Raw genomic sequence first — 82,716 nt, forward strand, 5'->3', positions numbered from 1 at the left:
TGAGCTAACCAGTACTAATTGCCCGTGTGGCTTGACCATATAACGCCCAAACAATTTGGGCCATGGCCTGACACATTGATTGAACGACAAGCTGGAACGGCACGAGATTACAGTGACCTCCTTGTTAAATGACTATCACTTTTCCCACCCTTTCGTTGTGTGGACTCAACACCCACCCGACAACCGAATTGCTTGACGACCATAGAGCATTGGAACCACCTGATCCCATTCCGAACTCAGCAGTGAAACGATGCATCGCCGATGGTAGTGTGGGGACTCCCCATGTGAGAGTAGGTCATCGTCAAGCTTCAAATAAGAAACCCCGCCAGCTGGCGGGGTTTTTTTATGCCTGAATCGCCACCTGTCTACGCACCTTGTGCCTTGTGCTACGAGTTCGCGCCTGGTGATGGGAGCGGCCCTGGCCGCGATGGGCTGGCCGACACACACAAATGCCCGGCAGGCATGCGGTATACTTCTCCGTTACGGCTTGTGTTACCGAGGAGATAGGCAGATGAGTCAGGATCGCGTCATCATTTTCGACACCACCCTGCGTGACGGGGAGCAGAGTCCTGGTGCGTCCATGACCCGGGAAGAGAAACTGCGTATCGCCAAGGCGCTGGAAAAGCTGCGCGTAGATGTCATCGAGGCTGGCTTTGCAATCGCCAGCCCGGGTGATTTCGAAGCGGTGAAAGGCATTGCCGATACCATCCAGGACAGCACCATCTGTAGCCTGGCTCGTGCGGTAGATGCGGATATCGATCGGGCGGCCGAGGCGCTGGTCAATGCCAATTCCGGTCGCATTCACACCTTCATCGCCACCAGCCCTATCCATATGGAGCACAAGCTGCGCCTGCACCCGGATCAGGTCATCGAGCAGGCGGTGCGCGCCATCAAGCGCGCGCGTAACCTCTGTGCTGATGTGGAGTTTTCCTGTGAGGATGGTGGACGCTCCGAGATCGATTTTCTCTGTCGCATCATCGAGCAGGCAATCGACGCCGGCGCGCGTACCATCAATATCCCCGACACCGTGGGTTATGCGATCCCGCATCAGTTTGCCGAGACCATCCGCCAGGTCATCGAGCGGGTACCCAATGCGGACAAGGCCATCTTCTCGGTACATTGCCACAACGACCTCGGGCTTGCGGTAGCGAATTCGCTGGCTGCGGTAACTGCCGGAGCGCGGCAGGTAGAGTGCACCATCAACGGCCTGGGTGAGCGTGCTGGTAACGCCTCGCTGGAAGAAATCGTCATGGCGATCAAGACCCGGCAGGATGTCCTTGGCGTCCACACGGGTATCGTTACCGAGCATATCCTCAGTACCTCGCGGCTGGTGTCCAGCATCACGGGTTTTCCGGTGCAGCCGAACAAGGCGATTGTCGGCGCGAACGCCTTTGCCCATGAGTCTGGTATCCACCAGGACGGCGTGCTCAAGCACCGCGAGACCTACGAGATCATGAGTGCTCAGTCGGTCGGCTGGCATGCCAACAAACTGTCGCTGGGCAAGCTGTCTGGCCGTAATGCGTTCCGTACCCGCCTGCAGGAGCTGGGTATCGAGCTGAGCGATCAGGATGAGCTGAACGCCGCCTTTGCGCGCTTCAAGGAACTGGCCGACAAGAAGCACGAGATATTTGACGAGGATCTGCAGGCACTGGTGTCCGATACCGTGACCGATATGGTGGAGCGGATGCGGCTGGTGTTTCTGGATGTCCGCTCGCGCACCGGTGAAACGCCTATGGCGACGCTCACGCTGGAGGTTGATGGCGTGGAGCAACAGGCGACCGCGTCTGGCTCCGGTCCGGTGGACGCTGCCTTCCGTGCGGTGGAGCAGATCGCCAACTCCGGCGCCAACTTGCAGCTCTATTCGGTCAATGCGATCACCGAGGGCACTGACTCCCAGGGAGAGGTGACTGTCCGCCTGGAAAAAGCCGGACGCATTGTCAACGGTAATGGCGCCGACACCGATATCGTCATTGCCTCGGCCAAGGCCTATATCAATGCGTTGAACCTGATGCACTCGGGAGCACTCAAGGCGCATCCACAAGTGGAAGGCATCTGATGCAGGAATCGACGCGTCTTGATTATCTGGCGGCCATGGGGGTGGTCGGCTGGGTGCCTCGTCAGGCGTTACCCCATGCAGCCTTTCGTGTCCCCCCGGAGTTGCCTGAGCCGGTAGAAGACTCCCTGCCGGCAGCGGCAGTCGAGACCGCTGCTCCGGTGGTCAGTATCAGCTCATCCAGCGGGGCGGGACCGGCCCGGGCGAAGATCATTGTGCGTCCGAGTAAGCCGGACCCAGAGCCTGCTGCGTCCGTCACCCAGCCGGTTGCCGAGCCTCAGCCCCCAGCAGTTCCGCTCGCGCCGTTCTATCTGCAGCTGTGGATGGCCGGTCCCTGCGCATTGTTGATTGAGGTCCCCGAGCCGGGACTGGAAAGCGCCTCACCAGGTTTGCGCCTGCTCCAGGATATTTTACGCGCGGTGCGCCTGCCGCAGATGCCGCACCTGTATGCCGACTTCCACTGGCCATTGAATAGAAACCCGCAATTCGACCGCAGCGCCAAGGCCGCCAGCCTGGCGTTGCAGGCCTTTATGCAGGGGCGATTGGAAAGTGAGCCGGTGGTCTCCATTGGCTGTTTTGGTACCCATCCTCGTTTGTTGATAGGCCCGGAGCTGGATGAGGAGACCCTCCCTCATGACCGGGAGGAGGCGCTGGAGCAATTGCCTCCGGCCTGGTTCGCCCCCGACCTGGATACCCTGATGCAGGATTCCGCAAGCAAGGCGCAGCTGTGGCAACAGCTCAAGCGTGTCATGTCCCGTTGGCAGAGTGAAGAATGATAGAACCGGTATTTCGCCCGATGACCGAGGCGGACGTAGAGGCTGTGCTCGCTATTGAGTTCGCGGCCTTCAGTCATCCCTGGACCCGAGGCATATTTCTCGATTGCGTGACTTCCGGTCACGAATGTTGGCTGATGTTTCTCGGTGACCAGCAGGTCGGTCACGGTGTGTTGTCGGCAGCAGGGGACGAATCCCACTTACTGAATCTGACGGTCAAGCCGGCAAACCAGTCCAATGGGCTAGGCGGCAAGCTGCTTGCGCATCTGATGCAAAGGGGCAAGGAGCGGGGGGCAGAAACCGCCTTTCTGGAAGTCAGAGAATCCAATCACCCGGCCATATATCTGTACGAACGCTTCGGATTTAATGAAATCGGGCGGCGCCGGGACTACTATCCTGCTGTAGGGGGGCGCGAGGATGCTCTGGTTATGGCCTATTCACTAATCGACTGAGTCAGCGCTCAGCTTACATCCGAGTTGTTTATGTCTGCGCGTCACTGGGCCGTCGTCGGCCTGTTGCTCACTGCCCTGGCCTGGGCTGGAAACGCTCTCATTGCCCGCGCCAGTGCGGGTACGCTGCCACCGATAAGTCTATCGTTCTGGCGTTGGACTCTGGCCCTGCTATTGTTGCTGCCCTTCACCATCAGGGGGCTCTGGCAGTACCGTGGACTGTTGCTCGACAACGGGTTGAGGGTAGTTGTGCTGGCCGCGCTCAGTATTTCTTCCTACAACACCTTGTTGTATCAGGCGGCGCAGAGCACCAGCGCCATCAACCTCACCCTGGTAGGGACCGGATTGCCGGTGACCGCGTTCTTCTGGTCTATCGTTCTGCTGCGTCAGTGGCCGGCCCGCGCGACGATAGCGGGCGCGTCGCTCGGGCTCTGCGGGTTGCTGCTTATCCTGACGGGAGGACAGCCAACGCGGCTGCTTGGCCTGCACTTCAATGACGGTGACCTGATCATGCTGGTGGCGGTGCTGTCCTGGGGGCTGTACACGGTGCTGTTGCAGCGCTGGGTAATGCCGGTACCGGGACTGGTGCTGATGGCCGCAATGCTGCTCTGTGGCGTGCCGCTGCTCGTCCCCTTCTTCCTATGGGAGCTGATGCATCGCGGCTCGATGCCGATCACCTGGGAGGCTGCCGGTGCGGTGGGTTATACCGCGGTATTTGCTTCTCTGGTGGCTTATGTGGCCTGGAACAATGGCGTCAAGGTGCTGGGGCCGGCGACGGCCTCGCTGTTCAGCTACCTGGTTCCGGCGTTTACCGCCTTGTTGGGGATTATGCTGCTGGGTGAGCAGTTGCACTGGTATCACTTGGCTGGCGGCGCACTGACCTTCACGGGACTGCTAGTGGCGACACGCTGGCGTTAGCCTGCCGCGGCGCCGGGAAAGAGGGGGCCGGTCATATTCCGAAAAGCAGAAACAAAAAAAGGCCTAGCCGAAGCTAAGCCTTTGAAAAGGTTGGTGGCTACACCTGGACTTGAACCAGGGACCCCAGCATTATGAATGCTGTGCTCTAACCAACTGAGCTATGTAGCCATCCGAGGCGCGCATTATTCCCAGAACCCGGATTGTTGTCAAGGGGTGGTGCGCTTAATTGGTAAAATTTTCAACCGCTTAGCCTGGCCCTTGGCCCGCCGGCAGCTTACGGCTGCTGCCGGCTATTGGAGACGGCTGGATGCTGCTCAGCGGACACCCAACTGCAGTTGGGTAGCGACCTTACCGCTACCGTCGGCTGTCCCTTCGCTGGCGTCCAGCAGGTGGATGCGCTCGGCTTCCAGGCCGCCCTGGTCCACCAACCAGTCCTTGATGGCGGAAGCGCGTTGCTGCGCCAGTCGCCGCAGTGGCAGGGAATTGTCGCTCCAGCTGTCGATCAAGGCCTGGCGCATGGCGCGGTCCCGCTCTTCCCGGGGTAGTTCCAGCACCTGCTCAGGCAGCGATAGCTGACGCTGTTCATGCAGTTTGCGGATCAGTTTGATCTGGTCCCGGTCATCCAATTCCAGTTCTGCCGGGTTATCCGGTGGGCGACGCATCGTGCTGGCGGCCAGTAGGCGCATTTCCCGTTCCAGGCGTTGGGTTGCCAGAGGCGGACCATCTGCGCTGGTCGCGCTGATACCCTCGACCTCCAGTATCAGTTGCGGACGCTCCTGCAGGGCGCTGGACAGCGTGCCCAGAACTTTCGTGGCCTGATCGTCCAGCTCAGCACTACCGGCAGCGAAGCTCAGCTCGCTGAGATCTGCTTCGCCGGCACCGGCAAGCCCGGCGATGAATTTGAAGGGCGCCTGGGTGGCGCGCAACATCAGGTTGCGTAGCGTCTGCCAGACAATGGGCATGACGCTGAACTCGGGGTTATTCAGATCGCCGGCGACAGGCAACTCGATATCAATATTGCCCTTGGTGTCCTTCAGTAGCGCCACTGCCAGACGTATAGGCAGATCCACCGCGTCGGGACTGTCGACCCGCTCGCCCAGCTGCAGGTCTTCCAGCAACACCCGGTTGTCGGCCTTCAGCTGGCCCTCATCGATCTGGTAATGCAGGTCCAGGTTGAGCCGGCCCTTGCGGATGCGATAACCGGCGAATTTCCCGGAATAGGGGGTGAGCGTCGTCAGCTCGACATTCTTGAAGCTGGTGGCGATATCCAGGCTGTTGAGCGGATCGAAGGGAGTCAGGCGGCCCTTGATGGTCACCGGCGCATAGCGATCCACCTTGCCGTTGAGATCGACCGCGGCGGCTTTTTTGCTCTGATTATCGAGCGTGCCAATACTGCCGTTCAGCTGTTCAATGCCGGTGGCAAAGTTGGGCGTCAGGCTGAAGTCGGCAAAGTTGGCTGAGCCGTTATTGATACTGACACCGCCGATGCGGATGCCGAAGGGGTCGCTACTGTCACTGGCGGCGCTGCCCGGGGCAGCGGGCTGCGGCACCATCAGGTCACTGAAGTTGGTGCTCATGTCCCGGTTGATGATAAAGCGCACATAGGGTTGCTGGAGGCTGACCTTGTTGATGCTCAGGCTGTTGCCAGCGTAGTTGAGGTCATCCAGTTGCAGACTCTGCCATTTCAACAGGTCACGCTTGGCTGGGCCGTCTACCACATGCAATTGCTGCACACCTGCCTGGCCGGTCACGCTCAGTTGCAGTGGCTCCAGTTGTTCAAGTTGCACCTGTACGTTGCTGTCCAGCAAGCCAGACCTGAGTTCCAGGCGCATCAGGGGCTCGATATAAGCTTGCGCCACGGTCAGGTCGATCTGCCGGGTTTCCACCTGCAGATCCGCGGTGATCGGGTTGATGCCGACTTCACCCGAGACAGCCAGCTGGCCTTCCTGGTTCAGGGCGGTATCGATGCTCAGTTTGAAGGGCGACTCGGACTGACTGTCGAACTCGCTGAGATCGAGATTCAGCGGGCCGATGTCCAGTTCGACCGGTGTGGTCGGCTGGTGATCGGTCAACTGCAACCGGTAATCGCGCAACTGCGCCTGGTTCAGCAGGATGCGCCAGGGCTGTTCAGGCTCGCTGCTGGTGTCCGTTGCTGCAACGGACGGTACATCCTCTTCTGCAGGCGCTGTTGTGGCAGGAGGCTCGACGGATTGGTCGGTGGTTGAGCTGGTTGGCGTTAATAATGCCAGCCAGTCGATCTGGCCGTCCTTCAGGCGGGCGGCTTGGGCATTCAGTCCCTCGCTGTGGATAGCGCCCAGGCGCACTTCACGTTTGGCCAGATCCATGGAGGCATCGCTGATCGCAAGACTGTTCAGACGCAGCAGCGGTTTGTCTTCGGCTGCCAGATCAAGATCGCTTAATTGCAGGCGGATATCGGAAAGCTGCAGTTCGGTGCTTTCAACCAGGCTGAGCTGGTAGGTACTGGTGACGTTCAGTGATCCCTGGTTCAGTGTCAGCGGCAATTGCTCCTGGACATAGGGCCAGAAGGTGCTCAATTGCGCTTCGTTGATTGCCAGTGTTCCGCTGGAGGTCAGCGGGCTGATACTGAGCTGGCCTTCCCAGTCGATGCGGGCACCATAGGGGCCACTGGCGCTGATCTGCATCAGGGTATTGTCATCTGGCAGCGTGCTGAGATGGGTCAGTTCGATATCCACCGCGTCGTACCCGAACTCGACTGGTTCGGCGGGGCGCAGATCCTGGAACTGCAGACTGTTGCCAATCAACGCCAGGCGGTCGATGCGTAGCGGGAAAGGACCGGAGTCATTGTCGTCAGCCGGTTCACTTGCTTCTGGCAGGATAAACAACTCAGTCAGGTTGAGCGTGCCATCTTCAGCGAACTGCACGCGGGTGCTGGCTTGCTCCAGCTCGACGTCGCGCAGGTGTACGGCCCGGGTCCACAGACTGTCTATCTGCAGGTTGGCGTACAGTCGGGCGAAGGACACCTGGGGCTGCTCGGGCTCGCCGATATGCAGGCCGGCGAGGGTCAGCTCCAGGGTAAAAGGGTTGAGCTTGATACTCTCGAGCCGGGCGGGAACCGTCGCCCGTTGCTCGAATTGCTTGTTGACCAGATGCAGGGCGACGGCCGGTATTATCAGAAAGCCCAGCAGGGCATACAAGGTGATCGCCGTGGTCAGACTGATCAACAGGGTTTTTGGTCTCATGCGCATGGTCATCACCGGCTCGCTTCAAATAGTCGGAAGTATGGCATGCTCCAGGACAAAGCTGGACCACTGATGTGGTTGCGGTGTCAGGATGGGACTGCGCGGGCCGAGTCAGAGCAACCATTCAATCGGGAGGATCGACATCAACCATATGCCGCTGCGCTTCAGCAGTCCGGTATTGGGCTCGCGATCATGACGTACTTCACGCGTGCCGATACGCTCGATCCAGTACAGCCTATCATCGTTGTCCAGCTGTACCTCATAGGCATTGTCCGGAATAACGCTGTCGAAAGCCTGGTGAACGGCCTGGGCCAGAGCGGGGCTATCGATGACGAAGCCGAGTTCGGTATTCAGGTGCATCGACCGGGGATCGAAGTTGAACGAGCCGACGAACACCCGCTCGCCATCCACGGCAAAGGTCTTGGCATGCAGGCTGGAGCCGGAGCTGCCAAAGGGGCCGGCACTTTCGTTGCGTTCCAGGTGAGGGGAGAGGCGGCGCATTTCAAACAACTGGACGCCGCCCTTGAGCAGATCCCGGCGGCGCTTGGCGTAGCCGGCATGCACCGCAGCCACATCAGTAGCATCCAGCGAGTTGGTCAGGATGCGTACATCAATGCCTTGGTCCGTAAGATCGGTAAAGGCATCCACACCGGCGGCGGTTGGTACGAAGTAGGGCGAGACCAACGCCACCGCGCTGCGCGGCTGCTCCAGGATCTGCCCCAGCTGGTGGGTCAACAGTCCCTCTGGTTCCGCCTTGCCCAGCCCCTTGGCGGGGTCGTCGGTTACCATGCGGGTAACCGCCCACTCCAGCGGCAGGTCGCCTGCCAGCAACCGACGGCTGAAGCCGGAGCGGGACACGGCAGCGACATACTTGGCCGCGTCGGCACTCACTTCCACCAGGGCAGCGGCCTGACTCAGCTGGTCCAGATTCTGCGCTGACACTGCCGGCAGAACCTGCTCCACGGGGTAGACGGAGCCGCTGGACCAATAGCGGTCAAAATCCGTCGAGACCTGCCCGACGATCGGGCCGACGGAAAGCACATCCAGGTCGGCGAACAGGATACCTTCGGTGGCCCCGAAATATTCATCGCCGATATTGCGGCCACCGATGATGGTGGCCTGGTTGTCGGCGGTGAAAGACTTGTTATGCATGCGCCGGTTGGCTCGGGAAAAGTCGGTGATATAACCCAGCCATTTGGGCTTGCGCACGATGAACGGATTGAACAGGCGCACTTCGATCTGCGGATGCAGAGCCAGCGCTGCCAGCTCGGTATCCAACCCGGCGGTGCCATTGTCATCCAGCAGCAGCCGCACCCGCACGCCCCGGTCCGCCGCCGCGTGCAGTTCTTCCAGCAGCAGGGTGCCGGTCATGTCCCCATGCCAGATGTAATACTGCACATCCAGGGTGCGCTCGGCAGTTCGGGCCAGTAGTACTCGTGCGGCAAAGGCAGCATGCGGATCGGATAGCGCATGGATGCCGCTCTGGCCAGGGTGCGCCGCCACATCGGCGGCAAGGGCCTGACCGAGGCGGGTGGCGCGGGCAGACTCGGGACTCAGCGCGAAGGATTCGGTCAGGTTCTGGGCCGGCAGGCTGCAGCCGGTCAGCAGGCTGGTGCAGAGCAGCAGGACGGGCAGCCAGCTGCGTGCCGGTATGGGTGAGTCGAGGTGCAGCATGGCGGTCATGGTCCTTAACGTGATTGCCGGAGGGCGGCGATATATCCGGCAAGCTCCTGGGGAAAAAGAAAAACCCCTTGAGACGGTAATCATCAAGGGGTTTTTCATTCGCGGGACTGCCTCAGACGTTGAATCTGAAGTGCATTACATCCCCGTCCTTGATGATGTATTCCTTGCCTTCCAGGCGCCACTTGCCGGCTTCCTTGGCGCCGGCTTCGCCGTTGTACTGGATGAAGTCATCATAGGCGACCACTTCGGCGCGAATGAAGCCTTTCTCGAAATCAGTATGAATCACGCCAGCGCCCTGGGGAGCGGTGGCGCCGACCTTGACGGTCCAGGCGCGGACTTCCTTGACCCCGGCGGTGAAGTAGGTCTGCAGATTGAGCAGCTCGTAGCCGGCGCGGATCACGCGGTTCAGGCCCGGCTCTTCCATGCCGATGGCTTCAAGGAACATATCCTTCTCTTCACCGTCATCCAGCTCGGCGATTTCCGCTTCGATCTTGTTGCATACCGGTACCACCACAGCACCTTCGGCGTCGGCGATCTCACGCACGATATCGAGGTAGGGATTGTTCTCGAAGCCTTCTTCGGAGACGTTGGCGATGTACATCACCGGCTTGCTGGTCAGCAGGTGAAAGCCCTTGACCAACTTCTTCTCGTCGTCAGCCAGATCCTTGATCAGAGTACGGGCCGGCTTGCCTTCGCTGAAGTGGGGGATGAGCTTTTCCAGCAGAGCCTTTTGCGCTACGGCTTCCTTGTCGCCACCCTTGGCATTGCGCGCGACGCGCTGCAGTTGCTTCTCGCAGCTGTCGAGGTCGGCGAAGATCAGTTCCAGGTCGATGATTTCGATATCGCGCTTGGGGTCGACACTGTTGGAGACGTGGATCACGTTTTCATCATCGAAGCAGCGCACGACGTGGGCGATGGCATCGGTTTCGCGAATATTGGCCAGGAATTTGTTGCCCAGGCCCTCGCCCTTTGAGGCACCCTCAACCAGCCCGGCGATATCGACGAACTCCATGGTGGTCGGCAGTACGCGCTCGGGCTTGACGATGGCCGCCAGGGCGTCCAGACGCGGGTCCGGCATGGGGACGACACCGCTATTGGGCTCGATGGTGCAGAACGGGAAGTTCTCGGCACCGATGCCGGCTTTGGTCAGTGCGTTGAACAGGGTGGATTTGCCGACGTTGGGCAGTCCGACGATACCGCAATTGAATCCCATACTGGTGTCCTCTGCCGTTTTCGGCGGCGAAAATGATCAGGCCTTGAAGCTGTGCAGGCGTTGCATGACGCGAGTCCAGTCACCGGCAACCATACCGGGTACTTCGCGCAGTGCTTCGTCGATGCAGGCATCCAGTGCTTGCTGCTCGGTTTTGGGCGCGCGGCCCAGCACAAAGCCTGTGACCTGCGAGCTATGGCCGGGGTGGCCGATACCGAGCCGCAGGCGGTGGAAAACATTCTGATTACCCAGGCTGGCGATAATGTCGCGCAGCCCGTTATGGCCGCCGTGGCCGCCACCTTGCTTGCATTTCACCACACCTGGGGGCAGGTCGAGCTCATCATGGGCGACCAGGATTTCCTCGGGAGTGATGCGATAGAACCCGGCAAGGGCGGCAACAGCCTGACCGCTGCGGTTCATGAAGGTGGTGGGGATCAACAGGCGAACATCCTGACCGTCTATGGTCAGGCGGCCGGTGAGGCCGAAAAACTGTTTTTCCTGGCGCAGGGCCAGGTTATGCCCGGAGGCGAGACGCTCAACAAAAAGGGCGCCCGCGTTATGCCGGGTCATGTCATATTCCGGTCCCGGATTACCGAGACCGACGATCAACTTGATTCCGTGCGTCACAACGGGCGCCCTCTGGGGTTTCAGCAGGAAATTACTCCGCTGATTCCTCACCTTCACCAGCGTCTGCATCGGCAGCAGCAGCGGTACGCTGAGCCATGATGTTGACTACCGGCAGGTTGTGGTCGTCGCCCAGCGCCAGGCTAGGGATGACAACGCCTTTCGGCAGCTTCAGGTCAGCCAGGTGCAGCGACTGGCCAACTTTCAGGTCCGCCAGGTCAACTTCGATGAAGTCGGGCAGGTCCTTCGGTAGGCAGCTTACTTCCAGTTCCGGCAGGTTGCGGAAGACCATGCCGCCTTCCTGCTTCACACCCACGCAGCTGTCTTCGTTGATGAAGTGCAGCGGTACGTGAACGGTAACCTTCTGGCCGGCGACGATGCGCTGGAAGTCGGCATGCATGACGCGCGGCTTGGCCGGGTGACGCTGCAGTGCCTTGAGCAGTACTTCTTCTTTCTTGCCATCAATGGACAGGCCGATGATGGAGGAGTAGAAAGCTTCGTTTTCCAGAGCCTTGTTCAGCTCGCGTGCTGCCACGGAGATGCTCTGCGGCTCCTTGTTGCCACCGTAAACGATAGCCGGAACCAGATCAGCGTTACGACGCAGGCGGCGGCTCGCACCTTTCCCCAGGTCATCACGCGCATTCGCATTCAAAGTGAAGTCGACCATGTGTAGTCTCCTTGCTGTGCGTCCGGGCACTTGCGACCAGTGCGTCGGACGATTGATAAAACCCGGCGATATTGCCGGGCTGTTTGATCAGTGCCGGTTCCTAGCGGAACATGGCGCTGATGGATTCTTCATTGCTGATCCGGCGCATCGCTTCGGCGATGATCGGTGCCATGTCCAGCTGGCGAATGCGCTCGCAATGATCTGCGGCGGCCGACAGCGGAATGGTGTTGGTGACCACCAGCTCGTCGAGTACCGAACCGTTGATATTGTCGATCGCCTTGCCCGACAGGATCGGGTGGGTGCAATAAGCGGAGACCCGGGTGGCACCAAAATCCTTGAGCGCCTTGGCTGCGGCGCACAGGGTGCCGGCAGTATCGACCATATCGTCGACCAGGATGCAGTTGCGGTTTTCCACGTCACCGATGATGTGCATGACTTCCGACTGGTTGGCCTTGGGCCGACGCTTGTCGATGATCGCCAGGTCTGCACCCAGGGACTTTGCCACGGCACGGGCGCGAACCACGCCACCGATATCCGGGGAAACGATCAACAGGTTGTCCAGGCGCTGATCCTGGATGTCATCAATGAGTACCGGCGAGCCGTAGATGTTATCCACCGGGATATCGAAGAAGCCCTGGATCTGGTCGGCGTGCAGGTCAACGGTCAGTACGCGATCGACACCGACCACGTCCAGCATGTCGGCCACCACCTTGGCGCTGATGGGCACACGGGCCGAACGCGGGCGACGATCCTGACGGGCATAACCGAAGTAGGGGATCACGGCGGTGATGCGGGAGGCCGAAGAGCGGCGCAGTGCATCGGTCATGACAACCAATTCCATCAGATTGTCATTAGTGGGCGCGCAGGTGGGCTGGATGACGAACACGTCCTTGCCACGCACATTTTCATTCAATTCAACGCTGACTTCGCCGTCGCTGAAACGACTAACCAACGCGTCACCAAGGGGGATATGCAATTGACGCACGACACGTCGCGCCAGATCGGGGTTCGCATTCCCGGTAAAAACCATCATCTTGGACACGCTGCAATACCTTTCTGGGTAGTGGTCTATGCGATGAGTCAGTGAGAGAGCCGGGCGAGCAGAAACACGCCTGGCCGGTCAAGCCGGACTCAAGATGTCATGAATTATTGCTGCCGGAGAAAATGGCAGGGGCGGCTGGATTCGAACCAACGCATGGCAGGATCAAAACCTGCTGCCTTACCGCTTGGCTACGCCCCTGTAACTGTCCGGATGCTAAGGTTGCATCCTTCTTACGTCGCTTTGTCGAGTAAAGCATGTAACGGTGAAACGTTACACCCCTTCGCAACAAAGGCTTGCAGAGTGGCTGGCAACCGGGCGCGAACTTTATCAGCTTCGCGTTCGTTTGGGAAGGCCCCAAACAAGCAACTGCCAGTTCCGGTCATCTTAGCTTCACAAAATTTGTTTAGCAAGATCAACGTGTTACGAATTTCAGTGTAACGCGCTGTGACTACCGGCAAGCAGTCGTTCCGACCACCGTGCTCTCGAAAGGCCGCTAATGTAATCGCCGGCGTGTCCCGAGTCAACCTTTCATCGGAGAAAATTTCCGCAGTGCTGACCTGGCAGGGCGGCACCACCACCAGATACCAGGGTTCATCGAGCTCGACCGGGGTCAGTTGTTCGCCAACGCCTTCGGCCCAGGCCGCGCGGCCCCGGACGAATACCGGCACATCAGCGCCGAGGGTCAACCCCAGTTCGGCCAGCTGGTCGAGGGACAGGCTGGTCTGCCACAGGTGATTGAGGCCGACCAGGGTGGTGGCAGCATCCGAACTGCCGCCGCCGATCCCGCCACCCATCGGCAGGCGCTTGTCCAGCTGGATATCCGCACCCTGCATGGTGCCGCTGGCCTGTTGCAGCAAGCGGGCGGCACGGATGATCAGGTTGTCTTCGGTGGCCACGCCGGGTAGCTCGGGTTGCAGGTGCAGTTGGCCATCTGCGCGCGGTGTGAAATGCAGGGTGTCGCCATGGTCGAGAAACTGAAACAAGGTCTGCAGCAGATGATAGCCATCGGCGCGGCGGCCGGTGATGTGCAGGAACAGATTCAGCTTGGCCGGGGCGGGCAGGCTCAGGGTCGCGGTTGTCATTCGGGTAAATGGGGTTCCCAGCGGGTGATGACCAGGGTCAAGAGCACATCGTGCCCGGACAGCTGCAGGCGCTGGGGCAGCGTCAGACCATCGACCTGCTGATAGCGACTGTATTCCACGGTCCAGCCGGCCTGCGCCAGGCGGGCCAATTGACTGTCGGGGTTGAGTTGCAAGCGGCTCGGGCTGTCGGGGGCGGGCAGGCCCCGCACCCACCACAACAGATGCTCGACCGGCAGCCGCCAGCCGATCTGTTGTTCGAGCAGGATTTCTGCCGACTCGGCGGTAGCCGGCGGCTGACCAGCTACTTCCAGGGTTACCCCGGCATCACTGCCTTCGATGCGGGTGGCGCCCCGGCCAAGCGGGCCGGAGAGGCGGATATCATAATGGTCCTGTTGTTGCAGCCACGACAGGGTGCCGCTGCCGGACTCCCGTGGCGCCTTCACGCCCAGCTTGCCCTGCAGCGTCCAGTTGGCGAGCGGTGCGACGGCGCTGCGATGTGCCTGCCAGGCGGCCGGGTCGCCGCCGAACTCCAGGGTTTCACGTTGATGCAGATTGCTGCACGCGGCCAGCGTCATGGTCAGTGCCAGCAGGCAGCAAAGTCGTAGCGTTGCCTTCATCAGTCAGCCTTCAGTCGTTTGCGGGTGGCGTCGATCAATGGGGCGTCCTCCGCCGCCTCTGCCGCCTGGTCCCAGATGTCGCGGGCTTCGCGGCGCTTGCCCTGCTGCCATAGCACTTCGCCCAGATGGGCGCCGACCTCCTCATCGGGGAAGGCTGCGAAGGCGTCGCGCAGCAATTGTTCGGCGCGTTGCAAGTTGCCCAGGCGGTAATGGACCCAGCCGAGACTATCGAGGATCGCCGGATCGTCCGGCTTAAGTTCATGGGCCCGTTCGATCAGTTGCAGCGCTTCATCAAGCCGTTCATTGCGGTCGGCAAGTGTATAGCCCAAGGCGTTGAGGGCCATGGCATTGTCCGGCTCGCGCTGGATGATCTGGCGCAGGTCGGCTTCCAGTCCGGCCGGGTTGCCCAGGCGTTCGGAAAGAATGGCGCGGGTATAGAGCAGGCGGCTGTCGGTGGGCAGCTGCTGGACGGCTTGATTGGCGCGCTGCATGGCCCGTTGCGGCGCAGCCTCCGCCAGGGCTTCGATTTCCAGTAGATAGAGCTCCGGCGCCAGCTGAGGTTGCCGGGCGCGCTCGCCGTCCATGATCTCGCCAAGCTGGTCGGGGCGCTCGCGGGCCATCAACAGCTGGGTGATGCGCAGGCGCGAGGGCAGATAGTGCTCGCCGGCACCGATGCTTCGCCAGGTGCTGATGGCCGCATCCCAGTGTTCGGCTTGTTGATGGGCAGCGCCAAGGTGAAAGCGCGCCGCCTCGTTCTCGGGGTCGAGTTCAAGCAGCGCTTCCAGCTCGCCGATGGCGGCCTCGGTTTCGCCGCCTTCCAGTTCCACCAGGGCCAGGGCCAGACGGACGTCGTCATCGTCCGGATGTTGCCGGACCAGTTCCTGGAAATGGACAATCGCTGCCGGATGGTCCTCATTGCTGACCAGCATTCTGGCCAGCAGCAGGCGCATGCGGCCGTCATCGGGGAACTCGCGTACCCCTTGTTGCAGCACCTCGATGGCTTCATCGGTTTTGCCCAGGCCGGCATGCAGGCGGCTCTGCAGCATGATGGAGGCGGCAGTTCGGTTCTGCTGGGTATGCTTGTCGAGCAATTCCAGGGCTTCTTCGCTACGTTGCTCTTCCTGTAACAGCAGGGCGGCAGCAAAGCTCAGCTGGGGATTATTGGGGTGGCGCTGCAGTAGCCGCTGCAGATTCTCCAGCATGGCGGCACGGGTGACTCTGTCAGCTTGCAGTGCAGTGAGAGCCAGCAGATCGAAATGGGTGTCGTCCTGCAGCAGCAGGACCTGCTCCATCATCTGCATGGCCTGATCGTGCTCGCCGGCTCGGGCCAGTTGCAGAGCGGCGGCGCGCAACGCTTCGGGGTTGTCCGGTTCCACCTCGCTCCAGAGTAGGGCCATATCCATGGCCTGGCGGTGGGCGCCAAGGAACTCGGAGATTTCCATGGCGCGCTCAATGATGCCGGCATCGCGGGTGCGCTCGGCCTGTTGGAGATAGTTGCTCAGGGCGATATCGAAGCGGTTGCGTTGCCCGGCAATCTCGGCGGTCAGCAGCGCGAACAGGGTGTCAGCCGGAAACTGGCCATAGACTGCCGGTTCCTCTTTCTGCTCAGGAGTGACAGGCACCGGCGGCGCCGGGGGCTGCTCGGGTGCGGGCTCGTTGACTGCGCAACCGGCAATCAGCAGGCTGATTGTCAGAGCCAGGAGCGAGTGGTGAAATCGTGCCGTCATGGATACTCTCTTTGCTGCGCCGGTCTGCCAGATGAGGCTGGCAACTGATGATACAGGATGAGTTGCAAACCCACAGCGCGCAAGTGCAAAGCGGCCTGGCTGCGGCTGCAGGAGCCGGCCGTGGTGGGTTTTATACGGCTTTCCATGGAAGGAATTGATCGCCATCGTTATAAATAGGACAATTAGCTGTTTTTACCCCGTGCTTTCGGGCGACTATTGAGGTGCCATGGGCTTTCTCGCATTCGGGATCAATCACAGGACGGCGACGGTTGACGTGCGTGAGCGGGTCGCTTTCGCCCCGGATCAGCTGGCCGACGCGCTGCAGCAGCTACGTGATGAGACGCTTTCCCGGGAAGTTGCCATCCTCTCTACCTGCAACCGCACGGAAATCTACTGCACCCAGGACCAACCCGATCCTGCGGCGCTGGCTGACTGGGTGGCGCGCTATCACGGTCTGGAGCCCGGTGCGATCCGGGGCAGCAGCTATGCGCACAAGGATGCCGGCGCGGTGAAGCACATGATGCGCGTGGCTGCCGGACTGGATTCCATGGTACTGGGCGAACCGCAGATCCTCGGGCAGATGAAGGACGCCTGGCAGTACGCGCGTACCGCCGGCACCCTGGGGCCATCTCTGGATCGGTTGTTTCAGAGCACCTTCAACACCGCCAAGCAGGTCCGCACCGACACTGCCATTGGCGCCAACCCGGTTTCCGTGGCCTTTGCCGCGGTCAGTCTGGCGCGGCAGATATTCTCCGATCTGAGCCGCAGCACGGCGCTGCTGATCGGCGCCGGCGAGACCATCGAGCTGGTGGCGCGGCACCTCAACGAGCAGGGTATCAGCAAGATCATCATCGCCAACCGTACCCTGGAGCGGGCCGAGGCGGTGAGTACGCCGCTGGGTGGCCGGGCGATTACCCTCAATCAGATCCCCGACGTGCTGGCGCAGTGCGAGATTATCATCGCCTCGACAGCCAGCCCGCTGCCGATTCTCGGCAAGGGGGCGGTCGAGCGCGCGCTGAAGCAGCGTCGGCACCAGCCGATGTTCATGGTCGATATTGCCGTACCGCGGGATATCGAGCCGGAGGTTGGTGACCTGGCGGATGTATACCTGTACAGCGTCGATGACCTGCAGGAAGTCATCCAGGAGAACATGCGCTCCCGGCAGGACGCCGCCGAGGCCGCGGAGCGGTTGATCGAGATGGGTACCGACGAATTCATGCAGCGTCTGCGTTCGCGGGCGGCTGTGGATGTACTCAAGCGCTATCGGCAACAGGCGGAACAGCAGCGCGATCAGGAGCTGGACAAGGCGCTGGCGCGCCTGGAACGGGGTGGCGATCCGGCCGCGGTGATGGCGGAAATGGCGCGGGCGCTGACCAACAAGCTGCTGCACGAGCCCAGCGTGCAGCTCAAGCGCATGAGCGCCGAGGGCCGCAGCGAGTCCCTGTCGCTGGCCATGGAGCTGTTCGCTCTGGATGATGAAACGAATACTGCACAGGGCAAATCATGAAAGCGTCACTACTCAATCGCCTGGACACGCTGCGCGAACGCTTCGAGGAGCTTTCCGCGTTGCTCAGCGATGCAGAAGTCATTCAGGAGCAGAGCCGGTTTCGGGCCTACTCCCGCGAATATGCGGAGCTGGAGCCGACCGTCCAGTGTTACGGCCAGTGGCTCAAGACCAGTGCTGATCTGGCGGAAGCGCGCAGTCTGCTCAAGGACGCCGACCCGGATATCCGGGCCATGGCCGAGGATGACGCCGAGGCCTGCAGCGGCATCCTGGCCGACCTGGAAGCACAGTTGAACCTGCTGTTGCTGCCCAAGGACCCCAACGATGAACGCAACGTTTTTCTGGAAATTCGCGCCGGCACTGGCGGTGACGAGGCGGCCATCTTCGCCGGTAACCTGTTCCGGATGTACTCGCGCTATGCCGAGCGGCAGGGTTGGCGCATCGAGATCCTGTCGGAAAACGCCGGCGAGCACGGCGGTTTCCGTGAGGTGATAGCCCGCGTCGAAGGCCAGAGCGTCTATGCCAAGCTGAAATTCGAATCCGGCGCCCACCGCGTGCAGCGCGTGCCGGAGACCGAGTCCCAGGGCCGCATCCATACCTCCGCCTGCACCGTGGCGGTGATGCCCGAGCCCGATGAACAGGCAGTGGTGGAAATCAACCCGGCGGATCTGCGGGTGGATACCTATCGCTCCTCCGGCGCTGGGGGGCAGCACGTCAACAAGACCGACTCGGCCATCCGCCTGACCCACCTGCCTACCGGCATCGTGGTGGAATGTCAGGAAGAGCGCTCGCAGCACAAGAACCGCGCCCGGGCGATGGCCTTGCTGCAGGCGAAGCTGGCCAACCGGCAGCGCGAAGCCCATGAGAAGGAAATCTCCGATACGCGGCGTTCGCTGGTGGGCTCGGGTGACCGTTCCGAGCGCATCCGCACCTACAATTTTCCCCAGGGGCGGGTCACCGATCACCGTATCAACCTCACCCTGTACAGTCTGGACCAGGTGATTGAAGGCGAGCTGGACGGTATCGTCGAACCGTTGCGCCGGGAATACCAGGCCGATCAGTTGGCTGCCCTGGACCAGGCATGAAGCGCAACATTGCAGCGTTGCTGGCAGAGGCCGAGGTGCCCGGATCGGATAGCCCCGGGCTGGATGCCGAGTTGCTGCTGGCCCATGTGCTGGGCAAATCCCGCAGCTATCTCTTTACTTGGCCGCAGAAAGAGGTATCGGAGCCGGAAATCGAACGCTTTTTCACGCTGTTGGCGCGCCGCCAGTGCGGTGAGCCGGTGGCCTATCTGCTAGGCGAGCAGGGCTTCTGGACGCTGGACCTGCAGGTCAGCCCGGACACGCTGATACCCCGCCCGGATACCGAACGGCTGGTAGAAGTGGCCCTGGAACTGGGCCCACGGCAGCCGGCACAGGTGCTGGATCTGGGCACCGGCACTGGTGCCATCGCCCTGGCGCTGGCCAGCGAGCGACCCCACTGGCAGCTGACGGGCTGCGACCGCATGTCCGGCGCCGTGGTGCTGGCCGAGCAGAACCGCGCGCGTCTGGGGTTGGGGAATGTGCGCTTTCTGCAGAGCGACTGGTTTGCCGCCCTGGGCCGCGACCGGTATGACCTGATCGTCTCCAATCCGCCCTATATCGCCGCCGATGACCCGCACCTTACCGAGGGTGATGTGCGTTTCGAGCCCGCCAGCGCCCTGGTCAGCGGTGCCGACGGGCTGGATGATATCCGGCAGATCATTGCCAGCGCACCAGCTTATCTGAACGACGCTGGCTGGCTGCTGCTGGAACATGGCTGGCAGCAGGCCGAGGCCGTGCGCAGCTTGCTCGAGGAGCGCGGCTTTCACGTTGTGCAGTCCTGGCAGGATCTGGGCGGGCACCAGCGGGTCAGCGGAGGGCAGTGGCATGGATGACCAGCAGCTGCTGCGCTACAGCCGGCAGATACTGTTGCCGCAGATTGATATCGATGGCCAGCAGCGTCTACTCGACAGCCGGGTCTTGATTGTCGGGCTGGGCGGGCTGGGTGGACCGGTGGCGCTCTATCTGGCCGGGGCCGGGGTCGGTACGCTGGTGCTGGCGGACGACGATCATGTCGACCTGACCAACCTGCAGCGCCAGATTATCCACGGCTGTGCTGATCTCGATCGGTCCAAGACCGAGTCGGCCCGCGACCGACTCGCCGCGCTCAACCCCGATATCCAGCTGCGTCAGCTGCAGCAGCGGCTGGTCGGTGAGCAACTGTTGGCGGCGGTAACCGAAGTGGATCTGGTGCTCGACTGTACGGACAATTTCACCACCCGCCAGGCGCTGAATCAGGCCTGCGTGGCGTTACGGCGACCGCTGGTGTCCGGCGCTGCCATCGGCTTGCAGGGCCAGGTCAGCGTGTTCGACGCGCGCCGCGCAGAAAGTCCCTGCTACCAGTGTCTGTATGGCGACGGTGATGATGTGGCGCCCAGTTGCAGCGAGGCTGGGGTGATCGGGCCGCTGGTCGGCATGGTGGGCAGCCTGCAGGCGCTGGAAGCGCTGAAATTGCTGGCCGGGTTCGGTGAGCCACTGGTGGGGCGACTGTTGCTGATCGATGCGCTGCGCAGCGGGTTTCGTGAGCTGCGTATCAAGCGCGATCCGGGTTGTGGCTGCTGCGGGACTGGAGCTGGTAATGAATGACGCACCCATAGGCGTGTTCGATTCCGGCGTCGGTGGCCTGTCGGTGCTGCGCGAGATCCGCCAGTTGCTGCCGGCTGAGTCCCTGTTATACGTGGCTGATAGCGGCTTCGTGCCCTATGGCGAGAAGTCGCCGGAAACCATCTGCCAGCGCAGTCGAGCGATTGCCGAGTTTCTGCAGGCGCAGGGGGCCAAGGCGCTGGTGCTGGCCTGCAATACGGCCACCGTGGCGGCGGTGGCTGACCTGCGGGCCCGTTACCCGCTGCCGATCATTGGCATGGAGCCGGCCGTCAAGCCGGCTACTCTGGCTACCCGCAGCGGGGTGGTTGGCGTGCTGGCCACTACCGGAACCCTGCGCAGCGCCCGGTTCGCCGCGTTGCTGGACCGCTTCGCCGGTTCGGTGACGGTCATCACGCAGCCCTGTCCGGGGCTGGTCGAATGCGTCGAACGCGGCGACCTGAACGGGCCGCAGGTGATTGCGTTGCTGACCCGCTATACTCAGCCCCTGCTGGAAGCCGGGTGCGATACCCTGATTCTCGGTTGTACGCATTACCCGTTTCTGCGTCCGGCCCTGGAGCAATTGTTGCCCGATCACATTCGCCTGGTGGATACCGGAGCCGCTGTAGCCCGCCAGTTGCGGACGCGGCTGACCGAGCATAATCTGCTTGCCGCTGGCCCGGCTGCGCCGGCGCGGCTATGGACCAGCGGCGATGTGGCGGCCCTGGAGGGTGTGCTGCCGCTGTTATGGGAAAGGAACGCAACGGCTGAGCCGTTGTCGGTTTAAATCGAAGACTGCCTCTGAATCGACCGCGCTTCAGAGGCAGTCTTCGACTACGGTGAAATCAACCATCGCAAGGAAAATACGAGATGAAGAAAACTGCCTTGGCACTATCCTGCGCTCTGTCTGCGCTGTGCAGCGTTCCCGCTGCCCATGCCTTGGACGGTATCACGCTGCAGATCGGTGAGTCTTCCGAGAACACCACCACCTACCGGATCGGAGCGGAGTTCGAATTCGGCCGAACCCTATGGCAAAGCCAGTCGGGCGGTGTGCAGCTGGATGGTTACTGGGATGCCGGAGTGACTCGCTGGAGCAGCCTGGATGCGACCAGTCTGACCCTCACTCCCATGTTTCGACTGAGTTTCGGTGCCAGTGACGGCGGCGTGACGCCTTTCCTGGAAGGCGGCATTGGCGCCTCCTATTTCACCGACACCAACCTGGGTGATCAGGACCTGGGCGGCAAGTTCCAGTTCGAAGATCGTCTGGGCGCAGGCTTGAAGTTTGCCAGCGGCTCGGAAGTGGGCGTGCGCTACTACCACTACTCCAACGCCGGCCTCAAGCAGCCGAACGACGGTATCGACATGGCTGCGCTGTACTATCGCCTGGGGTTCTGACCCGGAGAGGGCATGGATGCCCGCCAGTCCCTTTCACCAGCTCTTCCGGCTTCCTCAGTTTCTCGACCGCGTCACACCGTATTGCTCCCGGTACAACTGGGCAAAGCCATGCAGCAGCGGCAGCATGATCGCCCAGGCCAGCGCGATGAGTAACAACCCCGGTATCAAGCTGAGGGTCAGGGAGACATCCTCCCGTTGCACAATCACCCCGTACAGCAAGGGCCCGGCGACCGCGCCCAACAGGCTGGCGCGCCACCAGGGGCGGGCGCTCCAACGTAAAGCATGATTGAGCGTGGTGCCTATCAAGGCCCAGCCGAGCACCAGCCACAAAGGGGCCAGAACCTCATGGCCGCGAATTGCCAGCCAGCCCATTTGCAGCATCAGTGAATCCAGTACCGCACCGGCCAACAGGCAGGACACCACCAATTTTCCTTCGGCGGCCCAGTTGCTGATATGGAAAAAATGCACCAGCAGCGCCGCCCCGGGAATCAATAACCAGGCGCTGTTACCGCCCAGCACGCAGGCCAGCCAGCCGCTAACGAACAGCAGAGCATTGAACAGGTTCTTTGCTGGCATGGGTGAACATTCTCCATTGGCTGGTTATCCGGTTCGGCGATCGTCCCGGAATCGACGTTCGGCTGCAAGGGGCGCGGGCGATATGTTCAGGCAATGATGTCCATAGCCATGGCGACAGGGTAAAACCCGCGCCGGCAGGGTACAATCCGGGTTTTCCACCCACCTGCAGATATTGATGTCACAAGGGGAAAGCCTGATGTCCGACCGAGGGATCCTGTTACTGAATCTGGGTTCACCCGCCAGCACCGAGGTGGCGGATGTGCGTCGTTATCTCAATCAGTTTCTGATGGACCCTTGTGTGGTGGATCTACCCTGGCCGGCGCGTCGGCTGCTGGTCAGCCTGATCCTGCTGCGACGTCCGCGTGAGTCCGCGGCGGCTTATGCGTCGATCTGGTGGGAAGAAGGCTCGCCGCTGATCGTCATCAGCCGCCGGGTGCGCGATCAGTTGCGCGCCCGGTTGGATATGCCGGTAGAGTTGGCCATGCGTTACGGTGAGCCATCGGTGGAGCAGGGCATCCTGGCGCTGGCCGGGCAGGGCGTGGGCGAGATCCTGTTGATGCACCAGTATCCGCAGTTCGCCGACAGCACCATCACCACCTCCATCCGCGAAGCACAGCGGGTCATCCGCAAGCACGACCTCAAGGTGCGGCTGACGGTACTGCCGGCTTTTCATGGCCGGCAGGATTACCTGGACAGCCTGGTCGCCAGTGCCCAGCCCCATTTGCAGCAGGGCTTCGATCACTTGCTGTTCAGCTACCACGGTCTGCCGGAACGCCACCTGCGCAAGGCCGATCCCACCGGCAACCATTGCCTGTCCAGCGCCGATTGCTGCGCTCGCCCGTCGCCGGCGCATGCCACCTGCTACCGCGCCCAGTGCCGGGCGGTCAGCCATGCCTTTGCCGAGCAGATGGGCTTGCAGCCTGACCAGTGGAGCATGGCGTTCCAGTCCCGGCTGGGGCGTGACAAGTGGATCGAGCCCTACACCGAGGAAACGCTGGACGAACTGGCGGCCCGGGGCGTGAAGCGGCTGCTGGTGATGTGCCCGGCCTTTACCGCCGATTGCATCGAGACGCTGGAGGAGATCGGTGACCGTGGCCGCGAGCAATTCATCGAGGCGGGCGGGGAAGAGCTGGTGCTGGTGCCATGCCTTAACGATCACCCGCAATGGATGGACACGCTGGCTCACTGGGCGCGCACCGAGCCGGTCAGCGCCTGATCGTACCGGTGGGGTGGCTCAGGCGCGCTTGAGCCACTCCGACAGGGCCAGATGCAGCCCCAGCGCCACCAGCACCGCGCCCATCAACCGATCGAACCAGTGGCCCATACGCGCAAAGCTGCTGCGCACGCGCGGTTGGCTGAACAGCAGCGCTACCAGGCAGAACCACAACCCCGTGGCCGCCGCCAGATAAATTCCGTAGCCCGCCTGGACCAGTAGTGGCGTCTGGGGGCTGATGACCAGCGTGAATACCGACAGAAAGAACAGCGTCGCCTTGGGATTCAGGCCATTGGTGATGAAACCATTGACGAAGGCCTTGCGCGCCGGCATCGCTACTGTTGCCAACGCCACCTCACCCGTGCTGCTGGCTTGCGGGCGGGCGCGCAGCGCCTTGATGCCGATATACAGCAAATAGGCCCCGGCAAGCAGCTTCAGCGCATTGAACAGCCATACCGACTGCGACACGATGATGCCAATGCCCAGTAGTGAATAAGCGACATGCAGGAAAATGCCTGCGCCGATCCCCGCCGCGGTGATCAACCCGGTCTTGCGTCCCGCGCTCACACTGTTGCGGATGACCACGGCAAAATCCGGCCCCGGACTGATTACCGCCAGCAGGTGGATCATTGCCACCACCAGAAACTCGTTCAGATACAATGGACTGCTCCGGTCAAAACCGCCATTCTAAACCAGCCTCAGTCGAAACGGGTTCCGAGATGAATAAACTGTCAGTGGTATTTTTGGATCAGGCGTCATTGGATCAGGGTGATCTGGATATGCAGGCGCTGCACGACGCCGCAGCGACCTTGACGCTGTACCCCGCCACCATGGCGGAGCAGGTGGCTGAACGTATCGCCGACCATCAGGTAGTGATCACCAACAAGGTGATGATCGACGAGCAGGCCATGCAGGCCTGTCCGCAGTTGCAACTTATCCTGGTATCCGCCACCGGAACCAATAATGTCGATCTGGAAGCGGCCCGCAAACGGGGTATCACGGTCTGCAACTGCCAGGCCTATGGCACCCCGTCGGTGGCGCAGCATGCGCTGATGCTCATGTTGGTACTCATTACCCGCTTTGAATCCTACCGTCAGGCCGTGCGTGACGGTGCCTGGCAGCGCAGCAATCAGTTCTGCCTGCTGGATTACCCCATCGGTGAGTTGTCTGGCCGCACCCTGGGCATTCTCGGTTATGGGGAGCTGGGACAGGAAGTCGGTCGACTGGCCAGTGCCTTCGGGATGAACATCCTGGTCGGCTCGTTGCCGGGCCGCGAACACCCCGACCGTCCGCCCCTGGCCGAGCTGCTGCCCCAAGTCGATGTGCTCAGTCTGCATTGCCCGCTCACCGAGCAGACCCGGCACCTGATCGGTGCCGAGCAACTGGCACTGATGAAGCCAGGCAGTCTGCTGATCAACGCCGGGCGCGGTGGGCTGGTGGACGAGCAGGCGCTGGTCGACAGTCTGCGCAGCGGCCATCTGGGTGGGGCTGGATTCGATGTGCTGACCACCGAACCGCCGGTCAATGGCAACCCGCTGCTCGACGACTCCGTACCCAACCTGGTGGTGACGCCGCACAGTGCCTGGGGCAGCCGGGAAGCGCGCCAGCGGATTGTCGGTCAGTTGGTGGGCAGCCTGGTGGATGAGGTCCAGCGGGAACAGCGCCGCATTGTCTGAGTGAACCGGTCCACAGATTCGCCATGACGGGTTTCACAGATTGATCAGGTCCACTCCTTTGGGTGGTGCGCGAAGCGGCGGGCATCGATAATTTTCCAGCCTCGATCAGGAGCAGGCTTTCCCTGAGCCATAGTCTGCTTCTGATGAGGACCTGTCATGGACAAGGAACGACCGACGCCGCGTCGGGTAGCCCGTCTGTGGAGTGCGGCCACCGCCCAGCGCGGCGTCAGCCTGCTGGAAGTGCTGGTAGCGGTGTTGGTGCTGGCCATCGGCGTGTTAGGTGCCGTCTCCCTGCAGATCAATGCGCTACGCTACAACGCTAGTGCCGCCTACAACACCCAAGCCAGCTTTCTCGCCTACGACATGCTCGATCGCATGCGGGCGAATGCCGATAACCTTTCCAGCTATACCATCAACATCAATTCGGCTTGTGCGGACAGCAGCCCCGGCGCATCGATCCTGGCAACTGATCGACAGGACTTCGCCCACGCGGTGAGTTGTCTGCTGCCAGGCGGCTACGGTAGCGTCGCCGTCAATGGCAACCTCGCCACCGTCACCATCGGCTGGTCGGAAGAGCGGATCGTCGCCGCCGCCGGCAACACGGAATTCGTCATTTCCTCGATGATTCGGGGTGATCTGTGAGTCGCCGCCTGTCAGGCCGCCCAGCCAGCGGGTTTGGCCTGGTCGAGTTGATGATCGCGATGACGCTCGGGCTGATTCTGATTCTCGGGGTGTCGCACATATTCATCGCTGGCAAGCAGAGCTTCGTGCTCCAGCAGCACACCGCCGCGCTGCAGGAAAACGCTCGCTTTGTACTCAGTCGGATCAGCCGCGACCTGCGCCAGGCTGGCATGTTCGGCTGCCTGGATATGTCCCGCCTACCGGCGGCCACCCGCAGCCAGTTGCCGGTGGAGTTCGCCGCGCCCGTCAGTTTTTCCAGTAGCGTGCTCAAGGTGATCAGCGCCGTGCCGGTACACGACCGGATAACGGCCAGCGGCACCCGCCAGGCTACCGATTACGGCGCCCAGTGGCTGCTGGCAACCAACTGCCTGGATGAGCTGCGTATCGCATCGGGTAATACCAGCCTGGCGGTCGAACCAGGCGACTTGCTCATTCCCATCCGCCAGATCGAGTACCGCCTGGATCAGCACCGGCTGCAGACCCGACTCAACGACAGCGGCAACTTCGAAGTGCTGATCGACGAGGTCGCCGGGTTCGATCTGCAATTCGGGCTGGCGGCCACGGCGGCGGACCGGACGGTGGACGGCAACTATGTAACCACGGTAGCTGCGGCGGACAGCGAGCGTATCCGCAGTATCCGCATTGCCCTCAACTTCAGCGACAACCCGGCCAATACCAGCGCTGGTCAGGTTCGGCTCCAGCAATACACGCTGGTGACCGCGCTGCGCAACCGACTGGACTGAACGGAGGCAAGCATGACATCCGGTAATTCACATGCGGCTCAGGCCGGCTCTGCCTTGGTCATCAGCATGGTGCTTCTGTTGCTGACCACGCTGACCGCCTTGGCAGGCATCAGAACCTCCACTGGTCAGGAACGCATGGCCCACAACGTCAAGCTCAAGAACGACAGCTTCCAGGCGGCGGAAAGCGGTATGCGCCATGTCGAACAGCAGGTTCGCAGCAATACCTTGCTGCTGCCCCTGGCCATCTGCAGTCAGGCCGCCTGCGAGCTGCCTGCACCGGCGCTTGATCCCGATCATCGGACAGCACCGGGCGCGGATTGGGTCGCGATACCGTCCTCGGTGGCGGGCAACGGTATGACCGCCTGGTATCGCATCGTGCGCCTCGGCGACAGCGCCATTCCCGCCAATGTGACCGCGGCTGCGCCTAGCACGCTGTACCGCATTTCGGTAGTCAGCCACAAGGGCGCCACACGGACAGTACTGGAGAGTATCTATGCCTTCACACGGATTTGAAGCCCGGCGCCTGCGCGGTGTGGCTATAGGGCTGGCGCTGGGGTTGCTAACAGCCTTGCCAGCGCAGGCCTTCAGCCCGCTGAGCGGGCCGGTGTTATCCGCCTCGGCGGTGGCGCCCAACGTGCTGGTGTTGTTCGACAACTCCTCCAGCATGGTGCTGAACTCAATCGGTGGCGAGACCCGCTTGGATATCGCCCGGGAGGTAACCAAGGACGTCATCGCTGCCAACCGGGAACTGCGTTTCGGACTGTTCACCTTTCGTCAGGCGACTGGCAACGACCGGGCTCCAGGTGGTCTGTTGCGCGTGGAAGCGGGGAATATCGCAGCAGGCTTGGGTGATGCTCGCTTCAATCAGCTCAATCAGGCGCTGGACGCGTTGGCCCCGAATACTCGCAACGATCTGACCTGGACGCCGCTCGCAGAAACCTACTACGAAATGACCCGCTACCTGCGGGGCATGCGCGCCTTTTATCCGCAGAGCCAACCCGAGTCCCAGCGCGAGCAGTTCCGAAGCCCCATTCAGTACCGCTGCCAGAAGAACTTTGGTCTGGTAGTGACTGACGGCCTGCCCACTTATGATGCCGAGTTCCCTACCACCCTGGCGCAGGAGCCAGACGGCAATAATCCCACGCTGAGCGGTGCGTTCAACCTGCCAGACTGGGATGGAGACGGTGCTGATATTACTGGCTCCGAAAGCAGTGAGGGCGGCACCTTCTACCTGGATGATATCGCCCGCTTTGCCTACGAGATCGACATGCGAACCACGGGCACCGACCAGGCCGGGCAAAGCTGGAATGATGCCCAGTTTCCCCGGCAGAGCCTGCAGACCTATACCGTGGGGTTTGCCCTGGACGATCCCCGGCTCAGGCAAACCGCCACCGCGGGAAACGGCCGCTACTTCACGGCCACCAATCGCCAGCAACTCAAGGAAGCGCTCAGCAGCGCACTGCAGGAAATCATCGCCTCGGCGGGCTCGGGTGGTGGCGCGGTTACCGACAGTCAGCAGCTCAGTGCCGGGGTCAGCCGCTATTATCAGACCCGGTTCGACCCCCAGGATTGGAGCGGCAGCCTGCATGCCTACAGCATGAATGGTACGGGTGAGCCGGATACCTTGTTGTGGTCCACCGACCAGACCTTTACTCCCGGTACGCAGGCCGGTGCATTCCAGACCTGGCGCAGTGCGCAGGGCAACTCACCGGCGGGCCCGGTGACCTTGGGTGCCAATACCTGGGCCATGCTGCCTGTTTCACAGCAGGCAGTGCTGGACGCCGAGGCGTTGCTGGCCGGCCTGACCGGCAACAATGCCGCGCAGCGTTTGCTCAATTGGGCGCGGGGGAGTGCAGATGCCGACCTGCGCCAGCGCAGCCGATTGCTGGGCGATATCATCAACTCGGCACCGGTGCTGGTGGGTGCGGGTCATCATGCTGGACGCGATCAAAGTGCCGCTTATCGTAACTACCTGCAGGACCGGCGCAACCGCATGCCCGAGGCCCTGGTGTTCGGGGCCAATGACGGCTTCCTGCGCCTGTTCGATACCAACGGTGCGCATCTGTACTCCTACCTGCCTGCGGCCTTGCATCACACCCTGGGTACCCGCGCTCGCAGTGATTATGGTGCCGGCAATCATCACCGCTCCGGAGTGGATGGGCGGGTGGTGGTAGCTGATGCCAAGCTCGGCGCGCACTGGAGCACGCTCGCCGCCAGTGGTCTGGGCGCCGGTGGCAAGGGGCTGTTCGTCGTCCGCTTGTTCGACGCTGCCCAGGGCAGCAGCGCACGTGGCGCACTCTGGGAAGCCGACGCCAGCCAGATAGCGGCCATCGGGCATATCTATGGGCGGCCGGTCATGGCTCAATTGCACGGTCGCAGCGTGCTCATTACCGGTAACGGTTACGGCAGCGCGGCGGGGGGCGGGGCGTTGCTGATTTTCGATATGCTCACCGGTGACCTGCTCAGCCAACTGGATGTGACCGCGCGCGCAGGCTCGACGAACGGCAACGGGCTATCCGCCCCGGCGCTGCAATTCGATGCGGCTGGCGAGGTCCGTGCGGTCTTTGCCGGCGACCTGCATGGGCAGCTGTGGAAGTTCGATTTGACTGATCCGGCCCCGGCCAACTGGACGGTAGCTCATAACGGCACGCCTTTATTCACTGCAGCGGCAGGCCAACCGATTACGGTACAGCCCCAGCTTCATCCCGGCATGATTGGTGGTGCAGATCTGGTTCTGTTCGGCACTGGTGCCTTTATGCAGGCCGCCGACCTGATCGACACCACGGCCCAGGCATTCTATGCGGTGCTCGATATACCGACCGTACCGAGCGGCGGTCTGACACCAGCGCTGTTGCAGCAACAGCAGATCGACAGCATGTCCACCGACCCCACCAGTGGCCAGGCCGTGCGCACGGTCAGCCGCCATGCGGTGGACTGGAACTCGCGCTACGGCTGGTATCTGCCGCTGCTGCACAACGGCCAGGCTGAAGGCGAACGGGTTACCCGCGATTTCGTCATCAAGAATGGGCGCGTGCTGTTCACTACCGGGTTTATCAAGAGTGGTACCCTGGATCCCTGCATGACCCAGGCCGGCGGCTGGTTGATGGCGGTAGATCTGGGTACCGGCGGTATGCCGACCCGCGAGGTGCTGGACACCGATGGTGATGGACGGATCGATGACAACGACCTGCCGGCGGCGGGGTTGGAGCTGAACATCGGCCTGCCAGGAGATCTGAATGTTCTGGACCAAGATGAAGATGGCATGCAGACAGGCTGCAGCGGCGAGGTTTATCTGGTGCAGGGATCGAGTGACGTTGCCGTGGTGGCCGGTCGGCCCCACTGCCAGTTCAATCGCATCATGTGGCGACAACTGCAATAGGAGCGGGAAATGCAGTCCGAAACACAACAGGGGTTCACGCTGATTGAAGTAATGATCGTGGTAGTGATCATCGGCATCTTGGCGGCGATTGCCCTGCCGTCATATCAGGAGCATGTTCGCCAGACCCGGCGGGCCGAGGTCTCGGCGGTATTGTTGGAAAATGCCCAGTTGCTGGAGCGTCACTACACCCGCAACGGCGGCTATGACACCGGTACGGTCAACGGGTTGATCGGCCAGAGCCCAGCCAGTGGTACGGCCGTATACACCATAGTGCCGACCCTCACACCGGAAAGCTTCATTCTGACTGCGACAGCGGTATCCGGTGGCATCATGGCGGGGGACGCCTGCGCTACCTATACCCTCAATCAGGTGGGACAGCGCACGCCAGCGGCTAGCAAATGCTGGCGGCGCTGAGCGCTCACTCGGCAGTGGGCGTGACGGGGGCCGGTTTTTCCGCCGGCAACAGCAGATTCAGCAAGATGGCCACCACTCCACAGAGGCTGATGCCCTGTAGGGTAAAGTCCTGGTAACCGATGGCCATACCGCCGATGCCGAATACCAGTGTCACCGAGACGATGCACAGATTGCGCGCCTGACTCAGGTCCACCTGATTGCGGATCAGGGTATTCATACCGACCACGGCAATGGAGCCGAACAGCAGGCAGAGAATGCCTCCCATCACCGGTACCGGCATGGTCAGCAGTACGGCGCCGAACTTCTCGACGAATGCCAGGCCGATGGCGAACACCGCGGCCCAGGTCATCACTGCGGGATTGAAATTGCGCGTCAGCATGACCGCGCCGGTCACTTCCGAGTAAGTGGTATTGGGCGGGCCACCGAGGAAGGCGGCGGTGGAGGTGGCCAAGCCATCTCCCAGCAGGGTGCGTTGCAGGCCCGGCTTGCGAATATAGTCCTTGCCGGTCACCGAGCCGATCGCCAGGACGTCACCGATATGCTCGATGGCCGGGGCGATAGCGACGGGGAGCATGAACAGGATGGCCGGCAGATAGAATTCGGGGAAGACGAAGCCAGGTGTTGCGACCCACTCGGCATTGTCGACAGCGGTAAAGTCCACGACACTCAGAAACCAGGACAGGCCGTAGCCCACGGCAACGCCGGCCATGATCGGAACCAGGCGCAGCACCCCGCGGGCGTACACGGCTACGGCCAGGGTGGTGGCCAGCGACGCCATGGAGATGATCAATGCGGTGGAGTGATCCACCAATTGGATGCTGCCATCCCCGCTCTTGCCGGTAGCCATGTTCACTGCGGTGGCGGCCAGGCCCAGGCCGATGACCATGATGACCGGGCCGACCACGACCGGTGGCAGCAGCCGCTGAATGAAGCCCGGGCCGCGCAGGTGCACCAGCAGGCTCAGCAGGATGTAGGCCAGCCCGGCTACCGCCAGGCCACCCAGGGTCGCCGGTAGCCCCCAGGTCTGGTTGCTATATAGGATGGGTGCGATGAAGGCGAAGCTGGAGGCCAGAAACACTGGCACCTGACGTTGGGTGACGAACTGGAAAATCAGCGTACCGATACCGGCAGTGAACAGCGCTACGCTCGGGCTCATGCCGGTGATCAATGGCATCAACACCAACGCGCCGAATGCCACGAACAACATCTGCGAGCCGGCCAGCACACTGCGCCAGCCGGTCGTGTCCATGTTCTGCATCAATGCACGTCCTTTTGCCGAGTGCCGAAGATCTTGTCGCCCGCGTCGCCCAGACCGGGAATGATATAACCATGTTCGTTCAGGCGCTCATCCACCGAGGCGGTGAAGATCTCCACATCCGGGTGGGCGGCATTGACCCGGAGGATGCCCTCGGGAGCGGCAACCAGCACCAGGGCGCGGATCTCCTGCGCGCCCGCGCGCTTGAGCAGGTCAATGGTGGCAATCATCGAGCTGCCGGTAGCCAGCATCGGGTCGATGATCAGCGCCCGGCGCTGATGCAGTTCGCTGACCAGCTTCTCCAGATAGGTGTCCGCTTCGAGGGTCTGTTCATTGCGCACCATGCCGATCACGCTGACCTTGGCACTGGGGATCAGACTGAGCACGCCGTCGAGCATGCCGAGGCCGGCACGTAGAATAGGCACCACGGTGATCTTCTTGCCCGCCAGCTTCTCCACGCTGACCTCGCCGCACCAGCCATTGATGGTCTGCGGCTCGACAGGCATGTCCTTGGTCGCTTCGTAGGTCAGCAGCGCGGCGACTTCCTGGGCCAGTTCACGAAAATTCTTGGTGCTGATATCGGCGCGGCGCATCAGGCCGAGTTTATGGCGGATGAGGGGGTGGCGGATTTCTTGAATCTTCATCGACAGGTTCCAGGCGGCGGCTAAATGGCATTCAACATGTTCGAAAAGGCGCAAGTGCGACTATTTTCGAAATTGCGTAAAGGGTAAACGAATGTTTTATGCTGGTCATCCGATTCTCTGCGGTCATTCGGCAGATTGCTTGCGTTGCTGGCACCGCTGCAGTATTTTCGCTCCCTTTTTCAAGCCGCCCCCGGAGGTTTTGCATGCCCATCGATCTTGACCACGTCAAGCAGGTCATGAAAGAAGCAGATTGTCTGTACAACCAGCAGCAGATCGAAGCCGCTATGGATAGCATGGCCGCCGATATCACCCAGACCCTGCAGGACAGCAACCCGATCGTCTATAGCGTGATGAATGGTGGGCTGATCATCGCCGGACAACTGCTGACTCGCCTCAATTTTCCGATGGAAGTCGGCTACCTGCACGCGACCCGTTACCGCAACAAGCTGTCCGGTGGCGAGCTGTTCTGGAAGGCGCGTGCCGAGCATTCCCTGGTCGGGCGCAGTGTGCTGATCATCGATGACATTCTTGATGAAGGCCATACCCTGGCGGCAATCGTCGAATATTGCCGCGATGCTGGTGCTGAACAGGTATTGACCTGCGTATTGCTGGACAAGCGCCATGACCGCAAGGCCTATGAAGGCATGCGTGCCGACTTCACCGGCCTGGATGTCGAGGATCGTTATCTGTTCGGCTTCGGCCTCGACTATAAGGGTTACTGGCGCAACGCCGCAGGGATCTACGCGCTGAAGGATCACTGATCAGCCCGGCGCAGCCGCCGCCAATCGTTGCCGGATCATTTGCGCTGCCCGTTGCGGGGTGGCTGCAAAGGTACGCAGACCCCGGCTGGCGCTGAGTCCGGCGCGTTTTAGCTTGAGCCGGATCGGTGCCCGAACGCCCACCAGATAGACTGCTATGCCCCGGTCGGTGAGTCCTTGCACCGCCTTCTCGAACAGTACCAGGGCACTCATATCCATACTTGGCACGCTGCGCATATCGATTACCACATAGCGGGTCTGCGGATCGAAGCGACTGATGGCGTCGAGCGCCTTGTCGGCGGCGGCGAAGAACAGCGGGCCATGAATGCGGTACAGCACAACACTATCCGGCAGATCGGCTAATGCCTGATCATGGGCGCGGGGTTGTGCGCCGCCTTCGCTCAGATCCGCCATGCGCTTGATGAACAGCGCCGCAGCCAGCAACAATCCCACACCGACCGCCAGCACCATATCGAACAGTACAGTCAGCAGCAGGCAGATGACCAGCACCAGCACGTCCTGGCGCGGACCGGTGCGCAGCAGGTGCAGCACCCGCTGCGCCTCGCTCATGTTCCAGGCGACGATCAACAGCATGGCTGCCAGCGACGCCATGGGTAGCCAGGCAAAGAGTTTGCCCAGCAACACCACCGCCAGCAGGATGACCAGCGCATGCACCACCCCGGCGATGGGAGAAAAGGCGCCGTTGCGTACGCTGGTGGCGGTGCGGGCAATCGCTGCAGTGGCGGTGATGCCACCGAAAAAGGGCACAACCAGGTTACCCAGGCCCTGGCCTACCAGTTCCGCGTTTGGATCGTGCCGGGTATTGGCCATGCCATCGGCAACCAGCGCGCACAACAGCGACTCGATGGCACCCAGCATGGCCACCGCCAGGGCCGAAGGCAGCAGTTGCTGCAGCAGAGCGAAGTTCACTACCAGCGGTTGACCATCGGCCCCGGGCAGTTGCCAGGGCAGCACCCACTGTGGCGCAAAGGGCGGAATGCCTGCATGGATAACGCCATCGAGCTCATAGCTGAATCGCGCCCCGAGGGTGGCCACCGGCACATCCATGGCCAGCAGCAGCGCACCCAGCAGGCTGCCGACGAGCAGGGCGACCAGGTGGCCGGGAATGCGCCGGGTCAGCCGTGGCCAGAAGATCAGCACCAGCAGGGTCGCGACGCCGACCAAGGTGTCGCCCGGTTGCAGCGAGGGCAGGGCGGTGATCAGCAGTTGCCACTGTTCAAGATAATGGCTGGGTTGTGCCGCCAGCTGCAGGCCGAAGAAATCCTTGATCTGCAAGGTGGCAATCACCACCCCGATCCCGGCGGTAAACCCCATGACCACCGGATAGGGCACGAATTGAATCAAGCTGCCCAGGCGTGCCAGCCCCAGTATCAGCAGAATCAGCCCGGCCATCAGCGTTACCAGCAGCAAACCACCCAAGCCGTACTGTTGGGTGATCGGCAGCAGGATTACCACGAAGGCGGCGGTCGGCCCGGAAATATTGAAACGCGAGCCGCCGCACAGCGCGATGAGCAGGCCGCCGACAATACCGGTATACAAACCATGTTGCGGCGCCACCCCTACCGCAATGGCCAATGCCATCGCCAGGGGGATTGCGATGATGCCGACGGTGATGCCGGCCAATACATCGCTGCGAAAACGAGCAAGAGAATACCCTTGCCGGAAGCTGTCGCGTAGCGCGACAAACAGCGGCAATCTGAACGAACGGCTGGTCATGATCTTTCCCATGTTGACAACGCGGGGGGCGGCTGCCACAACAGATCTTTCTGTCTGCTCGGGAAGCTGTCCCATGAAAATCGGCACCAAGGTATTGACCAGCATACTCCTCGGCACCCTCGCAAGTGTAGTGGCGGCCGCTTCGTCGCCTCTGCCCCATGAAGACTTCATGCCGCCGGATCGCTATGCCGCACGGCAGGACCGTCCAGAGCAGATGTTGCTGGAAGTGGACAACTACCGGCTGACCATCGCCAGCGAATCCCGTCAGGCCGGTACCGGCCGCACGCAGGAAAGCAGCCTCTGGCTGTTTATCGCAGGTCGTTCATTGTTGCGTGGCAGCCAACTGGACAGTGTGCGGGTCGGCTTTATCGACGGCCCCGGCTCACTGCCCCCGGCGCGGCACGAGGCGGCGACTCAGACCCTGACGATGTATTATCCGTTGAGCTACCTGGATACGGTGCGCGGTCTGCTTGAGGGCCCCGGTCCGCATTTCGTGCAGGTCCGCTTTTATGGCAATGGAACGGTATGGGCGGATATCCACGCCGGACCGATCACTGTCAGATGAAAAAGGGCCGGGGAGGCTGCGGTGCTGGTGGCCGCGCGGCCGGATGGTTACAATTCGGGCTTTCCGGATCAGATTGAGGAACTATCGTGCGCAAAGACAAGAAAAAGGTGGTTGGCGAGCCCATGAGTGATGAGCAGGTCGCCGTCTTCATGACCTTTCGTCCCCGTGATGCTGGCGAGTCCGTCGACCTGTACATGTTGACGCGCGCCTATCGTGGCTTGCGTGCCCATGACTTCGCGCGCTTTTTAGAGATGTTCCAGGCCGCTGGCCATGACGTGAATGCCGTTGATGCCGACGGTCGCACCATGCTGCAGATCCTGCGCGAACATGCCCAGGCCGAGGAATACGTCGCGGCACTGGAAGCTGTCGGGGCACGCGCCATTGACTGATGCCATGCGCATTGGATCGGCAAGTCAGGTTCATTCATCTCAGATCTATCCATCCCTCGCTGAAGGAGTGCAAGCATGTTGAAACGTCTGGGTTTCCTGGCGGTAGCGGGACTGGCCGTGGTGTTATCCGGCTGTGCCCATAGTCCGCAGCAATTGAACGTCACGCCGAGCGTGACCATCCCCCTGAGCCAAGTGGCCCGACAGCAGCCGGTGGTGGTCACGGTAAAGGACGGCCGATCCTCACCGGTATTGGGCACGCGCGGCGGCCTGTATCCGGACTCCAGCAATCTGACTATCAGCGAGCAGACGATGCCGCATGTGCGTCAGCAGGTGGAGCAGGCGCTCGGTAAGCTGGGTTTTCAGGTGGTAGCCGAAGGCACGCCCAATGCCAACAGCATGATGGTGAGCCTGGCGGATCTGTCCTACGTCTCGCCGAAGGAAGGGGTGTACGTGACCCAGGCGGATATCGGCGCGGCATTTGCCGTTGAAGTCCGTTCGATGGACCAGCGCTATAACGGCCGTTACAGCGCGTCAGCTCAGCACCGCTTCGGTTATGCGCCGAATCAGGCGACCAATACCCGGCTGGTTACCGAAGTGATGAGCGATGCCCTGTCGCGCATCTTCAAGGATCCGGAAGTCATCCGCATCCTGCAGCAGTAATCCCGCCGTTTACAGCGGGCCGTTATGACGGCCCGCTGTCACCTTCTTACTCTTCCTTGGAATCGTGCGGCGTCTGCAGCATCTCGTCATGCTCGGCCATGTTCCAGGGCAGCACGCCCGGCGTCAGGTGCAGGAAATGCAGGTACTTCTCGAAGTGATCGAGAATGTCACCGATGAGCTCCTGCTGATCGTAGCCATAGACGTCATAGGCCTGGCCACCGCGGCGCAGGAACACCTCGGCCCGGTAGTAATAGCTGTCATCCGCCGCGGTTTCCTCGACCTCTGGATGGGCGAAGGCCGGGCGCAGATAGTCGCGCAGCCGGATCTCGTAGAGGAAGTCCAGTTGCTCCGGCACAATCACTTCCAGATATGCGCGCCGATGCTCTTCGTCATAGTGCACCTCCGCCGGCCAGGATTGGGCCTGCAACCCTTTGGCGACACGGATCATCGCCGTCAGCGCGGTGTCCTTGATAAACAGCTCGACTGCATCCTTTTCCGGGTAGTTGACGATACCGGCCAGGCGCTTCTTCCATAGCGATGTGTTGCTGCCAGTACTGCTGCGGCCTGGTTGCATGCCGGCGCTGACAGTCTGATGGTGGCTTTCGATCACCAGTGCCCGCCACATGCCCAAGGCCGAGATCAGCATGATGATGGCGAAGGGCAGGGCGCTGGCTACTGCCATGCTCTGCAAGGCCTTGAGCCCGCCGGCCACCAGCAGTACCGAAGCCAGAACGCCACTGAGAATGGCCCAGAAACCGCGCTGCCATGCCGGTGTGGCCAGCGCCCCGCCGGAGGCCAGCGAGTCGACCACCAGTGCACCGGAGTCGGCCGAGGTGACGAAGAACAGCGTGATCAGCACCACGGTGATGGTGGAAATGATAGCGGTCAGCGGCAATTGCTCGAACAGTTTGAACAGGGCAATGGCGTTATCCGCCTGTACCTGGTCGATCAGCTCGGAATAGCCCTGGTTGATGATCAGGTGTAGCGCAGTATCGCCGAATACAGAGAACCAGAAGAAGGTGAAGATGGTGGGGACCAGCATCACCCCGAAGACAAATTGGCGAATGGTCCGCCCGCGGCTGATCTTGGCGATGAACAACCCGACGAAGGGGGCCCAGGCGATGGTCCAGCCGAAGATGAACAGCGTCCAGTTGCCGATCCAGTCACTGCGCGAATAGGCCTGCAGATTGAAGGTCCGTTCGACGATGTTGTTCAGATAGCTGCCGGTGTTCTGCAGGAAGGTTTCCAGAATGAAGATGGTCGGCCCGACGAAGAACACGAACAGCATCAACCCGGTGGCCGTTACCATGTTGACCAGGGCCAGGTTCTTGATGCCCCGGTCCATGCCAGCGACCACCGAGCCCATGGTCAGCACGGTGATGCCCGCGATGCAGGCGACCTGAACGCCGGTGCTCACGGGAATCGCCGGCCACAGATAATTGAGCCCGGCGTTGATCTGCGCCACCGACAGCCCGAGTGTGGTGGCAATGCCGAACATGGTGCCGAGAATCGCGAAGGTATCCACCGCATGGCCAATCGGTCCATGGATGCGCTCGCCGATCAGCGGATACAGCGCTGAGCGGATCGACAGCGGCAGACCATGACGGAAGGAAAAGTACGCCAGAACCAGTCCGGTCAGCCCGTAGATCGCCCAGATATGAAAGCCCCAGTGGAAGAAAGCGATCTGCATTGCCTGTTTGGCTGCATCTACGGTGAGCCCTTCGGCACCTTCCGGCGGCTCGGCGTAATGCAGCACCGGCTCGGCCACGCCGAAGAACAACAGGGCAATACCATAGCCGGCGGAAAACAGCATGGCGAACCACGCCGGGAAACTGTATTGCGGCTCGGCATGATCCGGCCCGAGCTTGATATGTCCCCATTTGCTCATCGCCACGATCACGATGAACACCAGGAAGATTGCTACCGACAGCATGTAGAACCAGCCGAAGGTATTGGTGATGTAGCCCAGCACCGAAGAAAACAGCTCTCCTGCCAGTTCGGGTTGGCTGGCAGTACCGATGACCAGTAGCAGGATGAAGAAGAACGCCGGAATGAAGACCGGCAACAGGATGGTGGTATTCCAGAGGCGGGGTCTGGTTGTTTCCGGCATGTGGGGAAGGCTCCTTTGCCTGGATGCGCAGCTTGTGCCGCGGTGTCTGGAGACGGCTTGCCGAAGTATAGCAGCCGCTCTGGACGTCAGGATTCGAGGGTGTCGCAGGTCTCTACCCGGACGCGGGCGATGCCGGCGCGCAGCATGCCCAGTTCCTTGGCGGCGGCGAGCGACACATCGATGATGCGGCTGCCCACGAAGGGGCCACGATCATTGACACGCACGGCGGTGCTACGGCCATTGAACAGGTTGGTGATGCACAGCTGGGTGTCGAACGGCAGGCTGGGGTGCGCTGCCGTCATCGATGTTTCATCGTAGGGTTCGCCGCTGGCGGTACGTCGACCATGCAGGCGGGAGGAATAGTAGGATGCGCGGCCCTCGGCGCTGTAGCTCAGGCCGCCATCCTCATCGTTGAGACTGTCGCCGACAGCGGCGTAGCCGGACATCGACAGCAGGGCCGCCAGCGCCATCTGGCTCAGCCACACCGACTTGTTGCCGGTGCGGCCGGGGCGGGCACGACCTGAGCGCTGGCTAGCCATCGGGTTAGCCATCCAGCTTCTGCTTCAACAACTGGTTGACCTGCTGCGGGTTGGCCTTGCCTTTCGAGGCCTTCATCGCCTGACCGACGAAGAAACCGAACATCTTGCCGCGTTTGGCTTCATCGCTGGCGCGATACTGCTCGACCTGGTCGGCATTGGCCGCCAGCACGTCATCCAGCATGGCTTCGATGGCACCGCTGTCGGTGACCTGTTTCAGGCCTTTGGCTTCGATGATCTGGTCGGCATCACCTTCGCCATCGGCCATGGCTTCGAACACCATCTTGGCGATCTTGCCGGAGATGGTGTTGTCCTTGATCCGCAGGATCATGCCCCCCAACTGGCTGGCGCTGACCGGCGACTGATCGATCTCGATGTCGGATTTGTTGAGCAGGCTGGACAGCTCGCCCATCACCCAGTTGGCGGCCAGCTTGGCATCGCCACAGACGCGCTGCACTTCCTCGAAGTAGTCAGCCAGCTCGCGGCTGGCGGCCAGGACACTGGCATCGTAGGCCGACAGGCCGAATTCGCTCTGGAAACGCTCGCGCTTCTGCTGCGGCAGTTCTGGCAGCTCGCCGCGCACGGTCTCGATGAAGGCCGGCTCGATGACCACCGGCAGCAGGTCCGGATCGGGGAAGTAGCGGTAATCGTTGGCTTCTTCCTTGCTGCGCATGGAGCGCGTCTCGTCCTTGTTCGGGTCGTACAGACGGGTTTCCTGAATCACCGTGCCGCCGTCCTCGATCAGCTCGATCTGCCGCTGTACCTCGGTATTGATCGCCTTCTCGATGAAGCGGAAGGAGTTGACGTTCTTGATCTCGCAGCGGGTACCGAACTCGGCCTGACCCTTGGGCCGTACCGACACGTTGCAGTCGCAGCGCAGCGAGCCTTCGGCCATGTTGCCATCACAGATGCCCAGATAACGCACCAGCGAGTGAATGGTCTTGGCGTAGGCGACCGCTTCCTTGGCGCTGCGCATGTCCGGTTCGGAGACGATTTCCAGCAGCGGGGTGCCGGCGCGGTTCAGGTCGATGCCGCTCATGCCCTGGAAGTCTTCATGCAGGCTTTTGCCGGCATCTTCCTCCAGGTGCGCGCGGGTCACGCCCACGCGCTTGACGGTGCCGTCGTCCAGGGTGATGTCGAGAAAGCCCTTGCCGACGATGGGCAGGTCCATCTGGCTGATCTGGTAGCCCTTGGGCAGGTCGGGATAGAAGTAGTTCTTGCGCGCGAAGACGTTGGTCATGCCGATCTCGGCATCGATCGCCAGGCCGAACTTGACCGCATTGCGCACCGCCTGGGCGTTGAGCACCGGCAGGGTACCGGGCATGCCCAGATCAATCAGGCTGGCCTGGGTGTTGGGTTCGGCGCCGAAGCTGGTGGCGCTGCCCGAGAAGATCTTCGAGGCGGTGGTGAGCTGGGCATGAATTTCCAGCCCGATAACGATTTCCCATTGCATGATCTGTCCTCAATCCTCTCAGATGCCGGCCGGAGCGCGGGTGTGCCAGTCGGTGTGCTGCTGGTACTGATGCGCAACATTCAGCAGGCGGGCCTCGCTGAAATAAGGGCCCAGCAGCTGCATGCCGATCGGCAGGTCGCCAGCGAAGCCGGCCGGCAGGGCGATGCCCGGTACGCCGGCGAGGTTGGCGGTGATGGTATAGATATCGGTCAGATACAGACTCACCGGATCGTCGATCTTCTCGCCAATACGAAACGCCGGAGTGGGCGAGGTCGGGCACAGGATGACATCCACCTGCTCGTAGGCGGCCATGAAGTCGTTCTTGATCAGCCGCCGAACCTTCTGCGCCTGCAGATAGTAGGCATCGTAGTAACCCGCAGACAGCGCATAGGCGCCGACCATGATGCGGCGCTTGACCTCGTCACCGAAGCCCTCGGCGCGCGAACGCTTGTACAGGTCGGTCAGATCCGCCGGGTTCTCGCAGCGGTAGCCGAAACGCACGCCATCGAAACGTGACAGGTTGGAGGAGGCTTCCGCCGGGGCAATGATGTAGTAGGCCGGGATGGCCAGCTCGGCATTGGGCAGGCTGATGTCCTTGATCTCGGCGCCCAGGGCCTGGAACTGCTTGACCGCGGCGGCAATGGCGTCGGCGGTGGCGGTATCCAGTCCACTGGCGAAGTATTCCTTCGGCAGACCGATGCGCAGCCCGCTGAGGGGCTGGTTGAGCTCGGCGCTGTAATCCGGCACGGGCTCGTCGACACTGGTGGAGTCCCGCTCATCGAAGCCGGCCATGGCTTGCAGCAGCAGGGCGCAGTCTTCGGCGGTGCGGGCCATCGGGCCGGCCTGATCCAGGCTGGACGCATAGGCGATCATGCCCCAGCGCGAAATCCGACCATAGGTCGGCTTGAGACCGGTCAGTGCGGTGTAGCCCGCCGGCTGGCGGATCGAGCCGCCGGTATCGGTGCCGGTCGCCGCCGCACACAGCCGCGCCGCCACGGCAGCGGCCGAGCCGCCGGAGGAGCCGCCGGGTACATGTTCGGTATTCCACGGGTTGCGTACTGCACCGTAATAGCTGGATTCGTTGGACGAACCCATGGCGAATTCGTCCATGTTGGTCTTGCCCAGGGTCACGGTGCCGGCGGCCAGCAGCCGGGCGGTGACGGTGGACTCATACGGCGCGATGAAGTTGTCGAGCATCTTCGAGCCGCAGCTGGTGCGTATGCCCTGGGTACAGAACAGATCCTTGTGCGCCAGCGGGATGCCGGTCAGCGGACCGGCGTCACCGGCCGCCAGGCGTGCATCGGCGACACGCGCCTGCTCCAGCGCCAGTTCCGGGGTGACGGTGATGTAGCTGTTGAGCGCACCGTCGAACTGCTCGATGCGCTTGAGGTAATGTTCGGTCAGCTCGACGCTGGAAATCGCCTTGCTGTGCAGGGCTTGGGACAAGCCGGCGAGGGTTTTCTCATGCATGTAATTTGTCTCGTTTCAATGCGCGGCAGCAGGGTTCGATATCACTCGATGACCCGGGGTACCAGATACAGGCCCTGTTCGGTGGCCGGCGCAATGGCTTGCAGCGCGTCGCGCTGATTGATTTCGGTAACCGCATCGGTGCGCAGCCGCTGGGTGGTTTCCAGTGGATGGGCGAGCGGCTCGACGCCGCTGGTGTCAACGGCCTGCAATTGATCGATCAAGCCCATGATGCCGGCCAGCTTGTCAGTGGTGGCGGTAATGTCGTCGCCGTGGAGGGCAATGCGCGCAAGATGGGCAATCTGTTCCACGTCAGAGCGGTCTAGGGCCATGTGTTTTCTCCATGAAGCCGGACGATCCGGTGTTATATGCCGATGTTGCCGGGCAAAGGGACGAATTTACCACATCCGCGCCTTGCCCAAAAACCCCGCCATTGTTAGAGTTGCGACACTTCGGGAAGTACCGATCGGTTGCCTGTGTTGGAGTCGTTCCGCCACTCTTCATTTGTGTGTGTCAGTGGCTATTTGCCAGGCAACCTGCATATCAGTGTTTCTTTCATTCAACCCACGTGCCCTCGGGGTATATTCAACGCATGTTCAAAAAAATTCGCGGCATGTTTTCCAGTGACCTGTCCATTGACCTGGGGACTGCCAATACTCTGATTTACGTTCGCGAGCGGGGCATTGTACTGGATGAACCGTCCGTCGTAGCCATTCGCACCCATGGCAACCAGAAAAGTGTGGTGGCGGTCGGTACCGAAGCCAAGCGCATGCTCGGTCGCACGCCCGGCAACATCCAGGCCATTCGCCCGATGAAGGATGGCGTCATCGCTGACTTCAGCGTATGCGAGAAGATGCTGCAGTACTTCATCAACAAGGTCCACGAGAACAGTTTCATCCAGCCCAGCCCGCGCGTCCTGATCTGCGTGCCCTGCAAGTCGACCCAGGTCGAGCGCCGGGCCATTCGCGAATCGGCGCTGGGTGCCGGTGCCCGTGAAGTCTATCTGATCGAAGAGCCCATGGCGGCGGCCATCGGTGCCGGCCTGCCGGTCGAGGAAGCCCACGGCTCCATGGTCGTGGATATTGGTGGTGGTACCACTGAAATCGCGCTGATCTCGCTTAACGGCGTGGTCTACGCCGAGTCGGTGCGGGTCGGTGGCGATCGGTTCGACGAAGCCATCATCACCTATGTACGCCGCAACTACGGCAGCCTGATCGGTGAATCCACCGCCGAGCGCATCAAGCAGGAAATCGGTGTGGCCTTCCCCGGCGGTGAAGTACTGGAAGTGGACGTGCGTGGCCGCAACCTGGCCGAGGGTGTGCCGCGGGCCTTCACCCTGAACTCCAACGAGGTGCTGGAAGCGCTGCAGGAGTCGCTGGCGACCATCGTTCAGGCGGTCAAGAGCGCCCTGGAGCAATCACCGCCGGAGCTGGCCTCGGATATCGCCGAGCGCGGCCTGATCCTGACGGGCGGCGGCGCGCTGCTGCGCGATCTGGACAAACTGCTGAGTCAGGAAACCGGCTTGCCGGTGATCGTCGCCGAAGAGCCCCTGACCTGCGTTGCCCGTGGCGGTGGTCGTGCGCTGGAGATGATGGACCAGCACGCAATGGATCTGCTGTCCACCGAGTGATCGGTGCCATGGCGGCAGGCTTGAGCCTGCCGCAACAGCCTATCCTGCTGCCGCAAGGAGCCCACCCATCAAACCGCTTTTCATCAAGGGCCCGTCACTTGGGGTCCGCTTCCTGGCGCTCACGGTGCTGTCGATTGCGCTGATGGTGGTCGACGCCCGTTTTTCCGCATTGAAACCCCTGCGCTCGCAACTGGGTATGGCGCTCATGCCGCTGTATTACGTGGCCGAGCTGCCGGTGCGCGCCTGGGATACCATCTATCTGCAGTTGACCAGCCGTGCCGATCTGATCGCGGAGAACGAAAGCCTGCGCGCCGAAGCGTTGCTGACCAAACGCAAACTGCAGAAGCTGGCGGCGCTGACCGAGCAGAACGTGCGTCTACGTGAACTGCTCAACTCCTCCGAACTGGTGGATGAACGGGTACTGGTTGCCGAGCTGATCGGCGTCGACCCCAACGCGTTCACCCAGCGCATTCTGATCGACAAGGGCGAGCGCGACGGCGTGTTTCTCGGCCAGCCGGTGCTGGATGCGACCGGCCTGATGGGCCAGGTGGTAGAAGTGTTGCCGTTCAGCGCCCGGGTGCTGTTGATCACCGATTCATCCCACAGCCTGCCGGTGCAGATCAACCGGAACGGCCTGCGCGCCATTGCCAGCGGTACCGGCAGCAGCGATTGGCTGGAGCTGCGCCATGTAGGCGATACCGCTGATATCCGCGTGAATGACATTGTGGTCAGTTCCGGTCTGGGGCAGCGTTTTCCCGCTGGCTACCCGGTCGGTCGGGTAGCGGCGGTGGACCGCGACTCATCGCAACCCTTTGCCGAGGTGCGGGTCGAACCTACTGCGCAGCTCAACCGCAGTCGCTATCTGCTGCTGGTATTCAGCGCGGAAAGTGGTTACGGCGATGTTCTGCCGGCATTGAGCCTCGATAGCGAGGCGGTGGAAGCGGACGCTGGTGACGACGTGGCCCCGACCGACGCGCCGCCGCCGAGCGAGACCCCGCCAGCGGCGCCGGCCGCAGAGGAGCAGAACGATGCGCAGTAGCCTGATCGTGGGACTGACCTTCCTCGCTGCGCTGATCCTCAGCGTGGTACCCATGCCGGCGCCCTTCGATACCGCTCGGCCCATGTGGCTGGCCATGGTCGTGGCCTATTGGGTGATGGCGCTGCCGCATCGGGTCGGCCTGCTGACTGCCTGGGTGGCCGGGTTGGCGATCGATGTGCTGGCCGGAGAACTGTTCGGTCAGAACGCCCTGGTAATGGTCTTGGTAGCCTGGTTGATGCTGCTGCTGTACCAGCGTATCCGGCGTTTTCCGTTGTGGCAGCAGAGTCTGGTAATGCTGCCGGTGCTGGGTATCGCGCAGATGGTAGCGCTGTGGTTGAGCAGTCTGGTCGGTAATCGGCCACCAACGTTATTGTATCTGCTCCCGGCAGTGATCAGTGCGGTGCTCTGGCCCTGGGTATTTTCCGTGCTGCGGGGCGTAAGGCGGCGTTTCCATGTGCTCTGAGTCCACCTTGCCAGTCCATCTGGCTTCGGCATCGCCGCGCCGCCGGGAGTTGCTGGAGCAGATTGGCGTGCCGGTGCAGCGGGTGATATGCGCGGTGGATGAGCAGGTGTTGCCCGGGGAAGCGGCGGCAGACTATGTACAACGGGTGACCCGGGACAAGGTGCGCGCCGGCGTAGCGGTGGCACCGGCTGGGGCGGTGGTGCTGGCCGCGGATACCGCCGTGGTACTCAACGGGCGGATCCTCGGCAAGCCGACTGACCAGGAACATGCCCTGGCCATGCTGCGGGCATTATCCGCCCGGGAGCACCAGGTGATGACCGCCGTGGCGGTGGCCCGTGGCGAGGAGTTGCGCCTGCAGTTGGTTACCACCCTGGTTCGCTTCCGGCCGTTGAGCGACGCGCAGATGCTGGCCTACTGGCAGACCGGCGAGCCGGCGGACAAGGCGGGCGGCTACGGTATCCAGGGGCTGGGCGCTATTTTCATCGAGCATATCGAGGGCAGCTACAGCGCCGTGGTCGGCCTGCCCCTGGCCGAAACCGCAGAGCTTCTCGGAGAATTTTCCATCCCCTGTTGGCAGTTGCGCTGACAGAGCGCGGGCGGGCCGGTATCCTGACTGTCTGACACAGAGGAAGAGGGCTCCATGAGCGAAGAAATCCTGATCAATATCACGCCAATGGAGACCCGGGTCGCGCTGGTGGAAAACGGCGTCCTCCAGGAAGTCCACATCGAGCGGACCCAGCGTCGCGGCATCGTCGGCAATATCTATAAGGGCAAGGTGGTGCGGGTGCTGCCGGGCATGCAGGCGGCCTTCGTGGACATCGGCCTGGAGCGGGCAGCCTTCATTCATGCGTCGGAAATCTCCGAACGTGAAGGCGCTGCGGTCGAGCCGATCAGCGCGCTGGTGCACGATGGCAAGGCGCTGGTGGTGCAGGTTACCAAGGACCCCATCGGCACCAAGGGTGCACGGCTGACCACCCATCTGTCGGTACCCTCGCGCTACTTGGTATACATGCCGCGTACCCCCCATGTCGGCATCTCCCTGAAGATCGATGAAGAAGCTGAGCGCGATCGGCTGCGTGACATCGTCACTCGCTCCGTTGAGCAGGAGGGGGGTGAAGAGCGCGGCGGTTTCATCTTGCGTACCGCCGCTGAAGCCGCCCGCGAAGAAGATATCCTCATTGATATCCGTTATGTGCGCCGCCTGTGGCAGCAGATTCAGCAGCAGATGAATACCGCTCCGGCACCCTCGGTGCTGTATGAGGACCTGCCGCTGGCGCTGCGCACCCTGCGTGATCTGGCCAACCCGCGGTTGGAGAAAATTCGCATCGACTCGCGGGAAACCTTCCAAAAGGTGGAGCAGTTCGTCCATGAGTTGATGCCGGGAGTGGAAGACCTGCTGGAGCATTATCCCGGTGAGCGCCCGATCTTCGATCTGTACGGGATTGAAGATGAGATCCAGAAGGCGCTGGATCGTAAGGTCTTGCTCAAGTCCGGCGGCTATCTGGTGATCGACCAGACCGAGGCGATGACCACCATTGACGTGAATACCGGTGCCTTCGTCGGTCATCGCAATCTGGAAGAGACCATCTTCAAGACCAACCTGGAGGCGGCGACCTCGATTGCCCGGCAGCTACGACTGCGCAACCTGGGTGGCATCATCATCATCGACTTCATCGACATGGAGGATGAGGAACACCGCCGACAGGTACTGCGCACGCTGGAGCGTCAGCTGGAGCGTGATCACGCCAAGACCAACATCATCGGCATCACCGAGCTGGGGCTGGTGCAGATGACCCGCAAGCGCACCCGCGAAAGCCTGGAGCAGATTCTCTGCGAGCCCTGCCCATGCTGCTCGGGGCGCGGCATCCAGCGCACTGCGGAAAGCGTCTGCTACGAGATATTCCGCGAGATCATGCGCGAAGCCCGGGCCTATCAGGCCGGCGGCTATATGGTGCTGGCATCCCAGGCGGTGATCGACCGGCTGCTCGATGAGGAGTCGGGCAATGTGGCTGACCTGGAACTGTTCATCCAGCGGCCGATCAAGTTCCAGGTGGAAACCATGTATACCCAGGAACAATACGACGTGGTGCTGACCTGATCCACCCTGACCGGAGTGACTGACTTTCCATGAGCTGGCAGCGCTGGTTGCGGCGTTTTCTCGACGGGCTGATCCTGCTGCTGGTGGGCTGGATGCTGCTGTCCGCGGCTTACATCAGCCTCGGCCGTCAGTTCGTGCCAGCGGTGGCGGATTATCAGGTTGAACTGGTCGAGTGGGTAGAGCAACAGACCGGGCGCGCCATAGAGCTCCAGGATCTGCGCGGGGAAATGCAGGGCGCACATCCGGTCTTCACCTTGCGTGGGCTGCGGGTTCACGAAGCGGCCGACCCCACCAGCCCGGTACTGTTCGATCTGCAGCATGTCACCGCCCGGGTCGATGTGTTCGCCAGCCTGTGGCACCGCCAACCGGTGATGGACGCGTTGCAGCTCGAAGGTCTGTCGCTGGAGGTCATCGAAGATGCCGACAGCCATTGGCGACTTGAAGGGTTGGGGCAGAATGAGACGACCGGAGATGGCCTCGACCGCGCGCTGGAGCAACTATTCGATCAGCGCCGCATTACCCTGCTGGATACCCGTATCCGCATCAGCCCCTGGGCGCAACCCGACTGGGTGTTCACCGACGGTGATCTGACGCTGGTGAATGAGGGTGCCCGCCACCGCCTGGATGCTCAGGTGCGGTTGCCGGATGAGCAGCAAGTCCGGCTGCAACTCAACGGTCGTATGCCGGATCGGGACTGGCGGCGGGCCGAGCTGGATTTCTTTGCCGCGTTACCGGCCAGTGACTGGAGCGACTGGCTACCGGCCGAGGTCTTGCGCGCGGCCCGCATCGAGCGGCTGGTGGCCGGCGGCGAGCTGTGGGGGCGCTGGCAGGACAATCGCATGCAGCAGCTCCGTGGGTTGCTGCAGGCTCCGGCGCTCGAGTTGGATCTGCTGCGGCCGGCGCCGTCGGTGCAGGATCTGAGCATGGGCTTCGAGCTGCAGCTATCCGATGAGCTGCAGCGGCTGAATATCGACGATCTGCGTCTGCGCCTGGACGAACAGAGCTGGCCTGCCACGCGGGCGCAACTGCAACGTCAGCCAGCGGATGGGCACTGGCAGGCCCGTATCGATCAGTTGCCGCTGGATCTGCTTGGCCGGTGGCTGGGCGGTGTGTTGCCGGACGAGCAGAGCGCCGAGATCCTCGACACCCTGGCGCCGGAAGGTACCTTGCGGGATGTATCGCTGAGCGGCAGTGACTGGTCCGATTTCCTCGACTGGTCGGTGCTGGCGCGGCTGGAGAACGTCGGTGTGCAGGCCAGGGAAGGCGTGCCGGCATTTGCCGGTATCAGCGGCGTGGTTGCCGGCACGCCGTCCGCTGGCGAACTGCGGGTCGACAGCCGCGACTGGAGCATGCATCTGCCGCGGCTGTTTCCCGAGCGCTGGGAATACGACAGCCTGGTCGGCGCACTGAACTGGAATTGGTCGAATGAAGAAGGGCTGAAACTGGCGGTGCCAGGCGCGGCGGTAACGGGGGTTGAAGGCGCTGGTGCCGCCACCCTGGAGCTGCATCTGCCGCGGCCTGGTGGCATACCGACCATGAACCTGCGTGTGGCCCTGCGTGACAGCCGTGCCGAATACCACAGCCGCTATCTGCCTACCCTGTCCTCGGCGATGAGCCCGGCACTGGCCGAATGGCTTGCCGCCTCGCAGCTCGCTGGCACGGTGCCGCTGGCGATCTTTACCTACGAAGGGTCGCTGCTCAAGGCGGCGACCAGTGACGAGCGGCAAATCAGCCTGTTCGGCCGGCTGGAGCAGGGCCGCCTGCTGTTCCAGGACGGGTGGCCAACCTTGGAGCAGGTCAATGGCTCGCTGCATCTGCATAACACCGACCTGACCGTCGATCAGGCGCAAGGGCAACTGCTGCAGACCCAGCTTGACGATATCGAGGTGACTCTCGGGCGTGACGCGGAGCAGAACCTGCAATTGCTGATCGGCGGCGACTTTGCCGGGCCATTGCAGGACGGTCTGCAACTGATGCAGCAAACCCCATTGGCCAGACTCACCGGTGATCCATTGCAGGGCTGGAGCGGGGCGGGGGAGGTGCAGGGTGACTTGCAGTTGGGTATTCCGCTGGGAGCTGGCCGGCAACCCGCTGTCCTGTTGCGGATGCAGGCCCGGGCGCAGCAACTGAATATTCCACAACTGCAGGCGCCGCTGCAGGAACTGGCTGGTAATTTCAGTTATGAGCACGGCAAAGGGCTGCTCAGTGAGGCGGTCAGTGCGCGGTTTCTGGGCCAGCCGGTCACCGGCCGTCTCGATCTGCGCGGTGCCGATCAGCGCCTGCGCCTGCAAGGCCGTCATAAGGTAGCGAATCTGCACGATTGGCCGCTGCTGGCGGCGTTGCCGGAGCAATTGGCCGAAGGCAGCTTCGGCTGGAACGCCGAGCTGTTGCTGGGCGACGATCTGCGCCGCCTGCTGGTGCGCAGTGACCTCAAGGGCGTGCAACTCAACCTGCCAGGCCCCCTGGCCAAGGCTGCCGATAGCAGCCTGCCGAGTGAGCTGCAGCTGGACATGGGGCCAGCGCTGCGCTGGCAATGGCGGCTCGGTGACGACCTGCACGGCCTGTTGGTCGACCGCGATCGTGCGCTATCAGGTGACATCCGCTACCGCCAGGGCACGGCTCGCCTGACAGCGAGGCAGGGCGTCTCGGTCAGCGCCCGGTTCGACGAATTCGACTGGAGCCAATGGCAGAACTGGTTCAATTCCGGGGTATTGCCGCAGGAGGGGTTAGCCGAAGCGCTTGAGCAGCAGGATCAGGGGCCCATGCAGTGGTTGAGCGGAGTGCATGTAGAAACCGGGCGCTTCACCGGGTTCGGGCTGGAGTTGAGTGATCTGGCTGTGGTTGCCAGGCCGTTGCAAGGGGGCTGGGAGCTGAACACCAGCCATCCTGATCTGCAGGGCAGTATTACTCTGCCCACGGCGAAGGATGGCGTGATCGCCGTGAAGCTGCAGCGCCTGGGCTTCCCCAAGGCCAATGATCTGCCAGCGCAAACCGATGGTTTCATCGAACCGCTGGTCAGCGAAGATCCGCTCAAGGATATCAATCCGGCCAACCTGCCGGCGATGGATATTGCCATTGATCAGCTGTACTGGGGCGAAGACCTGGTCGGCGCCACCTACCTCAAGTTGCGCCCAGACGCCTCGGCGCTGGCAATCCGCGATATCGATGTGGCCCTGCGGGGTGGCTTGCAGCTCAACGGCAACATGCACTGGAATGCGCAGCGCACCCGGTTCGATGGCAGCCTGGCGGCGGGCGATATCGGCAAGGTGCTGAGCGCCTGGCGTTACGCTCCCACATTGACCAGCAAACGATTCTCCGCCAGCGCGGGGCTGGAATGGCCCGGTTCACCCGCCTGGTTCGCGCTCAAGCGCGGCACGGGCTCACTCGCCGTGCAGGCCGAAGATGGCATGTTGCAGAGCGGAGAAAGCTCTGCCGACGCGCTGCGGGTCTTCGGTCTGCTCAACTTCAACGCCCTGGCGCGGCGGCTGCGGCTGGATTTCTCCGATCTGTTCGGCAAGGGTACGGCCTATGATACCTTCACTGGTGAAGTCGCCCTGACCAACGGCCTGATGCACACCATGTCCCCCCTGGTGATGGATGGCCCCAGCGCCAAGTTGCAACTCGATGGCACGGTGGACCTGCCGGCGGACCGGATCGACATGGGCCTGTTGGTGACCCTGCCGGTGACCAACAATTTGCCGCTGGCAGCGATCATCGCCGGCGCGCCGCACATCGGTGGCGTCCTGTTTCTGGTGGACCGCATCCTGGGAGACCGTGTGGCGCGTTTTGCCTCGGTCAAATACCGCATCAGCGGTGACTGGACCCAGCCGCTGGTCGAATTCGACCGGGCGTTCGACGACAAGGCCGCATTGGAGGATTGAAATGCCGCAGGTAGCCGCCATACAGATGATCAGTGGCGCGGATATCCAGGCCAACCTGGATGCCGCTGCCCGTTTGATTGCCGAGGCCGCTCAGCAGGGCGCGCAACTGGTGTTGTTGCCGGAGTGCTTCGCTGCCTTCGGTAACCGCGCCCTCGCGGATATCGCCGCTGCCGAGTACGCCGGTACCGGGCCGATCCGTCCGTTCCTTGCCGAGCAGGCACGCCAACACGGCATCTGGCTGGTGGCAGGCAGTATCCCGCTGCCCGCCGAACCCGGTGGCAAGGCCATGGCCTGCTGCCTGGTGCTGGACGAACAGGGCAATGAAGTGGTGCGCTACGACAAACTGCACCTGTTCGATGTGGAGGTGGCGGACAGTCAGCGCAGCTACCGCGAGTCGAAGGATTACGCTTACGGCGACCGCTTCGTCTGTATCGATACGCCGGTGGGGCGGCTCGGTCTGAGCATCTGTTACGATGTGCGCTTTGCTGAACTGTACGCCGCGTTGCGGCGTGCCGGTGCCGAATTGATCGTGGTGCCTTCGGCCTTCACTGCGGTGACCGGAGCGGCGCACTGGGAAGTACTGCTGCGCGCCCGGGCGATCGAGACGCAGTGCTACATTCTTGCCGCCAACCAGGGCGGCACCCATGCCAACGGCCGCGAGACGTTCGGCCACAGTTGTCTGATCGATCCCTGGGGTGAGATCACCGCCTGCTTGCCGCAAGGCGAAGGTGTGGTGACCGGTGCGATTGATTTGCAGCACCTCAATACCATTCGCGGACGCATGCCGGTAGCCGGGCATCGCCGCTTCGAGCCGGTCGACGCCATCGTCCCGGCCTCAACGGAGTTCTGACTATATGAGTAATGTGCTGAGCCAGGTCGAAAGTCGCCTGCTGCTGCCCTCCGAACTGAGCCCCGACAGCCTTGCCAGCGTGTTGGGGCAATTGGTATCCGCCCCCGGGGTGGACGCTGCGGACCTGTATTTCCAGCACCAGATCAGCGAGTCCTGGGTGCTGGAAGACGGGATCGTCAAGGACGGCAGCTTCAATGTCGATCAGGGCGTGGGCGTGCGCGCCCAGGCCGGTGAGAAAACTGGTTTTGCCTACAGCAACGATCTGCGCCTGGCTGCCCTGAGCCAGGCTGCCGGCGCGGCGCGCTCGATTGCCCGCAGTGGGCAGAGCGGTGCGGTGCAGGCCTGGCAGCGCAGTGACAACACCGCCCTGTATGCGGCGGACAATCCATTGGATGTCATGCCCCAGGCCGACAAGGTAGCCCTGCTGCAGCGGCTGGACGCCTACACCCGCAGTCTCGATCCGCGCATCACCCAGGTCTCGGTCAGCCTCGGCGGTGTGCATGACACCGTGCTGGTCGCCGCCAGCGATGGCACCTGGGCTGGCGATATCCGGCCGCTGGTACGCCTGAACATCAGCGTCATCATCGAGCACAACGGCCGCCGTGAGCGCGGTAGCTTTGGCGGCGGTGGGCGCACCGATTACCGCTTCTTCGAGGCCGAGGAACGGGCCATGGCCTACGCCCGCGAGGCGGTGCGCCAGGCTACTGTCAATCTTGATGCCATTGCCGCTCCGGCCGGCAGCATGCCGGTGGTGATGGGGCCGGGCTGGTCGGGCGTGCTGCTGCACGAGGCGGTCGGCCATGGCCTGGAAGGTGATTTCAACCGCAAGGGCAGCTCGGCCTACAGTGGCCGGGTGGGCGAGAAGGTCGCTTCCAGCCTGTGCACCATCGTTGATGACGGCACCCTGCCGGGCCGTCGCGGTTCGCTGAGTGTGGATGACGAAGGCAACCGCACCAACTGCACCACCCTGATCGAGAACGGCATTCTCAAGGGCTACATCCAGGACAAGCTGAACGCCCGGCTGATGGGTGTGGCGCCGACTGGCAACGGGCGTCGCGAGTCCTACGCCCATCTGCCGATGCCGCGCATGACCAATACCTACATGCTGGCCGGCGAGAGCGATCCGGAAGAAATCATCCGTTCGGTGAAGAAGGGCATCTATTGCGCCAATCTCGGCGGCGGTCAGGTGGATATCACCAGCGGCAAGTTCGTGTTCTCCACCAGCGAGGCCTATCTCATCGAGGACGGCAAGATCACCGCCCCGGTCAAAGGCGCCACCCTGATCGGCAACGGCCCGGAAGTGATGAACCGCGTTTCCATGGTCGGCCACGATCTGGAGTTGGATAGCGGCGTGGGTACCTGCGGTAAGGATGGGCAGTCGGTGCCGGTGGGAGTGGGTCAGCCAACGCTGAAAATTGATCAGATCACGGTGGGTGGCACCGGGGCTTAACGGCCTCTTTCAGCATGCTGGCAGGGGATGCAGCGGCGATTCGTGCAAGGCTGCGCAGCCCGACAGGGCCGCGCCGACACGCCGTAGATACGTCCCTGTAGGCTCGCGGTCGCCATCCCTGGCGACCGACGGTCGGCGCAACCCTGTTGGGCTGCGCAGCCGGAGAGCTTTGTGCTTCCGGGCTGTTTTAAAAAACCTGATCAAACCCCTTCGAATCGTCCCGCCAGCCGATTCTTGCGCACTCCATCTGCTGGGAATACCTTTCCGCTCATCGCGATATACACACCTGGTTGGCATACATTCAGCGCGCCGACCGCTAGCCCCAGATTGAACAGGGCATCCGAATCGCGAAAGCGTGCCGGTTGCATGGCGCCGGTCAGTACGATCACCTTGTCGTCGATATTGGCCAATGCCGCAGCGGTGACCGTCATGGTATCGGTGCCATGGGTAATGAGGATATGGTCATGGGGGCAGGTGGCGACTTTGGCGTGGATCAGTGCGCGGTCGGCATCGTCCAATTCAAGACTGTCCTTTTTTACCAGCGACTCGATGGCATAATCGAACCCGACCCGGGCCTGCTGCAACAGTTCGCCGGCCATGGGTTCACCGATCTGATATTCACTGAGCGCGTCGAAATACAACTTGTCGAGGGTACCGCCGGTGCTGAAGATCTGTATGAACATGACTTTCTCCCAGGATGATTGCCGCCAGTATGCCGTCTGATATCGCCGAACACAGCCCCACCATTGCCGTTACCGAGACGCTCTGGTGGGTATACATGGTGCGTGCCGAGAATGGCCATCTGTATACCGGCATCAGTACTGATCCCGAGCGGCGGTTCCGGGAACATGTCAGTGGCAAGCGCGGCGCGCGCTTCTTCAATCGTAGCCCGGCCAGCGCGCTGGTGTGGCGCGAGCGTTGCGCGGATCGTTCCGCAGCGCTGCGCCGCGAGTTGGCGGTGAAGGCGCTGCGCAAGTCGGCCAAGGAGCGTTTGATCTGCCAGCAGCCGGAGCACGAAGGCTGAATGACCGGCATCGTCAATGATCTTTGATTGACGATGCAGGGCCCGTTGGCACAGGCTAAGCTGACCTTCATCATTTGATCGGAGATTGTCATGAGCGAACTGATTCTGCACCACTATCCCCAGTCACCTTTCGCTGAAAAAGCCCGCCTGATGCTCGGTTTGAAGGGGCTGTCGTGGCATTCGGTGCTGATTCCACCGGTCATGCCCAAGCCCGATCTGACCGCCCTGACCGGTGGTTATCGGCGCACGCCGGTGTTGCAGGTAGGAGCGGATATCTACTGTGACACGGCGTTGATTGCCCGCCGCCTGGAGCGGGAAAAGGCAGTGCCGGCACTGTTTCCCGAAGGCCGTGAGGCGATTGCCGCGGCGCTGGCGCAGTACGGCGATCAGGTGCTGTTTCACCACTCCATCGCGATCAACTTTCAGCCCGAGGCGGTGGCGGCGCGCTTTGCCGAGTTGCCGGAAGAGGTCATGAAGGGGTTTGTGCGCGACCGCCAGGCGATGTTCGAGAAAGGCAAGGTCAGCCGGCCGTCGGCGGAGGAAGCCCTGGCCCAGTGGCCGGTACTGATGCGCCGCCTGGAAACCCAGTTGGAGCGTGACGGCGAGTTTCTGCTCGGGGATGAGCCGAGCATCGCCGACCTGGCCTGGTATCACCCGCTGTGGTTCATGGCGGCCAATGCCGTGGTTTCTGTTCTGCTGGATGATTATCCGATGATCCGCGCCTGGATGGCGCGCATTGCCGATCTCGGCCAGGGTGCATCGGCGAAGATGGACGCAGCGGAGGCTATCCGTATCGCCCATGACGCCACGCCGGAAGAATTGCCCGAGCACGGCTTTGTCAGTACCAAGGGCTTGACGCTGGGCCAATCGGTGACGATCAGCCCGGTGGATTATGGCTGTGATCCGGTGGCTGGGAGCCTGGTGCATGAGGCGTCGGAAGAAGTCGTCATTGCCCGTGAAGATGAGCGCGCCGGGCTGGTCCATGTGCATTTTCCGCGCATTGGCTACCGGGTTGATGCAGCCTGATGTCAACCAGTGAAACCGTCATTGCCGTCAGCGGGCTGGGCAAGGTCTATCAGTCGGGTTTTCAGGCCCTGAAGTCGGTTGATCTGCAGATCCGGCGAGGCGAGATTCTGGCCCTGCTCGGGCCCAACGGGGCGGGCAAGACCACGCTGATCAGTATCATCTGCGGCATCGTCAACCCGAGCTCCGGCAAGGTCACGGTGGATGGCTACGACATTACCCGCGACTACCGCCGGGCCCGCAGCCTGATCGGGCTGGTGCCCCAGGAACTGACCAATAACCTGTTCGATACCGTCTGGGCGACGGTGACGCTCAGTCGTGGGTTGTTCGGCAAGCCGCCGAACCGCGCCTATCTGGAGTCGCTGCTGCGCGACCTGTCGCTGTGGGACAAGCGTAACGAGAAGATGATGGCGCTGTCCGGCGGCATGAAACGCCGGGTGCTGATTGCCAAGGCCCTGGCCCATGAGCCGCAGATCCTGTTTCTGGACGAGCCCACCGCCGGGGTCGATGTGGAACTGCGCCGGGACATGTGGGCCATGGTGCGAACGCTGCGGGACAAGGGCGTGACTATCATCCTCACCACCCATTACATCGAAGAGGCCGAGGAAATGGCCGATCGCATCGGCGTCATCAACCGCGGCGAGCTGTTGCTGGTGGAGGACAAGGCGGTATTGATGCGCCAGTTGGGCAAGCGTCAGTTGATCATCCAGCTGCAACAGCCGCTGACTGCGCTGCCGGCTGCGGTAGCGGGCAAGACGGTGGAGCTGACCGATAACGGCAGCACGCTGGTCTACACCTTCGATGCCCAGTGCGAGCAGACCGGCGTGGGCGACCTGCTGCGGGCGCTGGCGCGTGAGGGTGTCGAGTTCAAGGATGTGAATTCCAGCCAGAGCTCCCTGGAGGAGATCTTCGTCGGGCTGGTGCATGACAGCAATCAACAGCGGAGTAGGGCATGAACCTGTATGGCATGTGGGCGATCTACTATTCCGAGCTGTCGCGCATGTGGCGCACCCTGTTCCAGAGCATTGCCTCACCGGTGATATCCACCTCGCTGTACTTCATCGTGTTTGGCGCGGCGATCGGCGCGCGGATGGAGGAGATCGATGGGGTCAGCTATGGCGCCTTCATCATCCCCGGGCTGATCATGCTGATGCTGCTCAACGAGAGCATTTCCAACGCTTCCTTCGGTATCTACATGCCCAAGTTCACCGGCACTCTCTACGAGGTGCTGTCTGCACCGGTCTCGCCGATTGAAATCGTGGTGGGCTATGTGGGCGCGGCGGCGACCAAGTCGGTGCTGCTGGGGCTGCTGATCCTGATTACCGCGCGCTTGTTCGTGACCTACGAAATCGCCCATCCGGTGTGGATGATGTCCTTCCTGATCCTGACGGCCGTTACCTTCAGCCTGTTCGGCTTCATTATCGGGGTCTGGGCCGATGGCTTCGAGAAGCTGCAGATCATCCCGCTGATGATTGTCACGCCGCTGGCCTTTCTCGGCGGCAGTTTCTATTCGATCAGCATGCTGCCGCCGGTGTGGCAGACCATCACGCTATTCAATCCGGTGGTTTACCTGATCAGCGGTTTTCGCTGGAGTTTCTATGGGCAGGCCGATGTGCATATTGCTACCAGCCTGGCCATGACCTTCGTCTTTCTGGCGATCTGCCTGACGCTGGTGTGGTGGATTTTCCGCACTGGCTACAAGCTCAAGCCCTGAGTCGCTGCCAGCAAAAGGGTTGAACAGTCTGAGTCCGGGTCGGTCCCTGTAGAAAGGGCAATGACAGGCGGATGACGATGATTTTCGCTGATCGCAAGCAGGCCGGCCAGGCGCTGGCCCAGTCACTCAGTGAATACGCGGGCCGTGCGGATACGGTGCTGTTGGCGCTGCCGCGTGGCGGCGTGCCGGTGGCGGCGGAGATGGCTGCTGCACTGCGATTGCCGCTGGATATCCTGCTGGTGCGCAAGCTCGGCGTGCCTGGGCATGAAGAGTACGCCATGGGGGCGATCGCCGAGGGCGGCAGTTGCTATCTGGATCATGCGCTGATCCATTCACTGGGCATCACTGACGAGCAGGTCGCGGCGATCCGGCGCCGGGAAGAATCCGAGCTGCAGCGTCGCGGCCAGGCCTACCGGGGCGCGGCGGCCATGCCCAACCTGTCCGGGCGCACCGCCATCCTGGTCGACGACGGTCTGGCCACTGGCGCCACCATGCTGGCGGCCATCAGCGCGGCGCGTGACATGGGCGCCGCGGCGGTGGTGGTCGCCGTACCAGTGGCCGCCGCCGAAACCGGACACCGCCTCGAAGCGCTGGTCGATGCGCTGATCTGCCCTCACCTGATCGAACCGCTCCGAGGCGTCGGCCTGTGGTATGAGGACTTCAGTCAGGTGTCCGATGAGGTTGTCACCCGTTTGCTCAGCCAGCATCGCCCGGGAGGTGATCATGACCGAAGCTGATTCCATTCTGGTGCGGACCATGGAAAAAGCAGCCGTGCCACTGACCGGCCAGCCGGGGGATTTCGATGCGATCATCGAGGCGGCGCGGGGCAAATCGCTGGTCATGATTGGCGAGGCGACCCATGGCACCCGCGAGTTCTATCACACACGTGCGCAGATCACCCGCCGGCTGGTGACGGAGCTGGGTTTTGCCGGTGTGGCGGTGGAGGCCGACTGGCCTGATGCTTACGCAATCAACCGCCACGTCTGGAATCTGGATCCGGGCCTGCCCGCTGAAGCAGTCATGCGCACCTTCGAACGCTTTCCGACCTGGATGTGGGCCAACACCGAGGTGCTGGATTTCGTGCGCTGGCTGGCGGGGTTCAATGCAATGCCCTCCCGGGCGGAGGCGGGGCTGCGCCCGGTTGGTTTCTATGGGCTGGACCTGTACAGCATGAGCAGTTCAGCGCAGGCGGTCATAACCTATCTGGACAAGCATGATCCACCCGCGGCGGTGCGGGCGCGGGAGCGGTATGCCTGCCTGGACCAATATCTCGACGAGCCGCATCTCTATGGCCAGTCGGTCGAGTTCGGCCTCAGTGCGTCCTGCGAACAGGCGATTACCGAACAGCTGCAGGAAATGCAGACCCGGGCGTTCCGCCGGTTGGAGGGCTTGGGGCTGGTGTCTGATGAGCAGCGCTTCTGCGCGGAACAGAACGCCCGCCTGGTGAGTAACGCCGAGGAATATTATCGGGCAATGTTCCGCGGTCGGCCGAATTCCTGGAACGTGCGCGACAGCCATATGTTCGAAACCCTGGAGGCGTTGTGCGGCCACCTGGGGCATCAGCTGGGTGAGCCGGCGAAGGTAGTGGTCTGGGCGCATAATTCCCACGTCGGTAATGCCGCTGCTACCGAGATGGGCGCCCGGGGCGAGCTCAATATCGGGCAGCTGGCGCGGGAAAAGTATGGCGATGATGTGCTGCTGATAGGTTTTTCCACCGCCACCGGAGAAGTGACGGCGGCATCGGACTGGGATGGTCCGGCGGAGCGCAAACAGGTCCGCCAGCCGCTTCCCGGCAGCTATGAGGCGCTGTTCCAGGCGGTGGCGCGGGAACGTTTTCTGCTTGATCTGCGGGGCGCGAGTCCGCTGACGTCGCAGTTGGCTGAAGCGAGGTTGCAGCGGGCGATTGGCGTGATCTATCGGCCGCAGACGGAGCGTCACAGTCATTACTATTACGCGCGGCTGGCCGAGCAGTTCGACTTCATGCTGCATTACGACCGGACTCACGCCCTGCAGCCGCTGGTCAGCGAGCCGGCTCCCGGTGAAGACGTTGCCGAAACCTGGCCCAGCGGCCTTTAGATCACCGGTTTGTAGGAGTGGCGCTCAGGTTCACCGCCATGGTGAACCTGCTCGCAGGCCTGGAGCAAATAGGCACTCTTGACCAAGGCCAGATGGGACAGGGCCTGGGGGAAATTGCCGATCAGGCCATAGCGCGGGTCATACTGTTCGGCCAATAGGCCAACATCGTTACGCAGGGCCAGCAGATGGGCGAACATGTTCTCGGCATCGCCGTCCCGGCCACTCATGACCAGGGTGTCGGCAAACCAGAAGGAGCAGGCGAGAAAGGCGCCTTCGTCCCCACTGAAGCTGTCCTGCGGCGGGAAGCGATGCACCACGCCGTCGCGTAACAGGTCCTGCTCGATCCAGGCAATGGTGGCCTGTACCCGTGGATCATCGATTGGCAGGAAGCCCAGCAAGGGAATCATCAACAGGCTGGCGTCCGGGCAAGAACGCTCATAGCTCTGCTGAAAGGCGCCGCGCTGCGCATTGATGCCCTTGCGGCAGATATCCGCATGGATCTCATCGCGCACCGCACGCCACTCCTCCAGCGGAGCCTCCAGCCCATATTCCTCCGCATCACGGATACTGCGATCCAGCGCCACCCAGGCGTAGACCTTGGAATGAACATAGTGGCGGCGTTGATCGCGCAATTCCCAGATGCCTTCATCCGGTTGCTGCCAGCAGTCGATAACTTTCTCCAGCAACCGACGTTGATCCTGCCAGTCCTGCTGGCTCAGATAGGCGCCGCTGCGCCGGGCGATATGCAACAGGTCGACCAATTGACCATACACATCCAACTGGTGCTGGTCATAGGCGCCATTGCCGACCCGGACCGGCTGCGAATCCAGATGGCCTGGCAGCCAGTCCATTTCATGCTCGCCATTTGCCGATTGGCCATCGACGCTGTAGAGCACGCGCATATCACCGTCGTTGCGCTCGATAACCCGCTGCAGCCAATTGATCCAGGCATGAACCTCGGTCAGATAATTGGAGTCGATGAGGATGTCGAGCGCCCATACCGCATCGCGGATCCAGCAGAACCGGTAATCCCAGTTGGCACCATGGCCCGGTGCTTCTGGCAGCGAGGTGGTGGGCGCCGCCACCATGCTGCCGCTGGGCTCATGGGTGAGTGCATTTAGAGTGATCAGCGAGCGGATCACCGCCTCACGCCAGCGGCCATGATAGGAGCACTGGCGGACCCAGTCGCGCCACCACTGTAGGCAATCATCGAGCAGTTGCTGCGGGTCGGCACCCACGCCAGGCTGCTGCTCGGGTAGCAGATGATAGAGGGTGAATTCATGCATCTCGCCGGCGCCCAGAGCGAAGCTGGCGCTGACGTTATCCGCGCCGATACGTAGCGGTGATTGGCTTGTGAGCAGCAAACGCTGGCCGTCGGTATCCCACAGGCTGACGCCTTGGGCGCCTTCTTCGCAGCGCGCCGCGCGTGCGCCATAGCCGAAGCGCGGGACCAGTTGCATGTCCATCTGCACGCTGCCTTCGAGCCCTTCGACCCGGCGTACAATCAGCGCTTCACTGTTCAGCGGCATGAAATCGGTGATACGCACCCGACCGGCATCGCCACAGTCGAACTCGGTGCAGAGCACCAGGGTGTCGTATTCATAATGACGCTGGATTTTCTGTGCCGGTGGTTGCGGAGCCAGCTGCCAGAAGCCGTGCTCCTCGTTGCCGAGCAGCCGGGTGAAACAGGCGGGTGAGTCGAAACGCGGCGGGCAGAACCAGTCGATGCTGCCGTTGCGCCCGACCAGCGCCGAGCAGCGCAGATTGCCGAGCAGCGCATAATCCTTGATAGGCTGGGTCATATGGGCAAATTCCCGGTGATGGGCTTCAACGTTTCTTGCGTAGCAACAGCATAGCCAACGGCAGCAGGGGCAGCAGCATGGCGGTGGCCACCGCTCCCCGGTGCATGGTCAGCCAGAGTTGACGGCTGTGGTTACGGGCATCGGCGTCAAAGCGGCCATGACTGCCCATGTCGCGATCCACTGGCTCGAACAGATTGTCAGGGCGCCCGGGCGGCAGCGGCACATCGTCCTTCTGGCCCTGATAGCCATCGTCCTTGAGCATCTGATCGGCAATGAGCGGAAAGAACTTGTTACCCCAGATCGCCTTCACTGCGGGAAAGCCCACACATACCTCGCGCCGCCGTTGCCCGGCCGCCCAGACGATGCCTCGCGCTGCGACTTCCGGCTGGAAGATTGGTGGCATCGGCTGGGGTTTCTTGTCCAGGCGGGTGCGGGCCCAGTCAAACTGGGGGGTGTTGAAGGCCGCCAGATGCACGGTGGTGACATGGATGGAGCTGCGTTCATGCTCAAGCTCGACCCGCAGGGAATCGGTGAAACCGCGACAGGCAAACTTGGCTGCGCAATAGGCCGACTGCAGCGGAATGGCCCGATAGGCCAAGGCGGAACCGACCTGCACAATCGTGCCCCGGTTGCGCGGGCGCATATGGCGCAGCGCCGCGCAGGTGCCATGTACCGTGCCCAGATAGGTCACTTCGGTGACCCGGCGATACTCCTCGGCCTGCATCTTGCTGACCGGTGATAGCACGGTGACCATGGCGTTATTGACCCAGATATCGATCGGCCCCAATTCGGCTTCGATCTGCGCGGCGGCGTCATCCACCTGCTGCGCATCGGCCACATCCACCGTTTTGACCCAGGCGGTTGCGCCCAGGGCTTCCACTTCCGCCTTGGCGCCCGCCAGGCCGGCAGCACCGCGTGCCAGCAGGGCCACGGTGGCGCCGCTACGGGCAAATTCGATGGCGGTAGCTCTACCGACGCCGGCAGAGGCACCGGAAATCACAATAACCTTGCGCGAATGAAGCATCACAGGCTGCTCCTGAAAATGGCATTTGTATAGAGCAAATGACCCTGCCAGCGCCTGCGGTGTTCAAGTTAAAGAGAGAAGCTGTTGAGGGGGAAACCCGACTGATGTCTAAGCGCTATATTGATGTTATATTTTTGAGCTTATTGGAATAACGAAAGGGATTGGCGCATGAAAGATGTTTTGTTTTTTAATTCAATGCTGACACCGAAAATTCTCACGGGTGTTTATTGGTTGTTGCTGGTTATCGTCATAATCGGTGGTCTGGTCAGCATGTTTACCGTTAGCTTCTGGGCTGGCTTGGGCGCGCTGGTTGGTGGGGTGATCGGGGTTCGGATCTGGTGTGAACTGTTGATTGTGATGTTCAAGATTCACGAAAATCTGAAAAAGATTGCAGATAACCAGGCGTGATCCTGAGGCGGAGGCAAATGGCTTGCCTCCGCCTTACTTTCAGGGCTTACGCTTGTTACGCAACTGCTGGATCAGCCCTTTCGGCGGGTGCTTGATCACCAGCGAGTCATCGCTTTCGTCATACTCCACCCGGTCGCCCAAAAGGTGCGCTTCAAAGCTGATCGACAAACCGTCAGCCTTGCCATAGAACTTGAGAAAGTTGTTCAGGGTCTTCTTATCCGGAGGAATTTCCGGGTTCAGCCCGTAATCCTTGTTGCGGATGTAGTCATAGAAGGCCCGCGGCTGTTCCTCATCCATCAGCCCCGACAACTCCTCCAGCGCTACCTGCTCGCCCTGGCGGGCCTGGCCGCTGACGTAGCCGCTCATGGCCTTGGTCTTGTCCTTGAGCTGGTCGGAGGGTAGGTCCGCCTCGCCGACGTAATCCTGGAACGCCTGCAGCAGGGTGGAGGTTTCCTGCTCGGGGTTGGCGCCTTCGATACAGCCGATGAAATCCCTGAAATAATCCGATACGCGCTTGCCGCTGCGCCCGCGGATGAAGGAAATGTACTGCTTGGACGCAGCGTTCTGTTTCCACTCGGTGAGGTTGATGCGTGCCGCCATGTTCAGCGCCGATAGATCCAGATGGCGGGCCGCAGCCACTTCCAGATCATCCGTCACGGTCACGCCTTCGGTGTGGTGCAGCAGCGCGATGATCAGGAAGGCGGTCATGCCCTGGCGGTAGCGAATGAACAGCACATGGCCGCCAAGCGCCAGGTTGGAGCCTTCCATCAGGGTTTTCAGGTGTTCGGCAGACTGTTTGGTAAAGCCGACAAAGTCCTGTTCCTCATCCAGCAACTGCTGCAGCCAGCCGCTGAACGGATAGGCGCCGCTTTCCTCGTGGAAGTAGCCCCAGGCCTTGTTCGGCTTGCTGTTATATGCCTCTATCAGTCCTGCCAACAGCTGTTCCAGCGCCTCGGAATTGCCCAGCTCGGCATCGCGCAGGGTCAGGCTGGCGGGCTGGCCGTCAGGCTTCTTGTGAATCTGATGAACAATACTGTTGTCGATGGGCATACTGGTATCCGGAGCGGTAGAACAGGTAAACAACGATCGGCTGAACCGATGCGGTCAGCTGCAGCAAGGTACTCCAGTTGCCGGTATGTCGCAAATCACGATGCGCTGGGGCCGGAGTCATTTTGGTTTTTGCATGGGAGTGGATATGAAGCGGATGATGCTGGGTGGGTTGTTGTTGAGCTGGGCCGTGCTGGCGACCGCCGAGCCGCTGCCGCCGTGGCACAACACACCCATGGCACAGACGGAGCGAACCGGGCAAGTGCTGGATACGGCCACGGGGTTGTGGCTGTCGGCTGATGATCTGGTCGAACGTCTGGCCCAGGCCGAGCATGTACTGGTCGGCGAGCAGCATGACAATGTGGACCATCATCAACTGCAACTCTGGCTGTTGCGTCAATTGCAGCAGCAGCGGCCGCAGGCGAGCCTGTTGCTGGAAATGCTTACGCCCTCGCAACAACCGGTCGTGGACAGCTTGCAGAACGACGATATCGAAGCGCAGCCTGAACAGCTGGCGGAGCAACTGGACTGGAGCCCCGGCTGGGATTGGAGTTTATACGGGCCTATTGTTATCTGGGCGTTGGAGGAGGGCGTCAACCTGCGCGCCGCCAATCTCGATCGGGAGGAGATCGCCACCCTGTACCGTACGCCGGTAGCTGTTTCGCCTCGCTATTCCGATCAGGTGTTAGCCGAACTGCGCGAAACCATCGAAGCATCCCATTGCGGGCAGATAGCCGAGCCGCAACTCAGCGCCATGCGCGGCATCCAGCAGCAGCGTGATATACGCATGGGTGAACAACTGATCGCAGCACCGGCTCCGGCATTGTTGCTGGCTGGCAACTTCCATGTACGCAAGGACCTGGGCGTACCGCTACACCTGGACGGGCCTGCGCCAGTAGTGGTCATGTTGCACGAGGCGGGCAAGTCGATGCCAGGCGCTGAGCAAGCCGATTATCTGTGGCTGACCCCGGCTGGGCCGGAAAAGGATCATTGTGCGCAGTGGCAGCAAACTGAAGACTGAAGCCGTGCCGCAATGATAGAGGACAGATTCGCTACGCCGATATCTACAGCGGAAAAATCACCGGCACCAACAACAGGGTAATGATCAGCACCAACACGGTGAAGGGCGTGCCGATCTTCAGAAAGTCACTGAAGCGGTAACCGCCCGGGTCCAGCACCAGCGTGTTGACGGGAGAAGAGACCGGCGTCATGAAGGCCGCCGAGGCGGCCAGCGCCACGGTCATCACGAAGGGGTAGGGCGACGCTCCCATGGCCTGGGCTGTCGCCACCGCCACCGGCGCCATCAACACCGCAGTAGCGGTATTGGAGATAAACAGCCCGGTCACGGCAGTGGCAATGAATAGCGTGGCCAGCAGTGCACGCGGCCCGGCATCACCGAACAGGCTCAACAGCCCACCCACGGCCAGGTCGATGCCGCCGGTTTTCTGCAGCGCCAGGGCAAAGGGCAGCATGCCGACAATCAGGATCAGGCTGGGCCAGTGAATCGCCTTGTAGGCCGAATCCATGGTGATGCACTTGAAGGTGCCCATCAGCAGACAACCGATCAAGGCGGCCATCAGATTCGACACCACACCGGATACCATCAACGCCACCATCACGCCCAGGCTGAACAGCGCATAGGGCGCCTTGCGGGCGGCGGGCACCACTTCCTTGATTTCGGTCGGCAGGCTGAGCAACACAAAATCCCGGGTCAGCAGGTGCAGCCGATCGATATCCTTCCAGCTGCCGGCGACCAGCAGGGTGTCTGCGGCCTTGAGTTTTTCATCCACCAACAACCCCGGCAACGCCTCACCATGGCGCCGCAGGCCCACCACATTGAGCCGATGACGGCTGCGAAACTCCAGTTCCTGAATGGTCTTGCCGGGTAGGCGCGACTCCGGCGGCAGGGCGACCTCAGCCAACCCCAGCTGATGGGAATGGGTACTGTAGTAGGAGGTTTCCAGCTCCAGCGGGGTGACACCGATTTCCTGATAGGCGCCCAGCAGGGCAATCGCCGGGCTGGCCAGGTCGACCAGGAGGATATCGCCCGGTTGCGCTACCGTATTGCCGGTGGCCACCTGCAGCAGATTGCGAAAGCGTCGCTGGCGCTCGATAGCAATGACGTTGATACCGTACTCGCTGCGCAGCTCCAGTTCGTTGAGCGGGCGACCGATCAACGGCGAATCCGCATTGATACGCAGCCGGCGCTCGCGCTCCGGCAGGCGGTACAACTCCGCCAGATCATGCATGGTCTGGCGATCCGGCTCGTCCTTGCCGGCACCGGAACCACCGAGCCAGCGACGCACAAACAGCATATAGCCGATGCCACAAACCAGTATGGCCAGGCCGATGGGGGTGAAGCTGAAAAAGGAGAACCCTTCCAGCCCATTGCGTACCAGCTCGCTGTTGACCACCATGTTGGGCGGCGTGGCCACCAGTGTCAGCATGCCGCTGATCAGCCCGGCGAAGCTCAACGGCATCATCAGCCGCGAGGCGGGAATGCCCATGCGCACGCTCACGCTCATGACCACCGGAATGAAAATTGCCACCACGCCGGTAGAACTCATCACCGAACCCAGCCCCGCCACGGTCAGCATCAGCAGCAGGATCAGGCGGGTTTCGCTGCTGCCCGCCTGCCGCACCATCCAGTCGCCCAGCTGATAGGCAATCCCGGTGCGCACCAGGCCATCGCCGATTACGAACAGCGCCGCGATCAGCAGTACGCTGGGATCACTGAACCCGGCCACCGCCTCCTGCACGCTGAGCACGCCGGTCAGCGGCAACGCGACGATCACCAATAGCGCCACCACGTCCATACGCGGCTTGTTGCGGATGAAGAGCACCATGCTGCCGAGCAGCAGGGCGAGAACGATGGTCAATTCGGTATTCACGCATCCATACTCATATGCCGGTGATCAACAGATCGGGCGCGGCGGTGATGGCATCCCGAGGAGGACAGGTTCCTGGAGAAGGACGATGCGCACAGTCTATGCGCATCATGTTGTGCGGGCTAGCGTGGGCAGACATGTCGACGGGCGTCAGGGTGTCTTCCTGCGGAGCACCAGTCCGATCCCGCCGAGCACAGCGACCGAGGCCGCGACTATCCGCAGAGTGAGTGGTTCGCTCAATAGCGCGACGCCGGCGAACGTCGCGATAATAGGCACACTCAGCTGCACTGTTGAAGCTTGCACGGCATTAAGGCCGCGAAGTGCGCTATACCAGATGGCGTAACCCACGCCGGATGCCAGGACGCCAGAGAGGACGGCATAGAATGCGCCCCAGCCATCGAGCCGCAGCTCCCCCAGGAAAGGCAAACACAGCACCAGTGTGATGGGGAGGCTCCTGCGAAAGTTCGCGGCAGTCAGCGCGAGCGGATCGGCGGCTCCCCGGCCAAGCAGGGAATAGGCGCTCCAGGCGAGCCCCGAGATGATCATCAGTGCAGCGCTGCCGGCTGGAGGAGCGCTGGCTCCCGGCAGCAATAGCAGCACGAGCCCCGCCAGGGCCAGCAGCAGCCCCGCCACGGCCAGGGGACCAAGGCGTTCGCCACGATAGATGCCATAGGTCAGCATGCCCAACTGGACCGCGCCAAACAGCAGCAGGGCGCCGACTCCCGTGTCCAGCTGGATATAGGCGAAAGTAAAGGCGACAACGTAAATGCTCAACGACAGCGCACCGGACCACGAGCCGGTACTGCGATTGCCGCGTTGGCGTAGCGCGAGCAGCAACCATAATCCCAGCGCACCGCTAATCAGGCGTATTAGAGAGAAACTTGCAGCGTCTATCTCGGTATTCTTGAGCGCCAGCCGGCAGAGTATCGAATTACCGGCAAACGCCAGCATGGCGATGCAGGTAAACAGGACGGTTCTCATCGAAACGGGTGGGCTCGGTTGCAACGTCGATTCATTCATAACGGTTCCTGCCTGGTCGGGATACAGGCGCTATCTTCATCTTATGCCTGTTTCGCTTTTTTGCTCACCAAAGGTGCCAATCATGATCACTTGCCATCAGTCGGATTACCTGGAAATTGCCTGCCTCTATCGCATCCCCATTGCCCTGACCTGGGCGGATGGCCGGCGGATGGAAGGGACGCCGCTGGATACCGGCTATAACGAGCAGCGGGAGGAGTGCTTGTTGATGGATACTGGCGGGAACAGGGAATGGGTGGTGGTGGAAGAGGCGCAGGGCATGACCGCTTTGGCCGAGAACCCGCACTTTCATGAGGTTCGCTTTGGTGCAGAGTCTTAGCGATCAACGCGGGACGCATAAGGTTGAACAAAATGGCGCCGGCTCGTAGCATCCCTTGGCTTGGCGGCTCAGCCCCACGAATAGCCAGCCCAGCCTTGTCCCTCATCAAAAGGTGATCCCGTTGTCTGAACTGAAAACGCTCGGTCTTTTCCTGATTACCGCCCTGGCAGAAATCCTCGGTTGCTATCTGCCCTATCTCTGGCTGCGCGAGGGGAAAACCATCTGGTTGCTGGTGCCCGGGGCGCTGTGTCTGGCGGCCTTTGCCTGGCTGCTGTCGTTGCACCCGACCGCGGCGGGCCGGGTCTATGCGGCATACGGTGGGGTTTATATCTTCATGGCGATCATGTGGCTCTGGACCGTCGATGGGGTTCGGCCAACAGTCTGGGATCTGGTAGGCACGGCGGTCGCGTTGACTGGCATGGCGATCATCATGTTTGCGCCGCGCAGCCTGTGATATTGGCCGAGGCGCCTTGCTCTGTAGCGCATCGCTACCCTTGCTTCGGCTTTATCATCAGGAGCATGCGCGTAATCAATCAAAGTCCTGCTTTTCCATCCACGGAATGATGCGCTCGAAGGCCTTCTCAAGATTGTCCAGAGAGGTGGAGTAGCTGAGCCGCAGGGCGTTGTTACTGTGATTGCCGAAGGTCTCGCCGGGGATGGTGCACACGCCGGTTTCCTTGAGCAGCCGCAGTGCCACATGGGTGCCGTTTACGCCTTCGGGCAAGGACGGAAACATGTAGAAAGCACCCTCCGGCTTGTAGCCCGTGAGGTGGGGTGTGGCCTCGACCAGCTCTATCAGCCGATCCCGACGACGGGTGTATTCCTCCCGCATGTTGTCGATAAAGTCATTGTCGCCGTGCAGGGCGGCCACCCCGGCCCACTGGAACGGTGTGTTGGCTACCGTGGTGGTGAACATGTGATAGCGCCGCAACATCTTGATGGCCGCCTGGCTGGCGAATATCCAGCCGATGCGCATGCCCGCCATGCTGTAGGTTTTGGAAAAGCTGCTGATCACCATGACGTTATCGAGGTCGCTGCAGGTTTCCAGCACTGAAGGGTATTCGATACCGTCGTAAATCAGGTGGTCATAGACCTCGTCGCTGATCACCTGAATGTTGCGATAGGCCGCCTCCTGAAGAATGGCGTCGAGGGTTTCCCGCGGGTAAACGGTGCCGGTCGGGTTGTTGGGGGAATTGAGTACGATGCCATAGGTGTGGGGCTCGATGGCATCAATCACCGCCTGGGGATCGAGTTGGTGGTTGTTTTCTGCATGAGTAGGTACCGCGGTGACCTCACCGCCATTCATGCGGATCAGTGGGGCATAGAGAATGAAGGACGGGTCGGGCACGATAAAATGCCGGCCCGGGGCCGACACGGCGGTAAGCGCCAGATAGATGGCCTCGGTGGCGCCCGTGGTGATCAGCACATTCTCCGGGGTCAGCGGTTTCTGGTAGCGGTCTCCATAATAGGCGGCGAGGCTTTCGAGTAACTGGGGCAGACCGGCGTCCATGGTGTAGCCGGTCTGTCCGGCACGAAGGGCCTCGACGGCGGCGGTGACGACATTGTCCGGGGCCGGCAGATCCGGTTGACCTATGGACAGGTGGATCACGTCCGGCATCGACGCCGCCATGTTGACCATCTTGCGGATGCCCGGCATGGGCATGGCGCGCACGGACGGGTGCCACAGCGGATCTTCCGATTCGTACATCTCGATATCGATATTACTCAAAGACATGGCCTTACTCCGTCTCAACCCGGGAATCGAACAGTGCTGGTCGATGGTCAGTGAGGGGGGCTGCCTGCTGGTAAGCATGACCGGCGCGCAGCACCAGCGCGTCGTTGAACCGGGCGCCGACCAACTGCAGGCCAATGGGCAGGCCGTCATTGTCAAAACCGCAGGGAACCGACAATCCCGGCTGGCCGGTCATGTTGAAGGGGTAGGTGAACGGGGTCCAGGTGGGCCAGCGGGTATGGGGCCAATCCTCGGGCACTTCTCGGCCAGTCTTGAAGGCGGTGATCGGCAGGGCCGGGGTCAGTAGCAGGTCGTATTTCTGATGGAAGTGCGCCATGCGCTCGCGCAGGGCCATGGATTCATTGACCGCTCCCAGGTAATCGAGCATGGACAATTGCGCTGCCTTGTCCGCTACCGCGATCAGTTGCGGGTCCATCAGGGCGCGTTTTTTTGCCGATAGATCGCGGATGGCGTTGGCGGCGCCGCCATAGAAGAGGTGCCCGAAGGCGCCCAGCGGATCACCAAACCCAGGATCGACCCGCGTCACCTCTGCCCCCAGCGCGGTAAATACCGCTACCGCCTCGGCCAGTGCAGCTTCCACTGCGGGGTCTACATCGACGAAGCCGAGGTTAGGACTGTAGGCGATCTTCAGCCCCTTCACTCCGCCTTCCAGCGCCGTCAGGTAGTCGATGGAGCGGCGGGGTACGGCGTTGCTGTCGCGGTGATCGGCTTCGGTCAGGACGTTCATCATCAACGCGCAGTCTTCCACGGTCCATGCCATGGGGCCGGCATGAGCCAAGGTGCCGAAGGGGCTGGCGGGCCAGTGGGGTACTTCACCGAAGGAGGGCTTGAGACCGACGATGCCGCAGAAGGCGGCGGGAATGCGGATAGAGCCACCGGCATCGGTGCCCAGTGCCAGAGGCGCCATACCCAGTGCCACCGCCACGGCACTGCCGCCGCTCGAGCCGCCTGCGGTTTTGGCTGGATTCCAGGGGTTGTTGGTGACGCCGTCAATGGGATTGTCGGTGACGCCTTTCCAGCCCAGCTCCGGGGTGGTGGTCTTACCTATCGGCACAAAACCATGGCGTGCCAGGGCCGCTACTGAAGGGGCGGCCTTGTTCAATGTGGTGTCCGGGTCGACAGTGTGCGAGCCGCGCCGCGTCGGCCACCAGGGAGTAAGGAAGACATCCTTGACGCCCACCGGCACGCCGTCCAACAGACCCTGCGGCTCGCCGCGCTGGTAGCGCGTCTCTGATTCTCGGGCGAAATCGAGGCTGGTCTTGCGGTCGACCAGGCAGAAGCCATTGGTATGGCTGTCGAGGCGCTCAATCTGATTGAGCATGGCTTCGGAGACTTCTACGGGGGAGAGCTTGCCAGTTCGATAGTAGCCGAGCAGGTCGGTGGCGGTCATGGTCAGGATATCGTTGCGCATATCGCTCCTCCAGTCATAGCCAGTGGGCCGCATTCACGTCGCCCCCCCAGTGTAGTGCAGAAAAGGGAGGGCGGATCAGGGCGGGAGCTATTCCTCGAACAGGCGCCGGCGATGATGTCACTGTTCAGCGTCTCGACCGGTTCGTCGGAGACTACGGTGGGGCCGCGACCTACGTTGAGCAGGGGCGCAGCGCGCCCCGGTAGTCAACGTTCATATGTACATCAGAAAATACACCGCGGCCCCAGCGGTATAGCCGAGGAACGCCAGCAGGCTGACCCGCTTGATGTACCAGAAGAACCCGATCCTCTCCATGCCCATGGCCGCCACACCCGCTGCCGAGCCGATGATCAGGCTGCTGCCGCCGGTGCCGGCGCAGAAGGCCAGGAACTGCCAGAACCGGCCGTCGGTGACGAACTGGCTGAGCCATTCGGTGTCGGTGGTGGCAGAGGCAAGCATGCCATCGGTGACCGTCGGGTACATCTTCATGGCGCCGGCCACCAGTGGCACGTTGTCCACCACGGCGGAGAGCAGGCCGATGGCATAGTTGATGGCAAAGATATTGCCCAGACCATCGCGCAATGCCACAGCGATCTGGCCCAGGTGGCCCGCCGTTGCCAGGCTGGATACTGCCAGCAGAATACCGAGGAAGAACAGAATGCTCGGCGTATCCACCCGGTGCAGAACGCCGATGACTGACAGCGGATGCTTGAGCTCCGGCTTCTTGTCCCGGTGCATGATTTCAGTGGCCACCCACAACACTCCCAGCCCGAACAGAATGCCCATGTATGGCGGCAGGCCGGTAACGGTCTTGAACACCGGGACGAACAACAGCGCCCCGATACCCATGGCCAGCACCGCATTGCGCTCGCGATCGGTAGTGGCATGACCGCCTTCAGCGACATGGGCACGTAAACGCGGGCGCGGCGCTTCACCTTTCAAGCGCAGGCTGAGAATGGCCAGCGGAACCAGCAGGCAGACGAGACTGGGCAGGAACAACTCGACGACCACCTGTTGCGCGGTGATCTGCCCGCCGATCCAGAGCATGGTGGTGGTGACGTCGCCAATCGGCGACCAGGCACCGCCCGCGTTGGCGGCAATAATCACAATCCCTACATACAACCAGCGCTCGGGGCGACCCCGTACCAGTTTGCGCAGCAGCGAGACCATCACGATGGTGGTCGTCAGGTTATCCAGCACGGCGGAGAGGAAGAAGGTCAGCAGGCCGATGATCCACAGCAGCGAAACACGCCGGCGTGTGGTGATGCGATCAGTGATGACTTTGAAGCCGCCATGGGCATCGATAAGCTCGACGATGGTCATCGCGCCCAGCAGGAAGAACAGGATCTCGGCGATTTCGCCCAGGTGATGACGCAGCGCGCTGACCACGATAGCCGAGGAGTCGGCAGGGTCATTGCTGCCCAATGCCAGGGTTGGCAGGATCTCGTTGGCACCCAGCACCAGGACCGCCCAGGTCATGGCCGCCGTGAGGAGCGCGGAAGCCGCTTTGTCGAGTTTGAGGGGGTGTTCCAGCGCGATACATAAATAGCCAACCACAAAGATGACTGCCATCAACACATACATGAACAAGACTCCGTCTCGATTTTGAAATCTGCGTGCAGGCGCGGGCCGGCCTGCGGGTCAGGGGCGAGCTGTCGCCGGTGACTGGAATGGGGTGCGCGTATTGTCCGCGTTGCGCGGGCAGGCTGACTTGTCAGAGATCAATTCTGCACGGTGATATGCACTTGCTATCAGCGTGAGCGGCCTGCGAGCGCAGGCCGCGGTATGTTTACCACTTACCCCAGCAACAAGGCATCATCCGCCAGCTTTTCCCCGCGCACTTTCTCGAACATGTGCAGCAGGTCAGGGACATCCAGGCCCTTGCGTTCATCGCCAGCGACATCCAGCACCACCTGGCCCTGATGCAGCATTACCGTGCGGTCGCCGATATCCAGCGCCTGGCGCATGCTGTGGGTGACCATCATGGTGGTCAGCTGTTTCTCGGCGACGATGCGCGCGGTCAACTGCAACACGAAGTCCGCGGTGCGCGGATCGAGTGCGGCGGTGTGTTCGTCCAGCAGCAGAATGCGTGACGGCTGCAATGCGGCCATCAACAGGCTCACAGCCTGACGCTGACCACCGGAGAGCAGCCCGATGCGGTCGGTCAGGCGGTCTTCCAGGCCCAGGCCGAGGGTGGCCAGGTGGGCGCGGAACTCATCACGCATATCCACGCGCACCGCCCGGCGCAGGCCACGGCGCTGCCCGCGCTGTTGCGCCAGGGCCATGTTTTCCTCGATGGTCAGGTCTTCGCAGGTGCCCGCCATGGGGTCCTGGAATACCCGCGCCACGCGAGTAGCACGGCTCCAAACCGGCAACCGGGTGACGTCATCGCCATCGATCAGGATCGCGCCGCTATCCACCGGCAGGTCGCCGGAGACCGCATTGAGAAACGTCGATTTGCCCGCGCCGTTGGTACCGATCACGGTGACGAACTGGCCAGTGGGAATCTCCAGCGACAGCCCCTGCAGCGCCTTGGTCTCGATCGGCGTGCCGGGGTTGAAGGTGATTTTCAGGTTCTGTGCGCTGAGCATCAGACATGCCTCCTGCGGGTCAGACGTTGCTTGATCAGCGGAATGACCAGCGCAATCACGACCAGCACCGCGGTAATCAGGTTCAGGTCCTGCGCCTGCAGGCCAATGAAGTCGCTGTTCAGCGCCAGCGCGATGAAGAAGCGATAGATCACCGCACCAATGACCACGGCCAGCGTCAGGTAGAAGATCCGCCGTGCCGGCAGGATGCTTTCACCGATGATCACCGCAGCCAGACCGATGACGATGGTACCGATACCCATGGAGATATCCGCGCCGCCCTGGGTCTGCACGAACATCGCCCCGGCCAGCCCGACCAGCGCATTGGAAATGGCCATGCCAAGAATCACCATGGCGCCGGTATTCACACCCTGGGAGCGGCTCATGCGCGGGTTGGAGCCGGTGGCGCGGATGGCCAGGCCCTGACGGGTGGTGAAATAGGCATCCAGCAGCAGCTTGGCAGCGATCACCACCATCACCAGGATCAGCGGCCGGGCAATGTAGTCAGCCAGCCACTGCGGCTGCAGGATGCTGAACATGGTCGGTTCCATGATCAGCGGAATGTTCGGCCGGCCCATGATGCGCAAGTTGATCGAATACAGCGCGATCATCATCAGGATACTGGCCAGCAGATCCATGATCTTCAGGTGCACGTTGAGCACCGCGGTAACCATCCCGGCCAGCGCGCCGGCCAGGGTAGCGATGATGGTCGCCAGAAAAGGGTCCATACCGTTGGCAATCAATACCGCGCAGACCGCGCCACCCAGCGGGAAGCTGCCGTCCACGGTCAGGTCGGGAAAACGCAACAGACGGAAGGAAATGAAAACACCCAGCGCCACCAGACTGAAGATCAGGCCGACTTCGAGGGCGCCAAACAGGGAAAACAATGACATGGAATGTTAGGCCTTTGGTGAACGGCTGCGCCGGCGTGGGAGCACCGGCGCAGGTTGGATCAGTCGATGATCTCGGCGGCCGAGTCGATCAGTTCCTGGGATAGGGTGACACCCTGAGCCGCAGCGGCGGAACGGTTCAGATACAGGCTCAGCTCACCACTCTTCTGCGGAGCGATGGAGCCGGGCGCTTCACCCTTGAGTACGCGCACAGCCAGTTCACCGGCTTGCACGCCATGCTTGAAGTAGTCGATACCCAGCGCAGCGATGGCGCCACGCTTGACGCTATCGGTATCGGAAGCAACCAGCGGGGTCTTGGTATCCATGCCGACCTTGACCAGCGACTCGTAGGCGGACACCACGTTGTTGTCGGTGTTGGTGTAGATCACATCGACCTTGCCGACCAGGCTGCGGGCAGCGGAGCCCACATCTACGGTACGCGGCGCAGCGGCTTCAACCAGGGTCATACCCATGGTTGGCAGCAGTTCGCGCAGACGCTCGACCACGACCACAGAGTTGGCTTCACCGGGGTTGTAGACCATGCCCACGCGGGTGGCATCGGGCACAACACGCTTGACCAGCTCCATCTGACGGTCCAGTTCCAGCTCATCGGATACGCCAGTGACGTTGGTGCCGGAAGGCTCCCAGTTACGTACCAGCTGGGCCGCGATCGGATCGGTAACGGCAGCGAATACGGTGGGCACCGACTTGGTGCTGGACACCACCGCCTGGGCGGAAGGTGTGGCGATGGCGACGATCACATCCGGGCGATCACCCACAAACTTGCGGGCGATCTGCCCGGCGGTAGCCGTGTTGCCCTGGGCCGTCTGGTACTGCCACTTGAGGTTGTCGCCGGTATAGCCGGCTTCTTCCAGGGCAGAGCGGACGCCGTCGCGTACCGAGTCCAGCGCCGGGTGCTCGACGATGGCAGTAGCCGCCACCGACTTGGTCTCAGCGACCGCGCTGGAGAACGGGGTAGCCAGGCTCACAGCCAGCGCGCCCAGGGACAGCCATTTACTGATGGGTGACTTCATTGCATTTCCTATCGGGCCGGCAGAGGCCCTGTTTGCTTGTTGTTGTGTCCGTGTTTGATGTCAGAGCCACGGGTTCCAGATTACAGATTGGCGATATGCGCCCGTTGTTCGCTGAGCTGGGCCACAGCCTTTTCGGCTTCGGCCAGCTTGGCGCGTTCCTTGTCGATCACCGCCGGCGGCGCCTTGGCGACAAAGCCCTCGTTGCCGAGTTTACCGCCAATTCGCTTGACCTCGCCTTCCAGGCGACCAATTTCCTTGTCCAGACGGGTCAGTTCGGCGGTCTTGTCGATCAGACCGGCCATCGGCACCAGCACTTCCATCTCACCCACCAGCGCGGTAGCGGACAGCGGCGCTTCGTCGCCCTCGGCCAGCACCTGGATGGACGACAGCTTGGCCAGCTTGCGCAGGAAAGCCTCGTTCTCGTTCAGACGGCGCTGGTCTTCGCTGCCAACCTTGCGCAGCAGCAGTTCCAGCTCCTTGCCCGGAGCGACGTTCATCTCACCACGGATATTACGCACGCCGAGAATCAGATTCTTCAGCCACTCGATATCACCTTCGGCGGCGCTATCGACACGGCTGTCATCAGCGACCGGCCAGGGCTGCAGCATGATGGTGTCGCCAGTCTTGCCGGCCAGCGGGGCGATACGCTGCCAGATTTCTTCGGTGATATAGGGCATGAACGGATGCGCCAGACGCAGGGCCGTTTCCAGCACGCGCACCAGGGTGCGGCGGGTGCCGCGCAGGCGCTCGGCCGGGGCGTTCTCATCCCACAGCACCGGCTTGGACAGCTCCAGATACCAGTCGCAGTACTGGTTCCAGATGAACTCGTACAGCGCAGTCGCGGCCAGGTCGAAACGGAACTGATCCAACTGGCGAGTTACTTCCGCCTCGGTACGCTGCAACTGGGAGATAATCCAGCGGTCGGCCAGGGTCAATTCCACGGGCTCACCATTCACACCTGTGTCCTTGTCCTCGCACTGCATCATCACGTAACGCGTAGCGTTCCAGATCTTGTTGCAGAAGTTGCGGTAACCCTCAACCCGGCCCATATCGAACTTGATATCACGACCAGTGGAGGCCAGTGACAGGTTGGTAAAGCGCAGCGCGTCGGTACCGTAGGCAGCGATGCCCTCGGGGAACTCGGCGCGGGTCTGCTTCTCGATCTTTTCCGCCAGCTTGGGCTGCATCATGCCGCTGGTGCGTTTCTGCACCAGCGATTCCAGATCGATACCGTCGATGATATCCAGCGGGTCCAGCACGTTGCCCTTGGACTTGGACATCTTCTGACCCTGGCCATCGCGCACCAGACCATGCACATATACCGTCTTGAACGGAATCTGCGCGCTGCCATCGCCATGCTTCATCAGGTGCATGGTCAGCATGATCATGCGCGCAACCCAGAAGAAGATGATGTCGAACCCGGTCACCAGCACATCGGTGGGGTGGAAGGTCTTCAGCGCCTCGGTCTGTTCCGGCCAGCCCAGGGTAGAGAAGGTCCACAGGCCCGAACTGAACCAGGTATCCAGTACGTCTTCATCCTGACGCAGCGGCGCATCGCCCAGATTGTGCTTGGCGCGTACTTCCGCCTCGTCGCGGCCGACATAGACGTTACCAGCGTCGTCATACCAAGCCGGAATACGGTGTCCCCACCACAGCTGGCGGGAAATACACCAGTCCTGAATGTCGCGCATCCAGGAGAAATACATGTTCTCGTACTGCTTGGGCACGAACTGGATACGGCCATCTTCCACCGCGGCAATCGCCGGCTCGGCCAGCGGCTTGGTGGACACATACCACTGATCGGTCAACCACGGCTCGATGGCCACGCCAGAGCGGTCGCCCTTGGGCGTCTTCAGGCTGTGCGGCTCGATCTTCTCCAGCAGGCCAGCAGCATCGAAGTCTTCAACGATCTGCTTGCGGGCAACGAACCGATCCATCCCGGCGTAGGCGGCGGGCAGGGTAGCGTCCACTTCATCATTGACGCTGCCATCAATATTGAACACCTGGCCACGGGCCAGAACCGCCGCGTTCTTGTCCAACACGTTGATCAGCGCCAGGTTGTGGCGCTTGCCTACTTCATAGTCGTTGAAGTCATGGGCTGGGGTGATTTTCACGCAGCCGGTACCGAACTCGGGGTCGCAATAATCGTCACCCACAATCGGAATACGCCGGCCGACCAGCGGCAGCTCGACGAACTTGCCGATCAGCGCCTGGTAGCGCTCGTCTTCCGGATTCACCGCTACAGCGGTATCACCGAGCACAGTTTCCGGGCGGGTAGTGGCAACGATCAGGTAATTCTTGCCATCAGCAGTGGTCGCACCGTCAGCCAGCGGATAACGCAGATGCCACAGCGAACCGGTCTCGTCGTGGTTCTCCACCTCCAGATCGGAAATGGCCGTATGCAGCTTCGGGTCCCAGTTAACCAGACGCTTGCCACGGTAGATCAGCCCGTCTTCATGCAAGCGCACAAAGGCTTCCTGCACCGCCGCAGACATACCCTCATCCATGGTGAAGCGCTCACGGCTCCAATCCACCGAACTACCCAGACGACGAATCTGGCGGGTAATGTTGCCGCCGGACTCTTCCTTCCATTCCCAGACCTTCTCCAGAAACTTGTCCCGGCCCAGATCGTGACGGCTCACACCCTGCGCGCCCAGCTGACGCTCCACCACCATCTGCGTAGCAATACCCGCATGGTCGGTACCCGGCTGCCACAGGGTATTGCGACCCTGCATACGGCGGAAACGGATCAGCGCATCCATGATCGAGTTATTGAAGCCATGGCCCATGTGCAGGCTACCGGTCACGTTCGGCGGCGGCAGGGCAATGGTGTACGACTCGCCAGAACCCTGCGGAGCAAAATAATTGTTCTGCTCCCAGGTCTGGTACCAGGAGGATTCAATAGCGTGGGGCTGGTAGGTTTTATCCATGGGTGTTTTGGCTGTCCGGTATATGGCTGGCGACGGTAAAGGGTGCCACGGCAGCTTACAGGAGTCCCGCCTGGCCCGCCGATCGGTGGGGCTATATAAAGCAGGAACTCCGCGCGCCATGAGACAGAGTCGCAAAAACAGCCATTATAGCGAGGAGGGAGGGTGGTCGCATCCTTGTTTGCATGGCGTGCAGAGTGCATTGAACGCCGGTCGAACGCCGCCCCGACATCTGCATTCACACTCTATGACTTTCCGACTATGGCCAAGCGCCATTCTCTGGGCTATGTTGACCCCAAAGCATGGATCGCAGCCGTTCCCGCCCAAGGGGCAAGGACAGCCTACCTTCCATACCCGAATTGAGAGCGTACCGGCTTGCCTGCCTGTTGAGGGTCGGGCGGTAGCGTGCCTGGCGGGGTGGGTTTGTACCCAGTAGTAATGGATTCATGAAAAGACGCAGTCAAGCGAATACGAGGTGGGCTGTGGTGTGAGCTATAAGTTATTGCTTTTTAAGTATATTTCTGGCGGCGTAACTTCGGTGAAGCGGAGTTATACCGCAGTCACTGTTATGTATTAGTGCCGCGTGCGGTCTAATCACTGTTAGGCTATATGGAAATCATACTTTATCGTCATCCTGGCTATCTGGGTCGAGCAGTTCCGCTGGATGTCTTCGTAAATGGGGAGCGGGTTGCGGCAATTCAGAGTGGGACCTCGCTAAAGATTTTTATCCCTGATGGTGATGCCACTCTGAAAGTTGAGATGAAAGGTGCGGTTACTAGCCCAGCATTCAACGTCTCTTCGCATTATGATAGCCGGGCTTTTGAATGCGGTACCCGACTCTGGGTTCTCTTTGATGTTATAAACCTCTGCTATTTGCCGTTTTTAAAGCGGCATGTTTTCTTTATCCGACCAGCGCGGCCGAGCTTATCCAATGCCTAACCAGTCGCTCAAGTCCGTTCCGGCCCTTTGGGCCTCCACCGGACGCCCTTGTCAGGGCGCCGCTTAGCTTTGCGTTATATTCAAAGAGGACTTTATGCGCAATCTGCTCGCTCTGGTGTTGTTAACGGCGTTTCCTTATTCTGGCTTTGCCGCTACGACAACCTGCATCCTCGAAGGCGGCTCTATTACAGTAAAAGCAGTAGCATGGGATGATGAGACGAATGTAGCCAAAGTTACTGATCATCTTGGCAACACCCGGGAAGGCAGGGTCACTCTCGAATCAGATCATAACCACGGGAAGAAGGTAAATATCTTCGTAGACTATGAATCGGCTTCCTACGGTGTAGATGCGGCTGAGTACATTGTTTTCCCTACCTCGCCGGGTACCTACCGAATAATCGGTGTGGCTTACATAGTGCGTGATGGGGAACAGTTTTTAAACTCCTCTCACGGAAATCATGCCGCTAACTGCGTTGCAATGTGAATATAACCAGGCCAGTCACGGCGACGCCTACTACATTGCGGCTGCGCCTCCATTCCGCAGGCGCGCGTGCTGAGCGGCGTTAGATTTGCAATGATGCCGCCTAATGAATTTCTGTTTTTAGGAATATTGATATGTCAGAAGGGTTAAGTAAGCCATCGGCTTTCATCAGCGAAATGACATTTTCTGGTAGAGACAAGTTTGCACTTAAAGAAAATGAGAAGGTTATTATTGTTGGCCCTAACAATAGTGGAAAATCTCAATCACTTAGGGAAATACTTTCTATTTGCCAAAATGGAGTCAAGCCGAGCAATCTGGTAGTCACCGATTTGGCAGTATCGAAGTCTGGCGATGTCAAAGTGCTTCGTAACTTTCTGGCGAATAATGCCGATTTAGTAGATGATATATATAGGTTTGAAGATTGGCATATTAGAGAGGGTTATCTTCAATTTTGGCAGCAACCTTTTTTGATTCGAGGTTTAGCAGGTGGTTTCGTAAGGAAGATTGCTGCGGATGATCGGTTAAGAATTTGTGACCAACAAAACAGTATCGCGCCGGGAGACCAAAAGTCTAAGCCGCAGCATGTGCTTTATGATGATGAAGTACTGATGAAAAAAATAAGTGGGCTGTTTAGCCGCGCATTTGGCAAATACCTTATGTTCGATTTTCGCGGTGGCAGTAAGCTACCAATTCATGTAGGAGAAATTCCGGAAATCGAAAATGTAACTGATCGGGTTAGCAATACCTATGTGAATGCTGTAAGAGAGAATCCCTTGTTAGATAAACAAGGTGATGGCATGAAAAGCTATGCGGGCATTCTTTTCGAAGCTGTTGTTGCTAATCGCAACATAACGCTAATTGATGAGCCAGAAGCATTCTTGCACCCGCCACAAATGAGACGATTGGGGGAGACCCTATCTTCAGAGGTTAAAGGTCAGTTGCTGGTTGCCACACATAGCAGTGATATTATGCGCGGATTTCTAGAAGGCACTCAGGGGAATGTTCGTATTCTGCGTCTTCGCAGAGAGGGAAATACAAACTTGGTTTCTGAAGCATCTCCGGATGTTATAAGGGAACTTTGGGAAAAGCCTGAGCTTCGTTACTCGAATGCACTTGAGGGAATTTTTCACGAGCAAACTATTATCTGTGAAGATGACAGTGATTGTAGGCTTATAAACTCAGTCGCTGACCACATTTCTACTACCTCTACTGATTTGTGGCAAGATACTTCTTACGTCCCTACAGGCGGTAAGCATGGGGTTCCAAAGGTCGCAAGTGTACTGCGCCAAATAGGCGTTCCTATTAAGGCTGTTTTTGATATTGATTTTTTGGCAGAGCGAAACCTAGTGGAAGCTACCGTCAACGCGTTTGGAGGTGTATGGGTTGATATAGAACCTCTTTGGAGTCGCGTAGATGCTGCAGTTAGAGATGGAGTTCAACCAAAGACTATAGAGCAGATCAAATTGGATATTGCATCTATATTGGAAAAAGCGGAGCCAGACAAGCTACCAAAAGGTGATGTAATAGAGGCAATGAAGCAAGGGAAATCTTGGTCTGAAGTAAAAAAATATGGTTCACGCGGAATACCGAGAGGCGATGCACAGAAGGATTATAACGATTTGAGGGAGAAACTAGAGGACATCGGGATTTACCTTGTTCCTGTTGGTGAAATAGAGAATTTTTGTCCAGAAATCGGTAGCCATGGTCCCAAGTATGTCACCAAACTCCTATCAACAATACCACTAAGCGATGAGCGTCTAGAAGATCTTCGGAGATTTGTTGAGGTTGTGCATAAGGGCCGTCATGCGGCTTTATAGAAAAAATGCGGCAGTGTATCGAGCATACAAATCTAACAAAGCGCTGCTGTCGGACAAATTTTACGCTGCGCTCCAAATTTGCCGCAGAGCGCGGCGTTAACCATAAGGAGGGCGGCGGCAAAAACTGAGTGCAACACCTGACCTTTCCGGTACGGTGCTGCCCCTATGTCTTATACCGAACTCAGCGTTGAAGAGCGCGCCACCATTCAAATCGGTCGTACCCAAGGCTTCAGCCTGCGCAGGATTGCCTGCTTGATCAACCGATCCCCTTCGACCATCAGCCGTGAGCTGCGCCGTAACCGAGGTGCTTGCGGTGGCTACTCGGCCCGCCTGGCCCAGCAGCAAATGCAGGCCCGCCGCCAGGTTTGTCGACCGATGCGAAAACTGTTGCCGGGTAGCGAGCGCTTCGAACTGGTGACCCATATGCTGCGTGAGCGTTTGTCTCCCGAGCAGATTGCCGGCAAGCTGCGCAGCATGAACATACCCAACCTGCGAGATGCCTACGTCTGTCGCGAGACGATCTACAACGCGATCTATGCCCTGCCAGTGGGTGAGCTGCGTAAGGAGCTGATCATCTGTCTGCGCCAAGGCAAGACGACGCGCCGGCCGCGCTCTGGTGGCGTGGATCGGCGCGGCCAGATCCCCGAGATGGTCAGTATTCATGTGCGCCCGCCGGAGATTGAAGACAGGCTGATGCCGGGGCATTGGGAAGGCGACCTCATCAAGGGTAAGGCCAACGCCTCGTCCGTCGGTACGCTGGTGGAACGCACCAGTGGCTACCTGATGTTGGTGAAGATGAACGACGCGACGGCGACTTCGGCGCTGGAAGGCTTCAGCGCCGCGCTCAATAGCATGCCGCTGGCGATGCGCAAGAGCATGACTTACGACCAGGGCCGGGAGATGGCGCGACACGCCGAGATCACCCAAAGAACCGGCGTGGCGATCTACTTCTGCGACCCGCATAGCCCCTGGCAGCGCGGCAGCAACGAAAACATCAACGGCCTGATTCGCCAGTACTTGCCCAAGGGCACAGACCTGTCGGTACATAGCCAGGAGGAGCTGGACGCCATTGCGCTGCAACTGAACATGCGACCGCGCAAGCGCTTCGACTTCAAATGCCCCATCGAGGTGATGGGAGAGGTCATGCAAAATGCCATGGCAATGCGGCATGATGCTCCGGCTTCAATTCAATAACCGTGTTGCACTCAGCTCCTGCAACCGCCG

The 82,716-nt window shown here is 61.2% G+C and carries 74 protein-coding genes, 2 tRNA genes and 1 rRNA gene; 43 read left to right on the top strand and 34 right to left on the bottom strand.

Going from position 1 to position 82,716, the window contains the following annotated elements:
- Positions 1-191: 191 nt before the first annotated feature.
- From rrf to BM267_RS15785, 5 genes are all read left to right on the top strand, one after another.
- Positions 192-307, top strand: a 5S ribosomal RNA gene (rrf, locus tag BM267_RS15765).
- Between the two features lie 204 nt (positions 308-511).
- Positions 512-2,056, top strand: coding sequence for a 2-isopropylmalate synthase (locus BM267_RS15770; RefSeq protein WP_036992973.1), 1,545 nt, complete (start codon positions 512-514; stop codon positions 2,054-2,056).
- On the top strand, positions 2,056-2,829 hold the full coding sequence (locus BM267_RS15775; protein ID WP_036992972.1) for a hypothetical protein: 774 nt from the start codon (positions 2,056-2,058) through the stop codon (positions 2,827-2,829). The genes BM267_RS15770 and BM267_RS15775 overlap by 1 nt, the downstream gene beginning before the upstream one ends.
- The gene (gene rimI, locus BM267_RS15780; RefSeq protein WP_036992971.1) at positions 2,826-3,278 is read left to right on the top strand and encodes a ribosomal protein S18-alanine N-acetyltransferase; all 453 of its coding nucleotides are present in this window, start codon (positions 2,826-2,828) and stop codon (positions 3,276-3,278) included. Before BM267_RS15775 ends, rimI begins: the two co-directional genes overlap by 4 nt.
- Before the next feature lie 30 nt (positions 3,279-3,308).
- The gene (locus tag BM267_RS15785) at positions 3,309-4,193 is read left to right on the top strand and encodes a DMT family transporter (protein WP_036992970.1); all 885 of its coding nucleotides are present in this window, start codon (positions 3,309-3,311) and stop codon (positions 4,191-4,193) included.
- A gap of 91 nt (positions 4,194-4,284) precedes the next feature.
- Here the strand turns inward: BM267_RS15785 and BM267_RS15790 are convergent.
- From BM267_RS15790 to BM267_RS15840, 11 genes are all read right to left on the bottom strand, one after another.
- Positions 4,285-4,361: transfer RNA gene (locus tag BM267_RS15790), tRNA-Met, on the bottom strand.
- Between the two features lie 146 nt (positions 4,362-4,507).
- Positions 4,508-7,420 carry a DUF748 domain-containing protein gene (locus BM267_RS15795; protein ID WP_036993037.1) on the bottom strand — a complete coding sequence of 971 codons (2,913 nt, stop codon included), beginning with the start codon at positions 7,418-7,420 and terminating at the stop codon, positions 4,508-4,510.
- Positions 7,421-7,525: 105 nt separating this feature from the next.
- On the bottom strand, positions 7,526-9,088 hold the full coding sequence (locus tag BM267_RS15800; RefSeq protein ID WP_143063100.1) for a phospholipase D family protein: 1,563 nt from the start codon (positions 9,086-9,088) through the stop codon (positions 7,526-7,528).
- Between the two features lie 121 nt (positions 9,089-9,209).
- Positions 9,210-10,310 (bottom strand): redox-regulated ATPase YchF, encoded by a 1,101-nt coding sequence (gene ychF, locus BM267_RS15805; RefSeq protein ID WP_036992969.1) that lies wholly within the window; start codon positions 10,308-10,310, stop codon positions 9,210-9,212.
- Positions 10,311-10,346: 36 nt separating this feature from the next.
- Entirely contained in the window at positions 10,347-10,877 is a 531-nt protein-coding gene (pth, locus tag BM267_RS15810) for an aminoacyl-tRNA hydrolase (RefSeq protein ID WP_051611406.1), read from the bottom strand.
- Positions 10,878-10,965: 88 nt separating this feature from the next.
- Positions 10,966-11,598 carry a 50S ribosomal protein L25/general stress protein Ctc gene (locus BM267_RS15815; RefSeq protein ID WP_036992968.1) on the bottom strand — a complete coding sequence of 211 codons (633 nt, stop codon included), beginning with the start codon at positions 11,596-11,598 and terminating at the stop codon, positions 10,966-10,968.
- Positions 11,599-11,698: 100 nt separating this feature from the next.
- Entirely contained in the window at positions 11,699-12,640 is a 942-nt protein-coding gene (locus BM267_RS15820; RefSeq protein ID WP_036992967.1) for a ribose-phosphate pyrophosphokinase, read from the bottom strand.
- Positions 12,641-12,763: 123 nt separating this feature from the next.
- Positions 12,764-12,838 (bottom strand) — tRNA-Gln (locus BM267_RS15825).
- A 32-nt stretch (positions 12,839-12,870) separates the two neighbouring features.
- Positions 12,871-13,722, bottom strand: coding sequence for a 4-(cytidine 5'-diphospho)-2-C-methyl-D-erythritol kinase (gene ispE, locus BM267_RS15830; protein WP_036992964.1), 852 nt, complete (start codon positions 13,720-13,722; stop codon positions 12,871-12,873).
- A complete protein-coding gene (gene lolB, locus BM267_RS15835) occupies positions 13,719-14,339 on the bottom strand; it encodes a lipoprotein insertase outer membrane protein LolB (protein WP_051611393.1) in 621 nt (206 codons plus the stop codon). The genes ispE and lolB overlap by 4 nt, the downstream gene beginning before the upstream one ends.
- Positions 14,339-16,066 (bottom strand): tetratricopeptide repeat protein, encoded by a 1,728-nt coding sequence (locus BM267_RS15840; protein WP_051611391.1) that lies wholly within the window; start codon positions 16,064-16,066, stop codon positions 14,339-14,341. The genes lolB and BM267_RS15840 overlap by 1 nt, the downstream gene beginning before the upstream one ends.
- Positions 16,067-16,292: 226 nt before the next feature.
- Between BM267_RS15840 and hemA the strand changes: the two genes are divergently transcribed.
- From hemA to BM267_RS15870, 6 genes are all read left to right on the top strand, one after another.
- Positions 16,293-17,573 (top strand): glutamyl-tRNA reductase, encoded by a 1,281-nt coding sequence (hemA, locus tag BM267_RS15845; RefSeq protein ID WP_036992962.1) that lies wholly within the window; start codon positions 16,293-16,295, stop codon positions 17,571-17,573.
- Positions 17,570-18,655: a peptide chain release factor 1 gene (gene prfA, locus BM267_RS15850; RefSeq protein WP_036992961.1), complete on the top strand. Its 1,086-nt coding sequence runs from the start codon at positions 17,570-17,572 to the stop codon at positions 18,653-18,655. Before hemA ends, prfA begins: the two co-directional genes overlap by 4 nt.
- Positions 18,652-19,485, top strand: coding sequence for a peptide chain release factor N(5)-glutamine methyltransferase (gene prmC, locus BM267_RS15855; protein ID WP_036992960.1), 834 nt, complete (start codon positions 18,652-18,654; stop codon positions 19,483-19,485). Before prfA ends, prmC begins: the two co-directional genes overlap by 4 nt.
- A complete protein-coding gene (moeB, locus tag BM267_RS15860; protein WP_036992957.1) occupies positions 19,478-20,236 on the top strand; it encodes a molybdopterin-synthase adenylyltransferase MoeB in 759 nt (252 codons plus the stop codon). The genes prmC and moeB overlap by 8 nt, the downstream gene beginning before the upstream one ends.
- Positions 20,229-21,017 carry a glutamate racemase gene (gene murI / locus BM267_RS15865; RefSeq protein ID WP_036992955.1) on the top strand — a complete coding sequence of 263 codons (789 nt, stop codon included), beginning with the start codon at positions 20,229-20,231 and terminating at the stop codon, positions 21,015-21,017. Before moeB ends, murI begins: the two co-directional genes overlap by 8 nt.
- 83 nt (positions 21,018-21,100) lie before the next feature.
- Positions 21,101-21,625, top strand: a complete 525-nt coding sequence (locus BM267_RS15870; RefSeq protein WP_036992953.1) for an acyloxyacyl hydrolase — start codon at positions 21,101-21,103, stop codon at positions 21,623-21,625.
- A gap of 54 nt (positions 21,626-21,679) precedes the next feature.
- On the opposite strand, the gene BM267_RS15875 is transcribed toward BM267_RS15870, so the two are convergent.
- A complete protein-coding gene (locus tag BM267_RS15875; protein WP_036992952.1) occupies positions 21,680-22,201 on the bottom strand; it encodes a DUF2878 domain-containing protein in 522 nt (173 codons plus the stop codon).
- A gap of 196 nt (positions 22,202-22,397) precedes the next feature.
- On the opposite strand from BM267_RS15875, the gene hemH reads away from it, so the two are divergent.
- Entirely contained in the window at positions 22,398-23,417 is a 1,020-nt protein-coding gene (gene hemH, locus BM267_RS15880; protein WP_051611389.1) for a ferrochelatase, read from the top strand.
- A gap of 18 nt (positions 23,418-23,435) precedes the next feature.
- On the opposite strand, the gene BM267_RS15885 is transcribed toward hemH, so the two are convergent.
- The gene (locus BM267_RS15885; protein ID WP_036992950.1) at positions 23,436-24,074 is read right to left on the bottom strand and encodes a LysE family translocator; all 639 of its coding nucleotides are present in this window, start codon (positions 24,072-24,074) and stop codon (positions 23,436-23,438) included.
- Positions 24,075-24,133: 59 nt separating this feature from the next.
- Between BM267_RS15885 and BM267_RS15890 the strand changes: the two genes are divergently transcribed.
- From BM267_RS15890 to BM267_RS16945, 6 genes are all read left to right on the top strand, one after another.
- Positions 24,134-25,090 (top strand): 2-hydroxyacid dehydrogenase, encoded by a 957-nt coding sequence (locus tag BM267_RS15890; protein WP_051611387.1) that lies wholly within the window; start codon positions 24,134-24,136, stop codon positions 25,088-25,090.
- A 156-nt stretch (positions 25,091-25,246) separates the two neighbouring features.
- Entirely contained in the window at positions 25,247-25,732 is a 486-nt protein-coding gene (gene pilV / locus BM267_RS15895) for a type IV pilus modification protein PilV (RefSeq protein ID WP_051611385.1), read from the top strand.
- Positions 25,729-26,514 (top strand): prepilin-type N-terminal cleavage/methylation domain-containing protein, encoded by a 786-nt coding sequence (locus BM267_RS15900; protein ID WP_036992948.1) that lies wholly within the window; start codon positions 25,729-25,731, stop codon positions 26,512-26,514. Before pilV ends, BM267_RS15900 begins: the two co-directional genes overlap by 4 nt.
- A gap of 12 nt (positions 26,515-26,526) precedes the next feature.
- Entirely contained in the window at positions 26,527-27,027 is a 501-nt protein-coding gene (locus BM267_RS15905) for a pilus assembly PilX family protein (protein ID WP_036992946.1), read from the top strand.
- Positions 27,008-29,893, top strand: coding sequence for a PilC/PilY family type IV pilus protein (locus tag BM267_RS15910; RefSeq protein WP_051611382.1), 2,886 nt, complete (start codon positions 27,008-27,010; stop codon positions 29,891-29,893). Before BM267_RS15905 ends, BM267_RS15910 begins: the two co-directional genes overlap by 20 nt.
- 9 nt (positions 29,894-29,902) lie before the next feature.
- Positions 29,903-30,307, top strand: a complete 405-nt coding sequence (locus BM267_RS16945) for a type IV pilin protein (RefSeq protein WP_036992944.1) — start codon at positions 29,903-29,905, stop codon at positions 30,305-30,307.
- A gap of 4 nt (positions 30,308-30,311) precedes the next feature.
- Here the strand turns inward: BM267_RS16945 and BM267_RS15920 are convergent, their stop codons facing one another.
- Together BM267_RS15920 and upp are read right to left on the bottom strand one after the other, a co-directional pair.
- Positions 30,312-31,565 (bottom strand): uracil-xanthine permease family protein, encoded by a 1,254-nt coding sequence (locus BM267_RS15920; RefSeq protein WP_051611380.1) that lies wholly within the window; start codon positions 31,563-31,565, stop codon positions 30,312-30,314.
- Positions 31,565-32,206, bottom strand: a complete 642-nt coding sequence (gene upp / locus BM267_RS15925) for a uracil phosphoribosyltransferase (protein ID WP_036992942.1) — start codon at positions 32,204-32,206, stop codon at positions 31,565-31,567. Before upp ends, BM267_RS15920 begins: the two co-directional genes overlap by 1 nt.
- A 203-nt stretch (positions 32,207-32,409) precedes the next feature.
- Between upp and BM267_RS15930 the strand changes: the two genes are divergently transcribed.
- Positions 32,410-32,967: a hypoxanthine-guanine phosphoribosyltransferase gene (locus BM267_RS15930; RefSeq protein WP_036992941.1), complete on the top strand. Its 558-nt coding sequence runs from the start codon at positions 32,410-32,412 to the stop codon at positions 32,965-32,967.
- Here the strand turns inward: BM267_RS15930 and dauA are convergent, their stop codons facing one another.
- The gene (dauA, locus tag BM267_RS15935) at positions 32,968-34,701 is read right to left on the bottom strand and encodes a C4-dicarboxylic acid transporter DauA (protein ID WP_036992940.1); all 1,734 of its coding nucleotides are present in this window, start codon (positions 34,699-34,701) and stop codon (positions 32,968-32,970) included.
- Between the two features lie 73 nt (positions 34,702-34,774).
- Between dauA and BM267_RS15940 the strand changes: the two genes are divergently transcribed.
- From BM267_RS15940 to BM267_RS15950, 3 genes are all read left to right on the top strand, one after another.
- The gene (locus tag BM267_RS15940; protein ID WP_036992939.1) at positions 34,775-35,266 is read left to right on the top strand and encodes a hypothetical protein; all 492 of its coding nucleotides are present in this window, start codon (positions 34,775-34,777) and stop codon (positions 35,264-35,266) included.
- An 86-nt stretch (positions 35,267-35,352) separates the two neighbouring features.
- Positions 35,353-35,655 carry a PA4642 family protein gene (locus BM267_RS15945; RefSeq protein ID WP_036992938.1) on the top strand — a complete coding sequence of 101 codons (303 nt, stop codon included), beginning with the start codon at positions 35,353-35,355 and terminating at the stop codon, positions 35,653-35,655.
- A gap of 75 nt (positions 35,656-35,730) precedes the next feature.
- Positions 35,731-36,315 (top strand): YajG family lipoprotein, encoded by a 585-nt coding sequence (locus BM267_RS15950; protein WP_036992937.1) that lies wholly within the window; start codon positions 35,731-35,733, stop codon positions 36,313-36,315.
- Between the two features lie 46 nt (positions 36,316-36,361).
- Here the strand turns inward: BM267_RS15950 and BM267_RS15955 are convergent, their stop codons facing one another.
- The 5 genes from BM267_RS15955 to gatC all read right to left on the bottom strand — a co-directional run bounded on the left by BM267_RS15955 (position 36,362) and on the right by gatC (position 42,213).
- Positions 36,362-38,425: a BCCT family transporter gene (locus BM267_RS15955; RefSeq protein ID WP_051611379.1), complete on the bottom strand. Its 2,064-nt coding sequence runs from the start codon at positions 38,423-38,425 to the stop codon at positions 36,362-36,364.
- A gap of 86 nt (positions 38,426-38,511) precedes the next feature.
- Positions 38,512-38,976 (bottom strand): septal ring lytic transglycosylase RlpA family protein, encoded by a 465-nt coding sequence (locus BM267_RS15960; RefSeq protein ID WP_235818300.1) that lies wholly within the window; start codon positions 38,974-38,976, stop codon positions 38,512-38,514.
- Positions 38,969-40,414 (bottom strand): Asp-tRNA(Asn)/Glu-tRNA(Gln) amidotransferase subunit GatB, encoded by a 1,446-nt coding sequence (gene gatB, locus BM267_RS15965; RefSeq protein ID WP_036992936.1) that lies wholly within the window; start codon positions 40,412-40,414, stop codon positions 38,969-38,971. The genes BM267_RS15960 and gatB overlap by 8 nt, the downstream gene beginning before the upstream one ends.
- A gap of 18 nt (positions 40,415-40,432) precedes the next feature.
- Positions 40,433-41,884 carry an Asp-tRNA(Asn)/Glu-tRNA(Gln) amidotransferase subunit GatA gene (gene gatA / locus BM267_RS15970; RefSeq protein ID WP_036992933.1) on the bottom strand — a complete coding sequence of 484 codons (1,452 nt, stop codon included), beginning with the start codon at positions 41,882-41,884 and terminating at the stop codon, positions 40,433-40,435.
- A gap of 41 nt (positions 41,885-41,925) precedes the next feature.
- Entirely contained in the window at positions 41,926-42,213 is a 288-nt protein-coding gene (gene gatC, locus BM267_RS15975) for an Asp-tRNA(Asn)/Glu-tRNA(Gln) amidotransferase subunit GatC (RefSeq protein ID WP_036992930.1), read from the bottom strand.
- 260 nt (positions 42,214-42,473) lie between these two features.
- Here gatC and mreB point away from each other — a divergent pair, with 260 nt between their 5' ends.
- The 8 genes from mreB (at position 42,474) to tldD (ending at position 53,292) form a co-directional block, all read left to right on the top strand.
- The gene (gene mreB, locus BM267_RS15980; protein WP_036992928.1) at positions 42,474-43,511 is read left to right on the top strand and encodes a rod shape-determining protein MreB; all 1,038 of its coding nucleotides are present in this window, start codon (positions 42,474-42,476) and stop codon (positions 43,509-43,511) included.
- A 124-nt stretch (positions 43,512-43,635) separates the two neighbouring features.
- On the top strand, positions 43,636-44,550 hold the full coding sequence (mreC, locus tag BM267_RS15985; protein WP_235818301.1) for a rod shape-determining protein MreC: 915 nt from the start codon (positions 43,636-43,638) through the stop codon (positions 44,548-44,550).
- Positions 44,540-45,013 carry a rod shape-determining protein MreD gene (gene mreD, locus BM267_RS15990; RefSeq protein ID WP_036992925.1) on the top strand — a complete coding sequence of 158 codons (474 nt, stop codon included), beginning with the start codon at positions 44,540-44,542 and terminating at the stop codon, positions 45,011-45,013. Before mreC ends, mreD begins: the two co-directional genes overlap by 11 nt.
- Complete coding sequence (locus BM267_RS15995) at positions 45,003-45,599, top strand: Maf family protein (protein WP_136870146.1); 597 nt, start codon at positions 45,003-45,005, stop codon at positions 45,597-45,599. The genes mreD and BM267_RS15995 overlap by 11 nt, the downstream gene beginning before the upstream one ends.
- Before the next feature lie 54 nt (positions 45,600-45,653).
- Positions 45,654-47,111 carry a ribonuclease G gene (gene rng, locus BM267_RS16000; RefSeq protein WP_036992924.1) on the top strand — a complete coding sequence of 486 codons (1,458 nt, stop codon included), beginning with the start codon at positions 45,654-45,656 and terminating at the stop codon, positions 47,109-47,111.
- Between the two features lie 29 nt (positions 47,112-47,140).
- A complete protein-coding gene (locus tag BM267_RS16005) occupies positions 47,141-50,992 on the top strand; it encodes a YhdP family protein (RefSeq protein WP_074781308.1) in 3,852 nt (1,283 codons plus the stop codon).
- Position 50,993: 1 nt separating this feature from the next.
- Entirely contained in the window at positions 50,994-51,842 is an 849-nt protein-coding gene (locus tag BM267_RS16010; protein ID WP_036992922.1) for a carbon-nitrogen hydrolase family protein, read from the top strand.
- A gap of 4 nt (positions 51,843-51,846) precedes the next feature.
- Positions 51,847-53,292, top strand: coding sequence for a metalloprotease TldD (gene tldD, locus BM267_RS16015; RefSeq protein ID WP_036992921.1), 1,446 nt, complete (start codon positions 51,847-51,849; stop codon positions 53,290-53,292).
- A gap of 200 nt (positions 53,293-53,492) precedes the next feature.
- Here the strand turns inward: tldD and BM267_RS16020 are convergent, their stop codons facing one another.
- Positions 53,493-53,975 (bottom strand): asparaginase domain-containing protein, encoded by a 483-nt coding sequence (locus tag BM267_RS16020; RefSeq protein ID WP_036992920.1) that lies wholly within the window; start codon positions 53,973-53,975, stop codon positions 53,493-53,495.
- 29 nt (positions 53,976-54,004) lie between these two features.
- Here BM267_RS16020 and BM267_RS16025 point away from each other — a divergent pair, with 29 nt between their 5' ends.
- The 6 genes from BM267_RS16025 to BM267_RS16050 all read left to right on the top strand — a co-directional run bounded on the left by BM267_RS16025 (position 54,005) and on the right by BM267_RS16050 (position 59,129).
- Complete coding sequence (locus BM267_RS16025) at positions 54,005-54,316, top strand: GIY-YIG nuclease family protein (RefSeq protein WP_051611400.1); 312 nt, start codon at positions 54,005-54,007, stop codon at positions 54,314-54,316.
- A gap of 90 nt (positions 54,317-54,406) precedes the next feature.
- The gene (locus BM267_RS16030; protein WP_036992919.1) at positions 54,407-55,342 is read left to right on the top strand and encodes a glutathione S-transferase family protein; all 936 of its coding nucleotides are present in this window, start codon (positions 54,407-54,409) and stop codon (positions 55,340-55,342) included.
- Positions 55,342-56,295 (top strand): ABC transporter ATP-binding protein, encoded by a 954-nt coding sequence (locus BM267_RS16035; protein ID WP_036992918.1) that lies wholly within the window; start codon positions 55,342-55,344, stop codon positions 56,293-56,295. Before BM267_RS16030 ends, BM267_RS16035 begins: the two co-directional genes overlap by 1 nt.
- Positions 56,292-57,053, top strand: coding sequence for an ABC transporter permease (locus BM267_RS16040; protein ID WP_036992917.1), 762 nt, complete (start codon positions 56,292-56,294; stop codon positions 57,051-57,053). Before BM267_RS16035 ends, BM267_RS16040 begins: the two co-directional genes overlap by 4 nt.
- 71 nt (positions 57,054-57,124) lie before the next feature.
- Positions 57,125-57,790: a phosphoribosyltransferase gene (locus BM267_RS16045; protein ID WP_036992915.1), complete on the top strand. Its 666-nt coding sequence runs from the start codon at positions 57,125-57,127 to the stop codon at positions 57,788-57,790.
- The gene (locus BM267_RS16050) at positions 57,777-59,129 is read left to right on the top strand and encodes an erythromycin esterase family protein (protein ID WP_036992914.1); all 1,353 of its coding nucleotides are present in this window, start codon (positions 57,777-57,779) and stop codon (positions 59,127-59,129) included. The genes BM267_RS16045 and BM267_RS16050 overlap by 14 nt, the downstream gene beginning before the upstream one ends.
- On the opposite strand, the gene BM267_RS16055 is transcribed toward BM267_RS16050, so the two are convergent.
- Together BM267_RS16055 and BM267_RS16060 are read right to left on the bottom strand one after the other, a co-directional pair.
- Entirely contained in the window at positions 59,126-60,931 is a 1,806-nt protein-coding gene (locus tag BM267_RS16055) for a glycoside hydrolase family 15 protein (protein ID WP_074781310.1), read from the bottom strand. The genes BM267_RS16050 and BM267_RS16055 overlap by 4 nt on opposite strands.
- A gap of 25 nt (positions 60,932-60,956) precedes the next feature.
- Positions 60,957-61,955 (bottom strand): SDR family oxidoreductase, encoded by a 999-nt coding sequence (locus BM267_RS16060; protein WP_036992913.1) that lies wholly within the window; start codon positions 61,953-61,955, stop codon positions 60,957-60,959.
- Positions 61,956-62,123: 168 nt separating this feature from the next.
- Here BM267_RS16060 and BM267_RS16065 point away from each other — a divergent pair, with 168 nt between their 5' ends.
- On the top strand, positions 62,124-62,363 hold the full coding sequence (locus BM267_RS16065; protein WP_036992911.1) for a DUF4282 domain-containing protein: 240 nt from the start codon (positions 62,124-62,126) through the stop codon (positions 62,361-62,363).
- 39 nt (positions 62,364-62,402) lie between these two features.
- On the opposite strand, the gene yejK is transcribed toward BM267_RS16065, so the two are convergent.
- A complete protein-coding gene (gene yejK, locus BM267_RS16070) occupies positions 62,403-63,413 on the bottom strand; it encodes a nucleoid-associated protein YejK (RefSeq protein ID WP_036992909.1) in 1,011 nt (336 codons plus the stop codon).
- Positions 63,414-63,558: 145 nt separating this feature from the next.
- Here yejK and BM267_RS16075 point away from each other — a divergent pair, with 145 nt between their 5' ends.
- A complete protein-coding gene (locus tag BM267_RS16075) occupies positions 63,559-64,431 on the top strand; it encodes a ChaN family lipoprotein (RefSeq protein ID WP_036992906.1) in 873 nt (290 codons plus the stop codon).
- A 43-nt stretch (positions 64,432-64,474) separates the two neighbouring features.
- On the opposite strand, the gene BM267_RS16080 is transcribed toward BM267_RS16075, so the two are convergent.
- Entirely contained in the window at positions 64,475-66,256 is a 1,782-nt protein-coding gene (locus BM267_RS16080; protein WP_407920293.1) for an SLC13 family permease, read from the bottom strand.
- Between the two features lie 192 nt (positions 66,257-66,448).
- Positions 66,449-67,318, bottom strand: a complete 870-nt coding sequence (locus tag BM267_RS16085; protein ID WP_074781311.1) for a DMT family transporter — start codon at positions 67,316-67,318, stop codon at positions 66,449-66,451.
- An 82-nt stretch (positions 67,319-67,400) separates the two neighbouring features.
- Here BM267_RS16085 and BM267_RS16090 point away from each other — a divergent pair, with 82 nt between their 5' ends.
- Together BM267_RS16090 and BM267_RS16095 are read left to right on the top strand one after the other, a co-directional pair.
- Positions 67,401-67,655: a Rho-binding antiterminator gene (locus tag BM267_RS16090; protein WP_074781312.1), complete on the top strand. Its 255-nt coding sequence runs from the start codon at positions 67,401-67,403 to the stop codon at positions 67,653-67,655.
- 121 nt (positions 67,656-67,776) lie between these two features.
- Positions 67,777-68,109 (top strand): YnfA family protein, encoded by a 333-nt coding sequence (locus BM267_RS16095; RefSeq protein ID WP_074781313.1) that lies wholly within the window; start codon positions 67,777-67,779, stop codon positions 68,107-68,109.
- A gap of 75 nt (positions 68,110-68,184) precedes the next feature.
- On the opposite strand, the gene BM267_RS16100 is transcribed toward BM267_RS16095, so the two are convergent.
- The 7 genes from BM267_RS16100 to BM267_RS16130 form a co-directional block, all read right to left on the bottom strand.
- Positions 68,185-69,390 carry a pyridoxal phosphate-dependent aminotransferase gene (locus BM267_RS16100; protein WP_074781314.1) on the bottom strand — a complete coding sequence of 402 codons (1,206 nt, stop codon included), beginning with the start codon at positions 69,388-69,390 and terminating at the stop codon, positions 68,185-68,187.
- A gap of 4 nt (positions 69,391-69,394) precedes the next feature.
- The gene (locus BM267_RS16105; protein ID WP_074781315.1) at positions 69,395-70,819 is read right to left on the bottom strand and encodes an amidase; all 1,425 of its coding nucleotides are present in this window, start codon (positions 70,817-70,819) and stop codon (positions 69,395-69,397) included.
- Between the two features lie 210 nt (positions 70,820-71,029).
- On the bottom strand, positions 71,030-72,400 hold the full coding sequence (gene nhaD, locus BM267_RS16110) for a sodium:proton antiporter NhaD (protein ID WP_074781316.1): 1,371 nt from the start codon (positions 72,398-72,400) through the stop codon (positions 71,030-71,032).
- A 212-nt stretch (positions 72,401-72,612) separates the two neighbouring features.
- Positions 72,613-73,407, bottom strand: a complete 795-nt coding sequence (locus BM267_RS16115; protein WP_036992897.1) for an ABC transporter ATP-binding protein — start codon at positions 73,405-73,407, stop codon at positions 72,613-72,615.
- Entirely contained in the window at positions 73,407-74,297 is an 891-nt protein-coding gene (locus BM267_RS16120; protein WP_036992896.1) for an ABC transporter permease, read from the bottom strand. Before BM267_RS16120 ends, BM267_RS16115 begins: the two co-directional genes overlap by 1 nt.
- Positions 74,298-74,356: 59 nt before the next feature.
- On the bottom strand, positions 74,357-75,328 hold the full coding sequence (locus BM267_RS16125) for an ABC transporter substrate-binding protein (RefSeq protein ID WP_036992894.1): 972 nt from the start codon (positions 75,326-75,328) through the stop codon (positions 74,357-74,359).
- Positions 75,329-75,408: 80 nt separating this feature from the next.
- Positions 75,409-78,258, bottom strand: coding sequence for a valine--tRNA ligase (locus BM267_RS16130; protein WP_036992893.1), 2,850 nt, complete (start codon positions 78,256-78,258; stop codon positions 75,409-75,411).
- Between the two features lie 1,030 nt (positions 78,259-79,288).
- Here BM267_RS16130 and BM267_RS16135 point away from each other — a divergent pair.
- From BM267_RS16135 to BM267_RS16145, 3 genes are all read left to right on the top strand, one after another.
- Positions 79,289-79,678, top strand: coding sequence for a hypothetical protein (locus BM267_RS16135; RefSeq protein WP_074781317.1), 390 nt, complete (start codon positions 79,289-79,291; stop codon positions 79,676-79,678).
- Between the two features lie 131 nt (positions 79,679-79,809).
- Positions 79,810-81,492 carry an ATP-dependent nuclease gene (locus BM267_RS16140; RefSeq protein WP_074781318.1) on the top strand — a complete coding sequence of 561 codons (1,683 nt, stop codon included), beginning with the start codon at positions 79,810-79,812 and terminating at the stop codon, positions 81,490-81,492.
- Between the two features lie 165 nt (positions 81,493-81,657).
- Positions 81,658-82,686 (top strand): IS30-like element ISPsp7 family transposase, encoded by a 1,029-nt coding sequence (locus BM267_RS16145; RefSeq protein ID WP_022964810.1) that lies wholly within the window; start codon positions 81,658-81,660, stop codon positions 82,684-82,686.
- Positions 82,687-82,716: the final 30 nt, after the last annotated feature.

Origin of the sequence: Halopseudomonas bauzanensis, assembly GCF_900114735.1 — a bacterium.
GTDB classification, from domain to species: domain Bacteria; phylum Pseudomonadota; class Gammaproteobacteria; order Pseudomonadales; family Pseudomonadaceae; genus Halopseudomonas; species Halopseudomonas bauzanensis.

What these genes read in the sequence shown, in the direction of transcription:
- BM267_RS15770 (WP_036992973.1), top strand. Translation starts at nt 512, where the DNA reads ATGAGTCAGGATCGCGTCATCATTTTCGACACCACCCTGCGTGACGGG.
- BM267_RS15775 (WP_036992972.1), top strand. Translation starts at nt 2,056, where the DNA reads ATGCAGGAATCGACGCGTCTTGATTATCTGGCGGCCATGGGGGTGGTC.
- rimI (WP_036992971.1), top strand. Translation starts at nt 2,826, where the DNA reads ATGATAGAACCGGTATTTCGCCCGATGACCGAGGCGGACGTAGAGGCT.
- BM267_RS15785 (WP_036992970.1), top strand. Translation starts at nt 3,309, where the DNA reads ATGTCTGCGCGTCACTGGGCCGTCGTCGGCCTGTTGCTCACTGCCCTG.
- BM267_RS15795 (WP_036993037.1), bottom strand. Translation starts at nt 7,420, where the DNA reads ATGCGCATGAGACCAAAAACCCTGTTGATCAGTCTGACCACGGCGATC.
- BM267_RS15800 (WP_143063100.1), bottom strand. Translation starts at nt 9,088, where the DNA reads ATGCTGCACCTCGACTCACCCATACCGGCACGCAGCTGGCTGCCCGTC.
- ychF (WP_036992969.1), bottom strand. Translation starts at nt 10,310, where the DNA reads ATGGGATTCAATTGCGGTATCGTCGGACTGCCCAACGTCGGCAAATCC.
- pth (WP_051611406.1), bottom strand. Translation starts at nt 10,877, where the DNA reads ATGACCCGGCATAACGCGGGCGCCCTTTTTGTTGAGCGTCTCGCCTCC.
- BM267_RS15815 (WP_036992968.1), bottom strand. Translation starts at nt 11,598, where the DNA reads ATGGTCGACTTCACTTTGAATGCGAATGCGCGTGATGACCTGGGGAAA.
- ispE (WP_036992964.1), bottom strand. Translation starts at nt 13,722, where the DNA reads ATGACAACCGCGACCCTGAGCCTGCCCGCCCCGGCCAAGCTGAATCTG.
- lolB (WP_051611393.1), bottom strand. Translation starts at nt 14,339, where the DNA reads ATGAAGGCAACGCTACGACTTTGCTGCCTGCTGGCACTGACCATGACG.
- BM267_RS15840 (WP_051611391.1), bottom strand. Translation starts at nt 16,066, where the DNA reads ATGACGGCACGATTTCACCACTCGCTCCTGGCTCTGACAATCAGCCTG.
- hemA (WP_036992962.1), top strand. Translation starts at nt 16,293, where the DNA reads ATGGGCTTTCTCGCATTCGGGATCAATCACAGGACGGCGACGGTTGAC.
- prfA (WP_036992961.1), top strand. Translation starts at nt 17,570, where the DNA reads ATGAAAGCGTCACTACTCAATCGCCTGGACACGCTGCGCGAACGCTTC.
- prmC (WP_036992960.1), top strand. Translation starts at nt 18,652, where the DNA reads ATGAAGCGCAACATTGCAGCGTTGCTGGCAGAGGCCGAGGTGCCCGGA.
- moeB (WP_036992957.1), top strand. Translation starts at nt 19,478, where the DNA reads ATGGATGACCAGCAGCTGCTGCGCTACAGCCGGCAGATACTGTTGCCG.
- murI (WP_036992955.1), top strand. Translation starts at nt 20,229, where the DNA reads ATGAATGACGCACCCATAGGCGTGTTCGATTCCGGCGTCGGTGGCCTG.
- BM267_RS15870 (WP_036992953.1), top strand. Translation starts at nt 21,101, where the DNA reads ATGAAGAAAACTGCCTTGGCACTATCCTGCGCTCTGTCTGCGCTGTGC.
- BM267_RS15875 (WP_036992952.1), bottom strand. Translation starts at nt 22,201, where the DNA reads ATGCCAGCAAAGAACCTGTTCAATGCTCTGCTGTTCGTTAGCGGCTGG.
- hemH (WP_051611389.1), top strand. Translation starts at nt 22,398, where the DNA reads ATGTCCGACCGAGGGATCCTGTTACTGAATCTGGGTTCACCCGCCAGC.
- BM267_RS15890 (WP_051611387.1), top strand. Translation starts at nt 24,134, where the DNA reads ATGAATAAACTGTCAGTGGTATTTTTGGATCAGGCGTCATTGGATCAG.
- pilV (WP_051611385.1), top strand. Translation starts at nt 25,247, where the DNA reads ATGGACAAGGAACGACCGACGCCGCGTCGGGTAGCCCGTCTGTGGAGT.
- BM267_RS15905 (WP_036992946.1), top strand. Translation starts at nt 26,527, where the DNA reads ATGACATCCGGTAATTCACATGCGGCTCAGGCCGGCTCTGCCTTGGTC.
- BM267_RS15910 (WP_051611382.1), top strand. Translation starts at nt 27,008, where the DNA reads ATGCCTTCACACGGATTTGAAGCCCGGCGCCTGCGCGGTGTGGCTATA.
- BM267_RS16945 (WP_036992944.1), top strand. Translation starts at nt 29,903, where the DNA reads ATGCAGTCCGAAACACAACAGGGGTTCACGCTGATTGAAGTAATGATC.
- BM267_RS15920 (WP_051611380.1), bottom strand. Translation starts at nt 31,565, where the DNA reads ATGCAGAACATGGACACGACCGGCTGGCGCAGTGTGCTGGCCGGCTCG.
- upp (WP_036992942.1), bottom strand. Translation starts at nt 32,206, where the DNA reads ATGAAGATTCAAGAAATCCGCCACCCCCTCATCCGCCATAAACTCGGC.
- BM267_RS15930 (WP_036992941.1), top strand. Translation starts at nt 32,410, where the DNA reads ATGCCCATCGATCTTGACCACGTCAAGCAGGTCATGAAAGAAGCAGAT.
- dauA (WP_036992940.1), bottom strand. Translation starts at nt 34,701, where the DNA reads ATGACCAGCCGTTCGTTCAGATTGCCGCTGTTTGTCGCGCTACGCGAC.
- BM267_RS15940 (WP_036992939.1), top strand. Translation starts at nt 34,775, where the DNA reads ATGAAAATCGGCACCAAGGTATTGACCAGCATACTCCTCGGCACCCTC.
- BM267_RS15950 (WP_036992937.1), top strand. Translation starts at nt 35,731, where the DNA reads ATGTTGAAACGTCTGGGTTTCCTGGCGGTAGCGGGACTGGCCGTGGTG.
- BM267_RS15955 (WP_051611379.1), bottom strand. Translation starts at nt 38,425, where the DNA reads ATGCCGGAAACAACCAGACCCCGCCTCTGGAATACCACCATCCTGTTG.
- BM267_RS15960 (WP_235818300.1), bottom strand. Translation starts at nt 38,976, where the DNA reads ATGGCTAACCCGATGGCTAGCCAGCGCTCAGGTCGTGCCCGCCCCGGC.
- gatB (WP_036992936.1), bottom strand. Translation starts at nt 40,414, where the DNA reads ATGCAATGGGAAATCGTTATCGGGCTGGAAATTCATGCCCAGCTCACC.
- gatA (WP_036992933.1), bottom strand. Translation starts at nt 41,884, where the DNA reads ATGCATGAGAAAACCCTCGCCGGCTTGTCCCAAGCCCTGCACAGCAAG.
- gatC (WP_036992930.1), bottom strand. Translation starts at nt 42,213, where the DNA reads ATGGCCCTAGACCGCTCTGACGTGGAACAGATTGCCCATCTTGCGCGC.
- mreB (WP_036992928.1), top strand. Translation starts at nt 42,474, where the DNA reads ATGTTCAAAAAAATTCGCGGCATGTTTTCCAGTGACCTGTCCATTGAC.
- mreD (WP_036992925.1), top strand. Translation starts at nt 44,540, where the DNA reads ATGCGCAGTAGCCTGATCGTGGGACTGACCTTCCTCGCTGCGCTGATC.
- BM267_RS15995 (WP_136870146.1), top strand. Translation starts at nt 45,003, where the DNA reads ATGTGCTCTGAGTCCACCTTGCCAGTCCATCTGGCTTCGGCATCGCCG.
- rng (WP_036992924.1), top strand. Translation starts at nt 45,654, where the DNA reads ATGAGCGAAGAAATCCTGATCAATATCACGCCAATGGAGACCCGGGTC.
- BM267_RS16005 (WP_074781308.1), top strand. Translation starts at nt 47,141, where the DNA reads ATGAGCTGGCAGCGCTGGTTGCGGCGTTTTCTCGACGGGCTGATCCTG.
- BM267_RS16010 (WP_036992922.1), top strand. Translation starts at nt 50,994, where the DNA reads ATGCCGCAGGTAGCCGCCATACAGATGATCAGTGGCGCGGATATCCAG.
- tldD (WP_036992921.1), top strand. Translation starts at nt 51,847, where the DNA reads ATGAGTAATGTGCTGAGCCAGGTCGAAAGTCGCCTGCTGCTGCCCTCC.
- BM267_RS16020 (WP_036992920.1), bottom strand. Translation starts at nt 53,975, where the DNA reads ATGTTCATACAGATCTTCAGCACCGGCGGTACCCTCGACAAGTTGTAT.
- BM267_RS16025 (WP_051611400.1), top strand. Translation starts at nt 54,005, where the DNA reads ATGCCGTCTGATATCGCCGAACACAGCCCCACCATTGCCGTTACCGAG.
- BM267_RS16030 (WP_036992919.1), top strand. Translation starts at nt 54,407, where the DNA reads ATGAGCGAACTGATTCTGCACCACTATCCCCAGTCACCTTTCGCTGAA.
- BM267_RS16035 (WP_036992918.1), top strand. Translation starts at nt 55,342, where the DNA reads ATGTCAACCAGTGAAACCGTCATTGCCGTCAGCGGGCTGGGCAAGGTC.
- BM267_RS16040 (WP_036992917.1), top strand. Translation starts at nt 56,292, where the DNA reads ATGAACCTGTATGGCATGTGGGCGATCTACTATTCCGAGCTGTCGCGC.
- BM267_RS16045 (WP_036992915.1), top strand. Translation starts at nt 57,125, where the DNA reads ATGACGATGATTTTCGCTGATCGCAAGCAGGCCGGCCAGGCGCTGGCC.
- BM267_RS16050 (WP_036992914.1), top strand. Translation starts at nt 57,777, where the DNA reads ATGACCGAAGCTGATTCCATTCTGGTGCGGACCATGGAAAAAGCAGCC.
- BM267_RS16055 (WP_074781310.1), bottom strand. Translation starts at nt 60,931, where the DNA reads ATGACCCAGCCTATCAAGGATTATGCGCTGCTCGGCAATCTGCGCTGC.
- BM267_RS16060 (WP_036992913.1), bottom strand. Translation starts at nt 61,955, where the DNA reads ATGCTTCATTCGCGCAAGGTTATTGTGATTTCCGGTGCCTCTGCCGGC.
- BM267_RS16065 (WP_036992911.1), top strand. Translation starts at nt 62,124, where the DNA reads ATGAAAGATGTTTTGTTTTTTAATTCAATGCTGACACCGAAAATTCTC.
- yejK (WP_036992909.1), bottom strand. Translation starts at nt 63,413, where the DNA reads ATGCCCATCGACAACAGTATTGTTCATCAGATTCACAAGAAGCCTGAC.
- BM267_RS16075 (WP_036992906.1), top strand. Translation starts at nt 63,559, where the DNA reads ATGAAGCGGATGATGCTGGGTGGGTTGTTGTTGAGCTGGGCCGTGCTG.
- BM267_RS16080 (WP_407920293.1), bottom strand. Translation starts at nt 66,256, where the DNA reads ATGGTGCTCTTCATCCGCAACAAGCCGCGTATGGACGTGGTGGCGCTA.
- BM267_RS16085 (WP_074781311.1), bottom strand. Translation starts at nt 67,318, where the DNA reads ATGAATGAATCGACGTTGCAACCGAGCCCACCCGTTTCGATGAGAACC.
- BM267_RS16090 (WP_074781312.1), top strand. Translation starts at nt 67,401, where the DNA reads ATGATCACTTGCCATCAGTCGGATTACCTGGAAATTGCCTGCCTCTAT.
- BM267_RS16100 (WP_074781314.1), bottom strand. Translation starts at nt 69,390, where the DNA reads ATGTCTTTGAGTAATATCGATATCGAGATGTACGAATCGGAAGATCCG.
- BM267_RS16105 (WP_074781315.1), bottom strand. Translation starts at nt 70,819, where the DNA reads ATGCGCAACGATATCCTGACCATGACCGCCACCGACCTGCTCGGCTAC.
- nhaD (WP_074781316.1), bottom strand. Translation starts at nt 72,400, where the DNA reads ATGTATGTGTTGATGGCAGTCATCTTTGTGGTTGGCTATTTATGTATC.
- BM267_RS16115 (WP_036992897.1), bottom strand. Translation starts at nt 73,407, where the DNA reads ATGCTCAGCGCACAGAACCTGAAAATCACCTTCAACCCCGGCACGCCG.
- BM267_RS16120 (WP_036992896.1), bottom strand. Translation starts at nt 74,297, where the DNA reads ATGTCATTGTTTTCCCTGTTTGGCGCCCTCGAAGTCGGCCTGATCTTC.
- BM267_RS16125 (WP_036992894.1), bottom strand. Translation starts at nt 75,328, where the DNA reads ATGAAGTCACCCATCAGTAAATGGCTGTCCCTGGGCGCGCTGGCTGTG.
- BM267_RS16130 (WP_036992893.1), bottom strand. Translation starts at nt 78,258, where the DNA reads ATGGATAAAACCTACCAGCCCCACGCTATTGAATCCTCCTGGTACCAG.
- BM267_RS16135 (WP_074781317.1), top strand. Translation starts at nt 79,289, where the DNA reads ATGCGCAATCTGCTCGCTCTGGTGTTGTTAACGGCGTTTCCTTATTCT.
- BM267_RS16140 (WP_074781318.1), top strand. Translation starts at nt 79,810, where the DNA reads ATGTCAGAAGGGTTAAGTAAGCCATCGGCTTTCATCAGCGAAATGACA.
- BM267_RS16145 (WP_022964810.1), top strand. Translation starts at nt 81,658, where the DNA reads ATGTCTTATACCGAACTCAGCGTTGAAGAGCGCGCCACCATTCAAATC.